At 61.0% G+C, this 114,525-nt stretch carries 107 protein-coding genes, 2 tRNA genes and 3 pseudogenes (2 of these 112 only partly in view); 52 read left to right on the top strand and 60 right to left on the bottom strand.

What is annotated here, in order from left to right; translation table 11 throughout:
• The 4 genes from EI545_RS02395 to EI545_RS21810 form a co-directional block, all read right to left on the bottom strand.
• Nucleotides 1-886 carry the 5' portion of a DNA polymerase III subunit delta' gene (locus EI545_RS02395; RefSeq protein ID WP_125323990.1) on the bottom strand. Its footprint begins 251 nt before the window's first position, so the window shows 886 of its 1,137 coding nt (coding positions 1-886); it begins with the start codon at nt 884-886; its stop codon lies beyond the left edge, outside the window.
• A 90-nt stretch (nt 887-976) separates the two neighbouring features.
• Nucleotides 977-1,594, bottom strand: a complete 618-nt coding sequence (gene tmk / locus EI545_RS02390) for a dTMP kinase (protein WP_125323989.1) — start codon at nt 1,592-1,594, stop codon at nt 977-979.
• The gene (locus EI545_RS02385) at nt 1,595-2,746 is read right to left on the bottom strand and encodes a D-alanyl-D-alanine carboxypeptidase family protein (protein WP_125327200.1); all 1,152 of its coding nucleotides are present in this window, start codon (nt 2,744-2,746) and stop codon (nt 1,595-1,597) included.
• A gap of 18 nt (nt 2,747-2,764) precedes the next feature.
• Nucleotides 2,765-3,931: an SPOR domain-containing protein gene (locus tag EI545_RS21810; RefSeq protein ID WP_425471627.1), complete on the bottom strand. Its 1,167-nt coding sequence runs from the start codon at nt 3,929-3,931 to the stop codon at nt 2,765-2,767.
• 311 nt (nt 3,932-4,242) lie between these two features.
• On the opposite strand from EI545_RS21810, the gene EI545_RS02375 reads away from it, so the two are divergent.
• From EI545_RS02375 to EI545_RS02370, 4 genes are all read left to right on the top strand, one after another.
• Nucleotides 4,243-4,332, top strand: a tRNA-Ser gene (locus EI545_RS02375).
• A gap of 607 nt (nt 4,333-4,939) precedes the next feature.
• Complete coding sequence (locus EI545_RS21735; protein WP_281275742.1) at nt 4,940-5,071, top strand: hypothetical protein; 132 nt, start codon at nt 4,940-4,942, stop codon at nt 5,069-5,071.
• Nucleotides 5,072-5,074: 3 nt separating this feature from the next.
• Nucleotides 5,075-5,209, top strand: a complete 135-nt coding sequence (locus EI545_RS21730; protein WP_281275741.1) for a hypothetical protein — start codon at nt 5,075-5,077, stop codon at nt 5,207-5,209.
• A 181-nt stretch (nt 5,210-5,390) separates the two neighbouring features.
• A complete protein-coding gene (locus EI545_RS02370) occupies nt 5,391-6,233 on the top strand; it encodes a hypothetical protein (RefSeq protein ID WP_245990250.1) in 843 nt (280 codons plus the stop codon).
• On the opposite strand, the gene EI545_RS02365 is transcribed toward EI545_RS02370, so the two are convergent.
• The 7 genes from EI545_RS02365 to EI545_RS02335 all read right to left on the bottom strand — a co-directional run bounded on the left by EI545_RS02365 (nt 6,183) and on the right by EI545_RS02335 (nt 12,657).
• Entirely contained in the window at nt 6,183-7,451 is a 1,269-nt protein-coding gene (locus EI545_RS02365; RefSeq protein WP_245990248.1) for a DNA cytosine methyltransferase, read from the bottom strand. The genes EI545_RS02370 and EI545_RS02365 overlap by 51 nt on opposite strands.
• A gap of 106 nt (nt 7,452-7,557) precedes the next feature.
• Nucleotides 7,558-7,926 carry a very short patch repair endonuclease gene (locus EI545_RS02360; protein ID WP_342776572.1) on the bottom strand — a complete coding sequence of 123 codons (369 nt, stop codon included), beginning with the start codon at nt 7,924-7,926 and terminating at the stop codon, nt 7,558-7,560.
• A 111-nt stretch (nt 7,927-8,037) separates the two neighbouring features.
• Entirely contained in the window at nt 8,038-8,982 is a 945-nt protein-coding gene (locus EI545_RS02355) for an O-methyltransferase (RefSeq protein ID WP_125323986.1), read from the bottom strand.
• Nucleotides 8,982-10,346, bottom strand: coding sequence for an ATP-binding protein (locus tag EI545_RS02350; RefSeq protein WP_125323985.1), 1,365 nt, complete (start codon nt 10,344-10,346; stop codon nt 8,982-8,984). Before EI545_RS02350 ends, EI545_RS02355 begins: the two co-directional genes overlap by 1 nt.
• A 159-nt stretch (nt 10,347-10,505) precedes the next feature.
• Nucleotides 10,506-10,889: a hypothetical protein gene (locus EI545_RS02345; protein WP_125323984.1), complete on the bottom strand. Its 384-nt coding sequence runs from the start codon at nt 10,887-10,889 to the stop codon at nt 10,506-10,508.
• Nucleotides 10,886-12,205: a recombinase family protein gene (locus tag EI545_RS02340; protein ID WP_125323983.1), complete on the bottom strand. Its 1,320-nt coding sequence runs from the start codon at nt 12,203-12,205 to the stop codon at nt 10,886-10,888. The genes EI545_RS02345 and EI545_RS02340 overlap by 4 nt, the downstream gene beginning before the upstream one ends.
• A complete protein-coding gene (locus EI545_RS02335) occupies nt 12,202-12,657 on the bottom strand; it encodes a DUF2924 domain-containing protein (protein WP_125323982.1) in 456 nt (151 codons plus the stop codon). The genes EI545_RS02340 and EI545_RS02335 overlap by 4 nt, the downstream gene beginning before the upstream one ends.
• Nucleotides 12,658-13,002: 345 nt before the next feature.
• Here EI545_RS02335 and EI545_RS02325 point away from each other — a divergent pair, with 345 nt between their 5' ends.
• From EI545_RS02325 to EI545_RS02270, 13 genes are all read left to right on the top strand, one after another.
• Entirely contained in the window at nt 13,003-15,186 is a 2,184-nt protein-coding gene (locus tag EI545_RS02325) for a hypothetical protein (RefSeq protein WP_125323981.1), read from the top strand.
• Between the two features lie 93 nt (nt 15,187-15,279).
• Nucleotides 15,280-15,492 (top strand): hypothetical protein, encoded by a 213-nt coding sequence (locus EI545_RS02320; RefSeq protein WP_125323980.1) that lies wholly within the window; start codon nt 15,280-15,282, stop codon nt 15,490-15,492.
• A 103-nt stretch (nt 15,493-15,595) separates the two neighbouring features.
• Complete coding sequence (locus EI545_RS02315) at nt 15,596-16,357, top strand: RNA polymerase sigma factor (protein WP_125323979.1); 762 nt, start codon at nt 15,596-15,598, stop codon at nt 16,355-16,357.
• A 30-nt stretch (nt 16,358-16,387) separates the two neighbouring features.
• On the top strand, nt 16,388-16,558 hold the full coding sequence (locus EI545_RS21275) for a hypothetical protein (protein ID WP_164517188.1): 171 nt from the start codon (nt 16,388-16,390) through the stop codon (nt 16,556-16,558).
• Complete coding sequence (locus tag EI545_RS21785; protein WP_342776559.1) at nt 16,506-16,757, top strand: helix-turn-helix domain-containing protein; 252 nt, start codon at nt 16,506-16,508, stop codon at nt 16,755-16,757. The genes EI545_RS21275 and EI545_RS21785 overlap by 53 nt, the downstream gene beginning before the upstream one ends.
• Complete coding sequence (locus EI545_RS02305) at nt 16,754-19,126, top strand: phage/plasmid primase, P4 family (RefSeq protein ID WP_164517187.1); 2,373 nt, start codon at nt 16,754-16,756, stop codon at nt 19,124-19,126. Before EI545_RS21785 ends, EI545_RS02305 begins: the two co-directional genes overlap by 4 nt.
• A 263-nt stretch (nt 19,127-19,389) precedes the next feature.
• Complete coding sequence (locus EI545_RS02300) at nt 19,390-20,193, top strand: lipid II flippase Amj family protein (RefSeq protein ID WP_125323976.1); 804 nt, start codon at nt 19,390-19,392, stop codon at nt 20,191-20,193.
• 240 nt (nt 20,194-20,433) lie between these two features.
• Complete coding sequence (locus EI545_RS02295; RefSeq protein ID WP_125323975.1) at nt 20,434-21,687, top strand: site-specific DNA-methyltransferase; 1,254 nt, start codon at nt 20,434-20,436, stop codon at nt 21,685-21,687.
• Nucleotides 21,684-22,130: a hypothetical protein gene (locus EI545_RS02290; RefSeq protein WP_125323974.1), complete on the top strand. Its 447-nt coding sequence runs from the start codon at nt 21,684-21,686 to the stop codon at nt 22,128-22,130. The genes EI545_RS02295 and EI545_RS02290 overlap by 4 nt, the downstream gene beginning before the upstream one ends.
• A 222-nt stretch (nt 22,131-22,352) precedes the next feature.
• Complete coding sequence (locus EI545_RS02285; RefSeq protein WP_245990246.1) at nt 22,353-22,736, top strand: phage terminase small subunit P27 family; 384 nt, start codon at nt 22,353-22,355, stop codon at nt 22,734-22,736.
• A gap of 84 nt (nt 22,737-22,820) precedes the next feature.
• Complete coding sequence (locus tag EI545_RS02280; protein ID WP_125323972.1) at nt 22,821-23,501, top strand: recombinase family protein; 681 nt, start codon at nt 22,821-22,823, stop codon at nt 23,499-23,501.
• Between the two features lie 226 nt (nt 23,502-23,727).
• Entirely contained in the window at nt 23,728-25,338 is a 1,611-nt protein-coding gene (locus EI545_RS02275; protein WP_125323971.1) for a hypothetical protein, read from the top strand.
• Nucleotides 25,335-26,795, top strand: a complete 1,461-nt coding sequence (locus EI545_RS02270) for an EF-hand domain-containing protein (protein WP_125323970.1) — start codon at nt 25,335-25,337, stop codon at nt 26,793-26,795. The genes EI545_RS02275 and EI545_RS02270 overlap by 4 nt, the downstream gene beginning before the upstream one ends.
• Nucleotides 26,796-26,970: 175 nt before the next feature.
• Here the strand turns inward: EI545_RS02270 and EI545_RS02265 are convergent, their stop codons facing one another.
• Complete coding sequence (locus EI545_RS02265) at nt 26,971-28,302, bottom strand: hypothetical protein (protein ID WP_125323969.1); 1,332 nt, start codon at nt 28,300-28,302, stop codon at nt 26,971-26,973.
• 257 nt (nt 28,303-28,559) lie between these two features.
• Here EI545_RS02265 and EI545_RS21525 point away from each other — a divergent pair.
• Nucleotides 28,560-28,652, top strand: a pseudogene (locus EI545_RS21525) (IS6 family transposase); the annotation flags it as partial.
• Between the two features lie 44 nt (nt 28,653-28,696).
• Here the strand turns inward: EI545_RS21525 and EI545_RS02260 are convergent.
• Complete coding sequence (locus EI545_RS02260; protein ID WP_125323968.1) at nt 28,697-29,332, bottom strand: TetR/AcrR family transcriptional regulator; 636 nt, start codon at nt 29,330-29,332, stop codon at nt 28,697-28,699.
• A gap of 69 nt (nt 29,333-29,401) precedes the next feature.
• Here EI545_RS02260 and EI545_RS02255 point away from each other — a divergent pair, with 69 nt between their 5' ends.
• A complete protein-coding gene (locus EI545_RS02255; RefSeq protein WP_125323967.1) occupies nt 29,402-29,827 on the top strand; it encodes a VOC family protein in 426 nt (141 codons plus the stop codon).
• A 573-nt stretch (nt 29,828-30,400) separates the two neighbouring features.
• Here the strand turns inward: EI545_RS02255 and EI545_RS02250 are convergent.
• On the bottom strand, nt 30,401-31,267 hold the full coding sequence (locus EI545_RS02250; RefSeq protein WP_216842479.1) for an alpha/beta fold hydrolase: 867 nt from the start codon (nt 31,265-31,267) through the stop codon (nt 30,401-30,403).
• A gap of 197 nt (nt 31,268-31,464) precedes the next feature.
• On the opposite strand from EI545_RS02250, the gene EI545_RS02245 reads away from it, so the two are divergent.
• Both EI545_RS02245 and EI545_RS02240 read left to right on the top strand, forming a co-directional pair.
• Nucleotides 31,465-31,875, top strand: coding sequence for a YciI family protein (locus EI545_RS02245; RefSeq protein WP_216842478.1), 411 nt, complete (start codon nt 31,465-31,467; stop codon nt 31,873-31,875).
• Entirely contained in the window at nt 31,872-33,104 is a 1,233-nt protein-coding gene (locus EI545_RS02240) for an RNA polymerase sigma factor (RefSeq protein WP_125323966.1), read from the top strand. Before EI545_RS02245 ends, EI545_RS02240 begins: the two co-directional genes overlap by 4 nt.
• Nucleotides 33,105-33,165: 61 nt before the next feature.
• Here EI545_RS02240 and EI545_RS02235 read toward each other — a convergent pair whose 3' ends face one another.
• Nucleotides 33,166-33,789 carry a TetR/AcrR family transcriptional regulator gene (locus EI545_RS02235; protein ID WP_164517186.1) on the bottom strand — a complete coding sequence of 208 codons (624 nt, stop codon included), beginning with the start codon at nt 33,787-33,789 and terminating at the stop codon, nt 33,166-33,168.
• A 373-nt stretch (nt 33,790-34,162) separates the two neighbouring features.
• Between EI545_RS02235 and EI545_RS02230 the strand changes: the two genes are divergently transcribed.
• Nucleotides 34,163-35,710, top strand: a complete 1,548-nt coding sequence (locus tag EI545_RS02230) for an AMP-binding protein (RefSeq protein WP_245990245.1) — start codon at nt 34,163-34,165, stop codon at nt 35,708-35,710.
• Between the two features lie 350 nt (nt 35,711-36,060).
• On the opposite strand, the gene EI545_RS02225 is transcribed toward EI545_RS02230, so the two are convergent.
• Nucleotides 36,061-36,627, bottom strand: a complete 567-nt coding sequence (locus tag EI545_RS02225; RefSeq protein ID WP_164517185.1) for a TetR/AcrR family transcriptional regulator — start codon at nt 36,625-36,627, stop codon at nt 36,061-36,063.
• A gap of 187 nt (nt 36,628-36,814) precedes the next feature.
• Between EI545_RS02225 and EI545_RS02220 the strand changes: the two genes are divergently transcribed.
• Nucleotides 36,815-37,651, top strand: coding sequence for an NAD(P)H-binding protein (locus EI545_RS02220; protein WP_125323962.1), 837 nt, complete (start codon nt 36,815-36,817; stop codon nt 37,649-37,651).
• Nucleotides 37,652-37,988: 337 nt separating this feature from the next.
• A pseudogene (locus EI545_RS21805) lies at nt 37,989-38,268 on the top strand (IS6 family transposase); the annotation flags it as partial.
• Between the two features lie 447 nt (nt 38,269-38,715).
• Here EI545_RS21805 and EI545_RS02210 read toward each other — a convergent pair.
• From EI545_RS02210 to EI545_RS02185, 6 genes are all read right to left on the bottom strand, one after another.
• Nucleotides 38,716-39,309 carry an SGNH/GDSL hydrolase family protein gene (locus EI545_RS02210; RefSeq protein ID WP_164517184.1) on the bottom strand — a complete coding sequence of 198 codons (594 nt, stop codon included), beginning with the start codon at nt 39,307-39,309 and terminating at the stop codon, nt 38,716-38,718.
• A 231-nt stretch (nt 39,310-39,540) separates the two neighbouring features.
• Nucleotides 39,541-41,319 carry an SLC13 family permease gene (locus EI545_RS02205; protein ID WP_125323960.1) on the bottom strand — a complete coding sequence of 593 codons (1,779 nt, stop codon included), beginning with the start codon at nt 41,317-41,319 and terminating at the stop codon, nt 39,541-39,543.
• Between the two features lie 794 nt (nt 41,320-42,113).
• Nucleotides 42,114-42,314, bottom strand: coding sequence for an SOS response-associated peptidase family protein (locus tag EI545_RS02200; RefSeq protein ID WP_125323959.1), 201 nt, complete (start codon nt 42,312-42,314; stop codon nt 42,114-42,116).
• 463 nt (nt 42,315-42,777) lie between these two features.
• Nucleotides 42,778-43,338, bottom strand: a complete 561-nt coding sequence (locus EI545_RS02195; protein WP_125323958.1) for a hypothetical protein — start codon at nt 43,336-43,338, stop codon at nt 42,778-42,780.
• Nucleotides 43,313-43,891: a DUF924 family protein gene (locus EI545_RS02190; protein WP_216842475.1), complete on the bottom strand. Its 579-nt coding sequence runs from the start codon at nt 43,889-43,891 to the stop codon at nt 43,313-43,315. Before EI545_RS02190 ends, EI545_RS02195 begins: the two co-directional genes overlap by 26 nt.
• A 47-nt stretch (nt 43,892-43,938) precedes the next feature.
• Entirely contained in the window at nt 43,939-44,208 is a 270-nt protein-coding gene (locus EI545_RS02185; protein ID WP_125323957.1) for a hypothetical protein, read from the bottom strand.
• A 108-nt stretch (nt 44,209-44,316) separates the two neighbouring features.
• Here EI545_RS02185 and EI545_RS02180 point away from each other — a divergent pair, with 108 nt between their 5' ends.
• The 3 genes from EI545_RS02180 (at nt 44,317) to EI545_RS02170 (ending at nt 50,512) form a co-directional block, all read left to right on the top strand.
• Nucleotides 44,317-45,282 carry a LysR family transcriptional regulator gene (locus EI545_RS02180; protein WP_125323956.1) on the top strand — a complete coding sequence of 322 codons (966 nt, stop codon included), beginning with the start codon at nt 44,317-44,319 and terminating at the stop codon, nt 45,280-45,282.
• A 750-nt stretch (nt 45,283-46,032) separates the two neighbouring features.
• Entirely contained in the window at nt 46,033-47,328 is a 1,296-nt protein-coding gene (locus tag EI545_RS02175) for a CAP domain-containing protein (RefSeq protein WP_125323955.1), read from the top strand.
• A gap of 415 nt (nt 47,329-47,743) precedes the next feature.
• On the top strand, nt 47,744-50,512 hold the full coding sequence (locus EI545_RS02170) for a GMC oxidoreductase (RefSeq protein ID WP_125323954.1): 2,769 nt from the start codon (nt 47,744-47,746) through the stop codon (nt 50,510-50,512).
• A gap of 433 nt (nt 50,513-50,945) precedes the next feature.
• Here EI545_RS02170 and EI545_RS02165 read toward each other — a convergent pair whose 3' ends face one another.
• The 3 genes from EI545_RS02165 to EI545_RS02155 all read right to left on the bottom strand — a co-directional run bounded on the left by EI545_RS02165 (nt 50,946) and on the right by EI545_RS02155 (nt 54,106).
• Nucleotides 50,946-52,520, bottom strand: coding sequence for an FAD-NAD(P)-binding protein (locus EI545_RS02165; protein WP_125323953.1), 1,575 nt, complete (start codon nt 52,518-52,520; stop codon nt 50,946-50,948).
• A 180-nt stretch (nt 52,521-52,700) separates the two neighbouring features.
• Nucleotides 52,701-53,045, bottom strand: a complete 345-nt coding sequence (locus EI545_RS02160; protein WP_125323952.1) for a hypothetical protein — start codon at nt 53,043-53,045, stop codon at nt 52,701-52,703.
• A 329-nt stretch (nt 53,046-53,374) separates the two neighbouring features.
• Complete coding sequence (locus tag EI545_RS02155; protein ID WP_125323951.1) at nt 53,375-54,106, bottom strand: Crp/Fnr family transcriptional regulator; 732 nt, start codon at nt 54,104-54,106, stop codon at nt 53,375-53,377.
• A gap of 188 nt (nt 54,107-54,294) precedes the next feature.
• Here EI545_RS02155 and EI545_RS02150 point away from each other — a divergent pair, with 188 nt between their 5' ends.
• The 3 genes from EI545_RS02150 (at nt 54,295) to EI545_RS02140 (ending at nt 55,778) form a co-directional block, all read left to right on the top strand.
• Entirely contained in the window at nt 54,295-54,531 is a 237-nt protein-coding gene (locus tag EI545_RS02150) for a hypothetical protein (protein WP_125323950.1), read from the top strand.
• 205 nt (nt 54,532-54,736) lie between these two features.
• On the top strand, nt 54,737-54,988 hold the full coding sequence (locus tag EI545_RS02145; protein ID WP_245990242.1) for a hypothetical protein: 252 nt from the start codon (nt 54,737-54,739) through the stop codon (nt 54,986-54,988).
• A gap of 55 nt (nt 54,989-55,043) precedes the next feature.
• Entirely contained in the window at nt 55,044-55,778 is a 735-nt protein-coding gene (locus EI545_RS02140; protein WP_125323949.1) for a CPBP family intramembrane glutamic endopeptidase, read from the top strand.
• Between the two features lie 210 nt (nt 55,779-55,988).
• On the opposite strand, the gene EI545_RS02135 is transcribed toward EI545_RS02140, so the two are convergent.
• Nucleotides 55,989-56,660 (bottom strand): MFS transporter permease, encoded by a 672-nt coding sequence (locus EI545_RS02135; protein ID WP_245990241.1) that lies wholly within the window; start codon nt 56,658-56,660, stop codon nt 55,989-55,991.
• 494 nt (nt 56,661-57,154) lie between these two features.
• Between EI545_RS02135 and EI545_RS02130 the strand changes: the two genes are divergently transcribed.
• Entirely contained in the window at nt 57,155-57,907 is a 753-nt protein-coding gene (locus tag EI545_RS02130; RefSeq protein ID WP_125323947.1) for a YciE/YciF ferroxidase family protein, read from the top strand.
• A gap of 108 nt (nt 57,908-58,015) precedes the next feature.
• Here the strand turns inward: EI545_RS02130 and EI545_RS02125 are convergent, their stop codons facing one another.
• Genes EI545_RS02125 through EI545_RS02110 form a run of 4 tightly spaced genes read right to left on the bottom strand, consistent with a single transcriptional unit; the run spans nt 58,016 to nt 62,261 of the window.
• Complete coding sequence (locus tag EI545_RS02125) at nt 58,016-58,819, bottom strand: energy transducer TonB family protein (RefSeq protein WP_125323946.1); 804 nt, start codon at nt 58,817-58,819, stop codon at nt 58,016-58,018.
• On the bottom strand, nt 58,816-59,223 hold the full coding sequence (gene exbD, locus EI545_RS02120) for a TonB system transport protein ExbD (protein WP_125323945.1): 408 nt from the start codon (nt 59,221-59,223) through the stop codon (nt 58,816-58,818). Before exbD ends, EI545_RS02125 begins: the two co-directional genes overlap by 4 nt.
• Before the next feature lie 3 nt (nt 59,224-59,226).
• Complete coding sequence (locus EI545_RS02115; RefSeq protein WP_125323944.1) at nt 59,227-60,129, bottom strand: MotA/TolQ/ExbB proton channel family protein; 903 nt, start codon at nt 60,127-60,129, stop codon at nt 59,227-59,229.
• Nucleotides 60,123-62,261, bottom strand: coding sequence for a TonB-dependent receptor domain-containing protein (locus EI545_RS02110; RefSeq protein ID WP_125323943.1), 2,139 nt, complete (start codon nt 62,259-62,261; stop codon nt 60,123-60,125). The genes EI545_RS02115 and EI545_RS02110 overlap by 7 nt, the downstream gene beginning before the upstream one ends.
• Before the next feature lie 181 nt (nt 62,262-62,442).
• Between EI545_RS02110 and EI545_RS02105 the strand changes: the two genes are divergently transcribed.
• Genes EI545_RS02105 through EI545_RS02090 form a run of 4 tightly spaced genes read left to right on the top strand, consistent with a single transcriptional unit; the run spans nt 62,443 to nt 66,230 of the window.
• Nucleotides 62,443-63,480: a hemin-degrading factor gene (locus EI545_RS02105; protein ID WP_245990239.1), complete on the top strand. Its 1,038-nt coding sequence runs from the start codon at nt 62,443-62,445 to the stop codon at nt 63,478-63,480.
• A complete protein-coding gene (locus tag EI545_RS02100; protein ID WP_125323941.1) occupies nt 63,477-64,310 on the top strand; it encodes a heme/hemin ABC transporter substrate-binding protein in 834 nt (277 codons plus the stop codon). The genes EI545_RS02105 and EI545_RS02100 overlap by 4 nt, the downstream gene beginning before the upstream one ends.
• 4 nt (nt 64,311-64,314) lie before the next feature.
• Nucleotides 64,315-65,370, top strand: coding sequence for a FecCD family ABC transporter permease (locus EI545_RS02095; RefSeq protein ID WP_125323940.1), 1,056 nt, complete (start codon nt 64,315-64,317; stop codon nt 65,368-65,370).
• A 2-nt stretch (nt 65,371-65,372) separates the two neighbouring features.
• Nucleotides 65,373-66,230 (top strand): heme ABC transporter ATP-binding protein, encoded by an 858-nt coding sequence (locus EI545_RS02090; protein ID WP_125323939.1) that lies wholly within the window; start codon nt 65,373-65,375, stop codon nt 66,228-66,230.
• 42 nt (nt 66,231-66,272) lie between these two features.
• Here EI545_RS02090 and EI545_RS02085 read toward each other — a convergent pair whose 3' ends face one another.
• Together EI545_RS02085 and EI545_RS02080 are read right to left on the bottom strand one after the other, a co-directional pair.
• A complete protein-coding gene (locus EI545_RS02085; RefSeq protein WP_245990237.1) occupies nt 66,273-66,623 on the bottom strand; it encodes a DUF2200 domain-containing protein in 351 nt (116 codons plus the stop codon).
• 38 nt (nt 66,624-66,661) lie between these two features.
• Nucleotides 66,662-67,009, bottom strand: coding sequence for a DUF1428 domain-containing protein (locus EI545_RS02080; protein ID WP_125323937.1), 348 nt, complete (start codon nt 67,007-67,009; stop codon nt 66,662-66,664).
• A 927-nt stretch (nt 67,010-67,936) separates the two neighbouring features.
• Here EI545_RS02080 and EI545_RS02075 point away from each other — a divergent pair.
• Nucleotides 67,937-68,953: a peptidoglycan-binding domain-containing protein gene (locus EI545_RS02075; protein ID WP_125323936.1), complete on the top strand. Its 1,017-nt coding sequence runs from the start codon at nt 67,937-67,939 to the stop codon at nt 68,951-68,953.
• Between the two features lie 75 nt (nt 68,954-69,028).
• Here EI545_RS02075 and EI545_RS02070 read toward each other — a convergent pair whose 3' ends face one another.
• The 5 genes from EI545_RS02070 to EI545_RS02050 all read right to left on the bottom strand — a co-directional run bounded on the left by EI545_RS02070 (nt 69,029) and on the right by EI545_RS02050 (nt 73,196).
• A complete protein-coding gene (locus tag EI545_RS02070; RefSeq protein WP_125323935.1) occupies nt 69,029-69,796 on the bottom strand; it encodes an ABC transporter ATP-binding protein in 768 nt (255 codons plus the stop codon).
• A 10-nt stretch (nt 69,797-69,806) separates the two neighbouring features.
• The gene (locus EI545_RS02065; RefSeq protein WP_125323934.1) at nt 69,807-70,919 is read right to left on the bottom strand and encodes a succinylglutamate desuccinylase/aspartoacylase family protein; all 1,113 of its coding nucleotides are present in this window, start codon (nt 70,917-70,919) and stop codon (nt 69,807-69,809) included.
• Complete coding sequence (locus tag EI545_RS02060) at nt 70,912-71,652, bottom strand: ABC transporter permease (RefSeq protein ID WP_125323933.1); 741 nt, start codon at nt 71,650-71,652, stop codon at nt 70,912-70,914. The genes EI545_RS02065 and EI545_RS02060 overlap by 8 nt, the downstream gene beginning before the upstream one ends.
• On the bottom strand, nt 71,649-72,338 hold the full coding sequence (locus tag EI545_RS02055) for an ABC transporter permease (protein ID WP_125323932.1): 690 nt from the start codon (nt 72,336-72,338) through the stop codon (nt 71,649-71,651). Before EI545_RS02055 ends, EI545_RS02060 begins: the two co-directional genes overlap by 4 nt.
• A gap of 81 nt (nt 72,339-72,419) precedes the next feature.
• A complete protein-coding gene (locus tag EI545_RS02050; RefSeq protein WP_125323930.1) occupies nt 72,420-73,196 on the bottom strand; it encodes a transporter substrate-binding domain-containing protein in 777 nt (258 codons plus the stop codon).
• Between the two features lie 68 nt (nt 73,197-73,264).
• Between EI545_RS02050 and EI545_RS02045 the strand changes: the two genes are divergently transcribed.
• Nucleotides 73,265-74,182, top strand: a complete 918-nt coding sequence (locus tag EI545_RS02045) for a MurR/RpiR family transcriptional regulator (protein WP_125323929.1) — start codon at nt 73,265-73,267, stop codon at nt 74,180-74,182.
• Nucleotides 74,183-74,267: 85 nt separating this feature from the next.
• Here the strand turns inward: EI545_RS02045 and EI545_RS02040 are convergent, their stop codons facing one another.
• From EI545_RS02040 to EI545_RS02015, 6 genes are all read right to left on the bottom strand, one after another.
• The gene (locus EI545_RS02040; protein ID WP_125323927.1) at nt 74,268-74,786 is read right to left on the bottom strand and encodes a DinB family protein; all 519 of its coding nucleotides are present in this window, start codon (nt 74,784-74,786) and stop codon (nt 74,268-74,270) included.
• Nucleotides 74,787-75,098: 312 nt separating this feature from the next.
• Entirely contained in the window at nt 75,099-77,729 is a 2,631-nt protein-coding gene (gene secD / locus EI545_RS02035; RefSeq protein ID WP_125323925.1) for a protein translocase subunit SecD, read from the bottom strand.
• A gap of 714 nt (nt 77,730-78,443) precedes the next feature.
• Complete coding sequence (locus EI545_RS02030; protein WP_164517183.1) at nt 78,444-79,712, bottom strand: cation:proton antiporter; 1,269 nt, start codon at nt 79,710-79,712, stop codon at nt 78,444-78,446.
• 185 nt (nt 79,713-79,897) lie between these two features.
• Complete coding sequence (locus EI545_RS02025) at nt 79,898-80,986, bottom strand: extracellular catalytic domain type 1 short-chain-length polyhydroxyalkanoate depolymerase (protein ID WP_125323924.1); 1,089 nt, start codon at nt 80,984-80,986, stop codon at nt 79,898-79,900.
• 18 nt (nt 80,987-81,004) lie between these two features.
• A complete protein-coding gene (locus tag EI545_RS02020; RefSeq protein ID WP_125323922.1) occupies nt 81,005-81,421 on the bottom strand; it encodes a CopG family transcriptional regulator in 417 nt (138 codons plus the stop codon).
• Nucleotides 81,422-81,743: 322 nt separating this feature from the next.
• Nucleotides 81,744-82,733 (bottom strand): response regulator, encoded by a 990-nt coding sequence (locus EI545_RS02015; protein ID WP_125323920.1) that lies wholly within the window; start codon nt 82,731-82,733, stop codon nt 81,744-81,746.
• A gap of 551 nt (nt 82,734-83,284) precedes the next feature.
• Here EI545_RS02015 and EI545_RS02010 point away from each other — a divergent pair.
• The gene (locus EI545_RS02010) at nt 83,285-85,351 is read left to right on the top strand and encodes an ATP-binding protein (RefSeq protein ID WP_125323919.1); all 2,067 of its coding nucleotides are present in this window, start codon (nt 83,285-83,287) and stop codon (nt 85,349-85,351) included.
• 564 nt (nt 85,352-85,915) lie between these two features.
• Here the strand turns inward: EI545_RS02010 and EI545_RS02005 are convergent.
• Nucleotides 85,916-86,290, bottom strand: a complete 375-nt coding sequence (locus EI545_RS02005; RefSeq protein ID WP_125323917.1) for a putative quinol monooxygenase — start codon at nt 86,288-86,290, stop codon at nt 85,916-85,918.
• A gap of 524 nt (nt 86,291-86,814) precedes the next feature.
• Between EI545_RS02005 and EI545_RS02000 the strand changes: the two genes are divergently transcribed.
• Nucleotides 86,815-87,663, top strand: coding sequence for a capsular polysaccharide synthesis protein (locus tag EI545_RS02000; RefSeq protein WP_125323916.1), 849 nt, complete (start codon nt 86,815-86,817; stop codon nt 87,661-87,663).
• Between the two features lie 213 nt (nt 87,664-87,876).
• Here the strand turns inward: EI545_RS02000 and EI545_RS01995 are convergent, their stop codons facing one another.
• Nucleotides 87,877-88,326 carry a hypothetical protein gene (locus tag EI545_RS01995; protein ID WP_125323914.1) on the bottom strand — a complete coding sequence of 150 codons (450 nt, stop codon included), beginning with the start codon at nt 88,324-88,326 and terminating at the stop codon, nt 87,877-87,879.
• 43 nt (nt 88,327-88,369) lie between these two features.
• Nucleotides 88,370-88,444, bottom strand: a tRNA-Gln gene (locus tag EI545_RS01990).
• 125 nt (nt 88,445-88,569) lie between these two features.
• On the opposite strand from EI545_RS01990, the gene EI545_RS01985 reads away from it, so the two are divergent.
• The gene (locus tag EI545_RS01985) at nt 88,570-89,745 is read left to right on the top strand and encodes a BaiN/RdsA family NAD(P)/FAD-dependent oxidoreductase (protein WP_125323913.1); all 1,176 of its coding nucleotides are present in this window, start codon (nt 88,570-88,572) and stop codon (nt 89,743-89,745) included.
• 115 nt (nt 89,746-89,860) lie between these two features.
• Here the strand turns inward: EI545_RS01985 and kdsA are convergent, their stop codons facing one another.
• The 4 genes from kdsA to EI545_RS01965 form a co-directional block, all read right to left on the bottom strand.
• The gene (gene kdsA / locus EI545_RS01980; protein ID WP_125327192.1) at nt 89,861-90,691 is read right to left on the bottom strand and encodes a 3-deoxy-8-phosphooctulonate synthase; all 831 of its coding nucleotides are present in this window, start codon (nt 90,689-90,691) and stop codon (nt 89,861-89,863) included.
• Nucleotides 90,692-90,705: 14 nt separating this feature from the next.
• Complete coding sequence (locus EI545_RS01975) at nt 90,706-92,379, bottom strand: KpsE/RkpR family capsule polysaccharide export protein (RefSeq protein ID WP_125323912.1); 1,674 nt, start codon at nt 92,377-92,379, stop codon at nt 90,706-90,708.
• Nucleotides 92,363-93,016 (bottom strand): ABC transporter ATP-binding protein, encoded by a 654-nt coding sequence (locus EI545_RS01970; RefSeq protein WP_125323910.1) that lies wholly within the window; start codon nt 93,014-93,016, stop codon nt 92,363-92,365. Before EI545_RS01970 ends, EI545_RS01975 begins: the two co-directional genes overlap by 17 nt.
• A gap of 189 nt (nt 93,017-93,205) precedes the next feature.
• A complete protein-coding gene (locus tag EI545_RS01965; RefSeq protein ID WP_125323908.1) occupies nt 93,206-94,426 on the bottom strand; it encodes a Na+/H+ antiporter NhaA in 1,221 nt (406 codons plus the stop codon).
• Nucleotides 94,427-94,655: 229 nt separating this feature from the next.
• Between EI545_RS01965 and EI545_RS01960 the strand changes: the two genes are divergently transcribed.
• From EI545_RS01960 to EI545_RS01935, 6 genes are all read left to right on the top strand, one after another.
• Nucleotides 94,656-95,240: a uracil-DNA glycosylase family protein gene (locus EI545_RS01960; RefSeq protein WP_125323906.1), complete on the top strand. Its 585-nt coding sequence runs from the start codon at nt 94,656-94,658 to the stop codon at nt 95,238-95,240.
• Nucleotides 95,241-95,244: 4 nt separating this feature from the next.
• Nucleotides 95,245-96,030 (top strand): SseB family protein, encoded by a 786-nt coding sequence (locus tag EI545_RS01955; RefSeq protein WP_164517363.1) that lies wholly within the window; start codon nt 95,245-95,247, stop codon nt 96,028-96,030.
• Nucleotides 96,031-96,271: 241 nt separating this feature from the next.
• On the top strand, nt 96,272-96,736 hold the full coding sequence (gene rplM, locus EI545_RS01950; protein ID WP_125323904.1) for a 50S ribosomal protein L13: 465 nt from the start codon (nt 96,272-96,274) through the stop codon (nt 96,734-96,736).
• 2 nt (nt 96,737-96,738) lie between these two features.
• Nucleotides 96,739-97,221 carry a 30S ribosomal protein S9 gene (gene rpsI, locus EI545_RS01945; RefSeq protein WP_125323902.1) on the top strand — a complete coding sequence of 161 codons (483 nt, stop codon included), beginning with the start codon at nt 96,739-96,741 and terminating at the stop codon, nt 97,219-97,221.
• A gap of 91 nt (nt 97,222-97,312) precedes the next feature.
• On the top strand, nt 97,313-99,196 hold the full coding sequence (locus EI545_RS01940; RefSeq protein WP_125323901.1) for an acyltransferase family protein: 1,884 nt from the start codon (nt 97,313-97,315) through the stop codon (nt 99,194-99,196).
• A gap of 164 nt (nt 99,197-99,360) precedes the next feature.
• Nucleotides 99,361-101,256: an acyltransferase family protein gene (locus EI545_RS01935; protein ID WP_125323900.1), complete on the top strand. Its 1,896-nt coding sequence runs from the start codon at nt 99,361-99,363 to the stop codon at nt 101,254-101,256.
• 56 nt (nt 101,257-101,312) lie between these two features.
• Here EI545_RS01935 and EI545_RS01930 read toward each other — a convergent pair whose 3' ends face one another.
• The gene (locus tag EI545_RS01930) at nt 101,313-101,528 is read right to left on the bottom strand and encodes a YjiS-like domain-containing protein (protein WP_125323899.1); all 216 of its coding nucleotides are present in this window, start codon (nt 101,526-101,528) and stop codon (nt 101,313-101,315) included.
• 92 nt (nt 101,529-101,620) lie between these two features.
• Between EI545_RS01930 and EI545_RS01925 the strand changes: the two genes are divergently transcribed.
• The 5 genes from EI545_RS01925 (at nt 101,621) to EI545_RS01905 (ending at nt 106,349) form a co-directional block, all read left to right on the top strand.
• On the top strand, nt 101,621-103,024 hold the full coding sequence (locus tag EI545_RS01925) for an aminotransferase-like domain-containing protein (protein WP_125323898.1): 1,404 nt from the start codon (nt 101,621-101,623) through the stop codon (nt 103,022-103,024).
• Between the two features lie 137 nt (nt 103,025-103,161).
• Nucleotides 103,162-103,422, top strand: coding sequence for a hypothetical protein (locus tag EI545_RS01920; RefSeq protein WP_125323897.1), 261 nt, complete (start codon nt 103,162-103,164; stop codon nt 103,420-103,422).
• Nucleotides 103,423-103,582: 160 nt separating this feature from the next.
• The gene (locus EI545_RS01915) at nt 103,583-104,446 is read left to right on the top strand and encodes an ABC transporter permease (RefSeq protein ID WP_125323895.1); all 864 of its coding nucleotides are present in this window, start codon (nt 103,583-103,585) and stop codon (nt 104,444-104,446) included.
• Complete coding sequence (locus EI545_RS01910; RefSeq protein ID WP_125323894.1) at nt 104,443-105,252, top strand: ABC transporter permease; 810 nt, start codon at nt 104,443-104,445, stop codon at nt 105,250-105,252. Before EI545_RS01915 ends, EI545_RS01910 begins: the two co-directional genes overlap by 4 nt.
• Nucleotides 105,253-105,275: 23 nt before the next feature.
• On the top strand, nt 105,276-106,349 hold the full coding sequence (locus EI545_RS01905) for an ABC transporter ATP-binding protein (RefSeq protein WP_174258184.1): 1,074 nt from the start codon (nt 105,276-105,278) through the stop codon (nt 106,347-106,349).
• 242 nt (nt 106,350-106,591) lie between these two features.
• Here EI545_RS01905 and EI545_RS01900 read toward each other — a convergent pair.
• From EI545_RS01900 to EI545_RS01865, 8 genes and pseudogenes are all read right to left on the bottom strand, one after another.
• Nucleotides 106,592-107,205: pseudogene (locus EI545_RS01900) on the bottom strand (TetR/AcrR family transcriptional regulator).
• Complete coding sequence (gene ppk2, locus EI545_RS01895; protein ID WP_125323891.1) at nt 107,202-108,074, bottom strand: polyphosphate kinase 2; 873 nt, start codon at nt 108,072-108,074, stop codon at nt 107,202-107,204. Before ppk2 ends, EI545_RS01900 begins: the two are co-directional and overlap by 4 nt.
• Nucleotides 108,075-108,116: 42 nt before the next feature.
• Entirely contained in the window at nt 108,117-109,034 is a 918-nt protein-coding gene (locus tag EI545_RS01890) for an alpha/beta fold hydrolase (RefSeq protein WP_245990236.1), read from the bottom strand.
• Nucleotides 109,024-109,941: a homoserine O-acetyltransferase MetA gene (gene metA / locus EI545_RS01885; protein ID WP_125323889.1), complete on the bottom strand. Its 918-nt coding sequence runs from the start codon at nt 109,939-109,941 to the stop codon at nt 109,024-109,026. Before metA ends, EI545_RS01890 begins: the two co-directional genes overlap by 11 nt.
• 51 nt (nt 109,942-109,992) lie before the next feature.
• Nucleotides 109,993-110,853: an ATPase gene (locus EI545_RS01880; protein WP_125323888.1), complete on the bottom strand. Its 861-nt coding sequence runs from the start codon at nt 110,851-110,853 to the stop codon at nt 109,993-109,995.
• A gap of 104 nt (nt 110,854-110,957) precedes the next feature.
• Nucleotides 110,958-112,055 (bottom strand): outer membrane protein transport protein, encoded by a 1,098-nt coding sequence (locus EI545_RS01875; protein WP_125323887.1) that lies wholly within the window; start codon nt 112,053-112,055, stop codon nt 110,958-110,960.
• Nucleotides 112,056-112,136: 81 nt separating this feature from the next.
• A complete protein-coding gene (locus EI545_RS01870; protein WP_216842474.1) occupies nt 112,137-113,045 on the bottom strand; it encodes a DMT family transporter in 909 nt (302 codons plus the stop codon).
• Between the two features lie 46 nt (nt 113,046-113,091).
• Nucleotides 113,092-113,496 carry a hypothetical protein gene (locus EI545_RS01865; RefSeq protein ID WP_125323886.1) on the bottom strand — a complete coding sequence of 135 codons (405 nt, stop codon included), beginning with the start codon at nt 113,494-113,496 and terminating at the stop codon, nt 113,092-113,094.
• A 109-nt stretch (nt 113,497-113,605) separates the two neighbouring features.
• On the opposite strand from EI545_RS01865, the gene EI545_RS01860 reads away from it, so the two are divergent.
• Nucleotides 113,606-114,310, top strand: a complete 705-nt coding sequence (locus EI545_RS01860; protein WP_125323885.1) for a nitroreductase family protein — start codon at nt 113,606-113,608, stop codon at nt 114,308-114,310.
• Between the two features lie 62 nt (nt 114,311-114,372).
• Here the strand turns inward: EI545_RS01860 and guaA are convergent, their stop codons facing one another.
• Nucleotides 114,373-114,525 carry the 3' end of a glutamine-hydrolyzing GMP synthase gene (gene guaA, locus EI545_RS01855; RefSeq protein ID WP_125323884.1) on the bottom strand. The gene runs 1,422 nt beyond the window's last position, so the window shows 153 of its 1,575 coding nt (coding positions 1,423-1,575); its start codon lies off the right edge, out of view; it ends in the stop codon at nt 114,373-114,375.

Genomic DNA, 114,525 nt, shown 5'->3' with positions numbered 1-114,525 from the left:
CGATCAGGGTGACCATCAGGTCGAAGGTCTCGGCCGCCCCGCGCGCGCCGGCAATCTCGGCCAGGGCGATGGCTTGGGGGCGGTCCATGCGGGGCAGGGTGGCAAAGAGCCGGATAATGGCAGCGTAGAGTTTCAGCCCGTCTAGGTTGGTCATTCGGAACGCCTCCCCCACCGATCCGGCCGAGAGTTCGGCCAGCGCGGCGCGGTCTTCCGGGGCCACTTCACCCCCGGCCTGCGTCAGGGCATCCGCGAGGTCCTGCGGGCCAAGCGGGGTCAGACGAAGTTCGCGGCAGCGTGACCGGATCGTGGGCAGCAGACGCGCGGGCTGATGCGCGACAAGGAAGAGCGTGACGTTGGCGGGCGGTTCTTCCAGCAGCTTCAACAGCGCATTGGCCGAGGCGGTGTTCATCTCGTCCAGACTGTCGATGATTGCGGTTCGGCGGCCACCATCGGCGGCAGAGAGGGCGAAGAAGGATTTCATCTTGCGCACCTCATCAACCGAGATGACCTGGCTGAGGGCGGTTTCCTTGTCATTCGGTCCCCGGCGCAGCAGGAAGTTCCGCGGTTCGGCCAATTGCAGCAAGCGACGGGCGACGGGGTGGCTTGGCGGGATATCCAGCGTATCGGGCGGGGGGGGGGCGAACATGCCCCCGTCATCGTCCGGCGTGGCCAGCAGAAAGCGCGCCAAGCGCCATGCAAGGGTAGCCTTGCCGGTGCCTTTGGGGCCGGTCAGCATCCAGGCGTGGTGCAGCCTTCCAGTGGTGAAGGCTGCCAGAAACTCCGCCTCCTGCGCGCTGTGGCCGAACAGCGCCTGGGTTTCGCGCGGATGCGGCGCGCCTTCCAGGCGGTCAGGTTCGGGAAGTGGATCGGACTTTGCATCAGCCATGTGCGGCAGATTGCACAGGCTTGGGGGTGGGGGAAAGGGGGGTAGGCGCGGTCATGCCTTTGCGGGTCCCCCGCGATGCCGCCAAACACGTCAGCCGAGGTGAGGCAAGACCGTATGCCACACGCGGTCAGCCACGACAGCCTGATCGGCATCCGCGTCGATCACGCGGAATCGGGCATGTTGGGCGGCGAGGGCAAGAAACCCATCGCGGGCCTTTTGCTGGAAGGCGAGGCCCATGTCTTCGAACCGCAGCTCCTTTCCGGCGCGGGCGGTGGCGCGGGCAAGGCCTTTGGCAGGGTCGAGGTCGAATAGAAGCGTCAGGTCCGGTTCCAGCCCGATCATCAGCGCGTGCAGGCGATCAACCGTGGCGGTCAGGTCGCCCCGCGTTATGCCCTGAAATATGCGGGTGGAATCGGCGAAGCGGTCGCTGATCACGATTTCACCCCGGTCCAGCGCCGGGCGGATGGTTTTTTCCAGGTGGTCGCGCCGGGCCGCGGTAAACAACAGGATCTCGGTTTCGGCGGACCAGCGGTCGGTGGCGCCTTCCAGCACCAGACGGCGGATCTCTTCGGCGCCCGGGCTGCCGCCGGGTTCGCGGGTCAGGGTGACAGCGTGGCCCCGGGCCCGCACCGCTTCGGCCAACAGGCGGGCCTGGGTGGACTTGCCGGACCCGTCAATTCCTTCGAAGCTGAGGAAAAGCCCGGCCATTCAGCTGGCCGGCGACCCGATGTACTGCCCATAAAGCGACTGAGCTGCGACGGTGAGCCGACGCAGGAATCCGGCCTTGCCAATGTCAGCCTCGGCCACAAGGGGGAAGCGGCGGTCGGGCAGGTCCGGGACATGCACGATCAGCTCGGCCACCGGCGTGCCCATGGCCACAGGTGCGGTGAGGGGGCCGTTGTAGACTACCTCGGCCGTCACGCTGTCCTGCACCAGGGCGGGGACCAACAGACGGACATCTCCTGCCGGCACCAGACCGACGATATCAACATCTCCAAGATGCACCTCAGCCTCGGCCAGTCTGGTGCCGGTCTTGGCAACGGTCTTCTCCGAGAACTGCCGGAAGGCCCAAGCAACGATGCGTTCGGATTCCTCGGCACGGGCCTGTTCGCTTGGCAGGCCGGTGATCGCGAAGATGACCCTGCGGTCGCCCTGCTTAGCGCTGCCGACAAGGCCATAGCCTGCCTCTTGCGTGTGGCCGGTCTTCAGACCATCCGCGCCCACACCCAGATCCAGAAGCGGGTTGCGATTGAACCGGTTGTCGGGTGCTCGGTCTTTGTAATTGAACTCGGTCTCAGCGAAGATCGGGTAGTATTCAGGGAAATCCTCGATCAGATGCTGGGCCAGAATGCCAAGGTCGCGCATCGACATGCGGTGGGTCGGATCGGGCCAGCCAGAGGCATTGGCAAAGACAGAAGCGGTCATGCCAAGGGCGCGGCCGCGTTCGGTCATCTGGGCCGAAAAAGCCTCTTCCGTGCCAGCAAGGCCTTCGGCGACGACAACGCAGGCATCGTTGCCCGAGTTCACGATCATGCCATGAATCAGGTCTCGGACGGTGGGCCGATCGGTTTCCTGAAGGAACATGGTGGATCCGCCCATCGCCTTGGCGCGCGCGGAGACGGCAAACTCTGTCTCCATGGTGACGCGACCGTCACGCAGGGCTTCGAACAGCATGTTGATGGTCATCAGCTTTGACATCGATGCCGGGGGAACCGGCTGGTCGGCGTTCTTGTCCATTAGGACTGTCCCGGTCGTGACGTCGTAAACCCAGGCGGCGGTGGCCTGCGTTTCGAACGCATGGGCGGGCAGGGCCCCCAGCGCTAGCGCAAGGCAGGTGGCAATATGTCGGATCAGTCGCATCATGAGGAACAGCTTTGGCTATTGCAGGAAGAAGGCGTCGGCAAAGCCGGCGGCCTTGATGGATTTCAGAAGTTCGGCATCGCCTGTCGCGACAACACCCCAGACGGCCTTGCCGCCGGTTTCGGATTTCCGCGCCTGGGCGGTCACGCCGATCTTTTCCAGCGCCTGAACCGCCCGCGTGGCGTTCTCTTCCTTCGAGAACGATGCCACCTGGATCGTCCGACCGGCTGCCGCCGGCGCCTCGACGACTGGAGCGGCCGCGGCTGCTGCAGCAGCGGCTGCAGCGGCCTCTTCCTCGGCGCGGCGCTGGCGTCGGGTCTTGGCCGGTTCGGCTGCGGGCGCGGCCTCGGCTGTTGCCTCAGGCACTGCCGTGGCAATCCCCGTGGCGTCCAGCGGCGCAGTTTCGATTTCGGCAACGCCGGCCGCTTCGGGGGAAGCCGGAACTTCGGCGGCTCCGTCAGCCGTCGCACCAGCAGCGGCGGCGGCTTTTGCGGCAGCAGCGGCAGCCTTCTTGGCTTCGCGCGCAGCCTTGGCTTCGGCGCGGCGCTCTTTCCAAGTCTTGCGTTTGGGCGCCTCTGTCGTTGCAACCGCTGCATCAGCCGTATCGCCGACCTCATCAGCAGAGACTGCCCCGTCTGCCGCAGCCGCTCCCTCCGCCGCTCCGTCTGCCGCGACGGATCCGGCAGCGGCAAGCGCTGCCGTCGCGGCGGCGGCCGTTGCTTCGGCTGACAGATCGGTGCCGCCTTCGGCCTCCGTTCCGCCCTCTGCGGCAGTGCCGTCGGCGGCAGCCACTTCGGCGGGCGGAGCGGTCGCCGCAGCCGGGGCCTCGGGTTCGGCGCGGCGCAGGGCGGTCACGCGGATTTCAGAGGGTTGGCCAGCCAGAATGCCAAGTGCTTCTGCAGCGTCGGATGAAATCTGCAAACGCGGCCCGGGATTGTCACGCTCCCGCTTGAAGAGCGCGCCTTGCACGGATTTGCCTGTTGCCGGATTGAACATGACAACCCGTTCAGGGTTTTGCACATCGGGTGAAGCGACCCAGATGCCGCCAAGCGAAGGGCGGCCGTCCCACAGGGCACTGTCCGTGGCCTGAAACACTTCAGGCGCCTCGACATCCCCGGCCGCCGCCGCCCGCGCAGTTGGTGCGGCGGGCGAGCCCGATACGCCGCCCGACCCTGTGCCTTGCACGCACCCCATAAGCAACCCGGAGGCTGCAAGTCCGAAAACAATGTGCCGAAGTGCTGCCTGTGCCATCTTCCGCCCTCAATGCTGCGCAATCTGAATGCTGCGCTTTTTGCTGTTCTTGCCTGACCGGATGGGCTTCCCCACGGGCTGTTTCCGCCCTTGTCCGCACCACGCGCGCCTGCCAATGCCGGTACCATATCGTCTTGTAGGGGCGGTGGGAAGGGCAGAGGCATCCCAGCCCCTTCACGATCAGCGGATTTCGCCCCAGGCGTCCCCTTTCAGAATCAGACTCCAGCCGTTAGAGCGCAGAGGTCGGAGGAGTGGCGGAGTGGTTTAACGCACCGGTCTTGAAAACCGACGTAGGGGAAACTCTACCGTGGGTTCGAATCCCACCTCCTCCGCCAATTTCCCTTGAGAAAGCGTTCTCCCGATCCGGCTGCGGCCGGATTTTTCCGTTGTTTTAGAGGGTTGTGCGGGAGGGGCTGTGAACCGGCCCCCTCGCAAAGACGCTCGGAAGCGGTCTCCGGAGCCCGATATTCTCCGGGCCTCTCGACTCCGAGCAACCGGTTCAGAGCCCGTAATCAGTTGAAGAAAGTGAGAATAATTCCCGCGCCACCTGAATATTTCGACGCCGGTGGCGTCAGTAGGAAGGAACAGAAATCCAACCCGCTCATTGCTCCCTCCGGAGTAGCAAACGCCCTCGGCCGTTAAGAATTTTTAACGAAGACGGGATCGCTCGCGTAGGAGCCGAGGAGAACTAAACCGGACCTCGACTCTCACAAGATCGACGACGCGGCGATGGCGATCCTCAGGAATACGCTGCGTGACGGTAGCCGCATCTGGAAAAGGATTGCATCGTCGATTTTTCGCCGTCTGCAAAACGTTTGTTCAATGATCCAGTCGGGAAAGCCAAATCTCTCAGCCTAGCGGAAGCGGGAAGGGCCGAACCGAGGTGGCTCTTGATGATATGTTCGCGAAACGACATGAACCCGCACCCCAAGGATCCGAAGCTTGAAGCTAGCCAAAGAACTGCGCATCACATCCCAGTTGGCCAGAAAAAAGGCGATGATCTGCTCGCGCAACACGAAGACTGAGGAGATGCACGCCGAGATCGTCCCGGTCAACTGCAAGAGCGACTACTAAGACGTGTTCCTCACGGACGCCGAAGGCAGCCAGATTCCAGGCGCCGAACCATGCCATCTCGTCGACCAGATGCGGCACTTGATGCAAATTATCGTCAACCGGCTGTACGACTTTTTCCTCAAGACCGACGATCCGTAGTTCCGCGACCGCTTGGACCGCTGGCGTTCAGTCTCCGATCCTTGGGACGAACCGCAGTTGGACGCAGCCTTCTTCGACAGTGTGAGCGAGGCAGCGGTCTCGCATAATGTTGCCAATTTGGGATTGCACGCGCTGTCCGCTTCAGACGATTATCTTTCCTAGCAAGCTGAAGGCGCGCAGGTTGGCACGATCACAGAAAACGAAAGTCGTCGAGCATTTGTTTGACAAGTACTGGAACGTATCGACAGGCGCTCTCGACAAGAGCCTGATGAGCCTAGACGATGTCGCGCAGGCCATTCGAGAATGCACTGATCTTTACGGCTTGACGTTAAGCGACCGTAATCCAGCGAACTTCATGAAAGATCTACTGCGCGGCGCCAACGCATCCAGCAACTGGCCGGCCTCCGTCGCGGCCAAACGCTACACTGCTGTCCAGCGGACCGGCGACGGGGAGTGTTTCGAGTTCATCCCCTACCGCTTCGGCCAGGTCGAGCCATTTCTCGATGCGTTCGGAGTACGTCAAGACGCGCCGCGATATCCGGTCCAATCGATCAGCATTCCGCTCGTATCCAAGTCGCTCGGACGTTCGGACGAGACCTGGCAGGTCCAGACAGCGATCAACTTGCGTGTCGTCGAGACCCATTTCGCGGTGGCGGCTGCGTTTCCCTTGCTGGAACTGGCTCATCTTCAAATGGGCATCAAGCTGCGATCTACCGAGATCGACGCATTGTTTCTGGGTAAGGCTGGCGATCCGCAACGCCCAGAGTCCGTTCTCGTTACCTGTGAAGCGAAGCAGGCGAAAGATCCGCTGATTCAAAGCCAGATTATAAACCAAGTTCGCGCTGCGTTTGCTGAAGCAAAGGTAGACACCGTCGTTCCCATCGGTTTGCGCACTATTAGAGGAGTCGGTTTCTATCTGACCGAGTTCGCAGCCGTGAAGCGGGCCGAAGCGTCGGCACTGGAGGAATTGACGCTAGCTAGCGACGCCATCTATGTGTTGCATCCCCCTGTTAAGGGCATATGACGCCTCGGTTTCTTCCTGCCTACGCTTGCGCGCACCACTTTTCTTGTCTCGGCGCCCGATAGGGTTCTGGACCTCGAAATATGCTGCAGCCTCAGTATTTCCCATACTAAGGAGCTTTTCTTCTCCAAGACCCATGGCTTCAGTCGGGCGTGTGGGGGGAATCCCGAGCGCTGCGATGACGACGCTGCCAACCGCGCGAGCGAGCGGCGGCGGCACCGAGTTCCCTATCTGGCGTGCGCCGTGCCATTTGGTGACGTTGAAGCGAAACCAGTCCGGAAAGCCGTGGAGGCGCGCCATTTCGCGCACAGTTACACACCGGTCGTATGCGTAGTGAATTGGCCTCGGGCTGGTGAACGCTCCACGCGAAGAATCTGTTCCTGCCCGCAGAGTATTCGACACACCGTCGGCTGGCAGCTTGAACAAACGCGAGATGGGTTCGACGCGACCCTGTTCGGTTTCCCTAAAGCGTCGACGGGAAATCTCAGTGTGCTCTGTGCGTGCGCTGGAGGTCAACCGTGAAGGATCCCAGATCCGAGGATGCCCATAACCCCATGAATCGTTACCTAGTCCCCGCAGCGCCTCGGCATAGGCGCTCGGTTTTCCGAGGGCCACCGTTTGGACAGAGTCAGCATGAAGAAGGAGATCGAACATCTCTGCGTTTGGAAGATCGGCGAGTGCATCTTGGCAGGTCGGACGCTCGGCAATCGTCTTGGGATATGCCGGAAGAGCGCGGCCCCTTTTTGCACCCATCAGAATCAAGCGCTGACGATCTTGCGGGACGCCATAGTCTGCTGCGTTAAGGACCCGCCAATCGCGCTGGACGGAGTATCCGATTTCTTCGAATTCCTCGATCAGCTCAAAAAGAAACTTTCGATGCCGTCCGACAGTGAGGCCTTTCACATTCTCGAACACGAAGTAGCTCGCATCGAGCTCCCGGACTAAGCGAACGAAATCCTTGACCAGCGAGTTTCGTGGGTCGTCAATTGCGCGTTGTCCGATCAGCGAAAACCCCTGGCACGGAGCTCCGCCCAAGACGACATCGACGGTCCGATCCCCTATGCCGGCCGCTGCGCGGATCTCGATGCCGGAGACGTCCCTTACTGATCGCGGGATAATTGCGCAGTTGGGAAAATTGAATTTATGGACCGCTGCGTGAACGGGATCAATCTCAACGGCAGCTACCACGTCGAAGCCTGCCTGTTCGAAGCCCAAGCTCATCCCGCCAGCGCCTGAGAACAAATCGACTCCAATCGGTCTCGCCATTCTGTAGCCTCCAAGGTTTCTACCCAACATATGGATGTGTCTCCAGATTGACCAGCGAAACCTAGCTTCTCAGGAAGGCTTCGACGCGGCCGACGGCTCCATCGAGGCCTCTCAGCTCGCACTGCCAGACCACCATCGGTTCCCATCCAGCTTCCCGTAGCTGGGTTAAGGCCTTGTTGTCTCGTTCTCTGTTTGTTTCAATCTTTGGTTGCCAGTACTCTGGCCTGGACCTGGGCAGTCTGCCCCACCTGCAGCCATGACCATGCCAAAAGCAGCCGTGCACGAACACAACCTTCTTTCGCGACGGAAACACGATGTCTGGGCTGCCCGGTAGATCACGACGATGGAGCCTGAAGCGATACCCGAGCCGATGAAGAGCGCGTCGGAGGGCAAGTTCGGGCAAGGTGTCCTTCTGGCCGACTTTGGACATGATGTACGAGCGGCGCTCCGCCGTTACGTGGTCGGCCATGAGCTTGTTCTTTTAAGGCTCGAGTGGAACGGACCTCGGCACCTAATCTGGGTCTGAACTATCCGAACGAACCTATGCAACGATTTCTGCGAAGCTCGGCAGATACTTGTAGTACTGCTGAAAAGAACGGATTTGTCTCTCATGTAGGTCGAAACCGAGCTCCTGAATACGTGCACGGGTCAAGTTGGCGACGGTCGGCAGTTCTGCTTGCAACGTAGCGATTTCTCGGAGGGTCATTGGAGGAGCTTCGATGATTTCCCCTACGATGCCATTCCAGCACTTGTCATCTATCATGGCTCGAGCGGCGGCCGCCGCCCCCTTAGCCGGCAGAATTCCACCCACAGTAACCATGGCAACGCTGTCAAGATATGATAGCCTAAAGGCTTCAATGAAGCCGCCAGGCCGCGCCGCATCAGCGACCTCCGACTTCAAGAAATCAGCTGCTAGACCTGCAAGTGTTGTCGGAAGCGTCTCCTTCTCGCATTCTTCCTTGGAAAGCTCGTCTGGGACTACATCACCCAAAAGCGCCCGGATCCGGTCAGCTCTGTTGACCGGCTTGCCGTACGCATTTTGGGTCGCACTGAAAGTGAACAGGACGACGCTATTCGGCGGAGCATTCGTCACCACCCATTGCATGTCCTCAACTATCTCCTCGTCAAGCGCACTATCGTAGTCAAGCCAAATTATCCAAGGACGAGCACTGAATCCATCAATTCCAAGAACATCTGGAAGCCGGGTTTTTGCTCGCCCCTCCATCACAGAGATCGTTCGATATACCTTATTGAAGGTCGCACGTTTAAACCCGATTTCATTTGCCTCGATAGACACCATGTCATTGATCTCGAGAACCCTGTGCGCCTGAATGAAGTCGGTGAACCAAATCGAACCGAAGCCTACATAAACAGCATTTCCAAGATCAATAGCGCCGGCGATCCGACGCAATCCCTCAAAAACCAATCCTCTCTGGACGCTCTTACTCGGACGAATGCTGTAGTTGACTGAATCAAACGATGCCATTACTCATCACCCACAAGATCTTTAAAGGCGTACTCGAAGGACTTCAATCCAACGTCCTTGTAAGCCATGTTGATATTGCCAAATGCCGAAGCGAGGCTTCTTAACCTTTGCCGCGGGACGGTGTAAAGTACATTTGCTTCCGGGACCTTTGTCTTTTGAATGATCCTGGGAAGCTCCACCTCCTGCCGGATGGCCACCTCGAATATTGGCACAGCCTTAGCGGCTGCTTCTCTCTGAATTGCTTCTTCTCTAATCTGCTTTCGGGTGTTTGTGTATGAGATCCACTCTTTTGTTGTCTCACGCATCTTTGGGCGAAACTGTCTGTAGACCGCCGATGTCTCGTCTACGCTACGCTTTGTTGTCGTTAATGGCAGGAGGTCAGCGCGTCGAGAAGAGAAAACTATGATGCCCATGAACCCCGTGTACTGAGGGTGCCACTGAGGCCAGCCCTCGGTTCCCCAGCCCGTGACAGTCGTTTTGTCAGCAGCCAGAACTATCCTTCCATTGCATATGACATACCATCCGGAAGTATTCTGATCATCGTCGAAGTCTTCGCTGGGTTCGCTGTCGTTCGGAGGTGGAGCGGCCATGCCGGCCAAAATTTCGACAAAAACCCTCTCGCCGTCCATCACATTCTCAAACTGAGCTCGCATGGGGCTGAAATCTCCACCCTGACGAAGCTCAATTGTCCATCCAGAGACCGGCTTGCCTTGAACCTCAATTACGAGACCGCGGTGTAAGTGGAGTGCGTAATCGCGAGCTATTGAGCGCCTCAAGTTCTTGATGAATCTTGGGCTCTCGAAAGACCTTCTTGCTGCCTCGGTGAGATCAGAGACGGTGATTTTGACCCCCTTTTGGTCCAAGTGCTCTGACTCTTCAATGTCGAAGTCCCAGTTCTCGTCACCCGAAGCCAACCAGGCCTCAACGTTTATCGGTACGCGAAAGGATTCCAGATTCTCGTCAATTTCATAGGTGCTTCGAATGTCGATCTGTGTCCCAAGCTTAAAAATCGCTCGCTTCATACCAATACCGTAGACCCCGATGCTGAAGTTCTCTGTCTCAGCCTTGTCCTTTCGTCCAAAAGTGAAGGCGTATTCGACCGCGTCATCTAGGGTGATGCCGCCGCAGTTGTCTGAAATTTCGAAGCGATCCTCCTCGATCCTGATGCTGATCTTATAGGCAGAGAGATTCGTTTTGTCATCGAGGCTTAGCGGGTGACCCCCAGACAGCTCCCAAGCCCCGTCAATACTATTGTCCACCAAATCGAAAATACAATCTTCCAGCGTGATATCCCGGGTTATCATGCGAACGAAGAATGCCTTGGTTGGATTTGCGTCTGCCCTTTTCTTTTCGGCTGGGATCATGAAAACCGCTCCGCAATGTGTAGAACTAAAGAATGGCGAGGGTCGCCTGCCTCGTCGCTACATTGCCTCGTAGCGTGACGTTGCAATCCTGACTGCCGCTTCATCCCAAGATACAAGGTATGGGAGCCAGTCGCGTGGACACAAGCAGAAAGCGAACTCCTACAGAAGAGAAGTGCGTTGGTCCGACCAGGCCATCGAATATGGTTCTAGCAAGCGTGTCAGGCTGACCTCCGACCCGTGTCTACCGTCCAGAACCGCTTCGACGATGTCCGGCGCTAACAGGGTCAGGCGCAGGACACGGGCCATATAGGTGAAGGCGATGCCTTCCATCTCAGCCAACTCCGAAATCGACGCGACCTCCCCCGACTCCAACATCCGCTTCCAGCGAAAGCCCCGCGCCAGTGCCTTGACCAACGTGTTGTCCGTCTGGCGCGGCTGCGTGGCACCCTCGGGAAGCTGCATCTCCCTCCGCCCACCGCGTTTCACGATGCGGAAGGGGACGTGGAGCGTCACTGTCTGGGGGATCGGCGTGCCTCGGGTCATGCTGGTGTTCCCATGACTCCGGCCTGCATCTCTCTAACGAGGCCGTCGAGGCCATCGACCCGAAGTCGGACGTTCAGCCCATCGGTGGCAATGTCCACCCGTTCGACCAGCAGCGCCACGATGCGCGCCTGCTCGGCGGGGAAGAGTTCATCCCACAGTGGATCAAGTTGTGTCAGTGCATCTCTGGCCTCGGCCTCCCTGATGTCGGCGCCATGCTCGCTCGCTGCCTTCCATGTGCCCGCGACGATTTCGGGCTGGCGGAACACGCCGCGGAGCTGGTCGATGACAGCCTTTTCGATATCTCCGGCCGGAACGCGCCCAACATGGCAGGATCCCGCACCATGCTTCACGACCGTCTGGCTGACGTAGTAGCGGTAGAGCCGCCCGCCCTTGCGGGTATGCGATGGCGAGAAAGCTGCGCCGTTTGGCCCATAGAGCAACCCCTTGAGGAGCGCCGGCGTGTCAGCACGGGTGCGGGCTGCCCTTTTGCGCGGACTTTCCGTCAGGATGGCATGAACCTTGTCCCATACCTCGCGGTCGACGATCGCCGCATGCTCACCCGGGTAGCTGGTGCCCTTGTGCACCGCCTCGCCGATGTAGACCCGGTTGTTCAGCATCCGGTAGATGAACTTCCTGTCCATCCGGTAGCCGCGACTGGTTGTGACACCGCGCTCGGTCAACTCACGCATCAGAAGCGTGGCGGAGCCGATCTCGATGAACCGTTTGAACACCCAGCGGACAATGGCGGAATCCTCGGGGTGCTCGACCAGACGGCGGTCCTTCACAACATAGCCAAGCGGTACGCCGCCACCCATCCAGATGCCCTTCATCCGGCTGGCGCGGACCTTGTCACGGATGCGTTCGGCCGTCACCTCGCGCTCGAACTGGGCAAACGAGAGCAGGATGTTGAGAGTCAGGCGCCCCATGGACGTGGTGGTATTGAAGGACTGCGTGACGCTGACAAAGGTGACGCCGTTCCTGTCGAACACCTCGACCAGCTTGGAAAAGTCCATCAGCGAGCGGGACAGCCGGTCGATCTTGTAGACCACCACCACATCGACCAACCCGTCCTCGATATCCGCAAGCAGCCGCTGCAGGCCGGGGCGCTCCAGCGTGCCCCCGGAGATGCCGCCGTCGTCGTACTGATCGCGGACCAGCACCCAGCCCTCCGACCGCTGACTTGCGATGTAGGCCTCGCAGGCCTCGCGCTGTGCATGCAGGCTGTTGAACTCCTGCTCCAGCCCTTCTTCGGAAGACTTCCGGGTGTAGACCGCACAGCGCAGTTTGCGGACGATGGCTTTGTTTGGGGCGTTCATCTGTGCCCCCGATGGTTCTTCAGCCCGAAGAAGGTCCAGCCGTTCCAGCGGGTGCCAGTTATGGCGCGGGCGATGGCAGACAGCGACTTGTAGGGCCGGCCCTGCCATTCGAAGCCATCCTTCGTGACAGTGACGACGTGCTCGACGCCCTGCCAATCCCGCAGCAGCCGAGTGCCGATGATCGGCCGATCCCGGTCAAAACGGATGCTGCGCTTCTTCTTGTCGCCGCCATCCAACTCCTCGCCCAGCTTCTCCAGCCGCCGGATCGTCTCGGGCTTCAGCCCGCCATAGGCCAGTTCCTGGATGCGGTAGGCGAGGCGGCTTTCCAAGTAGCGCCGATTGAAGGGCGGCGGTTCGGTTGCGAACAACTCGCGCCACTGCGTCTTGAGTGCAGGCGTTGGCGTGGTCTTCAGCGCGGCCAGGCGGGCAGCGATAGGGTCATGGTTGGTCATGCGGTTCTCCGTTCATTGGGAGTTGCATGACCCCTCTGCTCGGGCGGGAAGTGTAGCGAACTTTCTCCAGTCACGTCAGATAGTTCGCTTGACTGGCGCATGTGCAGGCGGATCAGGCCGAGGGCCAAAATGCGGCACAACTCGGCGCGGCGTTCGGCGGGGGACATGTGGAACGGGGAGAGTGGGTTCGGACCGGACATGGCAGACCTTTCGGTTTCATCTGCCAACCAAAGGCCAACTGGGACCGCGAAATGGGACAGTCGCCACAGAAACTTCTTCGCAGAAGCGCCGGGCCAATATACCTTGGGTTGAATTTTGCGAAGTCGAATTTTTGCGGAGGCATTCATGGTCCGTGCTCCGACGAAGACCTGCCCCAACCTGCACCGGGTTCTGGTCGAAGCTCCTTTAGACCTGCTAGCGCGGTTCATGGAGGGAAAGCCGTTTCAAAGATCTGATTGGCTCGCCAACTACAGATTTGCGACGGATCACCCTGACGGGCGCGACCGCGCATTGAGGATGCTGGACCACGAGCTCAAGTCGACGCTGCTTCCGCTCGAAACGGAAGCCACACGAATTGCAAACATTGCCGGACCACGAGGGCAGTTTGCTCTCGAAGGCTTGCTGCATGACCAGGATGATGGGGTGCACACTGCAGCCTTCCTAACGCACCATGACGAGCTCGCTCGAAGTCTCTGGGCTTGGCTGGACGCAACCCCGTTGTTCGAAGCGGCCGAGAATGTTCTCCATCTGCGGCTCTATCGTCGTTATGAGAAGCATTATCAGACATTTCAAGCGGCGCCGGTCAGCGACGATGAACGGCACGTTGGCGGCAAGTCGCTGGAGGAGTTTCTTCAAGACTTGGAACAGGGCCTTAAGCGGGGTTCGGGGTGCAGGACAGAGAGATACGATATTCCTGCTGAAGATGGAGAACCCCAGGCAGAGATGTACATCATCCGTCATCCGAACCTGCCAACGGCCGCGCGCGAGATCGACGACGACGGAACCGTGTCGAAATTCTATTTCCGACCGCCGGGTGAAGCTATGGTGGTGTTCGTTCCCTCTACGGGACTTCTGCACGTCCGCGCAGACACGAGGGCCATCCGTCATCTGGTCTGGAAGTCGTTCGTGACAAAGGTGCTGGTGCAGGATTTGTCTCACCAGCCCGTCGACTTCCGGGCCTACGATATTTCGCGCTTTCTGACTGATCTGGACCTTTGCACCCCGGAGGACGGGGAGGCTCTTATCAAGGAGGTCTGGCTAATACGGGTCGACGCAAGCATCAGGACACTTGGCAACAGGATTGCCCTTTCAACAACCATCGGACAGAACGTCCGTAATCTAATCGACAGTCAGCCCGGGCTGGAAAAGGTCTTCACAAACGCCGTTGCTGTACGTTTTGTCGAAATTGCAGTGCGGTATCGGCGTTCCGGACATCGCGAGGACCAAACGCTCACCTTTACCATTTCCGATGGCAATACCTGCAGCTTGATGAGCGTGGCCGACACCTTTGAACAGGCTCTAGGTCACCGGCTTCTTAGAGCGTGGGGAATTCTGGCGGTTGGACGAGCTCCAACCGATGCGGACCTCCGCACCGTGCTGCCCGCAGCATTTACGCTTTGGGATACCGGAGCAGAAAAGGTGACCGGGGCATGGCTAATAGAAAGAAACATTGACGCCGACAAGCTGCAGGATCTCGGGTTTCTTGCCCCTTACGGCTGGGACGACGTAGATTTAATCGAAGACGAGAATGGAATGGGCGTCCAGGCTGCGGTGGTCGATGCGGGAAGCAATATGGTCGAGCTCGGCGCTGCTCCGGGACAGATGGCACCGGTCGTCCAAGCAAGCCGCTATCGCCTCTATAGGGTCAGGCCGGACTGGGTTGAACAGTACCTGAAGCAGAATGCCTGCAAGCAGTTTCGGTCGAAAAAAGTTGAAGTCATTAACCCAAATATGCTGGCTCTTGGATCGCTCGAAGTCGATGGCGCGCAGATTCCCGTCTACCTTGCCCGTCGTCTCATGGATGAGAAGTGCTATGCCGAGGTCGACACTGCGCTGCGTTCGAGATCCAATCTAGGGATTGGACTAGTTCTGAACGCCGGACGCCGCGCTGGGTTCACGCTTGCGGCCAATGTGCTGGTGTCTGTCGTAGATAACTTGGTTGAGACCCCGGTCGATGAAGTTGAGGCCTTGGTATTCGACACCGAAAACTTGCGTGCTGCATTCCTGCGGCACCGAAACTTGGCCCAAGGCGGCGAAACGGTTGAACTGGTAATGACCGGCGGGAGTACCGCTATCCTCCAGGTCCCCGGGAGAGGGACTATCAGCATTGAGGGAGAAAATCGGCTCCTGGTCCTGGGACGACTTGTCGGAGCCTTTAAGAAGGCGGGGGGCTCAATGAAGACCGAAAACATGCTCGCTGGGATCGAAGGCCAGTCTCTCTCCAACATCTTCGGCGCGGATCTCTGGAACAAGCTGAAATCCGGGTTTCTGCATTCACCCAAGAGGGGGCAATGGCAGATCGCTTCGTGATCTCCAACTCCGTTCCAACTCCGATCGGAGGGTCTGACTAACTCCGATTCGGGCAGGCATCGACGCCCTGTAGCTTATGCACAGGAGCCTCCCATGGCCTATCCGTTCGACCACCGTCCACCCACAAGTGCCGCCCGTCCTCCGTCTGCCATCCAAGCAGCGGAGTGGCGCTGCGTTGAGTGCGGCAAGCTGCTCGGCGTCCGCCACGGCGCGCGCCTGCACATCCGGCTTCAGCGTCACAACTACCTGGTGAGCCTGCCGGTCGACGCGACCTGCCACGGCTGCGGTACCCCCAACCGGACCTGACATCGCAGCGGGTGCCCCTGGGCGCCCGTTTCGCTTTTCCAACTTCGCAACCCTCTGCGAGCCCCCGTGAGGCGCCAGACGCCCGGCCGAAAGGCTGGACGTCATGCGCGCCTCCTGGTCCGCACTTCACGCTTCCTTCACCCGCGTGCTGAATCGCACCTCATCCGAAACCGAGTACAAGGTGATGGGTCTCGCTCATTCCGAGCTTGCCGCGTTTCCAACAATTGCCTCCCTCATGGAACATCAGCGCGAATCGACAGCTGATCCGACATCTCGGTTCGGTGTGATCCGCGCGCTGGTTGCCGCGGCACAGTCAGATCAGAGTCACCGGTCGACCGCGCAGGTGATGGTCATCGTCGCACTCTGGCCGGGCCTTGATGCGGTGTTCTGGCGGCTCGCCCGGGGGTTTCCGTCAGCGCACCACGACCTTGCGGCGGAAATGATTGGCCGGTTGGGCGAAGCTATCCTGACCGTCAATCTCGAAAAAGTCACCGCCGTCGCAGGCACACTCCTTCGCAATTTGGAGCGCGACATTCGCCGCGCCTTGATCGAGGACCGAGTGCACGCCGAAGCCAGCCGGCCGATCGATGAGCCCGCGATCGCATCGGCCGTCGCTGAAGCGATAGCAGATAAAGCGGGCGACGCTCCTGATCTGGCGGACCACCTTGTCGGCATCAGTCGGAAGGACGCACTCCTCCTGACGCGAGTGTTCCTCCTTGGCGAAACCCATGAAGAGGCGGGGCGTGCGCTCGGCCTCGGCTCTTCCGCGTCCCGCAAGCGCGTCCAGCGTGCCGTTCAGAAACTGCGATCACGCCAAAAGAAACCTCCCGCCCTGTCCCATTTGGGTCCGCCGGTTGGCCTTTGACCGTCAGATGGCGCTGACAGGAGGCATCAAATGGACGGCGGTCAGGACGACTACGAAAAACTGCCCGGCTACTTCCGCGCCTGGGATCTGGCCCAGGTGATCATGGCCGGCCGGCGCTACCGGATTGAGGACGTCGGCATTCTGGCGGATGGCGGTGCACTCTTTGCTGTTTTTGTCGCCGTTGCTCCGGGGGTGTGCTGAGATGCAGTCACCTCCCGCAATCATCTGGCTCACCACGGGCGAACTGGCAGACCGCTTGCGCCTGACAACCAGAACGCTTGAGCGGTGGCGTGCGGCACAATACGGGCCGGAATGGCACCAGATGGGTGGATCCATCCGGTACTCCCTGGCCGATGTCGAAGCGTTCGAGATCCTTTCCAGCTGCGGGAGGCGTGCATGAACGGCCCGCACCACTTCGATGCCCCTTGCCTCGCTTCAGCCCTGGAGTACGCTCGCAGAGGTTGGCATGTGTTTCCGGCACCAGCCGGGGAAAAGAAATCCCACACATCAGCGCAGTTTGGAAATGGCGAACGCTGGGGCGGAACGACGGACCCGACCCTGATCCGGAATTACTGGCGGCAATGGCCAAGTGCGAATGTTGGCATTGCCTGCGGACCCGCCTCGGGCCTCCTGGTGATCGAGTGCGACACGCCTGAGGGCCATGCCGTTGATGGCATCGCCAGTATGCAGAAGCTGATTGCTGCCCATGGCCCGCTCCCCGATACGATCGAGGCGCTCTCGCCCTCCGGCAGCTGGCACCTCTACTTCAAGTATCCGGCGTCTTTGGAGATCGGCAATTCCGCCTCCCTGATTGCCCCCGGTGTGGATGTTCGCGGTGAGGGCGGAATGGTGATCGGGGTTCCCTCGGTCAAGCCGGGCAAGGCTGAACCCTACCGCTGGAAGAACCCACCGGGACTGTTCGAATTGGCCGATTGCCCGGACTGGCTCCTTCAGCTCTGCACAAAGAAGAAAGAGAAAGTTGCGGATGAGACCGGGTTCCACTTCGATACCGGAACATCCTACTCCACCACTGGAACGGCGGAAGTGGAGGATTTGCTGTCCTGGATCGATCCTGATGCGGGTGGCTATTACGCCTGGCTCGATGTGTTGATGGGCCTGCACCACCATTTCCGCGGCTCCGGCGAAGGGCTGGGCCTTGCGGACGACTGGAGTCGGCAGGGCGCGAAATACAAGCCCGGCGAGGTAGCAGAGAAGTGGGCCGGCTTTGACGCCAACGGCAAGAAGACCCTCTCCACAGTTGCGGCAATGGCGCGGCAGAACGGCGCGGACCTCTCCGCAATAGCGCGAAAGCACCGGAGCAGCGGTGCGGCGGGTGGAGGTCCTGGCGGACAATCGGAAACGGGTTCAGAGTCCGCACCCCCGAACGATGGCACGAATGGCGAGATCGACCTTTCCCATGATGCTCTCGCTCGGGACCTGGGCCAGCGCGGCTGGAACAGGGACGCGAAATTTGTCGCCGTTCAGGGTCGCTGGTACCTATGGGACGGCCGTCGCTGGGCTGTCGATGACTGCCTGCGGCACATGACACTGGTGAGGGGCTTCCTTCAACAACGGGCTTGCGAACTCCGCGCTTGGGCGGACGCGAAGGCAGAAGGACTGTCAGAGGCGGAAAGTGAGAAGATCACTGCCTGGGCCACGAGGGAGGGCCGCAGTCTCCGCAGCGCTAACACGGTTGCCGCCGTTAGCACGCTTGCGCGATCGAACCCAGCTAGTGTCACCTTGGCCGATGCCTTTGATGCAGACTTGTTTCTACTCGGCACACCAGGGGGCACTGTGGACCTGAAGACCGGTATGCTGCGGCCAGCACGCCGTGAAGACATGATCTCCAAGCTGACTGCAGTCACCCCTGCACCTGTCGGCACGCGCGCACCGACCTGGCTGCAGTTCCTTGATGAGGTTCTGGACGGCGACATCGAGACCATCGAGTTCCTGCAACGGGCGGCAGGCTACGCCCTTACCGGGCTGACGACCGAGCACAAGCTCCTGTTCCTGTACGGGACCGGTCGCAACGGGAAGTCCACGTTTCTGGAGGCGCTGCAGTGGTTGTGGGGCGATTATGCGAGACGCTCGGCGGCGACGACATTCCTGTCTTCGGTAGGTGAACGGCACCCCACTGACGTCGCTGGTCTTGCTGGCGCACGGCTGGTCGTTGGATCGGAGCTGCCTAAGGGCAAATGCTGGGATGAGGCAGTGCTGAAGGACCTGACAGGCGGCGACAAGATGACGGCCAGGTTCATGCGGGGCGATTTCTTCGACTTCGTGCCGCAGATGACCCTGATGATTGCCGGCAATAACATGCCAAGCCTTCGTGGCGTGGACGAGGCTCTCCGCGCCCGCATGGTGCTGGTGCCCTTCACGGTGACCATCCCGGCCGAAAAGCGAGACCCGAAACTGGCTGAGAAGCTGCGTGCTGAGGGTCCGGCCATCTTGCGTTGGGCCATTGAAGGCGCTCTCGAATGGCAGCGGCGCGGGCTTGCAGTGCCGGCGCGTGTTGCGGCCGCCTCCACCGAATATCTGGACGGGGAAGACTTGCTCGGACAATTCCTCGCCGATGAAACGGTGCGCGCCCCGGGCGAGTTTCTCTATACGACAGACCTTCACCAGCGGTTCCGGCAATGGGCCGAGCTTCAAGGGCTCGGGTCCTGGACCAGCCATACTCTCACCAAGGAGATGAAATCCCGAGGCTTCCAGGACAGCCGCCGCAGCGCAGGACGCGGGTTCTTCGATCTGCGATTGGCTCGGTCATGACACTTATGACACTTCTTCCCATATCTACCGTTAGCGCGCGCGCATACGCGTCCGTGCGCGCCATACGTCCTATATGGAGAGAAGTGTCATAAGTGTCATGCCGCAGCAGGTGCTGGGGGTGAGGCGGTCGGATGAAGGCGATGGGGAAGCGAGGTGGGATGCCTTCGCGATGGAGGTCAGGAGCGCAAGTCCGCTTCGAGCCCATTGCGGGCGGCCGTTCCCCGTGGGACATGAAAGCTGGCGTATGCGAGCAGGGGGGTTAAATGGACGTACAGCTAGCCGTGATCGTCCTTCTGACTTTTGTGATTCACCTAATCGGGACGCTAGCATACGCGTTTAGAATTGCAGGAGTTCGGACCGGCCATATCGCCATAGCGTTCTCGCTGTTCAATATCCTAGTTCTGCTGTCGCGGACATCAAACTCCTTTCAGGGCCCGCTTCTTGCGAAGCGTATCGAAATCGGCATACAGGACCCATCGCAGTTCGATCCCACGTTTGATTATGTTCTCATCATCAGTGCGGCATCAGTTGCAACGCTGGTGGGAGGGCTACTGATCCCTACATTTCAACGGCTCACCACAATAGCGGTGGACAGCTTCCATCGGAGCCGCTCGATGCCGCGACTCTTGTTTCGATCCCTGACCCCGCGTGGCCTATCTGTGCTTACGCAGTCAGCTGCGATACCTGCTTTCCAGAATCTTGAAGCCCTCAAGCTGCCCACGAATGTCCCGATCAAGGTGATAGTGATGAACTTCGCTGTCAGTGCGTTGTGGTCAGTGGGTGTAATAGCCTCGATCTATGCTGGTCTTCTTGAACCTGACTATCGTGTGACAGCAAGCTCTCTGTCTGCCACGATCAATGGCGTTGCCACCATAATGATGTTCATGCTGATTGATCCATACTTGGCTGGTTTGACTGATGACGCGGCAAAGGGTCGAGTTCGCGAGGATTTTTTCCGAAAGGTAATCATCTGGATGATCTTGTCCCGGTTCTTGGGCACCCTTGCCGCTCAGTTCTTGGTGTGGCCCTCTGCGCATGTGATCGCAACCATCGCGCGATGGATATAGCGAAAGATGGACACCATGGTGCCCAGATGGCCGAAAAGAACTATTGTCGAGAATTGAAAGATCTCGTCCTCGACTGGCTGCCTTGTCCGCAAAGCAGTCGTCTGCGGTTTATGATATCGGGGCATCTTCGCTGAACCATGTCGGCCCGTGTCGTAAAATGTCATATAATTACATGAATACAATGGCTTAAGCCTGTGATATCCTTCCCCCTGAGCCGCAGAATTCGCATCGGGGGGTGGCATGGACCGCAGTACAGACCTCAGCATCAGCTACCGCCCCATCGCGGACCTGATCCCGTATTCTCGCAACGCCCGCACGCACAGCGAAGCCCAGGTCGCGCTGATCGCCGGCTCGATCCGGGAATATGGCTTCACCAACCCGGTGCTGGTGGATGGCGCGAACGGCATCATCGCCGGCCACGGCAGAGTGATGGCCGCGCGCAAGCTGGGATTCGCCAAGGTCCCAGTCATCGAACTGGCCCATCTGAGTGAGGCACAGCGGCGAGCCTACATCCTCGCTGACAACAAGCTGGCAGAGCAGGCCGGCTGGGACCGCGAGTTGCTGGCGCTGGAGCTTTGCGATCTGCGCGACATGGAAGTGGACCTGACCAGCCTCGGCTTTGATGCGGGTGAACTGGATGCCTTGCTGAATGCAGGGGAAGCGGACGAGCGCGAGGACGACGTCCCTACCGCTCCAGCCGTTCCCGTCTCGCGCCTTGGCGATCTTTGGGTGCTGGGCAACCACCGCCTGATCTGCGGCGATGCCACGGATGCGGCGACAGTGGCGCGCGTGCTGAACGGAGTGACGCCGCATCTCATGGCGACCGATCCACCGTTCGGGGTGAACTACGATCCCGCCTGGCGCAACGGTGTCGGTGCCGCAAAGACCAAACGCGTGGGCAAGGTCCTGAACGACCACCGGGCGGACTGGCGCGAGGCTTGGGCGCTGTTTCCCGGCGACGTGGCGTATGTCTGGCACGGGGCACTCCATGCCACCACAGTGGCCGAGAGCCTCATGGCCTGCGGCTTTGCCATTCGCAGCCAGATCATCTGGGCCAAGGAACGCCTCGTTCTCTCACGCGGAGATTACCACTGGCAGCACGAGCCCGCCTGGTACGCCGTCCGGGAGAAAGCGACTGGGCATTGGTCGGGGGATCGCAAGCAGACCACGCTCTGGAGCATCCCGAGCCGCGACCAGGATGCTGCCACCGTGCATGGCACGCAGAAACCCGTGGAATGCATGCGCCGTCCCATGTTGAACAACTCCAGCCCGGGGCAGGCGGTCTATGAGCCCTTCTCCGGATCCGGGACCTCGATCATCGCCGCCGAGACCTGCGGCCGGCACTGCCTCGCGGTGGAACTGGACCCGGCCTACGTCGACGTGGCCGTACAGCGATGGCAGTCGTTCACTGGCAAGGAGGCAGTGCTGGAAGGGACCTGCGAGACCTTTGCTTCCGTGCAGGCGGAGCGACAGCAGTCCGAGGTGGACGCGTGAGCCGCCCGCACATCACCCTGACCGATGCGCAAAGGGCCGAGGTCGAGACCCTGGCCGCGGTCCTCAACGCCGAGCAGATCGCCGACTTCCTCTGCGTCGGGCGCACGACCTTCTTCGCGCTTTTGAACCGGGATGAGGATTTGGCTGAACGCTATAAAAGGGGTAAGGCCCGGGCCATCGGCGCGGTGGCGCAAAGCCTGGTGACCAAGGCACGAGCGGGCAATGTCACGGCGATGATCTTCTTTCTGAAGACACAAGCTGGCTGGCGAGAGGGCTTGGACCTTGCCGTCAAGCAGGAGCCCCAAGACGAGATTGATCTGTCTGATCTGACGGACGAGGAACTGGACGGGTTGCTTGCGCACGCAAGGTCTCTGTCGGAGGCCAAGCAGGCAATCATTGATGCGCGCAAGGAGAAACCGGATGGCCATTGGTCGGTACCGTAGTGGCCCATCAGATGCAGCCGCGGGCAGCGCTGGCTTGATCATCGGAGTGGCGACGTGAGAGGCCCGTCTCCGAAGCCCACGGCGTGGCGCCGGATGGAAGGCAACCGCGGCAAGCGAGCGTGGAACCATGCGGAACCGTTGCCGCCCGAGGGGACTCCAGACTGTCCAGAGCATCTCAATGAGGAGGCAAGGGCCGAGTGGCACCGCCTGGTGGATACTCTGGTGAGTATGGGCGTCGTGACGGTCGTGGATCGTGCAGTGCTCGCGGCCTACTGCCAATGCTACGGCCGCTGGGTCGAGGCAGAACAGAAGATGCAGACCACACCGATGCTGCTGAAGACCGCCTCCGGCTACGTCCAGCAATCGCCCTGGCTGTCGATCGCCAACAAGCAACTGGAGCTGATGGGACGCTACATGGCGGAGCTTGGTCTGACGCCAGCGGCGCGGTCTCGGATCACCACCCTCGACGTGACGCCTGCGGACCAACCGCTGACGATCACGCGCATCATTCTGACCGGAGTAGATCGGCCTGACACCTCAAGCGACACGCCACAGCTACAATCTGACGGCACCCTCGTCATCAGCGGAACAGACGCAAATCTCTGAACGAACCGGTTGACTACTCCTTGCTCCATGGGGCTGTACACACCTGCGCAACGAACGTTAGGCAGTTGTGTACAGGGGACGGAGATGGCGGCAGGACAGCGGTTGGTGGCCTACGAGCGGGTCTCGACGGCGCGGCAAGGGGCCAGCGGGCTTGGGCTGGAAGCGCAGCGCAAGGTGATCGAGGACTTCGCCGTCTCGCGCGGCGCCGAGGTCCTGGCGCGGTTCACCGAAGTCGAGAGTGGGCGGAAGGCAGACCGGCCGGAGCTCCTGAAAGCCCTCCACCTGGCGAAGGTAACCGGTGCGACGCTGGTGATTGCGAAGCTTGACCGGCTCTCGCGGAATGCGGCGTTCCTATTGGCCTTGCGCGATAGCGGGGTGCGGTTCGTGGCCGTCGACATGCCCGAGGCCAATGACCTGACCGTGGGGATCATGGCGCTTGTCGCACAGGCCGAGCGCGAGGCGATCTCGCGGAGGACCAAGGAGGCGCTGGCGGTCGCAAAGGCGCGCGGGGTGAAGCTGGGGAACCCGAACGGAGCCGAGAGCCTCAGGCGGGCGAAAAAGGGCGGGGCAGCGCTCCGGGCGACGGTGACAGCGAATGCTGCGGCCTTCGCGGCGGACTTGGCTCCGGTGCTGGCGGATATCCGGGCTGCGGGGCACACATCGCTGCGGGCGATCGCGGCGGAACTGACGTCACGGGGCATCCAATCGCGACGGCGAGGGGCATGGGGTGTCGGCAATGTGCGGGGGTTGCTGACGAAGGTCTAGCGTCTTTGAAAGCTGGTTTGCCGCAGAATACTGCATGCAATCGCCAAGAATTCTGCGGCATTCCAGCTCGCTGACTTGTGGGAAGTTTGTGGTGCAAGCCACGCCGAAACTTGTGGTTAGAACCACTCCGGGCGGTTAGCTTCAAAGCCAAGAGATACTGGAATCGCGGAGTTTCAACTTGGCCGCTTCCAGCATTTGGACAATAGGCGGCATTGGAGCGGGAAGTATGAATTTCAAACTGCAGCTTGCGCACCTTCTTTTCGCCGCGGTTCCAGCCTTAGCCAATGCACAGGATGCGGGCTTTCTGGGCGATTGTACCGAAACACTTCAAACATCACCGGCAGCGATCAAGAGCGTGCCGCTGGGTCTTGAGCGCGACATCGTCGACGGTGGAGAAGGGCGGGATGTCTTGATCTACAGGGGCCCATCGCACGTCGTTGTCGGACGTGGCAAGATTGGCTCGATGGAACGGATTGATATCCGAAACGGACAATTCGACACCATCACAATCCTTGGCGAAGTCGTCCAGGCAACCTCCAGCGCCGAGGTGGACATTCGCGCCGACGAGTTCGATACCGTAGTACTTGATCCTCGCCTAAGCTGGACTTTGCTACCTGATCCCTCTTTGGCCTTCGACACGTACTCGGCGACCATCGATGACAAGAGCCTGTCCGTGTTGGTGGCACCAGGAACCTTTGTTCTGTCTGGGCAAATGTCGCAGGACGTCACGACCGTTGCTGGGGTCGAAGGGGAGTATGCTTTCCCGGTTCCGCCTTCGTCGGAGACGCCGCAGGATGTCATTGACGCCGACGGCCAAGCAACCTTTGGCTGGGATAGCGGAGGAACCATACGCCCGACGGTGGCCGAAACCGGCCTTAATGTGAGCGAAGTCGATCTAGATTTCGCTAACGGACGGATCAATGTCATCGAGCTCTGTCTTGCAAATGTGATTGATCCTTCGGGGCGCCTCATCCGACTTCTGGCGGACCCCTTCGATCAGTTCGTACTTCTGGATCCCGAGAACTGGACAAGGCAGGACGTCGGGGATCCTGATGTTGTGCGTCTGTCGAGCGAAGCCGATGCTGGGTCTGCACTGGTCGAAATGTCCGCAGAGTTCCTTCGCCTCGGCTCAAATGGCGCACTTGCGGTGGGCTTTGCTCGAGAGCCCGGGGTTTGGAACCTGTCCTCTGACATGGCCACCGCTGTGGACGCGATAGATTTGCGGAACGGCGGGACTGACAGGTTGATACTGCGGAACGACAGACGGATACGTGAGGGCTTCAGGTTGATCGTCGGCGATCAGGGCGACGAAATTTGGCTGGACGGATCGGCGGGATGGTCCATCAAATACACCCCGATGGGGGTGACTGCCAGCAATCCAGTCGGTACCGAAAACTCTTACATCACCTTGCAGTTCGGACCGGACTTGAAAGTCCGGAAGCTTCCCTTTCCACCGTATCTGGCTGAACCAGCGCTCTTGGATTCGTTGTTTTACCCAGGTTCCCGGGATAGGGTGACCGAGGCGTCAACACTGTTCGTCACGCGCGGCGGCTATGTCGACCTGTCGCAAATTCAAATAGCGAACAAGAGTACCTTCAGTCTGCGCAATGGGTCGCCCAACATTCTGCGCATCCGTCCCGGAGATTTTTCGCTTGCCGCGCAGCGTGTCGAGATTTCTGGTGACAGTGATGCAGACATGGTGTTGGCGGTCGGTCTACCGGCTCCCGAGGTTAAGACGCCCGGTGAAATCAGTTGGATCCTCCCGTTTGCCGATGGGCCACGTACGGTCGTCGTGCGAGGCTTGCGGGTTGTACATGGTGAAGAGGTGAACCCATGATGCTTTTGCGTCTTTGGCGAGCACTGCCGTTGCTGCTTCCGTTAGCCGGTCCCGTCAGCGCGCAGGACGCGTTGGCACTGGAACGCTTGGCGTCAGGGCTTCCGGCGGAGATCCAACAGACCATACGAGCAGACGGGACCGCGCGCTTCTTGCAAAGGGCCTCGCAGACGCTTTTTACCTATTCCCCGGACGGAGTGTTGACGATCGAGGCAATCGAAATTTTTGGGCGTCTTCAGCTGGCCGAGCAGCGGGCCCAGCATCTGCAAAGCGTTCTGAGATATGATCTCAACGGGAATATGGAGGTATCCCAAGACGAATTTGAGGCACTGAAGTCGGTACTGGAAAAAGGCAGCAAGGCGGCCCTGTCGTTGCTGTTCATCAATGGAGACTTGGATCAGGACGGCGTGCTGACATCGGAGGAGATTACCTCATCATTCGAGCCGAGGGATCAGCGGACTGACGAGTTTGCGTCGCAGTTGCTGCTTTTCGACGTCAATGACGATGGTCGGGTTGACCTGCTGGAGATTTCTGGCGTCGCGAATGCTGTCCTGCCGGAAGCGCCGGAACCACCTGCTCCCGCAGCGGCGTGCGACGCGCCACCTGTTCCCGAAGGCGCTGATGTTGTGCTTTTGACTGGCTATTCTAGTTACGCTTTGTCCAACGTAGCGGTTAGCGGGAAGAACAATACGACTTTTGCTGCCAGCATAGAGGTCGAGCCTGGTGAAAAACCGCTGTATGTCTTCGCCGTGTCCTTCGAAGAGATCATCTGGTCGTTCACCGGGGCAACCGAGCGCATTCAGACCTTGGTCGTACAGCCCCCCAAACGGGTCAAATCGGGACCAGGAGCCGCTGTGGCTGGGATTGACGCAGCAAGGGTTCATTTTGTACCCGCGTCGAGCTGCTTGCCCGCAGCCGTGCACCGAACGGGGCGCGACCTGAACGACGCAGGCCAGAGGTTGGCAAGAGCACTCGGCACGCGGGTCTCGAACATCGTAGCTGACTATTACCTGACCGAAATGAAGCTTCCGTCCGGTAGCACAGTTGAACGAAAGGGGTTGGACGCACGGTTGCGCGCGCGCTACGCAAAGCCTGAAGTGCTAACCGTCGGGGGCAAGAAGTACAGTATTTCTGCCGAGGGAATGGTGGCGCTGGACGAGAGTGGAAAGCCTTTAACGCCGGTCCCGATGGATCCATGGGGAATACAGGAAATGGTCCGCGAGTTCCCTGCTGGAGTAGCAATGTTCGATCCGGCACTGCTGGTTTCACCCGAGCCGGTGGTGGCGTACGACATACTACCCGTACCTGCGGGCCTGCTCCAATTACTGGCTGATGGGAAAATCGAAGTCGTGGGGCAGTTAAGGTATCTCGCCATTGCTCCAATCGACAGCTATCCGCCCAGCCTGTTCCAAGGAACGAAGGCGCTCTTGAATTTTGCAGATGGCGTAGTGGCTCCGTAATGAAGCGAAGACTACTTGAACCAAGGTTGGCATTTGACCACGGCGCGCTGTCTGAAACTGTCCTTGGGCGCGGAACGGATTGTGGCCTGGGCCGCTGGCGAGACGATCTCGCGGCGTAGCTGACGGCACGCAGTATCAGTTGGAATGGCCGCTAACCGTGTCGAGGCAAGCGGCCCTATTTCACAAGGCAGTCGTAATCCGTTGGCGCCGTTTCAGCCAAAGGCGCGTGGGCAAAGCGTAGAAGCTCGATAATGGCACGAGCTTGGTCGAGCCGGTTCTCGAGCGCAGAGATATCGTCCAAGAGCGCAAACATCGTGATGTCGGACGTGGCGCAACCAAGCTTACGTTCAAGGCCGACCACGAAAGCTGTTTCCAGTGGCGTTCCATTGGAACTCTGGAGAAGCTTCCTTACGGCTGCAATGGAACCGGGCGACGGCCATTCCAACTCAATGAGCCGTTCAGTCGAATCGCCATCATACTCAAGAGTGAGGTCGCGCCCACGTACGGTAGCCATCATGTTAAGCCGCGCTTCGGCCGCCTCCGTTTCGGCATCAAGCTGCTGGCCGCTCTGCACAGGCGCGGACTGGTTTTTCTCTAGCCGAGCGGGAAGCCAGTCTAGATTGGCAAGATGACGTTTGGCAATCTCGGCTGCGCCATAACGCGTCCAGATGGCCGCAACCTCGGCCCCGCGGTTTTGATGATAAAGCCAGTTGGCGAAACCGCGGCGCAGGTCGCGGGACAATTCCTCCAGCGTGGTCACGATGTAGCCGCGCACTTCTGGATTGTCCCGCAGGATCAAGTCCGCCCAGATGGCACGTTTGGCAAGAACGGCCTCGATGGCTGCGAAGGTGGCTTCTTCTCCTTCGCAGTCCAGCAGCGCGGGCACATACAGGTGAGGCATCGACTGTAACGGCAGGTACGACTGCAAACCTACAAGCAGGCGGCGACCCTCGTCAGGGCGACCGTCGCGGCAATGGAAAGCCGCCATGCGGAAGAACTTCATCCAGCCACCTGGACCGGAGACATAGGCCTGCACTTCAGCGGCACGTTGAAAATAGAGGGCTGCCAATGCGGGATCATTGCGGGCCAGCCATTCCAGGATGAAGAAGCTGGTGGAGCCGGAGGGGGTGTGGCTATCGGCCATCCGGTCGAAGTTTTCCTCCCAGAGGGCCAGCGTCTCAGCCCGACGGGCGGGTTCGCGGAGAGCAAGGCGAAAGGCGGCCGTCAGGTAGTTTTCAAGATCGGTGTCCTCCGGGCCCGTTCCAGCTGCGAGGGCTGCGGGGATGTCGAAAGGATAAGAGGGATCGAAGAGCGCGTCGAAGTAGCTTTCGTAAACGGCGTCAATGTTGTGGGACTCAAAGCCAATCTCGGACAGCCGGTCGCGCTGTGCGGCGAGATCGATGGCCCCTTCAGTTGCAAGAAGGCGTCCGGCGACATCAATCTCGTCGGAGATGGAGCGCACGTCCGGCCCAGACTCCAGGCTTTCCGACAGAAGATGCTCGGCCACGTCGCGGAGGCAGTCGGTATCAGAGGGTGCGCAGTCTCTGGCAGTACGGGGCTGCAGCCAGACCAAGGTGAGGACGCCAAGCCCGAGGGCTGCCGCGAAGCTGAGAAGCAATCTAGATCTGGTCATCGTAGGTCCCGGGTAAGCAGGCTGTCTCTGTATTGATCGAGCAGTATTAGACTAGTCTGGAATTCAGCTCTTTGGGTGTCGTCAGAGGAACTCTGCTTGAGACGAGCGGAGCGCCGGGCTAGCGTTCCCGAATGACAAAACGCTCACCTTTCCGCTATTTCAAGACGAGCCCGGAGATCATCCGCCTGGCGGTGATGCTCTACACCGGTTCGCCCGCAGCAATCGATCCGGTGTATTAACGCACCGCCTCCCGGCGTTGCGTGTCTAGCTAACTCAAGTCACACTCGCCGGGCACCGCCGCCCGTTCTGGCGCGAGCTGCGCAAGACCGGAGACAAAAGCCCTGACCGCTGTCAAATAGTCTGCTGCGTCCTGACCATCAGAGATGTCCAAGGCAGCGCGTTCGAACATGGCTGAGAGCAGGGCAGAGATCGCGCCAATCGGTAGACGCGGAAGAAGACCTGCGGACATCGCAGCGTCCAACCCGGTTCTCAAGGCATCGTCGCCATGTCGGGATTCAATCTCGCGCATCTTAGAGCGGCCAAGGACGGCCGGACCATCCAGAAGCAGTAGGCGGGTGCGGCCCGGTAACATCATGGCGACAAGATAGGCAGAAGCACCCGTCAAAAGCGCATCGAGTTCATCCCCTTCCAAGACATCGGTCGCATTGATGGCGGCAGACACCTCGGCCGCCTCTCGCTCAAGAACGGCGCGAAGGATCGAGGCTTTGTCCTCGAAATGGTGATAGAGCGCGCCCCGAGTCACGCGCGCCGAACTCACGATCTCGGGTGTAGTGGTTGCCACATATCCTTTGGCCACAAACAGTTCGCGAGCTGCGTTCATAAGGCGTACGCGCATTTCGGCGGTGCGATCCTCATTGCTGCGGTGAGGTGAATCATCTTGCATACAAACTGCCTGTTTGTTACCTATGCGCTTGCATACAAAATGTATGTTTTTTGCCAAAGGAATGAAAGCATGAAGATCACGAGCTTCTACCCCGTTCTCATGGTGGATGACGTTGCGACATCGGCCGAGTTCTACGTTCTCCATTTTGGTTTCGAAGCGGCCTTTTCTTCGGAGTGGTACGTGCACCTGGTATCGACCACTGACGCGAGCGTGAACCTTGCCATTCTACAAGGTGATCACGATACCATTCCGACGGCGGGGAGGGGTAGGGCGTCGGGCATGCTGCTGAACTTCGAGGTCGAAGATGTGGATGCCGTCCACTCGGGCATCACTGCTGCAGGTTTACCTATACTACTGTCGCTACGAGACGAGGCATTCGGGCAACGTCACTTTATCACTCGCGACCCGAACGGAGTGCTGATCGACGTTATCAAGCCAATTCCACCAAGTCCCGAGTTTGCAGATCAGTATCGGGAGGACGCGCGTCCAGTTTAGTACCGGTGTCTTGCTGATCCGTTCTACGCTCCACCTGCTGCCGACGAGGAATGACTCATGTGGTCTGGAGAAGTTCACAACCTTCAGCCCATAGGTCTGTGGTCAGAGAGATGAGGCATTCTTGCCGTGTCAACGTGCTGCTTGATTGAAGCATCCTGAGATTGCGCAACCTGAGGAGCAGGTCGGCCGCATTGATCAACTGGGTACTTACCTGAGTGATCAACCTGTGGTGCAGTTCAGCAGTTCACCGCAGAGAAAGCTGGCGGACCTTCGGTCTGCCAGCCAGGGACTCACGCAACCTTGTGACGCAAGGGTAAAGTGCGATCTGGAAGGTTGTGCCGATGAAACAGCGCACTGGTCAGTTCGACTACTGCATTCATGCATCAAGAACTTGCATACCCACACTGGCACTTAGCGGTCACCGGTCTGCCCGAAGAGCGTTGCCGGCAACCACGTTATGTCAGTGTGGGAACTGGCGAGCCTCGTTGCGAAGCTGGATCCAGTTTCAACTGCGGCTGTGGCAGATCTCCACAACTCGACTTTCAATACGGTCTGTGCCGTACCCGCCAGCAATCAATCCGCGGTTAGCACACTACGAAGAGTTTCAGCAAACCTCGCCGGATCCATCCCGAACCCCATGTGATCGCCGGGAAACGTCACGGGCTCAACACCCAAGGCGACTGACAGCGCCGTGCCCATCTCGTGGATAGGCTGACCGACGGAAGCTTCGCCTAAGCCGACAATGATCTTCAGCGCACCCGCTTTCAACGCCTCGACATCGGCGCGGTACCGCGAAAGCGGCAGCATGCCGTGTGCTAGCCAGTACTCAAAGTTGCCGCTCATTCGGTCAAAGGTTTCTCTATCTTCGGGCGACATTTCGGGAGGCTGAACCTCGCCCTCATCAAGCCCGTTCTCCGCCATGAACTGAGCGATGGCGGCCTCAACCCCGTCTGCCACATAGGTGTCATAGAGGGCTTGGTCTGCGGCCAGAGGCACTGACGGATCCGCCATCAGCATCATGGAGGGTGGCTCATGCGCTACTAGGGCGCGGACGAGATCGGGGTGTCGTGCGGCGAGGTTCAGGCCGACCTGCGCTCCGCCGCTGGTCCCGAATACGAAGATTGGTCCGCCACCGAATGTCGCGATTACGGCCGCCGCATCATCGGCGTGCTGATCCACGTTCAGATCGCTTGTCGTATCCTCGCACGGGCTACGGGAATTGCAGCGCGGATCGAGAGAAATGACGGTGAAATGGTCTGACAGTGCGGTGGCAAGTCCAGTGAACACACCCGCATCCTGCGCGCCGCCGGGCAAGAGCAGGAGGTTTGGGCCAGAGCCACGCTTCTCGACGTATATCGACGCACCTGGAACGGTGACGCTTCGGGTGATGAGTGCTTCAGTCATGTTGCTCATTCCTTCTTGTGTGGTGGTCTCGGCCATGGGGGTGTGGGTCGACAGTCCCGAAACGAGTGTTGACAGCATCAGGATGGACAGAAGCCTAGGCATGGACTGATCCTCTGGTTGGGGGCAGAATTGCGGACAGGCCGGTTTGCCGCCGGAGTGTCGGACATAGTCGCGAATGACCTCGACAGTTCGACAGCGCTGAGAATTTTCTTTTCAACTGTCGATTTCGAGACTTGGCCATCGACTATGATCGTCACGCAAAACATGGGAGCTTCGCGATGCGCTATGCCTGTCTGATCTATTACGATCCCAAAGAGCTGTTCGGCGGCAGCCCTGAGGCGAATGCCGCTCTTGAAAGATGCGAGGGACATGACGACACCTTGAAGGCGAGCGGCAGCTTCGTTTTTTCCGAGGCACTCGAGATGCCGGAGAACGGCATCACCATACGGGTAAGGTCGGGCAAGATGTCGGCGACCGACGGTCCCTTCATGGAAACCAAGGACATGCTCGGCGGGATCGTGGTGATCGAGGCGAAAGACCTGAACGATGCGGTACGCATCGCAAGCAGCAACCCGCTCGCCCGGATCGGGGCCATTGAAGTTCGCCCCGTGGTCGATTTCACCGAAGCCAGGCCGGCTCTATGACGGCAGCGGCCAGCACGCCTGTGGAGGCGATCTGGCGAAAGGAGCGCCGCCGCGTGCTGGCGACGCTCATACGCGTTCTGGGCAGTTTTGATGCCGCTGAGGACGCATGCCAGGAGGCTTTCGTTGTTGCCGCAAGAACATGGCCGCAGACAGGCGTCCCTGCAAATCCTTACTCTTGGCTCGTGTCAACCGGCCGGTTCCGGATGATCGACACGTGGCGGCGGCGAGCCCGCCTTGCGGCGGCTCTGCCCGACATGGCCCGACTGATGGAAACCGCGGTCTACACACCGGAAACCGCAACGATCCGCGACGACGAATTGCGCCTGTTCTTCACCTGCTGCCACCCGACGCTGCCGCCCGACGCGCAGATTGCATTGACGCTCCGGGAAGTGGGAGGCCTGACCACGGAAGAAGTCGCGCGCGCCTTCCTAACGAGCGCGTCGACGATGGCGCAGAGGATTGTGCGCGCCAAGGCCCGCATCCGTGACGAACAGATCCCTTATTGCGTACCCGAACAAAGCGAGTATCCCGCGCGACTGGAGACGGTGCTTCGTGTTGTCTACCTGATCTTCAATGAAGGGTACACGGCGACATCCGGACGATCCCTGACCCGCTCTGATCTGTGTCTGGAGGCAATCCGTTTGACGCGACTCCTGAAGGAACTGGTCGAAGACCCTGAGGTTTCGGGTCTTTTGGCGCTGATGTTGCTGCATGAGGCGCGCCGGGCCACGCGAGTCGATGAGAACGGCGACATCGTGTTGCTGGAGGATCAAGATCGGTCGCGTTGGGATCGTGCCGGGATCACAGTAGCGCAGTCGCTGATAGAAGAGGCGTTCCGGCGACGGAGTGTCGGTTCCTACACTTTGCAGGCTGCCATTGCTGCGGTCCATGCCAATGCGCCAACCTTTGACGAAACTGACTGGCCACGGATCGTCGCTCTGTACGACGCTCTCGTCGAAGCGGATCCGTCACCCGTTGTGGATCTAAACCGCGCTATTGCCGTCGGAATGCGCGACGGCCCTGGTACAGGTCTGGAGCGCGTAGACGCTGTCCTTGCAGCGATGGGTCTCGCTACTTATGCTCCGGCGCACGCGGCACGCGCGACCTTTCTCAGTAAACTTGGGCACCAAGCCGAAGCCCAAAAAGCTTATGCGCAAGCCTCGGCCCTCGCATCCCATCCGGCAGAACGCAGGGCCTATGACCAGCGCTCAAACCAACTATACAGATAAAGCCGGCATAGTCGGCAACAGCAAGGACAGAACCAAGTTCAGCCAAGCTATTGACGTCTTCCTAGTGTGCAGATTCCCGCGCATCCTCAATTGGCGGCCTTATGGAAATACCTATCAGCATTTGTTCAATGACTTTAGAATGCATGCGCGCAGTCGCAATCGGATCATTAGAGACACCGCAGCTCAATGCTGCTTCCATCACGGCACCTGCAATGAGTTGCGTGGCAGAATTCACATAATCTTGCGGCATTTCCTCCGGAACAATTGCCAATATCCCACTTTGAATGAATGCCATGAAATGCCGATCATCTATTTCTCGCCAACGTTGCCAGCCGAGGACGGTAGGGCCATCCACCAGAACAAGATTGCGCAATGAACTTTGCGTGGTCATCTCGAGATAGGCCAGTATGTTCTGTGAAATTGTAATTGGCGTTCGTTTTCCGGTGTTGTTTGCTATCTTCTTCATGATCATATCCGCAAGCTTACTCTGGACATCATTTAAAACTGATTCAAAAATATCCTGTTTCGATTTGAAATGATGATAGATTCCTCCCTTTGCCACTCCGGCTTCTACGGCGATATCATCAATGCTGACAGCATCGAAGCCTTGGCGCTCGAAGAGACTGCGTGCAGCTGAGATAATCGAGCCAATCGTGGCTACAGATCGTTCGGCCTGACGACTCATGTTTAACCCCTGCGGATCGCTGTAGTTGCATGGAGGTACCTGCATCGTCCTTCGCCACCCAGCCGTCAAGGTCGTCGGGCCTCGGCTCGAGTTCACACAACCGTTTGAACGTCGCAGACGGGCGGCATGCTTAGACGATTGACAAACCGACCGGCAGTCGGTTTCTTGGCGATCGATGATCGGGAGGAACCGGATGGATAGGAACACGGCGGATGCGTTCGATTTGAGAGCGCGTGGAGCGCAGGCAGGAGAGTACCCAAACGGCGTAGCGCGAGCCATGGGACCTATTGATCATAGTTCTCTAGTGCATCTGCTCGACGAGACGGCAGAGAAATTTCCAGGGCGAACGGCGATAACTTGCATGGGAAGATCCATGACATATGGTGACCTCGTGGCATCTTCCGCCGCATTCGCAGGCTTTCTCCAATCTCTTGGGCTTCGCAAGGGTGATCGGCTTGCTTTGGTGTTGCCAAACACCCTTACCTTTCCCGTGGCCTTTGCGGGTGCGATGAGGGCCGGATTGATCATCGTCTGCGTCAACCCGCTATACACTGCGAGAGAGATGGAGCATCAGCTCAGAGATGCGGCCGCGACGGCGGTCCTGATCCTTGAGAACTTTGCTCATGTCTTGCAGCAGGTCATTGGCCGAACCGCCGTAAAGCACGTTGTAGTCACTACGATTGGTGACATGATGGGAGTGAAGGGAGCGCTGCTCCGATCCTTCATCAGACATGTCCGGAGGGCCGTCCCAAAGTTTTCGCTGCCAGGGCACTATACATTCCGGAGGGCAATCGCAAGAACACTGCCTTTCTTGCCGGTAGACGTCAGCACTGATGATATCGCACTGCTTCAGTACACAGGTGGCACCACTGGTAGATCGAAGGGCGCGATACTAACTCACGGCAACCTACTTTCAAACATCGTTCAGACCGGCCAGTGGGCCGAACTAGCCTATTCAGCGAGAGGTCGACCGCTGCAGGTGACATACATCTGCGCATTGCCTCTCTACCACATATTCTCCCTGACTGTGAACCTCTTCACTTCTTGGAAGCAGGGAGGGCACAGCGTACTTGTGCCAAATCCTCGCGATATTCCTGCATTGGTAAAAATTCTGAAGCGAAGACCATGGCATTTCCTTGCTGGTCTCAACACACTGTTCAACGCTCTCTTGCAGAATGATGAATTCCACAAACTTGATTTCTCAAAGGTCAAGCTGGTGATGGGTGGTGGTACGGCGGTACAAGGTGCAGTGGCAGAGCGGTGGCAGGCAGTAACTGGTACAATTATCTACCAAGGCTACGGTTTGTCGGAAACTTCGCCGGTTGTCACTGCAAATCCGTTCAATGCGCCAAGATTCTCTAGTTCTGTTGGCCTCCCATTGCCCTCAACACAGATAGCGATACGCAATGAGTTCGGGGCCGACGTCGAGCGGGGCGAGCCGGGCGAAATATACATCCGAGGACCACAGGTCATGCAGGGGTACTGGAGAAATCCCGAAGAGACAGCACAGGCGTTTTCGCATGACGGCTACTTCCGAAGCGGTGACATTGGGAAGATGGACAAAGATGGCCATCTATATCTCGTTGACCGAAAGAAGGATCTAATCCTGGTTTCAGGCTTTAACGTGTATCCCAATGAGATTGAGGAAGTTGCCGTTTCCCATCACGGCGTTTTTGAGGCTGCCGCAATTGGAGTACCTGACGAGAAATCGGGAGAATCTGTCAAACTCTTCGTCGTTTTGCGCGAAAGTGGTCTATCAATGAAAGACCTTAGTGCTCATTGCGCGAAGCACCTGACAGCCTACAAACGTCCGAAGGAGATCATCGTGGTCGAGAGCTTGCCAAAATCGCCTATTGGAAAGATCCTAAGGCGAGAATTGAGAAGCGCACATTGTCCATTGGAGAAGTCTCATCCCAGCTAGAGCGCCAGCGTTGAACACACGAGCACGGAATAAGTGATGTCGAACACGCTTTGGATCGGGGGGTTAAATAGTAACTGGAGGGTAGCTTTTGCTACTTAGATCGCGCGCGTTCGTCCATCGTGCTATCGCGTCACATCTGGCACAGTGCGGTACAGCTTATCGGCCTTCCGCAGATGATTGAGGATGCGCTCAGTATGTCTTCCGTCGTTCGTACGATCTGGCCCAGGGTTCTGGTTGGACAACAGGGCACCGATACTCTGCTGAGGGCTTTTTTGACTTCGATACTCGACGAGGGCGGCGGAACTGCCGGGATGACCCAAGCGGTCAGGCCCTTCGGGTCAACCGTCTTCTCATGCCTGGCCGGCGGACACCCCTCCTGCAAAGGACAACTCGAAGAGCGCTAGTCTTGTGAAACTCTCAATATGCCGGACCCCCTCCTGAGGTGCGCATAGCATGGCGAGCCTCATTGCAGATTCACCAAGAGCCATCACGAAGAAGGCTGCATCATTCACGCGCTCCATGTGCGCATCCGGAAGTACCCGAACTAAGTGCTTTGCCAACAAAGTCCCGCTATCGCGAGCGCTCTCCACTTCGAGAGACTGTAGGGCCTTGTCAGCTGCGACACCCGACCAGACGTCTCGAATGACCGGTTCGGACAGAAAAATGCTGTAATAATCGGTCACCAGCTTGGTAAACCCCTTCACAAAATCATTCCAGGTCAGGGCTGATTCAAGCGCTTTTTCTATGCATTCGCGTGTCGTTGCGTGGTAGCGGAGCGCGATCGCTGCTAGGATGGCGCTCTTGTCTGGGAAGTGCTGATAGAGCGATCCGATCGAAACGCCGCTCCGTTCGGCGAGCGCGCTCATCTTAAAGGAATCGCTGCCGCCTTCCGAGATGAGCTGGATCGCTTCAGCCACGATCCGATCCTGTCGTTCGCGACTTCGCTGCTGGACCAAGGGGAGAACTGCCTTGGTACGCCCAGAGAAGCTGACTTTTCCGCGAAACGTCAAATTTGTGAGCCTTCCTCATTTTTGCCCTTGACGTTAGAATATGAGCAGATATCACATTTGTCAATGTGAGATACCCTCACTTATGGAGTGTGATATGCTTGAGAAGCCAAAGACTGTCCTTGTCACGGGTGCCACGGGAAAGTCGGGTCGCCGCGTTACCGCACGCTTGACGGCGGCAGGCGCTATAGTTCGCGCCGCCTCGCGCGTCGGCGCTCACCAATTTGATTGGCAGAAAGAAGCGACCTGGGCCCCATGCCTCAAAGGCGCGGATGCAGCTTACATATGCTACGCGCCTGACATCGCCCTTCCCGGAGCGGTAGAAACGATAACGCGTTTCATTGAAACTGCGCGGTCAATGGGCGTGGAGCGACTCGTCATGCTTTCCGGTCGCGGAGAGCAAGAGGCAGCAAGAGCTGAGAGCGTACTGATGCATTCGGGTGCTGCGTGGACAATTGTCCGGGCAAGCTGGTTCATGCAGAATTTTTCAGAAAGCATCTTCAGCGAGGCTGTGTCTGCAGGTGAAGTAGTATTCGCTAGGGGCGATGTCCCAGAGCCTTTCATCGACGTTGACGACGTCGCTGACGTTGTGGCTGCCTGCATGCTCAATGATCGCCATGTGGGAGAACTATATGAGGTGACGGGGCCAAGATTGATCACTTTCCGTCAAGCCGTCCTAGAAATCGAAACGTCTCTGGGCAACAGCGTTCGATATGTGGACATGGAACCGCAGGCATATATTTCAGCTTTGCGTCGGGCCAACGTGCCAGATGAGATCGCAACTCTGCTTGACCTATTGGTCTCAGAGGTCTTGGACGGACGAAACTCCTATGTGAGTGACGGCGTCCAGCGGGCGATCGGTCGATCACCTCGCGACTTCGCCACTTTCACCACGCAGGCAGTGGCAAATGGGGCTTGGAGATTGACTAAGTAACGGGCTACAGACGCCCCGTCGCAGCGAAACCAAAGTGTACGATGTCACAATCGCCGGCGTAGTTCCGGGCCATTTGGCCCGGTCTTACGTTTGAGCAACCACCCTTGGCTGTTGTAGTTTGTCTCGCATCGAGGGGCGCCGAGGAGGCGACCAAAACTATAAACTGTCAGCGGACACGCTCGAAAAGTTATTTTGGTGCAACCTTCCAATTGGAAGAGGACAAGCTGCTGGGCTTAATTGCGTGCGAGCCGGATAAATCCCCGTAAAAGATCGAAGATGGGTGGCGTAAGAAGAACTTGGCTTGATACCACTTAGTTGCCCAGTGTCCCTTCGCCACATAACCAAACACACCACTTTCCGCCACTTCAAGCCGAGCCCCGAGATCATCCGCCTCGCGGTGATGCTCTATATCCGCTTCCCGCTGTCGCTGCGGAACGTCGAGAACCTGCTGCACGAGCGGGGCATCGAGACTAGCCTCGAGACCGTGCAAGCCTGAGCACCGGTTTGGGCCGACGGATGCGGCAAGAATTCTAGTCCGCCGTGACTCGGCGATGCCCTCGGGCCCCTTGAAATGGCAACTTGACGGGATCGTCGTGAGATTCGGCGGCGAGAAACACTGCTTCTTGGCAAGTTGGATTTCAGTCGCGGTTCCATCATCCGGGATTCGAACCGGAAGTTATGCCAAATAAAATCAATAGGTTAGTAAGTGGAGAAGGTTGGATTCCAGTGGCTTTTCCTCCGCCACTTGCCCTGGCGAACGTGTTCAACCGATCCGGCTGCGGCCGGATTTCTTGGTTGTTTTTGAGGGTTGTGCAGCAGGTGAGGCTGAGCACCGGCCCGAGCGCCAAGAGGCCAGGAAGCGGACACTGGGGGCTGATATTTTCAGGACCTGTTGACTGCCCCATGGCACGCATTCTGTCTTCCGTAAGCGACCGGCCATATTCCACGCGACGGTGGCGGAATTTATCCCACGAGGGATGGCGGAATCGCCGACTTACCGGGGGACGGACGCACCCGGTCACGCATCCGCGACTGGACGCTTTCGACTGACAACTCTGTAACGTCTACTGTGCCGAAAGCCTGGCTATTTCTCTTGCGACGAAACGGCCAATGACCGCGGACCCTGCGACAGACGGATGAGTTCTGTCGGCCGCGAACAAGGCGCGTGCCTTTGGATCGAATGCATCTTCAGCATCGATGAAAGACACGCCTTGGCGGGAGCGCGCAAATTCAGCAATCCGCTGTTCCATATCGACAAGGAAGGGACGACACCCGCGGAACGAGCGTGACTCTGGTGCTTGATAGTATCCAACCCAAAGGACGTTCGCGCCGGACCGCTGCGCTTTGGCGATCAGGTCCGGGATGGCGCCTGTTGTTGCATCTTGGGAAATGAGGGTGTCGAGTTCCGCCTCGCAACCGGTGCATCCACACGAAGATCCAAGATCATTGGCACCGCCGTTCATAACAACCCAGTTCCACTTGCCAGCAACCAGTTGGTCCGGAATGCTCAAGCTGCCAAGAAAACCTGAACCTCCACCGCTGATACGTGCCCCAAAAGTTGCGCGGCTGACGACGTCTCGACCAAGTTCGGCCTCGATCACACTGCCGACATCCCCACCCGAGGACCGGTTCCATGCCAGAACCGAGTCGCCGATCACCAGAATGTCGCCGTCTTGCTGCCGAGACGTGGGTCCACATGCAGCGAAAATCACGAGGGTCAACGTCAGGTGTAGTTTTCGCATGGTTCCCCCATCTTCCCGCAAAGTAGAACGTGAGCGATCCCACAATGACAAATCACGGAGCCGTCAAGCGGCTCGCAGCTTTGGAGACGGAAGGTTCGCCAATCTGCCTTGCTGCTCACTGGAGCAGCGTTTGCTGAATTCAAAAGGTCAAACTGGCCAGACCGAGAGGATCAGTGGTACGCCGACGATGACGACCAGAACCGACAGCGGTGCGCCCAGACGTGCATAGTCACCAAACCGGTAGCCCCCTGGTCCCATGACAAGTGTGTTGCACTGGTGACCGATGGGAGTGAGGAAATCACAACCGGCTCCAACGGCGACTGCCATCAGGAAGGCATCGGGGGCAAGCCCAAGCCGATTGGCGAAGATCGCAGCAATCGGGGCCATGACGAGGACGGTGGCCGCATTGTTGAGAAATGGTGTGACCGCCATCGCCACCACCATGATCAGTGCCAAAGCTCCCCATGCGGGCAGGCCGGTCGCGAGGGCCGAGAGCAGGTCACCTACCAATTGGGCCGCGCCGGTCGTCTGTAGCGCCTCACTGACTGGGATGAGCGCCCCCAGCATCACAAGAATTGACCATTCAATCGCCTCGTAGGCTCCCTCAGCGCTGATCGCTCCGGTAAGGATCATCGCAAGCGCCGCCCCAAAAAAAGCGATCGCCACAGGGACGAGTCCGAACGCTGTCAAGCTCATGGCTGCGGCAAGAATTACCACTGGAAGGACATCCCGCCGAACGGACCCCAGCCGCAATTCTCGTTCTGCCAAGGGCAGAAGTCCAAGTGACATGATCCGGTCGGGCAGAATGTCGAGCGAGCCCTGCAACAACAAGACATCCCCGGGCTCCAGTGAGGTGTCGCCGATCCTTTCGGTCATCCTCTTTCCAGACCGTGACAGGGCAACGAGGTTGACCCCCTGATCGTCGAACAGGTGCAATCGCCGTGCACTTTGACCGATGATGGGCGATGCTGCCCTGACGACCGCCTCGATCATTCCGATCCGTTCTGCAACGCTGTCCTTCGGCTTTGGATTGTCCTGCCGGGCCAGGATCAGCCCGGCCTTTTTGACCGAGAGTTCAAGACCATCCGGCTGTCCCCGAAGCTGCAGAATATCACCCTCGCGAATGAGATGATCGGGCAAAGTTATCGGACGACGCATACCGTCCCGGATGACACCGGTTACTGTGACTTCGCCATCGGCAAGACCCAGGAACTCACCGATCGTCTTGCCGATGACTGTCGACTTCGGAGCGACAACTGCTTCGGAGTTGTAGTCTGAAATGTTGACCGCCTCGCCAAGCGATGCAGTGGCGCGCCTGTCGTGCGGCAGCAGGAGCTTCGATGTGAAGAGCAGAAAGACCAAACCGACCGCAGAAAGGCCCAAGCCTACGGGGGCGTAGTCAAACATGCCGAACGGCTCTCCCACAATCTCCTCGCGCACACGGGACACGATGATGTTGGGCGAAGTGCCGACCAATGTGATCAACCCGCCCAAAAGCGAGCCGAAGGACATCGGCATCAGGTAGAGCGCAGGAGACGTCCCGGACTTCTTGGCGATCTTCAGCGCGGCAGGCATCATCATCGCCAAGGCCCCGATGTTTTTGATCAGAGCCGAAAGCAGGGTGACCGCCCCCACCAACACCAGAAGCTGCATCCGAAATCCGCTCAGCCGTTGCGACAACCACCGCAGAATGACTTCAATCAGGTGGGATCGCGCGACTGCGGCGCTGACCACAAGTGCGGATGCGACGATGATGACGATATCGTCACTGAAGCCGGAGAAAGCCTCCTCTGGTGCGACCGTCCCTGCAGCTAATGAAGCAGCGAGTGCAAGCATCGCAACCACATCGTAACGAAGCCTGCCCCATATGAAGAGAACCATCATTCCGACTATGATCGCGAAGGAATACGACTGAAGCAGGGTCATGCGGCCTCCGCGGGGCTTACGATGCAAACAGTCCGCCAAATCAACGCGTTCAATGGGCCGAGGTTCCCCCGTCAAACATCAGCGGGTGCACAAGTGTTTCATTGGTTTCGCGCGCCGCTCTACTTTTTTCCTGTAGTCGCAGTTCTCTGAACTAAGGTGAGAATCGAAGCGCGGTGGTGGAAGGCGTACGTCATATTTCAGCCTTGGGATCACGAAAGAGGCCCTTGCAGTGGTCATGGCGCGTGGACTGAAGCTGGGGAACCCAAATGAAGCACCCGTCCTTAAGCGGGCAGGGAAGGGCGGTGTACTGTTGCGTGCGACGGTGTCGGCGAATGCCGCGGAATTCGGGGGGACCTTGCTCCCCTCATTCAAGAGCCGCCGGACACAAGTCGCTACGCGCCATGGTGGCGGAACTGACTGACCGAGGGACAAGAACCCGCCGAGGCTTGGCTTGAGCTTTGGCAATGTGCACAGCCAATTTGAAAGAATCGAAAGAAATCGCCAACGGCTAACCGCCAGTCCCGACCTTCGGAGAAGTTACCGAGTCCTCCAGCCACCTCGCTCGCACGCGGGATCCAGTCACAGGTTGCCATGACGAGTTTAGCGATTTCGACACCAGCCTGCTGAAGTTATCCGGACTTCAGTTCTGCAGGGTCACCAAAGGGGGAAGGCGAGCGCCATCGCCTTCCCGCGCAGGCATTGGAGTAGCAACAGCCCGCGCCAGCCAGCAGAGGGCATGCCGACCGCCTGAGGTATAGCCAAACACCAGCGACCCAGTGTGGTTCCAGCCGATCCTACCGTTTTTTCAAAACGCCGTCGCCTAACGGCTGTTGCATCGATGCTGCTTCGGGCCACGGCGCGATCAGCCAGACTTTCCAGTCTGCGGGGGCGACGAGAATAACCGGCATCGCCTTGGGATGAACCGCACCAGCTTCAGCGTTTGGTTCAGTCGTCAGAAAAGCGAACAGATCGTCCGTGGTCGGGCCGTCCTTCAACTTTCGTGTCGAGGTCCAACCTGGCACGTGGATGCCAGCGAAGACTGCCGGAACGTCGTCTGGCAGGTCGAACCACGCGTTGCCGCCAGCGGGGTTTGGCTCAATGCGTTACGTGGGAAAGGCGGTGACGGTGCACGCAGAGCCATGCCGCCGGTCAACTAAGCAAGTTTGTGGGCTGCCGATTGTGGATCGGGCAGGGGAAGCGAAATGTGGTGAATCATTCTATTTCCGATTCAGTATACTGCTCGGAATGTTGGGGTTGCGAGAAACACAGGGATTTCCATCATGCTTTCAGTTTTGGTGGCAGCCGCTTTGGCTTTCGCGCCCATAGCCCCGAGGTCCTGAGGATCGCTCTATGCAATCGATAGATTTGGGCGTCAGCAGACCATCCTGAGAGGCAGCCAATGTAAGGCCGACGCTGGGACTAGAGGCATCTTGCACCAGCGTCGTTCTGCAAGTTGGATCAGCCTGAGTGCGCGGCCATCCCGAACGCGGATGTACGGCGGTCGCGCATGTCGAAAAGGACGAGCGCAAGGAACAACAACATCGACAGAGCCGCAAGAAGTGATCCAGTAATCACGAGGGGTACGAATCGTTCATCATGGCTTCCGAGGTACAATCCCAGCCCGCCGGCCATGAAGGCTGCACCAAGCGCGCCGCTGCCAGCCTGAATCCAACCCCCAAAGCCAGAGGTTCGACCAACGCCTCTATGGTACAGGCCGTAGATTGCCATCGATACCCAGCCCAACAGATTGAGGTGGGCGTGTGAGGGTGCCAAGGTGAAATCTTGGCTGATCCCCATCACAATGCCCATGGTCATGCCCACCAGGGCCGCCGCGGCGGCCGTGATGAAGCAGAAGTCGCTGATACGCATAATCTTTCCTTTCAAGTCTGGCCGGCCTTTCCGAAACACCGCCATCAATTTCAATTGTTCATCGCTGTCGAAGCGCAGGAGACCTGCCGACGTCGGATCCAAAAGCATCTCGGTCCTGTTGTCGTCAGCCCGCAAAGCCGCCAGCAGCAAGCCAGGCCTCTTCTTCCGGGGTTGTCTTGCGGTCAAGTAAGGAGTTCCGATGCGGGAACCGGCCGAAACGCGCAACGATCTCGCGGTGACTGCGGGAATGCATCGGCGCCGGTTCAGGAAGGTCGGCGAAGAGATGGACTGCCCGTTCTTGATCCGCCATGTGCTCAGAATGACTGAAGGGAAGGTAAAAGAAGCCGCGCAATGAAACATGCACTTTACCGTCATGGCCCAGGTTCAGCGCCGTATCCGCAACGAGCCGCGCAAGTGCATCTGTCTTGTACATGCGTGCGGTACCCCGAAACGCATTGCGCGGATACTGATCGAGTAGGATGACCAGAGACAGTGCGCCTTCGGCGGTGGCAAGCCACGGCATCAGTTCGCCCTGTGCAGCGGCGGCATGTTCGGCCACAAAGGCCTCGCGAAACTTCTGATCGAAATCCGGATCCTTGCCGAACCAGACTGCGTGACCAAGCGGCTTCCAGAATTGGGCAACCGCGTTTGGATTAGACAGGTGCGCCTTAAGGCGCGTCGTCAAAGTGGTGTCGAAGAACAATTTCAAACCTCGTCGATAAAGTGGGCGACCGCAGTCGTCGGTGGTGGTCAGGGCTGCACGACGTCGTGCAGGCGCGTAAAGTTCAGCTTTGGGCGGACTCGTTCGGGCAAATGGGGCGCAATTGTTGTGGCAAAGACCGCAGCTGCATCTTGACGTGAGTCCCAGATTTCTAGCACCCGCCAACCCCCGTCGACCGGGTGCGAGGCGTGCATCAGAAAGCCCTGCGCGCTTCGTAATTCGGACGATACGACATCGAACAGATCGCTATAGCCTGCCAGTATCTGTCCTGAGCCTTCCGCCGTCATCAGAACCGCCATGTTGTCTTCTCCTTTCCAGTTAGCCTAAGCAGGAAGCCGCTCAGGCGATGTGCGGGCAGACCTATTGTCGCTTAACGCTGATGAAGCCAGTGGTATGATTTCAGCAATATGCTGAATCAGATTGATCTCTCTCGTACTGACCTGAACCTCCTCGTGCTCTTCGAAACCGTCCTGCGCGAGGGCAATGTCGGGCGCGCTGCTTCGGCGCTGAACCTGTCGCCGTCGGCGGTCAGTCATGGCCTTGGCCGCTTGCGGCGCTTGATGAACGACCCCTTGTTTCTTCGCACGACGCGGGGCGTCATACCAACCGAGCGCGCGCTGGATCTTGCGCCCAGAATTGCCGAAATCCTGCTTGGAGTGCGCGAGGTTCTGGCTGGAGCCGAGCCGTTCGACCCCAGCATCTCCACGCGCCGGTTTCGAGTGGGGGCGGGCGATGCGTTCCTCTGCGTCCACGGACCCTCGTTTGCCGCAGCGCTTTCGGAACAAGCGCCAACCGTCGCTACGTCCGTGCTGCATATCGTGCCGTCCTTTCGCACTTCGCCCGAGCAGGGCGCTTGGGACCACGTGCTCGAAATGTTGGAGACGCGTGAGTTGGACATGGCAATACTGCCGTGGGTGACCAGCCCCGCTCGCTTCGCCTTGCGTCCAGTCCCCGAGACCGAGGACCGGCTGGTCGCCGTTACACGCGCCGACCATCCATATGCTTTGGACCCGACTCTCGATACCTATTGCCTCGCGCGCCACCTCGTTGTTTCGATCAGGGGCGACCCCGTGGCAGCGACCGACAGTGTGCTGGCAAAGCTTGGCCGTGAGCGTAGGGTGGCGATGACGGCGCCGAACTTTTCGTCCGCCCTCTTCCTTGCGGCGGAAAGTGACCTTGTGGTTTCGCTGCCACAAAGCCTCGTCGATACCCACGGTGCACGGTTCGGACTCGTAGGAACCCCGCTGCCGTTCGAGGTCTCTACGAGCAACGTAGTCATCGTGACGACCAGGGCTGCGCTACAGGATGCGGGGGTGGCCTGGTTGGTCGACCTTCTCTGCGTGGTTATGTCGAAATCCGAGCTGAGACTATAGTGCTGCGGTGAAATCAGGGCATGCACCCTACAAGCCATTAGCTTTGATCAACCACACAGACGGGACGCGTCTTCTTGAGCCAATGCCATCGCGGGTCACTCGGCTTTCATGCAATCAAGGAACCGGACGGCACCGGATGAGAGCCTAGCCCAACCCGCCAAAAATTCTGGTGCATAGTTGAGTTTGATATCGATCTCGCCTGTTTCGATCAGGTGATCGCAGCTCTGGAACGAAGTATGCCCCGGGCGTTGACGCCCGATGACATCGGTAATCGTCCCCTGTTCGTCTACTGCGATGTATACATCTCTCCCCCATCAGTGCGGGAGGCACCTCAATCGGGGGAGGGCGCTAAGAACGGAAAGGCCAAACGGTCCAGGCACGCGCGACCGTTCAACTTCTCCGATCAAGCTTTGTCCAAATTCGAGGCGAGCGGAGCGATCTGCCACGATATCGAACGGCAGATACTCCGTCAGGAGATAACGCATGAGCGGCCCTTCCGATGTGGGAGGCCGAACCTCATCTGGCCAGGCGGAATGGAACATTCAGCGTCACCGTCTCGGGGATCGGCGTGCCTCGGGCCACTTGGGGCGTGTCGGTTGGGAAGGCCTCACAATTTAAGGTTGCCGGGCCGTAGGTCCGTGTCTAGCCTTCAATTGGCCCAAATCCTGCGTTCAAACGGGTCTTGGCGTCGCAGCCGCGCTGGCAAGGTGTGGGGCGGCAAGGTTCGATGTGTGCGGAAAGGGTCAGAAAATGTCGGTCGCCAATGAATACGAAGTTCAGATGCTGGCCCTCATCAATGCTGAGCGGGCCGCGTACGGTCTCGCCGCGCTCAAGCTGAACGCAAAGCTGAACACCTCGGCGGAGACCCATAGCCGCTGGATGCTGCAGGCGGATGTCTTTTCGCATACCGGGTCGGGCGGCTCCTCGGCCGGCGAACGGATGGGTGATGCAGGCTATGTTTTTTCAGGCAATTGGACCTTGGGCGAAAACATCTCTTGGCAAAGTCAACGCGGGGCTGCGGGGATTTCGGATGACGTCATAAATCTGCACAACAGCCTAATGAACAGCCCCGGCCATCGGGCAAACATCCTGAATCCGAACTTTGTCGAGATTGGCATCGGTATCGAGGTTGGCCAATTCGCCACCAACGGCTCAAACTGGCCTGCGGTGATGGTGACGCAGAACTTCGCCCGGTCGAGCGCCGACAATGGCGGGCCCGGCACCATCGTGCCAGACGTTCCCGTCACCGAAGCTTCTGACGTGGTGACTGGGACCGCAAGGGCTGATGTGATTGATGCCCTCGGTGGCCACGACAGTGTCAACGGCCTTGGCGGCAACGACAGCTTGCGCGGCGGTTCTGGCAACGACACCCTGAACGGCGGTGCAGACAACGACCAACTTATCGGTGGCCTTGGCGACGACCAACTGACCGGCGGCACAGGCAACGATTACATCGACGGTGGTGACGGCTCTGACCGTGCCTACTTCACCGGTACCGTGGCTGCGAATGTCAATCTTGGCCTCACAACTGCCCAGAGCACCGGACACGGTACCGACACGATCCTGAACGTCGAGCACATCTCTTCGGGGAGCGGCAATGACCGCCTGACGGGGAACTCCCTCGGCAACAGCATGAACTCGGGCGCAGGCAACGACACATTGAGCGGTGCGGCTGGGAACGACAGTCTGAACGGGGGCACCGGCAGCGATACGCTGATTGGTGGCGGCGGCGCTGACAGTTTCATCTTCAATACGACGCTTGGGTCCAGCAATGTTGACAGGATCACAGATTTCAACGTTGTGGCCGACACGATCCAACTAGAGGACGCGATCTTCAGCGGCCTTTCAGCCGGGACCCTCGCCGCATCGGCCTTCGTGCGAAACACTTCAGGCAATGCTGCCGATACCAGCGATCGGATCATCTACGAGAGCGATACCGGGCGGTTGTACTTTGATCGCGATGGAACTGGTGCGGCTGCAAAAGTGCACTTCGCAACTCTTGATACCGGTCTGGCACTGACAAACGCGGATTTCTTTGTGTTCTGACGTGCCGTGGGCAACGTACGCACGGTCACAGCGCGCAGCAGCCTCTTGGGATTGAGGAAGCAATGACCCAGATGGAGAAGGTTGGACTCCAGTGGCGTTTCCTCCGCCAATTTCCCTAGCGAACGTGACCTCCCGATCCGGATGCGCCCGGGAGCTCTTCCTCTCCTGAAGACAAGCCCAAAGATCATCCGCCCGGCTGTGATGCTCTACGTCCAGTTGCCCACCTACCTGCAGACCCGCGCCGTCGCTTTTGCCGAGTGACGCGGCGTTCTCGCTGCCTGATCTGCAGGTGGGCAGCGGTAGCGGAGACGGGTTCGCATTCGTCCGACAGCATCCATCAGCGTCACCCCTACACCATGGACAGGTACCAACGGGTGGACTAGGGTCATCTGACCGCTTTGCTGCGATAGGGATCATGCCGGTACTATCGTTTTCCGATTATCAGACGTCTTTCCAAGACTTCGATCTGATTATTGTCGGTTCGGGTCCGGCAGGTTTGACAATAGCGCACTCTCTTCGGGCTTCGCCCTTTCGTATTGCCATTCTGGAAAGTGGTGGGATTGAGCCAACTAAGGATATTGAGGCATTAAATGAAATTGTAAGTGTCGGCCACCGTCGGGCAAATCCAGAATCGGTTCGGCGGCGATGTGTTGGTGGAACCAGCACCATTTGGACCGGCCGCTGTGGGATGTTTGACGCTATCGACTACGTAAGGCGTGACTGGCTTACGACATCGGGTTGGCCAATTGACATTGATGATATGGCAGGTCAGGTGCGCCGTGCGGGCGATCTTCTTGGCCTCACCCCAAATCTCAGTGTGACTCACGCACTGCGGGATTTGCGTCAACCCGTTGATAGCCGGGCCTGGAATGCAGACCTTCTGTCCCCTGTCGTCTGGCAGTTCAGTGTCCGGGATGGCCAGGCTTCAACTGAGCACTTTGCCAATAGCATGGACTCTCCGGCAGATGAATTGGCAATCCTGCGTCATTCAGGGCGAAAGACCCCAGTCGATTTCGGCCGTGCGCATGTTGGTTGGATTCGTCAAAGTGAAACGGTGTTCCTATTCACCCATGCAACTGTCCACGAAGTCCTTGCCGAAGACACGGGTAAAATGGTTTCCGGACTGCTCGTTCGAGGTCCGGATGGGCGTATCCGTAAATTGACTGCATCCCGGGTCGTTCTTGCCTGCGGTGGAATTGACAATACCCGGCTATTGCTTGCCTCGCGCAGTAGTAAGCCCGCTGGGCTCGGAAATGACCACGACCAGGTAGGTCGCTACCTCACAGACCACACATTTACCGAGTTCCGCTCTTTCGGGCCTGGGGCTGCAAGGCTTCTCAGGCGACGGTTTGCAACAAGATTGTACAGACAGTCAGGGGCGGTCCAGTCCTACAGCTTTGGCCTACGCCTTTCTCCTGCGCTGCAAAGGCGGGAAGGTTTGCTGAACGCTTCAGTGCACCTTGTCGAGTTCGGGTCGCGCACCAACCCGCTTGCTTCTATAGCCTCCGGTGTTCGATCCTTGCGTGGCGATCGCAACCTTGTGGAAGCAGCGAACAGCATCGTGCAAGGTTTGGCGCATCCTGTCGCACTGTGTGAGAATGTCGCTGATCGCTTTGTGCTCGGACGTACTGCACTGAACCATCCGGACAGGACGGTGATGGGGGGTAGCGTCGAACAATTGCTCAACCCCGACAGTCGTATCCGGTTGTCCGATCGCACAGACCGTTTCGGTATGCCGCTTCCTGAGATTGACTGGCGTTTGAGCGAGCTTGAGTATCGTACCGCTGCTCGGTTCCGTGAAATCCTTGCGAATGAGATTTCCCGTTTAGGCATGGAAGCGGGCAACGGCGCTTCATGGAACGATTTCGAAAGTTGGCGCGAAGACCTGATCGATCTTGCGCACCCAATGTGTACGACACGGATGTCCGACGATCCTGCAACCGGCGTCGTGGACGCCAACTGTCAGGTGCATGGTGTCGAGGGGTTGTTTGTCGCCGGCGGTTCGGTCTTCTCTACGCCGGGACACATGAACCCAACGCAGATGATCGTGGCCCTCGCCTTGCGTCTGGCAGAACATCTCAACACGTCTATGTCAGCCAGACGAACGGAATCGGTACCACTACGCCCCAAAATTCGCATCGGACTGGTGGGTGCCGGGGATAGAATCCAGCGCGTATACGCACCAGCTTTGGCGGCGGTGTCTGATCGCATCGAAGTCGTTGGTGTTGCGGCCCGCCGACAGTTGTCCGCCGAGCAGGTTGCGTCGAAGATGGGTTGTGCAGTGTTTCCGGATGCTGAAACACTTGTGAAAGAAGGCAGGATCGACTTTTTGGTCGTATCCGTTTCCGACAACGATGCGACTTACGCGCGACTCGCCCATCTTGGTTGTCCACTGTTTTTGGAAACACCGATCTGTTGGAGTTTGTTCAAGGGACGCAAGCTTGTTAAACAGATGAAGAAGGCACAGTTGACCGTTGGCCTTGCCGAACAGTTTCCTTTCCTTCCGCAAGCTCGACTACAGCGCAAGGTCGTCGAGCTTGGTGGTATTGGCATTGTAAAGTCCGCCACGAACAATCTGGCCAACTACGACTATCACGGGGTCGCGCGTCTTCGTCGTGCGCTCGACATTTGGGACGAGATAGTTTCGGTGTCGGCTCGGCGATATCACGTTACAGGCGTACAGGCACCCATCGACGAAGCATTATTTCACTACAGAAGTGGTGCAGGACTTGTCCATCGCTTCACGACTGATGACAACGCGGGCAATGTACTTGAGCCTGCAAGCTTCATTGTCGATGGTGATGAAGGGCAATTGACTGATGCCTCCGGTGTAACGAGCGGCCAAGCGTCAATCTTTCGACCACAGCGTATTGAGGATGCAAGCGGTGATCTGATTGAACTGTCCGTGGAAACTCCCGTAGGTAAGGTCCGATGGAGGAACCCATTTGTTTCTTACGGTTTGACTGACGAACAAATTGCCGTTGCGACCCTTTTGAACGAAATGGCTGAGGCAGTATCACATGCCGGTTCGCCAGCCTATGATGCGGTTGATGGGCTCAATGACGTTGAACTGCTGGCCGCTATGCGTGCCTCTCAGATACGCGGAGGAAGGCGGATGGGTATCGGCGTTTCTGTGGTTCGGGAGAAGCTGAGGAAACTCTATGGCAAAAGAAACGCGACTTGATCGGACTTGAGTGTCCAGTCTGCCCCAATATAAGTGAACGGTGTTTGCGTTACTGCTCGGCAGGGCGGTCCACTACCCTGCTGGAATAAGCTAACGCTCCCCTTTCCAGAACTTCAAGACCAGCCCGGAGATCATCCACTTCGCGGTGATGCCCTACTCCGGTGCCCGCTCAGCCTGCGGAGAAGCCGCGAAGCCTAGAATGGGCGAGGGGCTCGACATTGGCCACCAGATCATGAGCCAAGGATGGTTTGTGATCGAGCGCTAACTCATGAACCGCAACCTCTTCACGGGAACCCCATGATTGCTGGACAAATTCTCTCAGCCGCGTTGCTGTCTTTCGCGGCCGGATCCGCGTGGGATGCTTCTGGCCGTGGCTTGCTTGGTCCCCATGATCCGGTTCCTGCTACAATGGTTTCTGTCCTCTTCAACCGGCCTATGCCTGACGTCTCACCCGGCCAGCGGTCATGCCCTTGGCGATTTCAGCACCGATTTCGGCGCTGACGGTGATGCCCTGGACGAACGGGCGGTCGTGCATCAGGTATGGGATAGCGGCCAGCACCAGACGCCCTTCGTAGCCGGGAACTCCTGTCAGACTGTAGTCCTGCGCGCGTTCAGGGATGTCCTGCCCCGCTTTGGCCAAGGCATCGCGCAGGGACGGGAAGGGCAGGTCGGCGCTGGTCAGTGCCTTCTGGCCACGCGCGTCAATGAACACATCGAAAACATGGGTCTCGGACTGAGTTCGGATCACCGTCCGGTCAGTCTGCCTGTCCAGATCGTAATCCTTTCCCAAAGCAAGGATCGACAAGACGCCGGCATCGTGCAGGGCGAGGAGGCGGCGAATGGATTCGGACGGGACGGCGGCGTAGTTGTCGACGAAAACGGTTTTCAACCCGTCATCGAACCGTTGCCGCTCGCTGGTGCTGAGATCGGGCACAATCGCCTCAACCGTCTCGTGCATTCGTAAGAGCGCATAGCGCCATGGCACCGTGATGCGGTGTGCCTTGTTGTGTTCGACCTCTTCCAGGTTCTTCCGCGCCCAGCGGAACGGGTCCTGCACCTCGCGCGCGGCAAAGTAGGCGGCGGCGAAAGTGTCGGCCGTCAGGCCTGCAAGGCCAATCCGTTCGGCATAACCCGGGTCGGAAAGAGTTATCTCGGCCCGCATCAACTCGAACAACGCATCCAGCGGGCGGGCTTGCGCGGCGCAGTCCGCCACCGCAGCTTCGGTCATGATTTGAAGGGGTTCGTAGGGAAGTGGACAATAGAAGTCAGCTTCGGGCAGCACGCCCGTCCATGACATCAGCGTGATATGCAGGCCCTTTGCCTCGGTTTCAAAGGACAGGGCACCGCCCTTGCGCCGAAACCGGCCATGTTGATTGGCCACGGCCATGGCCGCGTCAATGGAACTCAGCGACGTGCCCATAACCCCCACTCGAACCGCAGGCACCTCGGCGTCAATCAGCCCAGACCAAGGGCTTGGGAAATAGCTGCGGGTCGCTTCGTCCGCGTCTGGGAAGTCATGGCCAGTTGCCAGTATCACCCGTTCGAAGGGCCCTTCCACTGATCCGTCTGCGGTGGTCACAAACAGGGCGCCATCTTCGGCGGTGACATCAACCACCTCGGTTTGCTCATGAATCTCCACCTGCATTCCACTGGCCAGAGCCTGATCAACCAGCACCAAAAGCTGGTCCTGAAAGTACTCTCCCAACAGAAGCCGCGGGGTGAAGTGCCGTTCGTCAAGGACGTCCGGATCAACGCCGTATGATCGCAAAAGGGATTCCGGCTGATCCTCAAGCCAGTCAAGGTAGGTGGTGGTGATGGGTGGGATCTCGATACTGGCTATGTTTGCCAGCATCGATTTGCTTGAGACTTCCGGCGAATAGGGCATGCCGAGGCCGATCTTCTCGCCCTTTTCGAACAGGGTTATCTCTCCTTCGGGCGCCGCCTCCAGTAGCCTTTGGAAAGCATAAATGCCTGTTGGACCAGTACCGACAATCGCTATACGGCCCACGCGGTACCCTCCATGTATGTCGAAGATAGAACGCTACAAGCGGCTAGCAGTTCCCAGTCGTCTCGTCGATGTAGCAATGCGCGGTGCAGCTACCTCGACGTCACGCAAGCGCGAATTTGAAATCAGTGGCACAGGCGGATTTTGCAGCTATTGCGCCACGACCAAATGGTTTGCCCCGGCTTACCTCAGATGGGAAACCCGGCGTGTACGGATTACCTCCAGAACCTCGCCCGTCGGTGTCTCAACGCGGTAAACCACGCCGTTCATCGCATAGTATAACCAGTTTCCATCGATGGGCTTCAGGTTGTACCGCATCGGGTCCATCAACAATGAGCGGCTTTCTATCGGGAAGCGGTCACCAATGGCATATGCTTGGACACTTGGCTCCGGCGTCAAGACCTTGCGCACCTGTGGTCCTTCAGTGGCGGAGGCGATGCACACTGACTTGACGATGGACCCGCATTCTTGGGCCGAAACAGGAAGCACGAATGCTGTTGCCAGAAGTGGAGCGATCAGGAAACGCATTTGGTCCTCGCATCTGTTCAGGACGCAAACTCCGAAGGCAACGGCGCGGTTCCCAGTCCAACACCTTGTCCAAGCTTTAGGCGCAGCCTTCATCCAATTGGCTTCCTCCCATTCGATCAGATGTCTTTCGCAAACAAGCAGTGACCCTAACATAGATCAGTGATGCGAAGTTGTGCCCGTGCAAGACACTCGCATCGCGTGCAATCAGTATGCGCGATTGAAGTAGTGAGTTCTGTGAGGGCTGGACGAGTCCTGGCTGTCACCGGCCATCCTTTTGGTGGACCCTCCGGCCCTCACCATTTTCGCGTTTGGGGCAGTATCGAGAGGCGCTATGCCAGCAGGGGGCCTTCATGGTCGAGATAGGCGCGGTCGAAACCCGCCAGATCGACCAGCCCATCGTAGTTGTCAAACACCACGCGGCCATTCTTGAAGGTGCAAAGCCCCTCGTCGCGCAGTTGCCGCAGAACCCGGTTGACGTGGACCGCACTTAGCCCCAGGGCGTCGGCCAGCATGTACTGCGAAAGCGGGCAGTCATAGTCCAAACGGTCCGCTAGTCCCACAAGGCGCAGGCGTGCGTAGAGTTCGAGCAGGAAATGGGCCATCCGCTCGATCGCGTCACGACGCCCCAGGCCGACCAGGTGCTCAACGACCATCGCCTCGTCGCGCGATGCGGCCCACAATACAGCTGTGGCCAGCCTCGGGGTGCGCTGGAAAGCACTTAGCAAATCGCTCGCCGTCAATTCGGAAGCATCCACCCGGGTTATGGGCTGTATGTTGTGATCGGATGTCCGGAACAGCACTGACCGCAATCCAAGAAAGTCGCCAGGTATCTGAAAATCAACGATCTGACGCTCGCCCGTCTTCAGCAACTTATAGGAACAGGCCCAGCCCGTGGCCATCACATAAGCAGATTGGTTCGTTTGCCCTTCGAAGATCATGTCCTTCCGCGGGACAAACCGGCGACGTCTGCGGAAGAGGTCGGACAGAACGCCAAGATCACTGTTGGATAACGCCACAAACGCACCCAGCTTGCGGGCCAGAGGGCTGTCGTGTGTTTTCATGAGCGCCTTTCATAGGGCTTACTCAGCCGGCCGAATCTACGGTTGGAAAAACAAAGCCTATCGTGAATACGCTCAACCATGCTGACCCATATCAGGAACGACGTGAAATTTTCTGATATTCTTCATGCGAGGCGGCGTAGCAGCTTTGCGGGAATTTCTCGCGTGCATAGCCTCAAGAAGGAACGCGTATGAACCCCTCTGCAAATGTTGCCGGACTGGCCGCCCTCACGATCTGTGAGGCTTTGCTGCTGGCCCTGAATGACCACGATATCCTGCCCGAGGGTGAGATCATGGGACTTCTTCGCGATGCTGCCGATTCCCACGCGAATGCGCCGGAAGCGTCAGACGCATCCCATCCCCATGCCGAGGTGGCTGCTTTGATCAACAAGATCATCGCTGGCGGTAACTCGGTGCGGCGCACTTAGCAGAAAATCGATTGATTGACCTTCAGAAATCCAAACGCGCGCAAGGGCGCAGCAAGTGGATTTCGGCTTGAAGGTAAACCGCCTCAGTTTGCCCAAAGGCTTCCCCATCGACCACGTCCGGACCGGCCCGGCAATCAGCCGCCTTGGGGTGAGGCTCAATCCATTCGCGCACTCACTGTAGATCGGCCAAGGTGGCGGAAAAAGGTTGGATTCCAATGGCGTTTTCTCCGCCAGTTCCCCTGGTGAAAGTGTCAACCCGATCCGATTTCCGGAAGACGTGAGAACGGCGATTGCCTTCCGTGAGGCGACGGCTCCGACCTTCATCGAAGTGGTCAGCGCAGCGCTCCTGCGCGACGGGTTGGGTGTCCAGATGTTCTTGACGCACAACGGGCAAAACATGACCATCTGCCAGACGGACAACAGCGGCACAGTGAAAGCGCTCTATGCTTATCATTGATCGTCTTCGCAGGGGCGCGGCCGCCCTTGCGTCCTTCCCGAAAGGCTGGCCTATCGTGACCGAGACCCCCGATTATCCATACTATGCTGGTGAGCCCACTTTACTGGGCGCAAGGCAATGGCTGATCCTGATGGCCGCTTTGGCGCTGGGATTTGCTGGCTTGGTCCTGATCCCTTTGGGAACCTTCCCACTTGATCTTGTCCCGGCGCTTTTGTTCCTGGGCATACCCCTTTTGGCACTGCGGTGGGTGGCGGGCCCGCACTGGGCCGCCCTTTTCCGTCCGGTGGGGTTTCGTCAGGTCGGGCAGATGGTGCTTTTCGCTGTGCTGACGCTTGCGGGCTCCATGGCGGTGGCGCTTATCCTCAAGCAATTCGTCAGTTTCAGCGACAATCCGGTGTCATTGCAGGTCGGCGAGATGACGGCCCTGGAGCTTGCCGGGCGCCTGATCCCGACCATTCCGCAACTGATCGGAGAAGAATTGTTCGGCATACTGCCGTTCCTTGCGGTCCTGTGGCTGTGCATCACGCGTCTCGGTCTGTCGCGCCGCACCGGGATCGCGATTGCTTTGGTGATTTCGGCACTGATCTTCGGTGCGGCGCATTTGCCGACCTATGACTGGAACTTTGGCCAGGCACTGATCGGGATTGGATCAGCCAGGATTTTCCTGACCCTTGCCTTCATTGCTACGCGAAATCTCTGGGTTTCGTCCGGCGCGCATATCCTGAACGACTGGACCGGGTTCCTGTTTGCCTTCGCTCTCGGCCATGCCCCGATCGACACGGAGAGCTGAGGATCAGTCACGGCCCGTTCGCCTGACTCCGCCTCGGACCTTGGGCGGCATCGCCCCGACTTCTTGGCGGGGTGGTCCTCCTTGGTGCGGTGATCGGCCTGAGTGGTCATTGCATCTACTGACGCCTTAGTCGGCACGTACCGGACAACGGCTATAGTGCCCCCGATGATGCGACCGGGATGCTTGCGATGGATCCGCCCTGAGCCAACTTCAACTGGCTACTGTTGTCACCGACCCGCTGAGCAGGGACAACAGGAAAGTTCCGATGAAGCATACCGCGCCGACGAGGATGGCCAGGATCGTCTGACCGATCGCCTTTACCGTCGTCGTATTGCGATGAACCTTGAAGCCGCGTGTAAGTGCAGTGGCGTACCAGATCAGCCCGACCAGAAACACGGCTGCCGCTACAGGTTCTGCCCACGAAAACTTGGCATTTCCCAACATGATTGCGACGTCCGCCGCAAGCACGAACGGCACAGTGACATAGCATTGGGCATAGAACATCGGTCGTAAAGTCTTGCGGCTTAGGGTTTGTTCGGACAGCCGAACGTGCTGCAACCCCAGAAAAAGCGGGAAGAGGCTGAAGGCGACAGCGCGCAGGATCAGTAGATTGCGCTGATCCGCCAGCACACCTTCGAAGACCGCGGCATTGTGGAACACGCTGGTCTGGACCGTATGCGCAAGCATCAGTGTCAGGAATAGAAAAATCGGCGGGCTAAGGTTGTTGGCGAATTGATCTTCAGGCGGGCGGGTCAGCTCCTTCTCGGCGTAGGCGATCATGGCAAGCGGGCGCATGATGCAGCGCCAGAAGGTCAGGGGGTAGAAAACGAGCCAGGACACGACCTCGTAAAGCAGCTGTTCCGCCGAGCGGAGAAGGTTCATGAAATCCATTTGCCGCCTTTCATCCACCCCAGACGATCTTAGCCACGGACATGCCCAACGCAATGTCTAGAGACCGGACAGCCTCGCCATTGAAAGTGGTGCAGTCGGACGAGACGACCGCTCGCTGTCCGCCTTTTGCCGACCAGCATCTGCCGTGCCGGGCGGCCGGGCCGTGACAGGTTGATCCCCTTCCGAAAGGGTCAACGCATCGTCGATCTCGACGCACGGTGCTGTCCATCGCAGATCAGCGCTTGACTGTCGGGTTCATGGCGCTGGCGGCCAAGGCCGGGCGCGACTCCATCTTGCAGCGAACGAAAGACGTATCGCCGGGGGCAAAAGCCCGTCCCTACCTCGCCAACCCAGTGGCAGCCAAACCTCTATCCTTTCCGTCCACCATCTGCATCCACCCAAGACTTTGAACACCTGGTGGGCAATCAAAGTGGAACTTTCGCCCGATTTAAGCGTTGGGGTACGAATAGACAGGAGTGTGTCTGATGCCTATGGAAAATATCCCCCAAGAGCCGCCCGTCCGCAGTGTCGCGGAAGAAACGCTTATCGCCAACCTGCGCAATGCGCATGCGTTGGAAAAGCAGGTCATCGCGGTCCTGAAACCACAATTGGGCTTGCTGGTCGACTATCCCGACCTGCAGGCGAAGATCACCCAGCATATTGCGGAAAGCCGCCAGCAAGCCAATCGCCTTCAGACGGCTCTGGAAGCCTGTGGCAGCTCGACATCCATGGTGAAGGATGCGTTGCTCAGTGTGATGGGGCTTGGACAATCCTCGGTGCAAGGCTTCAGTTCCGACGCGGTGCTCAAGGCTATCGTGGCCGACATGATGACCGAACATCTGGAAATTGCGACCTATCGCACGTTGATCGTCCTGGCAGAGATGGCAGGGAAATCAGAGATTTGCCCTGCGCTGGAGGCATCGCTGCAGGAAGAGGAGGCGATGGCCGAGTGGTTCAGCCAAAACCTTGAGCAGCTTACCCGGCGGTATATTGAACTGGAGGCCGCAAAGGTTCTTGCGGCCGAACTTGCAGAGCAGGAAAGGGCCCGGAAGCGAGAGGAAATGGCTGCAGAAAAGCGGTCAGCTGATGCAGACGGCGTTCCGCGGCCAAACCCTGCGGCAGATCCGTTTTCAAGAGGACCCTCAGACCCCGCACCGGCACCGAACGCATCTCGCGAGAGCGACGCCGCAGGGGATGTGGAACTGAAACGGCCGCCAACAGGCGTCAGCGGGCCTTAAGACCGTTGACCGCTGTGAAGGCTGCTGGTTCTTGTCACTGACGAACTGGCACCGATCCGCGGTGTCGGAGGGCCTTTCGACGACGCGGGTGGCCGACAGTGGTGTGGGCTACCGCCCAACAAACTCGAACGAGAAGCTGCGACCAGCTCCTTCAGGTGCTGCAGGAAACGGTGCAGAGCGGCGGATGTGGTCGAGGGCAGTCTGGTCGAGACTTTCGCTGCCCGAGCCTTGCAGCACCTTCGCTGAGACGAGGGCGCCGTCCGGTGCAAGCGTAAAGCCGATAACGACCGTGCCGCGCCCCGCGCCGGGCTTCTTCCGCGTGGCGTGAACTTTCTTCAGGACCGCTTTAGCATACGCGGCAGGGGACATCGTTCCCCCCGTCTTGGCCTTCGTCGCAGGGCTTGTGGCGTTGGCTCCGGCAGTGCCAGCGTTTGCCTTGACAGTCGTCGCTGTCTTCTCTCGGACGGGTTGCTTCTCGAACGGTTCCGCTTCTTCCGCAGCCCCGTCTGCCAGACGTTCAGGCCGCGGGCGGGGTCTTGTTGACGCAGGCTCGGGCGCGTCGGGGGGCGGCGGCAGAGCGATGTCGGTCGAGACCGCGACATCAGGCGCAGGAAGGGAAACGGCAGCTGCCGCAGCCGTTTCGGGTGGCACAATCGGTGCGGGCAGAGCGGTCTTCTCGATCACGTCTTCCGGGGTCTCTGGCAGCGGCGGTGCGTTGACCACAGTCGGGGCCGCCTCGGCAACCGCGGCGATGCTGGGGGCCGTGGGGGGAAGCTGGCCGAGATCAAGGATCAGCACGGGTGGCGGTCGATCCGCCGCAAGGGCAAGCGCCGCCGCCCCGGCCAGAAGCGCAACCGCCCCGGCACCCGCCAGCGCCCAGCCTGCCAGCCGACGACCGCGCGGCGCAATCACGGCGCGCCGTCCAATCCGACCAGCGCAACCTTCAGGTAACCGGCCCCCCGCAGCGCATCTAGCAAGGCCATCAGCGCCCCATAGTCGATTGTGCGGTCGGCCCGCAGGAAGATCGGCGTTTCGCGGTCCCCAGCTGTGCGGGCGTCCAGCATCGGGCCAAGCGCCCCGGCAGCGACTGGCTTTTGGTCCAGCAGAAGGCTGCGCTCGGCCGTCAGCGTCAGCCACACCGGATTTTCCGGCCGGTCGGTCGCGGTGGCGGCGGACCCGGGCAGGTTCACAGGGACATCGACAGTGGACAAAGGGGCCGCCACCATGAACACGATCAGAAGGACAAGGATCACGTCGATGAACGGTGTGACGTTGATCTCGCTCAACTCGTCGTCATCGCCCAGCCGTAGCGCCATAGGTCACACCCCCGTCCGGGCAGGCGTCATGCGCGCGTCCAGCTCATGGCTGAACCGGCGGAGAAGTTCCGCGGTACCATCGGCAAGGCGGTGCCGGAACGTGGCGATGCGGCGCATGATGCGGTTGTAAAGCAGCACTGCCGGGATCGCCGCCGCAAGGCCTATGCCGGTGGCAAGCAGAGCCTCGGCAATGCCTGGGGCCACGACGACGAGACTGGTGGTCTTCGCAGCGGCGATGGCAAGAAAGCTGTTCATGATCCCGAATACCGTGCCGAACAGCCCCACAAAGGGCGCGACCGCCCCGATTGAGGCAAGCAGCCCCGTGCCCGAGCGCAGGCGCTGGACGGCGCGCGCCTCGATCCGGTCAAGCGCAAGATCCAGCCGTTCGCGCGCCGAGGCGCGGAGGTCAGTGGTCAGAACCCGGGGCAGGGCGGCCATCTCGCCCTGCACGGCGCGCGCCGCTTCGGCAAGCGGGCAATTGTTCGGCAGGGCAAGAAGCCCGCTGCCCGCCGTAAGCCCGGCACCTGCCCGCCGCAGCCGCGAGAAGGCCAGCGAGAACTCGACCGCCTTGAAGAGGAAGACCGTCAGCACCGCGACCACCGCCAGCGCCAGAAGCCCCATCACCGCCTGCACGACCCAGTGCGCTTTCAGGACAAGGCCAAGAAGGTCGGTGTCGACCGGCTCATTGGCTGTCGCCTCTGGTAGGGGGTCGGCCGTCGCCGCCGGCAAAGGCTCGGCGGGAGGCGTGGCCCAAAGGCCCGGAAGCTGCGGTACTGCGTCGGTCTCGGCCGCCAGAGTGCCCAGATCCGGCGCTTCGCTGTGGACGGCGGGCGGGTTGTCTACCGCCTGCGCAAGGGCCGCTCCGGCTAGGCAAAGCCAGACGGCAATGACGGCCAGCTTTACCATGTGACGCTCTTGCTGACCGAAAGCTTCGCATTCAGACCGGGCGCATTTTCCCGCATCAGGCTGGGTTTGTAGGTCGCGTCAAACACGTTCTCGACGGTGAGGTTGACGGCGAACCCCTCCAGTACGCCGGTGGATGGCCCCCAGGTGACGAAAAGGTCATGCGTGTCGAAGCTGTCTGACGAGCCGATCGCATTCACGGTGTCGGTGCCGGTCGTGTAGTTGGTGATGCCGTCGTAGTAATAGGCCTTCCAGCCCAGCGTCAGGCCACGGTCCGGCAGCTTTGCCCCCAAGGTCAGCGCCACGTTCGCAGCCGGTGTGTCCTGCAGCTGACGCCCGGTTCCGCCGTCTCGCGATTTGACATTGCTGTAGGCCATGCTGGCGAACCACCAATCCGCGTCGTAGGAGGCTTCAAGTTCGCCACCCCAGATCTTGGCGCTGCGGACGTTGGCGAAGCGGGGGGCGCCTGCACCGGCGTCGGTGTTGGAGATGATGAGGTTGGTCAGGTCATTGTGGAAGAAGGTGGTCTTGAGAAGCAGACTGTCCCCGTCGGCCAAAAGCCCCTCGCGCTGGAAGGTGGCCCCCAGTTCGACCGTCCGGGCCTCTTCCTTTTCAAGGTTGAGGCTGGGGGTCTGGCCGTTCTCGGCCGAGTAAAGCTCGTCCAGCGTTGGCATCCGTTCGGTGCTGGCCAGCGTGCCGAAGACCGAGACGGCATCCGAAAGCTTGTACATCATGGACAACTTGGCCGACAGGGCGCTGTCCTCGACCGAAGTGCCGCCGGCGGCAATCGTGGCGGCGGAAGGTGTCCGGTCACCGAAATCCACGCGCAGGCCCGGGATCAAGGTCAACCGGTCGTTCCAGACGAATTCGCCCTGCGCGTAAAGCCCAAGCCTTTCGTCCCTGCCTTCCGGGTGGAACCCCAGCGGGCCGACGATTGACGTCGCAGTCCGTTCCTGCCGCGAAAGCTGCAGGCCGGTGGTCAGGTAATTCTCCCAGGCGCCGGTCGAGAGGTCGGCCAGGTTTTCGATCTTCAGGCTTGTCGTCTCATAGCCGTAATCGCTGTCGCACAGCACCGCGCTGCGACCGGGCGCGCAGGCAAAGGCAAGCGAGAAGTCGCGCTTGGAGGTATCGGTCTTGCCGTAGGAAAGCTGCACCGTCAGGTCGATAAGGTCGTTCGCGGCCACACCGTGGTGCCAGGTGGCGGTCAGCGTGTCATCAAGGACCGAAAGATCATGCGTGCCGAAGCCCGCCGTACCGGTGGTCTGGTCGACCGGACCATCGTTCAGGAAGCCATCGGTGCGGGCGAAGGACAGGGTCAGGTCCTGATCCCCATCGTCGCCCAATGTCCACTTGCCCTTCAACAGCGCCGAGGTGGTCTCGACATCCCCCGCCTCCAGCCGGGTGCCACTGCCATCCTCCATCGCGTTGTCGGTGGATGCGTTGAGCGCTGCAAGAAACTCGGCATTGCCCGCGCGGTGGGCGGAAATCACGCCAATGCCGGTGCCTTCGCCGTTTGTCGCGTAGGAGCCTTTGAAACGCAGCGCCGTTGTTTCGCCCTCGGCCAGAAAGTCGCTTGCGTCCTTGGTGGTGAAGGCGACGACCCCGCCGATGGTACCCGATCCGTAAAGCGTGCTGGAGGCCGGGCCGCGCAGGATTTCCACCCGCTTGAAAAGCTCAGGGTCGGCGAAGAAGCTGCCCAGCCGATAAGCCTCGAAGAACTTTGGCGCACCGTCGACGACCACCTTGATACGCTCCTCCGAGGCGGTCTGTTCCGTGTTGCCGATCCCCCGGATGTTGAACGCCTGACCCATCGGGCGCGAGGTGGCCCCCGCCGCCTGCGCCCCCGGCACGCCTTTCAGGATGTCGCCAATGCTGCCGGCCTGCTTGCGGTCAAGGTCTTCCTGCTCCAGCGCGGTGACCGCCTGCGGGGTATCGATCGCCACCCTTGCGGTGCCGGTACCGAAGATGATCCGGCCCAGCATCTGGAACACGCCCTCGGCCTGATCCTGCGCGGCGGCTGGGGATGCGCCCAGCGCAAGGATTGTCACGGTGGAAAGAAGGCACGCGCGTGGTGCTGGCAGGCGGATCGACATGGTGGCCCCTTCAAGGCTTGGGTCTGCGGAAGGGCTGGCCATTGCCGGATCGGCTAAGCTGGCGGCAGAAGATTCTGACTTGCGCTGTCTGGATTTGCCTTCTAGAGAATCCTGAGTAGAACTGTCAAGTATCCGTCGCTGCTGTTTTGTGACGGAAGATCATAGCGCCCCAGCTTCCCGCCAGAGATGCGCGTCCCCTTTTGAACCACAAGGATGGATGCCCATGGCCAAGCCCGGCCCCGACCAGATCCGCGCCCTTCGCGCCGAAAACCCCAAACTCCGCGCCCGTGATTTCGCCGCGCAGCACGCCATCACCGAGGCCGATCTGGTCGCCGCCCATGTCGGCCACGGGGCCACGGCGATTGTGGCTGACCCGGACCGTCTGTTGCCTTGGGTCGGACGGCTGGGCGAGGTCATGGCGTTGACCCGGAACGACCATTGCGTGCATGAGCGGATCGGCAGCTACCTTGACTACCGCACGGGTGCCTTTGCGGCGATGGTGCTGGGGCCAGAGATCGACCTGCGGGTCTTTGGCAAGCACTGGGTCCACGCCTTCGCGGTGGAGGAGTTGGGCGAGGATGGCCCGAAACGCAGCCTGCAAGTCTTCGATGCGGCGGGCGACGCGGTTCACAAGGTCCACCTTAAACCGCAATCTAACCATGCGCTGTGGGGCGATCTGATCGGCAACATGCGGCTGGCCGATCAGGCGCGGACCTTGACCCTCAGCCTCCGCCGCCCGGCCGAGGCCGCCCGCGCCGACAGTCTTGGTGCGCCTGCCTTGCGCAGCGCGTGGGACAGAATGACCGACACGCACCAGTTTTTTGGGATGGTGAAGGACCACGGCATGAACCGGCTAGGGGCCTACCGCATTGCGGGCGCGCCTTATGTCGACCGGCTGGAGCCGGAGGCCGTCACCCAGACGCTGACCCGTGCCGCCGAAGGCCGGGTTCCGGTGATGATCTTCGTCGGCAACGCTGGGTGCATCCAGATCCACGGCGGGCCAATCGAGCGGATCACCCCCATGGGCCCCTGGATCAACGTGATGGACCCGCGCTTCAACCTCCATCTCCGCGCCGACCGGATCGCTGAAGTCTACCGCGTCTGGAAACCGACCCGCACCGGCGATGTGTTCAGCGTCGAGGCTTTCGCGGCTGATGGCGAGTTGATCCTGCAAATCTTCGGCTACCGCAAGAACACTCTGGCCCAGCCATGGATCGACCTGACCCGGGCCCTCCCGCTGCTCGAAAGGGTGCCGGCATGATCCGCGCCTTCTGTCTTTCTCTTGCCCTCGCCCATCCGGCCTGCGCCGAAGATGCGATGCGGCTTGTCACTCTTGGTGGCTCCGTTACCGAAATTGCCGTGGCCCTCGGGGCAGGCGACAGCCTCATCGCCCGCGACAGCACCTCGAACTGGCCGGAAAGCGTGCTGGACTTGCCGGACGTAGGCTATATCCGCGCGCTTTCGCCCGAGAATGTGCTGGCGCTTGACCCCGGCCTGATCGTGGCCGAAGGCGATGCCGGCCCGCCCGAGACGGTGGATGTGCTGAAGGCCGCTGGCATTCCCTTTGTCCTTGTACCCGAGGCGACCGATCCGCAGGGCGTCATCGCCAAGATCGAAGCGGTTGCCGGGGCGCTTGGTCTGCCAAGGGAAGGCAAGGCCCTGGCTGAAAAGACCAGCGCGGGGCTCAAGGCCGCCGAAGCCCGCGCCGCAAGCGTGGCCCAGCCAAAGCGGGTGCTGTTCATCCTGTCGCTGCAAGGCGGCCGCGTCATGGCCGCAGGCGCGGGGACCGAGGCTGAAGGGATCATCCGTCTTGCAGGTGCAATAAACGCCGCAGCCGGCTTTCAGGGGTACAAGCCCATGACGGACGAGGCGGTTCTGGCGGCCCGGCCGGATGCCATCCTGATGATGGACCGCGAGGGTGACCTTGCAATCGGCGACAGCGATATCATGGCCCAACCCGCGCTGGCCGAGACGCCGGCCGCCAAGTCCGGCAGCGTGATACGAATGGACGGGATGCTGCTGCTAGGCTTCGGCCCGCGCACGCCCGAAGCAGCGCAGGCGCTGCACGCCGCACTTTACGGAAACGGCTAGCAGGATGTTGTCCCTTACATCGGACCGGTCCATATCGCGCCGACATCCTGCAAGCCTGACGCTTGCCCTTGCCGGGCTGGTCGCCGCCGCAGCGATCCTGTCGCTGACCACTGGTGCGGCGGGCCTTGGCCTTGGCGACCTTGCGGCTGGCCTATTTGGCGACGGCCTGTCGACCCGTGATCGCGTGGTCCTCTACGACATCCGCCTTCCGCGCTTGGCGATGGGGTTGGCGGTTGGCGCAGCGCTTGCCGTGTCAGGTGTCCTGTTGCAGGGCCTGTTCCACAACCCCTTGGCTGACCCCGGTATCGTTGGCGTCAGCGCCGGCGCGGGGCTTGGTGCGGTGCTGGCAATCGTCCTTGGCGGCCTTATGCCCGCTGGGCTTGCGGGGCTGTTCGGCTCGTGGCTCGTTCCCGCCGCTGCCGGGCTTGGCGGCTGGGCAACGACGCTGCTGCTTTACCGCGTGGCCACCACCGGCAAGCGGACGGAAGTGGCCACGATGTTGCTGGCCGGCATCGCGCTGTCGGCCCTGGCCGGCGCGGCGACCGGAGTGCTGACCTATATCGCCGATGACCGTCAGTTGCGTGACTTGACGTTCTGGGGCATGGGCTCCCTCGCCGGGGCGACCTGGGCCAAGCTTGCCGCGGCTGCCCCGCTGATCGGCGCAGCACTTATGCTCTCTATGCGGCTGGCGCGTGGGCTGAATGCTTTGGCGCTGGGCGAGGCGCAGGCGGCGCATATGGGAACGGATGTGCAGCGGCTGAAGGGGTGGGCGATCTTTGCCACCGCCGCCGCTGCCGGGGCGTCCGTAGCGGTGTCTGGCGGTATCGGGTTCATCGGCCTTGTCGTCCCGCATCTGCTTCGTCAGGCGCAGGGCCCTGACCACCGCCACCTTCTGCCAAACGCAGCCCTTCTGGGCGCAGCGCTGCTTGTGCTGGCCGACCTCGTCTCTCGCAGCATCGTCGCCCCGGCAGAACTGCCGCTCGGGATCATCACAGCCTTGATCGGCGCGCCCGTGTTTCTGTGGATGCTGTTGCACAATACCCAACTGAAAGGGCGCTAGGGATGCTGGAGATTGAAGATCTGCACGTTCGGCTCGGCCGCCGTACGGTCCTGGACGGCATCAGCCTTCAGGCGCGGGCGGGCGAGGTGCTGGCGATCTGCGGCGCGAACGGTGCGGGGAAAAGCACATTGCTGAAGGCGGTGCTGGGCGAGGTTCCGGCGACAGGCCGGGTGCGGCTGAACGGATACAACGTGGCCCAAACCCGCCTGTCCGATCTTGCCCGGATCCGCGCGGTCTTGCCGCAAGACACCGAGGTCGCCTTCACCTTCACCTTGGGTGAGATCGTGGCAATGGGGTTGGAAGCCGGGGACTTCTTCGACCGCCCGGAAGTCCTGACCGAAGCGCTGCACGCTGTGGGTCTGGCCGGGCACACGGATCATACATTCCACACCTTGTCGGGCGGAGAACGCCAGCGCGGCCAACTGGCCCGCGCTCTGGCACAGGTTTGGGGCCCGGTTGGACCGCAGGGTCCGCGCTGGCTTCTCCTCGACGAGCCGGTCGCGAGCCTCGACCTGGGCCACCAGCTTCAGGTGATGCGTCTCGCGCGCGGGTTCGCGGATGCAGGGGGCGGCGTGGTTGCGGTGATGCACGACCTGAACCTTTCAGCGATGTTCGCCGACCGCATCGCATTTTTGATCGATGGCCGACTTTCGGCTATCGGTCCGCCATCGATTGTCCTGACGCCTCACCTTCTTGAGCGCGCCTACGGGTGCCGGATCGCCTTGAACGGCATTCCGACGAAGGAACCATGGATCCTTCCGCAGACCTGCGAAGCCTCGGCTGGCGATGGCGGTCACAATGTGCTTTCCATCTATCCGCTTTCCGCAGACTCAAGAACAGACAGCCGGTTTCCCACCTGAATTCAGACCCGCACCGTAGCTCTGACAGCACCATTCCGAACATCATGCAGACCGCAGAATCCTCTCCATCGCTTTCCCCTTTGCCAACTCGTCAATCAGTTTGTCGAGATACCTGATTTCGCGCATGGTAGGGTCCGCAACCGTCTCCACGCGGACTCCACAGACCACACCGGTGATCAAGCTTCTGGCCGGGTTCATGCGCGGCGCCTCGGCGAAGAATGTTTGAAAGTCCGTGTCGGTGGCGAGCACCGCATCAAGGGTGCGTTGCGAGTGGCCGGTCAGCCAGCAGATGACTTCATCCACCTCAGCCCTGCTTCGGCCCTTGCGTTCCGCCTTGGCCACATAGTGCGGGTAGACACTTGCAAAGCTGGTCGTGACGATCCTGTGCGCCATGATATCGCGTGCCTTGTGCTGTATTCCTGCAGACGGCTTCAGCCTTCCTGCAGGATTGGCACGAAGCCGCCATAGACCATTCTCTTGCCGTCGAATGGCATCTCAACGCCTTCGGTCATCTCGGATTCGAGCGCAGCATAAGCCTTGTTTCGCGTCTCCTTGTCGGGCCAAGTCATCCAGCAGAAAACAACTGTCTCATCGTCCAGTAGGTCAACCGCCCGCCGAAAATCGGTCTGCTTTCCGGCCGGCACATCGTCGCCCCATCCGACGACAATCGACAACGCGCCGTGCTTTTGGAACGATGGCCACCAGTGGGCCTCGTGGTCGCGGTAAGTCTCGCGATCGGTGGTGCGTACAGGGATGAGAAATCCATCGATGTAATTCATGGTGTGCTCCTCCTCTTCAGGCCAGTGTCGGCCAACGCTCACGCGGCGTCAAAGGTTCCAAGCCCTTTGGTTTGGGGACAGCAACCGAACTGCTGCAATCGACAGGTAGGGCAGCCTAGCGTTCGCCTGCCTCAGATTGACCCGCGTCGCGCCGGAAACAAGCCTTCACCCGTCCACATTGCGAACAGATTTTCTGATCAGGCTTTACAACCATTGGGGCAGGTGGTCCGCCGACCGCACGCTTGGATTGATTGCAGAGGAGAATGCCTGTGACCGACCTTACAGCCCACGAGAACGCGTTCAGCCCAGCGGCGCAGCACGCAACTGATGAGAGAACCGCTTACGCGACCGGCTACAGCGAAGGATTCGCTAGTGGCCTTATCTCTGACGCACAGGCCCCCGCAGCGCTGATCCAGACAAGCTTCGACCATCCGGCTTATCTCAGTGGCTACGCTGACGGCAAAGCTGACGCCGCTGAGTGCAGGGTTTAACGACCGGTCGGACCCCTTCTGACGGTGTTGGCACTGGAAATCGGTTTGCCGGGGCTGAGCGTCGTCCATACGCTTTCCCCATTACCGCGTCGGAGCGCCACCTCCGGCATCGCAACACCGACAAGCACACTCACGCCGCCGCGCGCAGACTGGCGCGGCCTTCTCTCAGCCTTATCATTCGGTAGGGCTGCAGGAACGGAGACTGGTTTGCAGTCCTCTGTCAGGACCGGCGCTGGAGTTGCAGGCAGGTGCAAGGCCTTATCACAAGAGTCAGCATGATCCCATCACCGTTCCGGAAGATGATAGCGGTTGTGGGCATCACAAGAGCAGCCTGACGAAAGCCGCCATCCCGCAGGGACGTGGTGCAACCAAACTATAGGTTCGTGCGTTGATCAAAGTGGCTGCCCATCGAGGCTACCCTTTGAAAGGACTTTCCATGCGCAATTTCACTTTGCCACTGGTGCTTGCGGCCTGCGTTGGCGTGTCGGTGCCAGCTGCCGCTCAGTCCAATCTCGAAGAGATTCTCGGTGGTCTGGCGCAGGGACTGGTTCAGCAGGAGCAGGACCGCGCTGCGTATATCGCCGCCCAAAGTGCCAACACGGTCACTGGCTATCGCAATTATCTGTCACGGTACCCCAAGGGCGCCTACCGCACCAATGCCGAAAAGGCGCTGGCCCGGCTGGGCGCTCCCGTCGCCGGTTCGACTGCGGCGGCCGCACAAGCAGAAGCGCGGCTTGGCATCACCTACGGCCAAAGGGTGTCCGTGCAACGGGAACTGACGCGGCTTGGCTTCCAGACCTACGGCGCCGACGGCGTCTGGGGCAAGAACACCCGGAACGCGATTGCGACCTGGCAATCCAACGGCGGGGAAACGGCGACCGGATATGTGACCGAGGCGCAATTGCGGGTGCTCCTGAGGACCGGCACGGTTCTCGACCCGCCGGACGACACGCCTCCCACGGGAACGCTTGGTGGGGCGGAGGTCGAGGCCGCACTGGGCCTGACTCGTACCCAACGGATCACGATCCAGCGGCAGCTGACCGCCCTTGGCTATGACGCCGGAGTGGCGGATGGTCTTTGGGGCAGCAACACGCGGACGGCAATCCGGGCCTGGCAGAAGGCAAACAAGAAGACGCAAAGCGGCTACATGACGGCGGCGCAGGTTCGGCTGATCGCCGATCAGGCGGGAAGCACGGTAACACCAACGCCCACACCCGACACGAGCCCGACGGCGGTGATGGAAGAGCGCCTTCTGGGCCTGACCTTGGCCGAAAGAACCGACATCCAGCGCCGCCTGACCCGGCTTGGCTACAACACCTACGGGTCAGACGGCACCTTCGGCGGCAACACCCGCCGGGCCATTGCCGCTTGGCAGGCGGATGAGGGGGCGACGATCACCGGTTATCTGTCGGCGGATCAGGTGCGCCTGATCCGGACCGAGACGGGGGGGTGATACCCTACGAGGGTATTACCCCTCAGCAGAAGCGTCACAGGGCGACAGCGAGCGATGTTCAGAGTGCCAGAGCTCTCATGCAGCCTGCGCTGCAAGGAAGGCCCGCAGCCGGTCAGTTTGCGGGTTCTGCAACACATCGCGCGGGCTGCCCTCTTCGCCGATGACGCCTTCGTTCAGGAACACCACCTTGTTGGCGACGTCGCGGGCGAAGTTCATCTCATGCGTCACGACGATCATCGTACGGCCCTCTTCCGCAAGACTGCGCATGACGCGCAGCACTTCGCCCACCAGTTCGGGGTCAAGCGCGCTGGTCGGTTCATCGAACAGCATCAGCTCGGGTTCCATGGCCAGCGCCCGGGCGATGGCGACGCGCTGCTGCTCGCCGCCCGAAAGGAAACCGGGATAGGCGTCCTTGCGGTGCGACAGGCCGACGCGGGCAAGGTAGGCCTGCGCGCGCTCAGCCGCTTCGGCGCGGGAAAGGCCTTTTACCCGGATCGGCCCCAGCATCACGTTCTCCTGCGCGGTCATGTGGGACCAGAGGTTGAACTGCTGGAACACCATCGTCACCCGGGCGCGGTAGTGGCGGAGGGTTGCCTCGTCCGCCACGATCAGGTCACCGGCCCGGTCCTTGCGGCAGTCCAGCGGGACGCCCTCCATCGCGATGGTGCCGGAGGTGGGGCGTTCCAGAAAGTTCAGGCAGCGCAGGAAAGTGCTTTTCCCCGACCCGGAGGAGCCTATCATCGAAATCACGTCGCCCTTGTGGGCCGTCAGGGTGATGCCTTTCAGAACCTCAACGGCGCCGAAGGACTTGCGGATATGGGTCGCGGTCAGCATGGCAGTCATTTGTGGTCCCTCAGGGGCTGAGAAGTGGGCCGTGGCGGAAGGCATGGGCCCCGGCGATCTTGCCCAGCCGCTTGCCCACCTCGGCGATGCGGGTGGCGGGGCGGGCGAAGAAGACGCCAGACGTCCCGGCGCACACGGGATGCACTGTGCCGCTCAGCGGATCGGTGATTTCCGCGACGGTCTGGCCTGCGGTGACCTGATCGCCCAGACTGACGGAGTAGGACAAAAGACCCGCTACCGGGGCGATCAGCGCCTCGGACCCGGCGAGGGGGGTCGGTTCGCAGGCCGGCGCGGGAAGGTTGACCGCTCCTTCGACCACGCCAAGGTGGTGCAGGTAGTCGAGGATCGCCTCTGCATCATGCGCGGCAAGCGAGCGGCTGACATCGGCGCGGCCGCGCAGTTCCAGCGTGCAACTGGCGCAGGCCGGGGGGATGGGGTGATCGGGAAAGCGTTGGGCGAGGTCAAGCCAAGGCCGGACCACCGCCTCGTCAAAGGGATTGCCGCCCGACACCTCGGCCACCAGAAGCGCGCGGCAACCGGTCAGCGCCGCCAAGGGGCGCATCGCGTCAAGCGAGGTAGGCTGGGTGTAAAGATGCACCTCTGCCTCGCCGTCGCAATGCAGGTCCAGGACCACATCCGCCGGGATCGCCAGCCGCAGCAGGGCATGGCGCAGGGCATCGGCCGGATCGACAGGGGGGGAGTCCACCAAGGCCGCCAGAAGTGCGTCACGGACCAAGGCCGTGTTGCGGGCTGCATCCGGGCCAAGCCGCCCCTTCAGATGCACCGCCGCCGCCTCGGCCAGATCCGGGAACGCCCGGTTGAAGTTGCGCCCGTCATAGAGGTCGAAGCGCCCGGTGATGTCGCCATGGATGAATTGCCCAAGGCCCATGGGATTGGCCGCGGGGAGTACGGTCACGTGGCCGACAAGCCGCCCTGCCGCCTCTTCTTCGGCCAGACGGTCGGCGAGCATCCGGGCCGTCAGCATGCCCGGCCCTTCGTCGGCATGCAGACCGCCTTGCACATGCACATGCGGCCGGGCCTTGCGGTCACCGAAGGAGGCCCAAGTCAGGCTGTGGGTCGTGCCGGGGCCGCGACCGGCGAATGTCAGGGTGTTGTCAGGCATTGGCAGGCGCTTTGTCGGTTCGTGGAATTGCAGGGGCCGCGCTGGCTGCGGGATCAAGGTGGCGCAGGTAGTGCTTTTCCAGCATCTTGAACCCGCGCGTCAGGATCAGGGTCAGCACAAGGTAGAACACCGCCGCCATGCCGAAGCTTTCTGGCACCACAAGGTAGTTGGTATAGACGTCCCGCGCCACGCGCAGGATTTCCACGATGGTTACGGTGCTGGCCAAGGCGGTTGCATGCATCATCTGCACGATCTCATTGCCGTATTGCGGCAGGGCGCGGCGCCAGGCCCCGGGCCAGAACACATCGCGGAACACTTGGAACCGGCTGAGGCCAAGCGCCCGCGCGGCCTCGATCTCGCCCATCGGGGTGGCGCGGATCGCGCCTGCAAACATCTCGGTCGTGTAGGCGGTGGTGTTGAGCGTGAAGGCCAGCCACGCACAGACCCAGGGGCTGCGCAGATAGGGCCATAGCGCGCTGTCGCGGATTAGCTCGAACTGCGGCAGGCCGTAGTAGATTATGAACAGTTGCACCAGCAGCGGCGTGCCCCGGATGACATAGGTGAACAGCCAGACCGGCGTGCGCAGCCAAAGGTTGTCCGATGCCCGGGCGACAGACAGCGGGATCGACAGCACCAACCCTGCCGCGACCGAAATCACCAAAAGGATCAGGGTGATCTGCAAGCCTTCAAGAAAGGCGGGAAAGGTCTCGACAATGATCGACCAGTTGATCACCGCGCCACCTCGCGCCGCACACCGCGGGAAAAGCGCCGTTCCAGCGCGGTCAGGGCGAGGATCGAGACGGTGGTGACGGCCAGATAGATCGCCCCGGTCAAGGCGTAGAAGGTGAACGGCTCGCGCGTGGCGGCCGAGGCAAGGCCTGCACGGTGGACCATGTCGTCCAGCCCGATGATCGACACCAGTGCCGTGGCCTTGAGCATCACCAGCCAGTTGTTGGTGAACCCCGGAATGGCATGGCGCACCATCTGCGGCAGGACGATGAAGCGCACGACCTGCATCCGGCTAAGGCCACAAGCATGCCCCGCCTCGATCTGACCGCGCGGGATCGCCATGATGGCGCCCCGGAAAGTCTCGGTCAGATAAGCCCCGAAGACAAAGCCCAAGGTCAGCGTGCCGGCCAGGAAGGGGTTGATGTCGATGTAGCCCCAGCCCTGCGCATCGGCGAGCCGGTTGAGCATGATCTGGCCGCCATAGAAGACGCAAAGCATCAGCAGGATATCCGGCAGCGACCGCACGACAGTGGTATAAGTGGTGGCCCCCCAGCGCAGCCCGGGCGAGGCGGACAGTTTGGCCAGCGCACCTACCATGCCAAAGACGCACGCCACCAGCAGCGACACCGAGGCGACAGACAGGGTCACCCCCAGCCCGTCAAGGATCATCGGCAGATATCCGTGAAACATGCCGCCCTCCAAGACAAGACTGGCCCAAGAAATGACGCCGGCCCGCAAGCGCCCTTGCGCTGCGGGCCGGCAAGTATCGCCTTACTGCGAGACCGCCTGCGGGCGGACATCGAAGTCGAAGTACTGGTCCGCGATGGTGGCGTAGGTTCCATCCGCCATCAGCTCGGCCAGCGCCGCGTTGATCTTGCCCTTCAGCTCTTCCTCACCCTTGCGCAGCGCGATACCGACGCCGCCATCGGTGCTTTGCGTCAAGGAAATCGGCTCTCCCACCTGGGCGAAACCTTCGCCCTCGGGCGTCTTCAGAAAGCTTTCCGCCGACACGACCGAAGAGCCGAAGGCGATGTCGCCGCGTCCCGAGGCAAGCTCCAGATAGACGGCGGTTTCCTTGTCGACGAGCAGCGTGTCGCTTTCAGGGTAGTTTGCGGCAATGTAATCAGCGCGCGGGCTGTTGCGCAGCACGATGATGGTCTTGCCGTTCAAGTCTTCCGGGGTATAGCCAGAGAAGGCGCCTTCCTTGGCGATGAAACGCGAGGGCACATCATAGTAGGGATCGGAAAAATCCACGGCCTCCTTGCGCTTTTCGGTGATGGTCATCGAAGCGACGATGATGTCGAACTTCTTCGCGTTCAGCGCCGGGATCATGCCGTCCCATTCCTGCTGGACCATCTCGCAGGTCACGTCCATCCGCTCGCACAGGGCATTGGCGATATCGATGTCAAAGCCCGAAAGCGTGCCATCGGCGGCGACCAGGCTGAAGGGCGGATAGTTGCCCTCGACTCCGATCCGCAGGGTATCGGCATGGGCGGCAATGGTGCTGAGGAGCAGAGCGGCAACTGTGGTCGCAAACTTGAAGCGCATGAATGGAACTCTCCCGTTGGGTTTTCATTGGGCTTGACGATGGCAATTCATTTTCACACAGTCAATAGGTGAAAAAAATAATGTCACCCTCGCCGAATTCCTGGTCTGCTGATGCCGACCGCAGATTCATCTCGTCCCCGCTTGGTCAGCAGGTTCTTGCGCTGCTGTCATCGGGTTCGCCGTCGCAGAAAAGCCTGTCGGAATTCGTGCTGCGCGATCCGGTGTTCATGGCAACGCATGGGATCGAGGAGGTTGCCCGCCAGTCGGGGATTTCGCCAAGCACGATAAGCCGTTACGTGCGGGACCTTGGGTTGGCGGGCTACGCCGAATTCCGCACCGCAGTAGGCGAAACTGTGCATGCGCTGATCGCCCCGGTGACCAAGCTGGGCGCCCGTCTGGCCGAGGTCGACCCCGAGCGGGGCGCGGCCGAGGCCAGCCTTGCCTCGGCACTGCGCAGTCTGGAAGGGCTCACAGATCCGTCAACCGCCACCATGATCCGCGCCGCCGCGCTGCGCCTTAAAGAGGCACGGTATGTCTGGGTGATGGGGTTCGGCCTCTCCGCCCATCTGGCGGCGATTCTGTCACTGGGCCTGCAGCCCTACCGTGACGGGGTCGTGAACGTGGTGCAGTTTGGCGGCACCGAGAATGCGGCCGGCCGTCTGATGGGGGCGGGGGCAGGCGACGTCGTAGTGACCCTGGCCTTCCCGCGTTATTCGGCCGACGTGACCGAGCTTGCCCGGATCGCACGCAAGGCCGGCGCGCGGATCATCTCCATCACTGACTCCATGGCGTCTCCCCTTGCGGCGGTCACGGATGACCTCCTCCTGACCCCCGCACCACATCCGCTGTTCTCCTCCTCCTCGCTGCCCGCGCTTGCAGTGATCGAGGCGTTGGTATCCGAATTTCTGGTGTCCGACCCGGCCCATGTGGAGCGCGCCAGCCGACTGGCTGCGTCGCTTGCGGCCTATATCGCCTCGCAGCCGTAAGTTCAGGTCGCGCTTGTCAGGCACGGACTGCCCCGGAGGTGGGAAACCGGCGCATTGGACCCTCGATGACCGTTGCGCCGGTGGATCAGCGCATCAGGTCGGCCTCGGTCCAGCCCAGTGCCGCCATATCCGCCGCCCGTGCCGCCGCGTCGTCACCGACGATGAATTCGTCCAGTTGCGGCGGCGCAACGGTGGTCGAGGACAGCATGGCATGCACCTGCCCGCGATGATGGGTCTGGTGCTGAAACAGATGGGACAGCAGATCATCCATCCGGTCGTGCTGCTCGCGGTCACCACGATCCACCACCACAATGCGCGACAGATCATCTGGCGTCAGCGCGGCAACAAGCTCCAGCAACTGCGCGTCGCTGTCGGCTTGTCGAAGGACCAGATCGTCCAACGCAAGCAGTCCCCGCGCTTCGTCCAGCGCGGGGCGATCAAGCCTGTGACCCTGCATTGCGTTGATGTAGAACCGGTCAACCAGAAGGATGTGGTTCAAGGTCGCCCTGATCGACGGGAAGAACCCGCTGCGAGGAGCAGCATAGTCGGTCGGCGACAGCGCGGCGCAGGCCCTGTGCAGCCGATGATTGGCAAGGCGGTTCATCTGCGCCAGTTTTCGCCAAGTTCGGCCAGGGTCGGATGATGGTGCGGGCACAAAGAGACCTCTGCAGTTTCCCGCAAAGTCTACCGGATCGTCGGCTTCGGTTCCAGCGGCGGATCTCGTACTCTGCCGTACCCTTCTGGCGCAATGCCGTCCTGCACCGCCAGAAACAGCGCGATGGTGAGCGCCCCACCGCCGATCTTGCGCTGCCCAATCGGTAAGGGGGGCAGGGGCCACGCAGACTGGTTCGCATCCGTCTGACACCCCTTTGCAGGGGGTGTCGGCACCGACCAGATCCGATCGGTGCCGAAGCTTTTAGGCGTCTACATTCGCAAACTCATGGTCTGCATCGAGTTTGCTTTTCTCGGTCCTGTCGATCCCAAGAAACAGGACGATGTTCTTGGCAACGTAAAGCGTGGACCACGTTCCAAGGATGACCCCCAGCAGCATTGCGAAGACAAATCCCCGGATGACATCACCGCCAAAAATCAGGAGAACGACAAGAGCCAGCAGCGTTGTCATGGCTGTCATGAGTGTCCGGCTCAGCGTCTCATTGGCAGACAGGTTCATCAGATCCCGGAGCGGAGTGGCTTTGTACTTGGCCAGGTTCTCCCGCAGCCGGTCGAAGATCACCACGGTGTCATTCACCGAATAGCCAAGGATGGTAAGTAACGCTGCCACGATTGTCAGATCGAACTTCAGACCCAAAAGTGCGAAGATGCCGACGGTAACGACCACGTCATGTATAAGAGCGGCCACCGTTCCCAAGGCGAACTGCCATTCGAAACGCATCCAGACATAGACCAGAATGCCCGCCGCCCCCGCACCGACAGCCGCAAATGCCAGCCATATCAGCTCTTCCGAAACCTTTGGTCCTACCGACTCCACGGCAGTGAAGGCAGCGGCTGGGTCTACGGCCTGGATTGCGGCCTCAACCCTGGAAATAGCTTCAGGAGCCAGCGCCTCGGCGCCCTCCTGGGCCTCGATCCGGATGGACACCACATGCTGATCGGGCTGGAAGCTTGGATCGAAAACCTCGGTGATCGAAACATCGCCGAGCGAAAGTCCTGACAATGCGTCCCGGTAGACACCGACATCAACTGTCTCTGTCGATTCCGCACGGATTGTGGTGCCGCCCTTGAAGTCGATACCGAAGTTCAGACCAAGCGTCGCGACCAGAAGAAGCGACGCCACAACCGCAGCAGCAGAGGCCCCGAAGGTAAGCCATTGGGCACGAAAGAAGTCGATCGTCGTGTGGTCGGGTGCAAGCTTGATGAAGCCCTTCAAGCTGATGGAGTCTGGCCGCTTCCAACGCATCCATGTGTCAATGATCAGACGGGTCACATAGACCGCGGTGAACATTGACGTCAGGATGCCGAGGCCAAGCGTCACGGCAAAGCCCCGCACGGCGCCGGAGCCTACGGCAAACATGATCAGTGCGGTCAGAAGGCCCGTCACGTTGCTATCCATGATCGCGGAAAACGCCTTGTCGAAACCCAGATCGATGGCACGCCGCGCGGTCCTGCCGTCCCGCAGTTCTTCGCGGATGCGCTCGAAGATAAGAACGTTGGCATCTACCGCCATGCCCATTGTCAGGACGATGCCCGCGATCCCTGGAAGCGTCAGGGTCGCGCCCAGCACGGATAGAACCGCCAGCAAAAGGCCCATGTTCAGCGCCAGCGCGAGGTTCGCCATCAGACCAAAGCCGCCATAGCAGGCGATCATGAAGGTCAGCACAGCCGCCATCCCGATCACGGCCGCGCGTTTGCCGGCCTCGATGCTGTCGGCGCCAAGTTCCGGCCCGATCGTCCGCTCTTCCAGAAAGGTCATTGCCGCTGGAAGAGCGCCCGCCCGTAGAAGAACGGCAAGTTCGGTCGACTCCTCCACCGAAAATTGGCCAGTAATGATCCCCGACCCGCCCGGAATATGGCTTTGGATCACGGGTGCCGAGATCACCTCGTCATCCAGCACAATGGCGAAGGGACGACCGATGTTGGCGGCCGTATAGTCGCCGAATGCCCGCGCGCCTGACGGATCAAAACGGAAGCTGACCGCTGCGCGATTGTTCTGATCGAATGCAGGCTGCGCATCCACAAGGTTCTCTCCGCTGACCACGGGATTGCGGTCCAGGATGTAGTAAAGCCCCGGTTCTTCTGATGAGGGCAGGACGAGATCACCGGGCTTGCCCCCGCCCTCGGCGCTGGCAGCGCGGCCAAGGACTGGATGGAACGTCAACTGTGCCGTCGTACCAATCAGCGACTTCAGCTCGGCAGCCGAGCCGATGCCCGGCACCTGGATCAGGATACGGTCCTCCCCTTGCCGCATGATCGTGGGCTCGCGCGTTCCGACCTCATCAACGCGACGACGGATGATCTCAAGCGACTGTTGAAGCGTGCGTTCGTCCGAGGCCTTTTTTTCGGCATCCGACAGACGAACTGTCAACGTGTCGCTCGTGCCGGAAACTTCAAAGTCTGACTGGCCACCCGAGGTCAAGCTGACGACAGGCGCAGACAAAGCACGGACCGCAGAAATGGCCACCGCAAGATTTTCGGGACTTCCGATTGTCAGACGCAATTCGCCCGGCGCGGCGGACACGCGGCTGATGCTGCCGACCTGATCGCGCTGCTCGATCAAGGCATCGCGCACTTGCGGCCAAAGCACCTCCATCCGCGCGGCGTGTACATCCTCGACATGGACCTCGGCGAGCAGATGCGCCCCGCCTCGAAGGTCGAGACCGAGATTGACCAAACTGGCCGGCAGCCAATTCGGCCAGGCTGCAAGGTCGCCCTCAGCAGCCGCCGGAAGCGTGCCGGTTTCGGCGAGAAGGGCTGCGGCGTCATTGTGGCGTTCCACCACCGGGTAGAACGCGTTGGGCAGGGCAAAGAGGATGCCCCAAAGACAGACGCCCCAAATGAAGAGGCGTTTCCAGAAGATGGAGTTTGACATGACCTATCCTTGACCCGGCCGCGCGCTGCTTGGCGCGTCAGGTGCCGGGGATTGTTGCAGCTGGGTGATCCCCAACGCACTTGGCTGCGCCCCGGGTTACCGGGTGCGCGGTGTCATGCTTCTTGGGGACAGGGGGCGGCCGCGCCAAGGCGCAGGCCGGACGCATCAAAGGTCAGGTACAGGGTGGTGCGTGGGGTTCCGGTCGTAGGTTCGCGCGCGCAATACAGGGCGCATCGGTTGCACCCAGGGCGATCGTGGCCTGCCCGGACCGAACGAATGGTGGGGGGCACGGTCAATTGCCACATCAACCGGATCGCCCGCATGCCTGAAATCAGCCGCCCGCTTGATCTTCCCGGCAGAGGAAAGAATGGCCTGAGGCTCTGCACCTTGCAAGGCGGCAAGGCTTGAAAACGCAGCCTGAAGTTGCTGCTCTCTGGCGTGTGACTGTGCGGTGAACGAAACCAGCAAAAGCGCAAGAAACAGCGCCAGCACTGCCGAGGTTCGGCTGCGGTTTAGGCCGTATGATGCGCGCGCCTGCATTCGGGCACTATCTCATCCTGCGTGAGGCGAGGCAACGCCAAAGCTGCACGCTCCTCCACCCGGTGCGGCATTCGGAAGGGAACCTGAGCGGCTCAGCCTAAGCTTCCTCCGCTCCCCTCACGCGCAGCGTGAATGAAGAACGCAGACAAAGGCCAAGCTGAACCACATGTCCCGCTAGTGGGACGCGGTCTTGTCCACCGATTTCGAGGCATAGCGATCGACCAGAAAACTCGTCGCTCCATGCAGAATTGCCGAGGCAAAGATCGTGTAGGTGACCAGCGCCCACAACTGGCTTTCGTTGATGAACTCCATATGCCCGGTCGCATATCCGACATAGTAGATCGATCCGATCCCACGAACGCCGAAGAAGCCAACGATCAGCCGGTCGCCGGACGTCATGCCAGTACCCCACAAGGCCAGCCAGCCAACGACGGGCCGGATGACAAACAGCAGCCCGAACCCGATCAAACTGTGCTGCCAGTCAAGGACCGGCCAAAGGGACGGCAACAGGCTACCAAGAAAGAGCAGCAGGACAGCGGTCAGCGCATGCTCCGCCGCTTCGCTGAAGTCATGCAGGCGGTTGTGAAAGTGGTGCTTTTCTTGCACGCGGCGGCACATCAGGCCTGCGGCGAACGCGCCGATGAAGCCGTAGCCTTCGGTCAGCTCAACGATCCCGTAGCACAAGAGGACCGACCCAAGGGCCAGCACCCCTGGCCCGCTCTTTTCAATGGCAGTGCTGCCCCATGAAGAAAACAGCGCATGTCCAAGCAACCATCCGATCAGCGCACCACCTGCCGCACCAACGGCGATGCGATAGATCACATCGCGCAGGACCCAATCCAGAAGCCAAGGCGATGGGTCTGAACCTTGGGCGGCCAGAATCAAACCAAGGTAGACGAAGGGAAACGCGAGGCCGTCATTCAGGCCAGCTTCGGCAGTCAGTGTGAACCGGACCGGATGTTCGTTGCCTTGGCGCGGGGGCCCCACTTGAACATCTCCGGCAAGGACCGGGTCCGTGGGCGACAAGACTGCGCCAAGCAGAACTGCGCCCGCCACGGTCATTCCGGCGATTGCCCAACCCAGAAAGGCCACGGCTGCAATCGTCAGTGGCATCGCGATCAGCAGCAGCTGGACAGTCGGTCGCCAGCGTCGCCAGCTGCTGACATTGTCGATCCTAAGCCCGGTGGCAAAAAGCACGATGATGACGGCGATCTCGCTCGTGATCTCCCACAAGCGCGGTGAAACGGTCGGATCCGGCGCAGCAGGCATGCCCGGGATGACAAGGAACGTGACCAAGCCAAGGATCATGAGGATGGCAGCCGAGGACGCTCCCCGCAGGAACTTGAGACGCGGCAGAAGGTAGGCCACGAACATGGACCCACCCAGCGCCGCCATAAGCACATGGATTTCGGCGAGTTCGTAAAAGCCACCGGCTTCAGACATGCGGTTCAGCCTCCTGCATCAGGATGGACACGGCGTGCAACACTTGGCGCGGCATCTGCCTGCGGTAGGTCAACCATCCAATGGGTGCAACCGGGTATGTTGCCGGTTCCCCGATCCTCGCACCAGCCATTGCCCCGCGCCCGAGGGTCCCATTGCAGCGGGACCGATCCGCCGGGCCGCAAGGATCAACGCTGTTGATCTCCACCCAGAAAGAACCGGATCATCTCGGCGCTGGCGTCTGGCCCCGTCGGGTCAGTGTAACTTCCGGCGCGTGATCCGCCGGACCAGGCGTGGCCCAGACCTTCGATTTCCCAATGCTCGACAAGTGACGCTCCGTCAGCGTCCGAGGTGACGATGCGCGCATAGCTGCGCCCATTGGCCTTGCTGCGCTCCTCTGTCTGTATCGTCTGATCTGGACCTTGATCCAGTGCCTGCCGCACGATCTCGTGGCCGTTCCCGGGATGCACAGTGCCGTCGGACAATCCGTGCAACACGATGGTGCGCGCGGCCGGGGTTTTCTTCGTGGACATGCGTTGCATCGGATTGCCCGACATCGCGGCGAAGGCGGATGGAACGTCCTTGGCAGACTCGACCGGCAGCCCCGAATGTACGCCTATCGCTGCAAAAACATCTGGGTAGGTCTCGCCCAGAATTGCCGCCATCGCCCCACCGGCAGAAAGCCCGGCGACAAAAACCTTGTCTTTGGGAATGTCGTGACGGCTGGCGACGCTTGCGGCCACGCCGGACAAGATCGCGGGCTCGCCCCGCTCGCGGCGCTGATCGCCCCGCCGGAACCAGTTCCAGCAGGACTGGGCGTTCTCGCCACGCGACTGATGAGGATAGACGATCACAAGGCGATGCGCTTCCGCCAGTTCGTTCATCCGCGTCCCAGCGGCAAAGTCTTCGGGCGTCTGTGTGCACCCATGCAGCATGACGACCAGCCCCTGAAGGCCATCGGTCGCTGACGCCGGCAGATAGGTCAGAAACCGCCGCGTGCCCTCGGCACAGGAAAACTGATCCTCGACGAACGTGGCACCGGCCGGAAGGGTGGTGCTGCTGCGGGATCTTGCCGTCTTTGCAGCAGGACGCGCCACCCGCGCTTTTGGCTTGGCAGCGTCAGGCATGCTTCCGGGTGTCGCGGCGATCGGGCCCGAGGCAAGCCCGTGAACGGCAAGTGTCCGCTGCACAAGGTCATTGGCATAGTTCGAAGCCGAGGACGCCGCACGCATCTGCCGTACCGCTGCGCCCAATGAGCGCGCGTTGAAGATTTTCATGGTGTCGTCCTTTGATTGCTACCGAATACGATCGGCGAGAATTTTCTTGACCTCGGCCGAAGCCTGCAGGCCGCCGAGGACAGTGATAGAGCCGATCGTCGCACGGGCGAGGTCGGGGGGCACATCCGCTGCTATGCGGACCAGCCCAACGATTTTTATGTGCAGCATCTCGTTTGCGGCCAGACAAGCCTCCAGGTCGGACCGGGTGTAGTCGCGCAGCCCCAGGTCAAGCGTATGGCGCTCGATCGTGACACCGATGACGTCGCCATGCAGGTCAAGCTGCCGACGGATCGCGGCACGGATAAAGTCGCTGCGGTTGGCGTAAAACCCTTCCTGCACCAGAAGTTCGATACGACCAAGGTCGACGTAGCCCAGATTGATCGTCAGCTTTTCGCTGTCTGGTGGCAGCGCACGCAGAGAGAGTGCTTGTTCCATGATGCACCATCCTTGTGGATGGTATATGGATGTTTAAACCCTGCGGTCAAGGGGTCGCCTTTGCGTAAGTGGCATCGATGCGACCTGTGAAGGGGAAAGCTGCGTGGAACCGAAGCGGCCGTGAGGGCGTTCACCATTTACATGAATTGAAGTCATGAAACTCTACCCAAAGGGAAGTTCCGATGAACAACATCATCTATATTGTAGGACTGGTCGTGGTTGTAGGGGCGGTCTTGGCGTTCTTCGGCCTACGTTGACCGGTATTGGCCTAAAAACACCTCCGGATCGAAAAGACCACCAATGACCGGGGCAGTCCCCTAGATCATGGGATCTTGGGGACAAGCCGAATATTCGGTTGCCGTTGCAAGCTTGCCTTGGCGACCGCTCTTGCTTTGGCCCGTGACACAACGCGTTCGAAAAACGCATCAATCCCAAGGGTTCCGACAAGACCTGGCTGAATCGGGGGTCCCATGGCGATGTCAACCTCCATCGGAGAACCCGAGTCAAAGACACAGTTGCTTTCATCAAGCAAGGATTGCACGTCACCTTCCACCGCTTCAGGATCAAGTGTCACGGCGCAATTGGAGATGCAGATGAAAATTCCCGGTTGGAAATGAGCCATCAAATAGCCATAGGGTTGCAGCACCGCATGGATGGCGCGAACAATCTCTGCAATAAAGTAAGTTCGTTCGGCGATACTCGCGCGCGCCTCGATGCCAGCAAAGCCCTCGGCCGCCATTGCAAAAACCTGAGAGCTGAGTTGACCACTGGCTGACAGCGCCTTGAGATAGTTGCCAAGCGCCGTTATGCCTAGGATGGTGTCCAGACCGGTGATCTGAAGGGCGTCCGTGCCCTCTGGCTCTGGAGCCTCGGTATTCGATGGTTGTGCGGTGTAGGCATCGTCCGAGGCCGCCGCTTCATTGCCCTTCTGTACAAGCTGCTCGGCCATGTTAAGCCGCGCCCGCAGTTCGACCATATCGAAAGGCTTGGTGGCATAGTCTGTCGCACCGGCCAAAAAGGCCCGGTCAATGAACGACTTTTCCGTCATTGCTGTCAGCATGATAATCGGAGTGTGCCGATAGTCTCGCAGTTGCCTGACGGTCTGACACAGTTCAATACCATCCATCCCGGGCATCTGGATATCGAAAAAGAAGCAGTCAAACGGCACAGTTGCCACCTTGATGACGCTCAGCGCATCACTGCCGGATTGGGCAAGGATCACTTCATGAGTTCCGATTTGTGCGATGAGCAATGGGACAAGCTCAAGGATAAAGCTGTCGTCATCAACCACAAGTATCTTCAAGACAAACATCCTATTGTTCAAGTTTGGCCGTCCAGGCAACGCGGGCCGCACAGATATCAAGAGAAACTAGGAAACAACTACTTGCGTGACCACCTTGTCACGAAGATCGCCTGCTCAGATCTCTCCACGATGTGATGATTGCTTCGCAGCACGCCCACCAAAATCGCGGTCAAACTTTGCAGGAGGCAGGACGTCGAAAATCACTGTCGCCGACTGTCGTCATGGTAGAGAACATTGTGGTGGTCAGCAACCTTGAGAAGTGGCCGACAAGAGGTTGAATGTTCGACGGCCCCCCTTTTATGGCGCACCCCCTGGTCAGGGATGGGAAGACGAACCATGGGAAAAGCGCGTGGCGGGAGCGCGAGGGCCAACCAACGACAGCATAAACATGGAACAAACTGAGAGACAGCCAGATCAGTAGGCCTACCCTTATGAATCAAAAGCTGTTTTCTGAGGCAGAGCCAAGTTGCCAAGGTCTCCCCTGGACAACTTGCTGATTGCATCCTCTCCCGTGCCGCCCTAAGCCCAGACTCTGAGCACCGCGTCCTCGGGTGACCTTGATGAAAAACACGCTCTACCGTCGGCTGGAGATCGCGCTGTACGGCATCGTCCTTGCGGTAAGCGTCGGTGTCGGCGCGGTGACGGAGCGCTTAGACTACCGGCTGTGGCATCAGACCATTTCCGCAGAAATCGCCAACGTCAACCAAAGCTATGCCTACGGACTTGAAGCCGGCATCTCTCACCTGATTGCGTCGGCAAACGGGCTTGCGGCCGCTGTCCATCTGAAGCCAACCATGACCGACGAAGAGTTCAGCGTGGTCGCGTCGCGCTTAGGAACCGATGACTCAGTTGTTCTGAATATTGCGTTGGCAACGGATGGCATCGTGCAGAATGTCTTCCCCCTTGGCCGAAATTCCTCATTGCTCGGGACGGACCTCAAGACCGTGCCAAGTCAGCAAGAGGGTGTTGAGCTGGCGCTAAAAACTCAACAACCAGTGTTCCTCGGTCCGTTGGATCTGCTTCAAGGAGGAAACGGCTTCATCCTCCGACTAGCATTCCCTCCGGATATGAAGGGCACAGGTGTTGCCAATCAGTTGAAGATGATCTCCATCGTGGTGGATGGAACAACCTTTCTCCAAAAGTATACTGAAGGCGCAGCAAATCCCCAAATCGCCACGGTCATCACGCGTGCTGACAGTGGGGCATTGATCTACGGTGATCCCTCTCTTTTGGCAGAACAACCGATCATCAGGGAAATGGCCACGCCGACAGATATGTGGCAGATTGCATCGGCACCCGCCGCAGGTTGGGCAAAATTCTCGCCTAATGCACCGGCGATCGCAGGTCTGGCTTTGCTGCGAATTTTCATTGTTTGCGGAGTCCTCTGGGCCATCTTTGGCCTTGTTCGAAAGCAGAAAGCCGCAGAAGAACAATTGTCCGACGCGATCGAAGCCTTGGACGATGGCTTTGCCTTGTTTGACGCAGACGATAAGCTGAAGATTTCCAACCGCCGCTACCATGACCTCTACGGAACATCTGGCGATCTGTTGCATCCGGGGGCATCGTTTGAAGATATTCTTCGTGGCGGCGTAGCGCGCAAGCAATATCCGGACGCGGTGGGGCAAGAGGAAACCTGGATAAACAGGCGGCTGGAATCGCACCGGCAAGGTGGTCGCGTCCTTGAAGAAAAACTCGACAGCGGCAAATGGTTGCGCGTGGTCGAGCGTAAGACAAAGGATGGCGGAACGGTTGGCTTTCGCGTGGATATCACCGAGTTGAAAACGGCGATCTCAGCCGCCAACGCCGCCGAACGCGCCAAGTCCGAGTTCATATCTGTTCTGAGCCATGAACTGCGCACACCTCTCACGGTGATCATGGGCTACGTCAGCCTGCTTCTCGAAGTCGGCAAGTCTCCAGCGGTCAAAGAGCTGCAGGGCGCTGTAGAAGCGGACTCAAATCCAGAGGTTCAAAAGCGGTTGGACCTGTTGGTCGGGTATGTGGCTGATCTTGCGTCGAGGGCACATAGATCCAATCTTCAATTGCGCTCACTGATAAATCACCTTCTTGATTTCTCCAAGATAGAGGCAGGCAAGATGCGTCTCGACATCGCTGACTGCGATGTGGCTGAAATTCTTGAGAACATTTCCCACGCCTTCCGAGAGATCGCTGAAAAGAAGGGCCTGGATTTCAAAGTATCGGGCACCACGTCAAGGGTTGACGCGGATCCTATCCGGTTGACGCAGATACTGATGAACCTCGTGGGGAACGCGATGAAATTCACAGATTCGGGGAGTGTCACGGTGACCGCATCAGTGCGTTCCGACGCCGTGCTGTTTGAAGTGGAAGACACCGGATGCGGGATTCCGGCCGGGTTTGAAGAACGGATATTCGGGGATTTTGAGCAAGCCGATGACTCCTTTATCCGAAGGGCCGGTGGCACGGGGCTTGGGCTGGCGATCAGCCGAAAGCTTGCGGAATTGATGGGCGGGAAAATTGGGGTCAGAAGGAACAGCGATTCCGGAAGTGTCTTCTGGTTCACTGTCCCCTTATCAAGAAGCGAAAACCTGCAGAGCAACCCAACTTCAGACGCGGTGGTGTCAGAAGATGGTCGCCTAAGGCGTTCCTGACTGTCTGGCTGTTCCCGAGTGATCGAGTGCTTGCCAAACCTGCAGCTTGGCCCCATTGCCAATAGCTCGGAAACCGTGAAGGCACATCAAGGCGCCGCCAGTGCCGATTTCAGCTCGTCAAGGTCCAGCTGAAGGCGTCGCTCTTCGGCAATCTTCGTCAGGTTTCGCAACGCATTCGCTAGGGCAGGGCCCCTTTCCCCCCTCCCCACGCAGCCAGGGCTCTGCCTTTGGCGATCATGAAATTCGCCCAGGGCAGGGGCTCGTGCCTTGTATAAGTCTCTAGCCTGGTTGCGTATCGGTCCACGCGGTGCCAGTCGCCCTCTCGCAAGGCATGACGGATCGCCATGACGCCCGCCTCTTAAGGTAAACCGGCCAGACCTCTGTCGCGGTCTAGAAATCTTGTCAAAAGCCGAAGCGTTGTCATCCGAGCTCTCACTTTACGCGGTAAATGGGCCGACGAGAGCCAACCGTCGGTGCAGGGCGACCGTCCGACTGCGTCCAAGCATTGTCTTCACCCAGGTGTTGCCAGAGGACCCAGCCTTTCCGAGGGGCTGCGGTCCGGTGTCAGTTCTGGGTAGATGTGGGTTCCGCTGCCATTGGGCGGACAAAACCCTCGATCCGGTCCATATTCTGAACCAGAAAGAACGGCCCTTTGGAGCCCGGCGCCGAGATGAAGAGATCACCGTACTGCTTCAAGAAACCCTGAAACGCTGGCCCGTTGACATGCGCCATAAATGCCGCCTGATCCTTGTAGATCTCAACGAACACGATGGTGTCAGGCGTGGACGGCGGGACCGACCCCGCCGCCCCGGAATGCACCAGGTAGCCCCAGGTGTCCTGCTCGTTCTGAAACACTGCGTCGGCCAGTTTGGTCAACGCAGCCTCCGCCTCCGTCAAACACCCCGGCTTTAGATACCATGTCACAACTGCTGAATACATGTGTCTGCGCTCCCAGGCGTGTTGCCTTTGTCCGTCGTCAGAATGCTTTGAAGGAAATGTCCGATGGGCAGTGTCATTTGTGGCCCGCGCAAGTTTGGCATGGAAGTTCCTGAGCGTCGTGGATCGAAGCAGGTTGCGGTCATTTGTCCGACCGGCGCGCACAGGCAATTTGACGGCGCTGGACGAAGACCGTGACGTGCAGCAAGACAGGGCTGTTCGCTGGCCTGCCGTGATACCCAAAATACTCCGCTTCCCGCCTCTTGAAGACAAGCCCGAAGTTCATCCGCCCGGCGGTAATGCTTTACATCCCGCACCCAACGTCCAAGCAGACCCGCGCAGCCGCTCTCGCCGCCAGTCTTGTGCCAAGTCTGCGTCAGTCCCTGTGACTGCGGCACGGCTCAATGAACCTCGCCCGAGGTCGACCCGGGCAGACTTGAGATGACGCTGTCCCCGTGGTAATCGCAAAGCGTTTTATAGCTTAAATCTGGCCCTTTATACGAAATCCAACAGATCGGTGCGGCACCATGGACATCTTTTCCTATTGGGATAGTGGGCGGGACAAGGCGCCGGCTGTTGTCCAAAAGTGCTTCCAGCGTTGGGAAGATCTCAATCCCGAACACCGGCTGGTCGTACTGAACGCGCATGACCTTCGCGACGTGCTTTCGGATCTTCCCTTTGACGTCGGCACTCTGCCGGTACAGGCGCAATCTGACATTCTGCGGGTTCGGCTCTTGCGGCTTCATGGAGGCGCTTGGGTCGATGCGACCTTGTTGCCGGTTCTGCCGCTTGATCTTTGGCATGATACCTATGTTGGAACCACAGGCTTCTTCGTATTCGCCGGTCCGCCTGTGCACTGGCGCCTAGGCACTTTTCTGATCCTTGCCCAGGCCGGGAACCCCTTCATCCAGGCGCTTGACCAGGCCAATCGCGACTATTGGACCCATCCCCGGCAGGCCTATGATGTGCAACTTCGGCCAACTTGGCGGATGGGCAGACAGTTCGCCCGGAGCATGATGAAGCGAGGCAATGGGCTGGAATATCTTCGTTTTTTCAGAAAATGGCGCAAAGACCTGCTTTACCCCGTGTCCGATGATGGCAGGCGTAGCCGGTACTTCCCGTATTTCTGGCAACATTATCTCATGATGCAGCTTGCCGAAACCGATCCAAAGATGCAGGCCATCGTGGATTCAATGACCTATCGCCAGTACGATCTTTGCCACACCGTCCAAGGCGTCCGCCATGGCCTTGGGCCTGATTTCCCCAAGGCGGTACCGATGGCCCTGCGCTGCTCTCCAGTTCAAAAGCTTGACTGGCGTGTGGACTGGCCGGATGAGGTTTTCAAGGTTCCGCCAGCAGAGACTGTCCTGATTTAGCCATCGGGGCCATGACGCTTTGCTGGAATGGATGTCATACTGCGAGACCGCCATTACTACAGCACAGGCGCTGTGATCAGAGGTCTGAATTGGGCGTCTGCGCCAGGCGAGTTGGGCCAGCCACAGCACTCGGTCAAGCCAGTAAGATGAATATCCACCCGTTGTGCCAAGTGAGCACTTTCGGGGGCAATTCCGCCGCCGTTCCCAGCGCCCTCAGAACAACAGCTTGTACACGTTCCCATTGGTATCGGTCGCGCGCCCCGTGCCGCTGGAGGTGCCGGAGCCGATGATGAAGGTGCCCTGCACGCGGGTGCCGTCGTCGCAGACGGCGTAGATTTCGCCGTCGTTCACGCGGGCCTCGGTCTTGGTTTCGGCCCCCATCTCGCCGCCGGTCTTGCGCCAGGTCAGTGTCAGGCCTTTGGACCGCGACACGGTTTTCGGGGTCAGCGAGGACCAGGTCCCCTCACATTTCCCGCGATCGGGCAGGCGGAAGGTCAGAGGGCCCGAGGTGCTGTTGACGTTCGACGCCTTCGCCTCGATCACAAGGGTGGGGTCGGTGCGGGCGATCTCACCCTCAAGCGGGTAGAACTGCATGCTGGTCGTGCCCCCAGAGCAGGCGGCAAGGGGCAGGATGGCAGCAAGGGCAATGGTCCGGAGGCTCACGTTGCTTGGCCTTTCTGTCACACGCAGGGTCTGATGAGGGGGTTGGCTGGGGCGCCAGGATTCGAACCTGGGAATGTCGGTACCAAAAACCGATGCCTTACCACTTGGCGACGCCCCAACCGTGCGGCGGTGTTTAGCGAAGGGTCCGGGGGGGTGCAAGGGGGGTGACGCGGGCAGGAGACGAATTTTCGTGACGCGTTTTCGCGCCTTGTCCGTGCCGGTAGGCTTGGGTAGGCACAAGCCATGATGTGGGACACGATCATCCTGGGCGCCGGGGCTGCCGGCATGATGGCCGCCATCGAGGCTGGCCGTCGCGGGCGCAAGGTTCTGGTGATCGACCATGCCAAGGCTGCGGGGGAAAAGATCAGGATCTCGGGCGGGGGGCGGTGCAACTTTACCAACCTTGGGATCGCGCCGGAGAGGTTCATCTCGCAGAACCCGCGCTTTGCGCTTTCGGCGCTGAAGCGGTTCACCCAGTGGGACTTCATCGCGCGGATGGATGCAGCCGGGATTGGCTGGCACGAAAAGACCTTGGGGCAGCTTTTCTGCGATGGCTCCGCGCGACAGGTGGTGGACATGTTGCTGCAGGACATGGACCACGCCGGCGTGACGCTGTGGCTGGGCTGCGCCTTGGGCGAGGTGCGGCGGGTGCAAGCGGGGTTCGTCGTCGAGACCGCGCGGGGGCCGCAGGAGGCGGCTTCCGTCGTGGTGGCAACGGGGGGCAAGTCGATCCCGAAGATGGGGGCGACGGGCTATGGCTACAAGGTGGCGCAGGCCTTTGGCTTGCCGTTGGTCGAGACCCGGCCCGCCCTTGTGCCGCTGACCTTTGCCGAGCAGGAGCTGGCCTGGATCGTGCCGCTTGCCGGGGTCGCGACCGAGGCGCGGATCACCTGCGGGCGGCAGGCGTTTCAGGAAGCCGTGCTGTTTACCCACCGCGGCTTGTCGGGGCCTGCGGTGCTGCAGATCTCCAGCTATTGGCGTGAGGGCGACGGGATCGTGGTGGATCTGCTTCCTGGGATGAAGCTTGGCGAAACGCTGCGGGCCGCGAAGGCGGCGCAGGGCAAGGCGAGTTTGCGGACCGTGCTGGGGCGCTGGCTGCCGGAACGGTTGGCGCGGCATCTGGAGGACGCGGCCGGGGTCACGGGCGTGATGGCTGAACTGTCGGGGGCCACGCTGGATGGGGTGGCTGCCGGGGCGCAGGACTGGCGGCTGGTGCCGGTCGGGTCCGAAGGCTACCGTACCGCCGAGGTCACTCTGGGCGGCGTCGATACGGCGGCGCTGGATGGGCGCACGATGGAGGCGAAGGGGGTGCCGGGCCTCTATTTCATCGGCGAGGTCGTGGATGTCACCGGCTGGCTGGGGGGGTACAACTTCCAGTGGGCCTGGTCGAGCGGTTGGGCGGCGGGGCAGGTGGCCTAAGGGCATGTCCCGGGCAGGGACACTTGGGCATACCTATGATTTCAATAGGTTGTCTGCCGACATTAAGGTGTTGTTAGGAGTCTGGTATCGCGGCAGGGCCGTGCTGAGGCCAAGCCTACACCCGCAGAGGATCGGCCTTGGCCAGCCGGTCGAAGGCCATCAGGCTGGCCACCAGTGCGGGCATCTGGGCCAGCGGGATCATGTTCGGGCCATCCGACGGCGCGGTATCAGGCGCTTCATGCGTTTCGATGAAGACCCCGGCGATACCAAGCGACACGGCGCAGCGGGCCATCACGGGTGCAAACTCACGCTGCCCGCCCGAGGAATTGCCTTGCCCGCCGGGTTGCTGGACGGAATGGGTGGCGTCCATGATGACCGGATAGCCGGTGCGCGCCATGATCGGCAGGCTGCGCATGTCGGCCACAAGGGTGTTGTACCCGAAGGACGCCCCGCGTTCGGTCAGCAGGATGCGGGTGTTGCCGGTGCTGGCGACCTTTTGCGCGACATTGGCCATGTCCCATGGGGCCAGAAACTGGCCCTTCTTGATGTTCACCACGGCGCCCGTTTCGCCTGCGGCGATCAAAAGGTCGGTCTGGCGGCTTAGGAAGGCGGGGATCTGGATCACGTCCACCACGGCTGCCGCCGCCTGCGCCTGGGCAATGTCATGCACGTCGGTCAGGACGGGAAGACCCATGGCGCGGATCGACTGCAGCACCTTCAGCCCCGCCTCCATCCCAAGGCCGCGCTTGCCACCAAGCGAGGTGCGGTTCGCCTTGTCGTAGCTGGCCTTGAATACATATTGCGCGCCGGCCGCAGCACAGGCTTCGGCCATGGCGCCAGCAATCATCTGGGCGTGGTCCAGGCTTTCCAACTGGCACGGCCCGGCAATCACCAGAAGCGGGCGGTCATTGCCAACGGTCAGCGGGCCAATCGTTACGTCAGTCATCATGTTGCTTGGCCCTAGGCAGAAACCTGTTCCCGCAGGATTGCGGCAGTCATCGAGACCATGAGGTAAATGCCAAGCAGGATCAACATGGTGACCAGCGTATTCTCGAACGCGCGGGGATAGGCGGGTTCATCGGGCGGCGTCGGACTGACCGAAATCGACAGATAGCGCGTCTGGCGGTTCGCCTCGACCCGGGCAGTTTCCATCGACTGCAGCGACTGGGCCAGGATCAGCTGGCGGGTCTGCAGATCAGCCTGGGCAACCAGCAGTTCACCCTGCACCTGGGCAAGGCTGGTTCCCGCTATTCCGCTTTCGGTCATGCGGGCGCGCAAGGACGCGATTTCATCTTCCAGCGTGGCAATCCGGCGGATCAGTGGTTCCATCCGGGCGACGTTTGGCGTTTCGTTCGCCTGCATCTGGGCAAGCGACAGCCGGTCCTGGGTCAGCTGCGATTCCAGCGTGGCGATCTGGGTCGTGATCAGCGACACCTCCGTCTCGGACGAGAGGATCTTGAACTTTTCCTGCAGCTCGATCAGGCGGCGTTGCGAGGCGGCCAGATTGGTCTGCGCGTCGTCATAGCCAGCCTGCGCGTCACGCATCTGGTCGGCCCGCAGGCGCTGGGTCAGGTGATCAACCTGTTCCTCGGCGTAGGAGATAAGCTGGGTGGCCCAGGCCGCCGCAAGCTGAGGATCGGCGGCCATAACCTCCATCCGGATGAGGCCTTCGGAGGGGTCGTAGGAAATGCGGACAAAGTCGCGGTAGACGCCATAGGCGCTTTCCATCGAGGCGTCAGGGGCGAGGCGCTGCAATTCGTCGAAAGTGTCGGTCTGGAAATGGGTGCGAAAGCCCAGATCCTGTTCCAGCCGCATCATCGCTTCGCGCGATTGAAGATAGCCCTGAACCGCGATGCTGTCTTGCGAGGTGGCAAGCCCCATGCCCGAGAACAGCCCGGCAAGCCCGCTGCCGCCGCCCGCCCCGCTGGGACCGGCCTGCTGGATCACGAATTCGGACTTGGTGGCATAGATCGGGGTGGCGATGCGGTAGTAGTACCAGCCCGCAAGGAACGTGGGCAGCAGCACAAAGACGAACAGCCGCGCAAACAAGAGGGCCAGCTTGCGCCGACGGCGGCGGGCGATTTCCATCTGCATGCGCAGGATTTCTGCGGCCTGGCTGACCTCGGCCCGCTGTTCGGTGGAGGGCAGGGCGGCAGGCTTGACCCGCTGGGGCAATTGCGCCTGATCGCCGGGCAGGCGGGCGAGCGCCCGACCTTGGGCGGCGGGATCGGCGGCGGTTTCGGTGGCGGGCGGCGCGGTCTGGGCGGTGCCGGGCAGAACAACCTCAAGCAAGGACGCGCGGGCGAAGGGGTTGATCCCGGCGCGGCGCAGTTGCAGGACGGCGTCCATGTCAGACCGGACGGCAAGCTTGTGCTGTTGGGCCAGCATCCGCGCGCGGCGCAGCTGGCGGCCGGTCAGCCCTTCGGCGGCGATGGCGGCAAGCGCTTCGTCATCAGGGTCGGCGCTGGGGTTTGGCGCGACTTGGCCACCCGAGGGCACCGGGCGGAAGTCCTGCGACCCGAAGCCATCATCGGTGGTGGCGAAGGGCATGTCCTGCCCCGCCTCCGGCGGCGGCGGTGCGGGCCGTTCGACGCGGCGCAGGAAGAAGCGGGCGGCCTTAGGTTTGGTAGTCATAGAGGCGTTTCGCTTCTTCGAGGGTTTCGAATTGATAGAGCCGGCCCTGTTTCAGCACGGCGGCGGAACGGCAGAACTTCTGCAGGGTCTGGGCCGAATGGGACACGACCACCACGGTCGCGTTCTTCAGCCGCTCTTTCAGGATGCTGCCGGCCTTGCGGTTGAATTCGACATCGGTGGTGCCGGGCATGCCTTCGTCGATCAGGTAGATGTCGAATTCGATCGACAAGAGCAGCGAAAAGGAAAACCGCGACCGCATCCCCGAGGAATAGGTGGCGAGCGGCATGTCGAAATATTCGCCAAGGCCGCAGACCCAGCGGCAGAAGCTTTCGACATAGTCGGGGTCAAGGCTGTAAAGCCGGGCGATGTAGCGGCAGTTTTCATGCGCCGAGAGCTTGTTGTTCACCCCGCCCATGAAGCCCAGCGGAAAGGACACGCGCGAGGTTTTGCGGATCACGCCTTCGTCGGGCTTTTCGAGGCCGGCCATCATGTTGATCAGCGTGGTCTTGCCCGCGCCGTTTTCGGCAAGGATGCCGATCGAGTTGCCAAGGTCCACCCGGAAGGAGGCACGGTCGAGGATGACCTTGCGCTGCTTTCCGGTCCAGAACGATTTGGAGACCTGCTGAAACTCGATCATCTTCGCCCCCTTCCGGCGATTCCGTCACGCGGCCCGGCCGAGGGCATCTTGGAAACAGGCGCACAGGAATCTGGCGCACGGGCCCTCGGTCAGGCAACGGTCTATGGTTGCAACGGTTAACATCCGGTTTGTGTCGTTTAAAGGGCCGAGTGGTGGAGAGGGCGAGGAGAAGTCCGGGCCAGGGTCCCGTCAGCGGGGCTCTGCGAACCGGCGCCGGGCGAGGAGAAGGGTCAGGGGACCGGCGAACAGGCTGAGGGCAAGGCCAAGGCGCGCGGCCTCTTGCATCGCGCCGCCGGGCAGGGCGCTGTCAAGGGCGAGGACCGGCACGGTAAAGCCCATGGCCATGATCCCGGCGATGGCAAGGATGTCACGCAGGTGGATCCCGTGAGGCAGGCGCAGGCCAAGGCCTGCGGCCAGCCCGATGCCGATGACCAGCATCCCCAGCGGTCGCCCCAGCCACAGGGCCGCAAGGACGCTGAACGTGGTGGGGGCCATGGCCGACAGGTCCACGCCACCCCGTGTCAGCCCGAACAGGAACAGGACAACGGTGAGTGGCCAGATCATCATATGTGCCAGCCGGTTGAGGGGGTCGTGGAGCAGCTCCTCAACCTCGGCGAACAGGCCAAAGCTGCGGTCGGTATGGGCAATGGCGGGGATCACGGGCAACAGACCAAGTGCCCCCGGCAGGCCGGCGGCGACCATCCCGGCCCAGGACAAGACCCCGGCGACGACATAGGGCCACAGGTGCAGCCGGGCGCGGCGGGTGCGTTCGGGCGCATCCGGTGCCGGGGCGCGGCCAAAGGCCCCCCAGACCGCCAGCGTCGCCGCCAGCGGCAGCAACAGCCAGACCGGCCGCAGGACCGCAAGCGGCTGGGTCAGCCCGAGGATCAGCAAAGCGAGGATGTCGGTGGCAATCGTCAGCAACAGCAGAAGATGCAGCGCCGGATGGCCCGGACCGAAGACCCGCCGCCCGACCAGATAGCAAAGCACCACATCCGTCCCAAGCGGCACTTGCCAGCCGGTGGCAAAGCCCGCCTCTTCCGCGGTTTCGATGACCGCTGCCGTCACGGTCCACAGACCCGCCGCCCCGGCCATGCCGCCAAGCGTCAGGCCAAGCGGCAAGATCGCCTGCCGGCCCTTGAGTGCGCCGCGTTCGAGGATCAGCGCCTCCCACAGCTCTTTTCCGAGAAAGAAGAAGAAGAGCGCCATGAAGGCTTCGGCGATCAGCGTCAGGGGGGTCAGGCTGACCGGCATCGGCGCAAGCCAGGGGGGAAGGTCAAGGTCAAGCAGCCGCCATTCGATGCTGTCGTAGTAGCTGGCCGGGGCGAGATTGACCCAAAGCGTGGCGATGGCGGCCCCCCCAAGCAGGGCGCGGGCAAAGCGGGTGACAAAGGGCGAGACACGATACATGGGGTGAACCTGACGAACGGCCGGCAACCCGGCGCTTGGCCCATTTGACCGGGTTTTGTGCGTGCTGCAATGGGCTGGTGGAGGGTGGTCTGCTTGGCTGGCCCCGGAGGGCTTCGCGCCCTCCGGACCTCCCGCGGGATATTTTGCAGAAGGGAAAGGGTTGGGGCGTAGGTTTCAGGGCGGGCAGGGGTGGGTTGCGGTTGCCGGGCGGGCGCGGCAGGGTTCGTGCATGGGGTTGGTCGAGGATATCCGGGCGTGCCGATTGTGCGCCGAGCGCTTTGCGGCGACCGCGACGGGACATGCGCCGCGTCCGGTGGTCTGGTTTCAGCCCGGTGCGCGCCTGTTGATTGCCGGTCAGGCCCCCGGGGCACGGGTGCATGAAAGCGGGCAGCCTTTCACCGACCGGTCGGGCGACCGGTTGCGCGACTGGCTGGGGCTGTCGGAGGCTGAGTTTTATGATCGGGGGCGGGTTGCAATCGTGCCGATGGCCTTCTGCTTTCCGGGCTATGATGCGAAGGGCGCGGATCTGCCGCCGCCGCCAGTTTGCGCCGCGACATGGCGTGGGCAGGTGATGGCGGCGCTGGGCGATGTTCCTCTGGTGCTCGCGGTGGGCGGTGCTGCGATCCGCTGGCATCTGGGCGCGCGCGATGTGACGGCAGCCGTGGCGGATTGGCGCGGTTACGCGGCGCGGGGCGTGATCCCCTTGCCGCATCCGTCTTGGCGGAATACGGGCTGGTTGCGACGCAACCCGTGGTTCGAGGCAGAGCTTTTGCCTGTGCTGCGCGCGCATGTGCGAGAGGTGATGGATGTCTGACGTGGTGACCTTGCTGGATGCCGCCCATGCGGCGGTGTCGGCGGACCCTGATAACGAAGCCTTGCGCTTGCGGTTCTATGAACGGCTGGCCGATGGCGAGATGATCCTGCTGCTGGAGCGCGAAGCCGTTGGCGAAGCGGTGGAGCCGCGCGTCTTCGAGATCGAGGGGGGGCCGGTGGTGCTGGTCTTTGACCGGGAAGAACGGCTTGCGTCATTCTCTGGCGGGATCGCGCCCTATGCGGCACTGCCGGGGCGGGTGATTGCCGGGATGCTGAAAGGGCAGGGGATCGGGCTGGGGGTGAACCTTGGGGTGGCCCCGTCCTCCATGTTGCTGCCCGCCGAGGCGATGGACTGGCTGGCAATGGCGCTGGAGGGCGAACCGGAAGCGGCTGAGGCGGTGCCCGAGCGGTTTGTGGTGCCAAAAGTGCCCGAAGCGCTGGTGACGGGGCTGGATGCCAAGCTGGCCAAGGCCGGGGGGCTGGCGCTGTCTGCGGTGCTGGCCGGAGTGGTCTACAAGGGCGGGCGGCGTGGGCATATCCTGGCCTTTGTCGACGCGATGCCGGGGGCCGAGGCGGCGCTGGCGCGTGCGGTGCGCGAGGCGCTAGTGTTCTCGGGCCTTGAGGCGGGGGAGCTGGACGTGGTGTTCCTGCGGTCGGCCGATGCTGCGGTGGCGGCGCTGGGGCGGGTGGGCTTGCGCTTTGATCTGCCGGAACCAGAGGTGCCGGAGGGTGGGGCAACCCCCGGCGCCGCCCCCGGGATGGACCCCGCGCGCCCGCCAAAGCTGCGATAGGGCTGGCGCGGGCCTAGGCGCCCCTTGGTGCGGTTTAGTGGCAAAGGGCGAGAGCCTCCGGCGGGAGTATTTGGAAAAGAGCAAGCCGTTTTGGTGGGGTAATATAATACCGTTTGTTTAAGCTATTGTTTTGGATTGGATATATGTTGCGTGGCGGGGTTGACGCGGTAGGGGGCTTCGGCGATAAGCCAGCATCCGAATTCGGGGGCCTGTGCCCCTTTCCATTCTTACGGGACACGCCATGAAAACCTTCACCGCTACCCCGGCGGACATCGACAAGAAGTGGATCCTGATCGACGCCGAAGGCGTTGTTCTGGGCCGCCTTGCCACGATCGTCGCCAACATCCTGCGCGGCAAGAACAAGCCGACCTTCACCCCCCACATGGACATGGGTGACAATGTCATCATCATCAACGCCGACAAGGTGCAGATGACTGGCAACAAGCGCAATGACAAGGTCTACTACTGGCACACCGGCCACCCGGGCGGCATCAAGCAGCGCACGGCCAAGCAGGTGCTGGAAGGCAACCACCCCGAGCGTGTCGTGGTCAAGGCGGTCGAGCGCATGATCACCCGCAACCGTCTTGGTCGTGTGCAGATGACCAACCTGCGTGTCTATGCCGGTGCCGACCACCCGCATGAGGCGCAACAGCCGACCGTTCTGGACGTCAAGGTCCTGAACCCGAAGAACACCCGGAGCGCGTGATCATGGCCGATATCAAATCTCTCGATGACCTGAAGTCGGCTGTCGGTTCGGCGCCTGCTGCAGTTGAAGCCGCCCCGCGCGTTGCGGTGCGCGACAAGCTGGGCCGCAGCTATGCCACCGGCAAGCGCAAGAACGCGGTCGCCCGCGTCTGGGTCAAGCCGGGTTCCGGCAAGGTCGTGGTCAACGGCAAGGAAATGGCGGTCTACTTCGCCCGTCCCGTGCTGCAGATGATCCTGAAGCAGCCGTTCACGGTTGCCAATGTCGAAGGCCAGTTCGATGTCTTCGCCACGGTTGCTGGCGGTGGCTTGTCCGGTCAGGCCGGTGCGGTAAAGCACGGCATCTCGAAGGCGCTGCAGCTTTATGAACCCACGCTGCGTCCGGCGCTGAAGGCGGCAGGCTTCCTGACCCGCGACAGCCGTGTTGTGGAACGCAAGAAGTACGGCAAGCCGAAAGCGCGCAAGTCGTTCCAGTTCTCCAAGCGCTGATCCGACATATTTTCCTGCAAAGGCCCGCCCGATTGGCGGGCCTTTCGCATTGAGTGCTGCCGGGGCTTCCCCGGAAAGGGGAGCGCGGGCGATGCACAAGGCCGTTGGCTACCGGGCCGAGATTGATGGTCTGCGCGCTGTCGCGGTGTTGACGATCCTGCTGCACCACGCCGGGGTGCCCTGGCTTCCGGGCGGGTATCTTGGCGTTGACATGTTCTTCGTCGTCAGTGGCTTTGTCATCACCCGCCTGCTGGTGGCCGAACTGGACAGCGGAACGTTTGATGCCGCCGCTTTCTGGCGGCGCCGGGTGCGGCGCATTCTGCCGCCGTTGGTCGTTCTGCTTGCCGTTGTCCTGACCGCCGCCTGGGGGATGATGTCGGCACGGCAGATGGAAGACTTCCTGCCGGTCTTTCTGGGGGCCACGGCGATGGTGCCCAACATCGTGCTGTGGGATCAGGTGGGGTACTTCAGCCAAGTGGCCAAGATGCGGCCCCTGCTGCATCTGTGGAGCCTTGGGGTGGAAGAGCAGTTCTATCTGCTTTACCCGCTGTTGCTGGCCGGTCTTGCCGGACTTGGATTGCGATCACGTGGGCGGGTCTGGGCCTTGTGGGCGCTGGCCCTTGCCAGCCTGACGCTGGCCGGAGCCCTTGTGGTTGTCGCCCCAAGCGCCGGGTTTTACCTGCTGCCCTCCCGCGTCTGGGAGTTGCTGGCCGGGGCTCTGGCGGCGTTGAGCCTGTGGCATCCGGGCCTGCGGGCGCGGCAGGTCTGGGCGTTGCTGGGGCTGGCCCTGATGCTGGTGCCGATGCTGGTCTACGAGACGCGCAGCCCGGGGCCTGCGACTGTGCCGCCAATCCTTGGGGCGGCCTTGTGCCTGATGGTGGCGCGGCCCGATACCTGGGTGGGCAAGGGGCTTGCCTTGGGGCCGATGGTGGCCGTCGGCAAGATCAGCTTTGGCGCTTACCTCTGGCATTGGCCGCTGCTGGTCTTCACGCGGATCCATATGGCTGAGGAACCCTCGCTTGCGCTGAAACTTGGGCTGATGGCGGTGGCGCTTGGGCTTGGCTGGGCCAGTTGGCGGTTTGTCGAAGCGCCGTTCCGGCGGGCAGAGCGGCCGGTCTTTCCCCGGTTCGGCATCGCTGTGGGTGTGGCAAGTCTGGCCGGTCTGGCCACGATCGGCGGCGCAGTCATGCTGGCCGAAGCGCGGGATTGGCGGCGGTTGGACTGGCCCGGCTATTCCCCGTCCGCCATCCGCGCCATAGAGGTGGAGCGTGGCATCCTTGTGCGCAGCAAGATCTGTCATCTGGGCGATGAGTCCGTGCCGCCGGGCCCCTTCATGGCGCAATGGGCCTGCGGGCAGCCAGACGCGACGGGGCAGGAAATCTGGCCCGTGGGTGTCTTTGGCGACAGCATCGGGTCGGACTTTGCGATGGTCCTGCGCGCGACGGGTCGCAACCCGATGCAGATGACCGGCTTTGGCTGTGCGCTCTTGCCGGATCGGATGCGGCCGGAGTGCCGTGAGATGGCGGAGCTGTTTCGTGCCACCGCGAAAGCGTCGGGGATCAGGACGGTGATCCTGATCAACCGGTGGGAACCGGCCGAGCTGACGCCGCAAGCGCTGGTCGATCTGGAACTGTGGTGGGGCGAGGTGTTTGACACCGTGGTCCTAGTGGCACCCTTGCCGCGGTTTGCGGAACTGGAAGAACGGCTGCTGCGCTGGCCGCGTGACCGGGTTGCGGGACTGCAGCCGGACTTTTCCGAGCGCGAGGCCTTCTTGCGCGCGCGGTCGCGGGTGCAGGGATCAGAGATGCGGGTGATTGATGCCGCGGCACTGTTCTGCGGCGCGCGTCCCGGATGTTCGCCCTTGGGGGAAGGGCCGTTGCTGCTGGACGGGTCAGGCCACCTTACGCCCGAGGGCGCGCGCCTCTATGGCCAGGCGCTTGAGGCGAGCGGTGATCTTGACGGGATGGTGCCCTGACCGCGGGGTCGGGGCGGCGGTCAGATTCAAAGAAATGGATTTGTTGTGCCAAGCCCGCTAGTAAGGCGGCAGTGCTTGGTTGCAGGGTTTTGTCGCAAATCCACTATCGGCTGTGGCGGGACTTCATCCTCTATGGCAGGCAAAGTCGTACGAGGTGTTGATCCGTGCAGTACCGGAGAGAGATTGACGGGCTTCGCGCTGTAGCCGTCCTTCCGGTCATCCTATTCCACGCAGGGTTCGGCGCGTTTCCCGGGGGCTATGTCGGCGTTGACGTGTTCTTTGTCATCAGCGGCTACCTGATCACGCATATCCTGATTGATGAGGTTGACCGCGGCACATTCTCCATCCTGCGGTTCTATGAACGCCGGGCGCGCCGGATCTTGCCAGCGCTGTTTGCGGTGCTTGCGGTTTGCATTCCCTTTGCCTGGATGTGGCTGCTGCCGGAACAGCTTGAGGATTTCGCCGCCAGCGTCGCATCGGTTCTGGTGTTCCTGTCCAACATCTATTTCCTTAGCCAAGTCAGTTACTTCGCCCCTGCCGCCGAACTTCAGCCCCTGCTGCATACCTGGAGCCTGGGGGTCGAGGAACAATACTATCTGCTGTTCCCGCTGATCGTGGCACTGGCGTTGCGGGCTGGCTTGCGCCGGTTGTTCTGGGTCACGCTGACCCTGACGCTGGCCAGCCTTGCGCTGAGCGAGGTTGGCAACCAGATGGACGCCGGGCGGAATTTCTTCTTCACCCTGTCGCGGTTTTGGGAACTGGGCGTCGGGTCACTTTGCGCGGTGATCACGGTGCGTCATCCCGGATTGCGCAATGGGCCGTTGGCTGCCCTAGGGCTGGCACTGATCCTTGCGGCGGTGTTCCTGTTTGACAGCGACACGCCCTCGGCCGGGGTGTTCACGCTGATCCCGGTGGGCGGGGCGGCGTTGATCGTGCTGTTCTGCCGCGCGGATACGATGGTCGGGCGGGTGCTGTCCCATCCGGCCCCGGTGGGGATTGGCCTGATCAGCTACAGCGCCTATCTGGTGCATCAGCCGCTGTTTGCCTTCACGCGCATCCGCAGCTCGGAAGAGCCGGGGTTGGTTCTGCTGACGGTCCTATGCCTTGCATCGCTTGCCTTGGGATGGCTGAGCTGGCGTTTTATCGAACGTCCGTTCCGGGGGCAGGGGGCGGTGGTCTTTCCCGACCGCAGGGTCTTTGGCGGCGTGTTTGCTGCGATTGCCGCCGGATTGATGGTGACGGCGGTTACGATCTATCAGGCCGAGGGCTATCCGGGCCGGGTGGCCGAGCGGTTTGCGGGCGACATTGGCAACGATCTGTTCTACCGCGCTTCCGAAGAACGCTACTTTCCGTGCACCCCGGAGTCTCTGCGCTTGGACGCGCCGACGTTCGAGCGACGCCCGAGATGTTTTCAAAGTCAGGAAGACAAGCCCGTGACCGTTGCCGTCATAGGCGATTCTCATGCCGAGCATCTGTTCGCGGGGGTTGCCGGGGGGCTGCCTGACAGTGTCGTGGCGATCTACCTGCAGGATGCGGTTCCCTTTCGCAGCGACCCGAAAATGCAGGCCATCTACGCCGAACTTGCCCGCAACGCGCAGCTTGAGGCCGTGGTTTTCGCCATGCACTGGCCGCGGCGCTTTGTCGAATTTGACGACCCCGCGGCCTTCCGGGCCGAGTTGGAGGACACGCTTGGCTATCTGAAGTCGCTTGGCGTCAGCGTCATCGTCGTGGGGGATCTGCCGTGGTTCGCCTCGGAACCGCCGCCCTGCAAGTATGAAGTCGTGGCGCAGAACCAGCGCTATTGCACCGTGGAACGGTCGGATGCGCGCGAGGAGCAGCGGGTTTACGGGCCGATCCTGGCCGAGGTGACGGGCGCGCTGGACATTCCGCTGGTCCCGGTGCGTGACCTGTTGTGCGACGGCGACGCCTGTTCGATGGTGCGCGACGGGGTGATCCTGATGCGCGACAGCAACCACCTGAACATCACCGGCGCGGAACTGGTTGGGTCACGGGTTGCAGCCGAGGTTCTTGCCGCGCTGCGCACCCGCGCTGCCCCATGAAAAAAGGGCCGGGAGGTTCCCGGCCCAGTCAGGGGTAAGGTCAGGATAGGGCGGGGTCAGGGCCGCCAGAAGGGCTTGGCGCTTTCCTGTGCGGCCTGTTCGAGGTCGATCCCGATGTCGCGCAACAGGTGGCTGTCCAGACGGGCCAAGAGCGCGCGGTCCCGACGGCGGGTCAGGGCGGCATTTACGATGGCCAACAGACGCGCGACCGGGTTTTCGATCCGGGTCAGGGGCCGACGCAGGGGAAGGGCTTTGGTCTGAGTGCGGGGCATCGCTGCCTCCTGTGTTTTTGTATTGATACAATGCCGGTGATCTTGTAGGCACAATGTAGCAATGTCGCACAATGAGTCGCCAGAGGATTATTGTGACTGATACAAGTTGGGCGCCAGATCTGAGTCAATTTCCGGGGCCGAAGTACCTCGCGCTTAGCCGGGCGCTGCGGGATGCCATCCGTGGCGGCGATCTGCCGCCGAATTCGCAACTGCCGACGGTGCGGGATCTTGCGTGGCGGCTGCACTTGACCCCTGGCACGGTGGCGCGGGCCTATCAGCTTGCCACGCAGGAAGGGTTGCTTGCGGCAACGGTGGGGCGTGGGACATTTGTGGCGGCACAATCGCCGCGGCTGGGGCCGACGCAGGCATTGTATACCGAACGGATCACCGGCGGGAACACCGGCCTTGTCGACCTTCGCCCGCCACAGGTGCCGGAGGTTGGTCAGACGCAGGCGTTCCGCGCAGCCTTGCTGGACATGGCTGGACAGACCGACTGCGGGTGGCTCGACTACACCAGCCAGATGGGCGAGGCGCCGTTGCGGGCCGAGATCGTCACCTGGATGGGCGACCGCATCCTTGGCCCGATCGGCCCGGACGATGTGGCGCTGACCCATGGCGGGCAGAACGCGATCAGCCTGATCTTCGATTGCTGCCTGCGGGGCGACCGCCCCGTCGTGTTGATCGAGGAACTGGCCTATCCCGGCTTTCGCTACGCCGCCCGTGCGGCCCGGGCCGAGGTGATCCCGGTCGAGATCGACAACGAAGGCATCGTGCCCGAGGCGCTTGAGGCGGCCTGCCGCCGCCATGGCGCGCAGGTGCTGTGCCTGACAACCGAGGCGCAGAACCCGACGACCGGGCGGATGCCGGTGAAGCGGCGGCAAGAGATTGCCGACATCGCCCGGCGCTATGACCTGCAAGTGCTGGAGGATGACTGCTATTCGGTGGCGGAAACCGACATCCCCTCCTTGCGCGCGCTGGCGCCCGAGCGGGTCTGGCTGGTCGGCAGCGTGTCCAAGACCCTGTCGGCCGCCTTGCGCTTTGGCTATGTCATCTGCCCGGCGGGCATGGGTGAAGCGGGACGCTTGACCGCGCAACACGGGTTCTTTGCCCTGTCGCGCCCGGTGTCGGACCTGATGCTGCATCTGTTCCGCTCAGGCGCGGCGGCTTCGATCAAGGCGCGGGTGCAGGCTGAATTTGCGGTCCGGCTGCAAAGTCTGGTCAACCTTCTGGGGGCCTATGACCTTGGCTGGCAGCCTGGGGTGCCCTTCGTCTGGCTGCGGATGCCAATAGGCTGGCGGGCCTCCACCTTCGTGCGCATGGCCGAGGCGCGTGGCGTGCTGGTTAGGTCCGCCGACGAATATGCGGTGGTGCATGGCCGCGCGCCGAATGCCGTGCGGATCGCCATCGCGGGCAACCTGTCGCGGGAGGGGTTCGAGGCGGCGATGCGTACGCTGGCCGACCTGCTGGCGCGGCCGCCATCGGACCTGTCAGTCTGACCTACAGCCAGGACGGGTATTCCCCACCTGTTGCACAACGGACTCGATCACGCGGAATTGCCAATGGCGGGAGTTGACCGATGGCCCTGACGTGACGGACACTCCGCCGCAGAGCAGATAAAAAAGAGAGCCCGAAAATGGGACTTCAATCCACCTTTCACGCGCCGCATGGCGGCGCGGATTTCCTTGGTTGGCGCAAGACGCGGACCGGAACCACCGAGATTGTGTACGACGATGGCGTGACGCGGCGGATGATCTGGCGCGTCGCCTCGACCGACCCCTCTGAGGCCCGGATTTCCGAGGCGCTGCGGGTGGCGGTCGGGTCGTTGCGCGTGATCCCGACCCTTTATGATGAGTTGAAAAAGCGGGCAATCGCCATCGAGCGTGTCGCAGGCTGACCGATCCGGCGGCATTGAGCGGTCTTGCCCCCATGCTTCGGGGTTGCTTTTGCATGGCGATGATGCACCTCTTGCCTAAAGCTGGGCAACGCGGCTAGTTTTGATCAAACGACAAGACTTGCATCGCGGGGAGAACTCCGTGGGCACACAAGGGGGCAAGATGGCGCAAACGCCGAATTCGGAAGCCAGGGCTGGCCTGAAGCTGATCAGTCCGACCGCCCTTTATGTGATCCTGCTGCTTGCCGTGCCTTTGGCGACGGTTCTGGTCTATTCGGTGATGACCGGCGCGCGGGGCAGCGTGTCCCTGCCGATCACCGCCGAAAACTACGCCGAACTGTGGTCGCGCCCGGTCTACGGCTACATCATGTTCAAATCGCTCATGGTGGCGCTGGTGGTGACCTTCGCCACGGTGCTGCTGGCCTATCCGGTGGCCTATTTCGTCAGCTTCCATGTGAAGCCGGAACGCAAAAGCCTGTGGCTGTTTCTGATCACCATCCCGTTCTGGACCAGCTACATCATCCGCGTCAGCCTGTGGTTCGTCATCCTTGGCTTTGGCGGGGTGCTTGATTCCGCATTGGCGGCAATCGGGCTGGAGCCGTTGAACGTCGCCAGCTATTCGATCCTGTCGATCATCATCGTTCTGGCGCACGCCTATGCGCCCTTTGCGGTGCTGCCGATCTTTGTCAGTCTGGAGAAGGTGGACCGCAGCCTGCTGGAGGCAGGTCAAGACCTTGGTGAAAGCCGCTGGGTCACCTTCCTGCGGGTGACGCTGCCCCTGTCGATGCCGGGGGTGATCGCGGCGGCGCTGATCGTCTTCATCCCGACGGTGGGTGACTATGTCACGCCGGAACTGGTGGGCGACGGCAAGGAGCCGATGATCGCCAACCTGATTGAAACGCAGCTGCTGAAGCTGAACAACTTTGCACAAGGGTCGGCCTTTGCCGTGGCCTCGATGCTGATGGTGGGCATCGTCAGCGTGGTCTTTGTGCTGCTCAACCGTCGGTTCATCGGGGGGCAGAAATGAAGAAGGCGCCTCTGCTGCGCAGCTACACGCTGTTCTACCTGCTGTTTCTGTATGGCCCGATCATCCTGTTGCCGATCTTTGCCTTCAACGACAGCCGGGTCGTGGCCTTCCCGCTGAACGGCTTCACGCTGCAGTGGTTCAACGAAATGCTGGCCGACCAGAACCTGCGCAATGCCGCGAAGAACAGCCTGATCATCGCGCTGTCGGTGGCGTCGATATCCACGGTGCTGGGGATCTTCGCAGCGCGCGCCTCGGTCCGCTACCGGTTCCCGGGGAAGGGGCCGATCCTGGGCATGGTCATGCTGCCCTTGGTCCTGCCCGAGATGATCGTGGCGATGGCGCTGCTGGTGGTGCTGCTGTCGATCGGCATTCCGCTGTCCCTGTTCACGGTGATCCTTGGGCAGGTGCTGATCTGTACGCCCTTTGCCGTGGCGATCCTGACTTCGGCCTTCCAGTCGCTGGACCGGTCGCTGGAAGAGGCGGCGCTGGATCTGGGGGAAACCCCGCTGTCCACCTTCCGGCTGATCGTGCTGCCGCTGGTGATGCCCGGGATCCTTGCGTCGTTCCTGATCTGCTTCACCATCTCGTTTGACGAATTCATCATCGCAAACTTCCTCGGCTCGGGTCAGCCGATCCTGTCGGTCTACATCTTCGGGCAGTTCCGTTTCCCGGCCAAAGTGCCATCCATGCTGGCGCTGGGGACGCTGCTTGTCCTGCTCTCGATCATCCTGCTTGGCATTGCCGAGTACTTCCGCCGCCGCGGCATCGCCAAGGCGGGTGGCAAAGATTCCGGAGGCTTCCTGTGACATTTTCTGACGACCGGCCCACGATGATCGAGTTCAAGGACGTCCATAAGTATTATGGCGATTACCACGCGCTGCGGGGCATCAACGGCACGATCCGGGCGGGGGAGTTCTTCTCGCTCCTCGGGCCATCGGGCTGTGGCAAGACCACGCTGCTGCGCACCATCGCCGGGTTCGAGGATATCTCCTCGGGTGTGGTGATGATCGACGGCAAGTCGATGGCCGGGGTGCCTGCAAACGTGCGCCCGACCAACATGGTGTTCCAAAGCTATGCGATCTTCCCGCATATGAGCGTGGCCGAAAACGTGGGCTTTGGCCTGCGCAAGGACCCGCGGTCCAAGGACGAAAAGGCCAAGGCCGTGGCCGAAGCGCTGGAGATGGTGGGGCTCAAGGGCTATGGCGCTCGGGCAGCCCATGCGCTGTCGGGCGGCCAGCGGCAGCGGGTGGCGTTGGCCCGCGCACTGATCCTGAAGCCGAAGGTGCTGCTGCTGGACGAACCGCTCAGCGCCTTGGACAAGAAGATGCGCGAACATATGCAGGTCGAACTGATCAAGCTGCAGCGGCAGGTCGGCATCACCTTCATCCTTGTGACGCATGACCAGGAAGAGGCGCTGGTCATGTCCGACCGGATTGCCGTGATGTTCGAGGGCGAGATTGCCCAATTGGCCGACCCCGAAACGCTGTACCGCCGCCCGGCCACGAAGAAGGTCGCGGATTTCATCGGCACGATGAACTTCATCCCCGCCACGATCCTGTCCGAAGCGGGCGACAAGGTCGAGGTGGACGCCAAGGGCCTGGGCCGCGTGGCGCTGGACATCTCGCAAGCGCCGCAGGCGGCGGGGGAAAGCCCGGTCGTGGGCCTGCGCCCAGAAACGCTGACGCTGCTTTACGACGACCAGAAGGCGACCGAACGCGAGACGGATGGCGTGATCGACGAGGTGATCTACTTCGGCGACATGACCTATTACGACGTCTACCTTGGCGGCACAGATGTGGAAGTCCGCCTGTCGATGCGCAACGTGCCCGGCCGCCCGGTGCTGGACGTGGGCACCAAAGTGCGGGTGGCCTGGAGCCCGTCAGCGCTGGTTCTCTTCCGCTGATGTCGCAAATCGCGCAGCCGCGCATGCGCGCGCGGCTGCAAGCCTTTGTCTCGCCTCTGGCGCAAGCGCCAACCGGCTCGGTTCTGCGCGCCGCGCGGGAGTATTTGGAAAAGAGCAATTGTGCTTGCTCTTTTTCAAATACTCTCAGGGGGTTTGGGGGCAGAATGCCCCCATCGGCTGAGGAAGCGCGCCCTGCGCGCTGACGAGGGGAAAGGCGTGCGGCGGCACGCCGCTCTGCAAGATCACCGGTCGGGGGGGATCAGGCCCAGGCCGCGCAGATAGATCCCGATGCCGGTTTCCAGCAGGTCTTCGGGGGCCCATGGTTGCGGGCCGCCATTGCCGCGCAGGAACAGCTCCACCACACCGTGGCTTGTGGCCCAGACATGGGCTGAGATCATGCTTGCCGGGGGCGCCGTTCCGCGGGCAGCGCCTTGGACAGATTGTCGGCGGCGCGGTCCATCGTTGCGCGGGCCTTGGACGAGACGCTGGCAAGGTCAGGATGCTGGCCCGGTTGCAGCCCGCTTTCGAACATCGCCTGATAGTGGCCCGGATATTTGCGGGCGAAGGCAAGGTAGGCGCGGCCGGTCGCTTCGAACGCCGCAAGGGCAGTGGGGCGGCCATCGTCATAGGCGTATTCCAGCAGGGCGGCGAAGATGTCAAAGCCCTGACGCGCAACCTCGGCCAAGAGGTCGTCACGCCCGGCAAAGTGCCGGTAGACGGCGGCGGGGGTCACATCGGCGGCCTTGGCGGCTTCGGACAGGGTAAAGCCTTGCGGGCCCTTGTCGACGATCAGCGCCAGCGCCGCCTCGACCAAGGCCTGGCGCAGGTTGCCGTGGTGATAGCCGCGCTTCATCAGTCTGGCTTGCGCAAATCGGGTCCGCCGCAAATCTTGTCGTCGATCTTGCCGATCGCCGCCTTGTCCTTGCTGGCGTAGTCCACGGCACTCAGCAGGGTCTGCACCGCCGCGATGCGGGCGCGTTTCTTGTCATCCGACAAGATCACGGTCCATGGCGCGTGGCCGAAGCTGGTTTTGGCCATGGTCTCGTCGATCGCGGCGCAATAGTCGTCCCACTTTGCCAGCCCGTCGACGTCGATCTTCGACAGCTTCCACTGTTTCAGCAGATCCGCCTCGCGGGCGAGAAAGCGGCGGAGCTGCTCGGCACGGCCGACCTCAAGCCAGATCTTCAGGAAGATGATCCCTTCATCGGCGATCATCTGTTCGAATTCAGGCAGTTGGCGAAAGAACTTCGTGCGTTCGGCCGGGGTGCAGAAGCCGAAAACATGCTCGATCATCGCACGGTTGTACCAGCTGCGGTCGTACAGGGCGATTTCGCCTTTGGCGGGGAACCAGTCGACGTAGCGCTGGAAATACCATTGCTGGCTTTCACGTTCCGTCGGTTTTGGCAGGGCCACGACATAGGCTTGCCGCGGGTTCATGTTTTCAGTCACGGCCTTGATAGTACCGCCCTTGCCCGCCGCATCGCGGCCTTCGAAGACCACGATCACCCGCTGGCCGGTGGTCTTGATCGCGGCCTGCATCTTGGCAAGTTCGATCTGCAGCAGGTCCATATGCTGGTCGTAGGCCTTGCCCTTCATCTCCTCCTGGTAGGGATAGGACTTGGTCAGGATGTCATCCTTGCCGGCCCCCTCGATGGCTTTGCGGACGGCGGCAGGGGCGCCTTCGCGGAGGTAGCGGCTGATGGCGCCGTCGAAAGGTAGGGTCATGTCGGCCTCCCGGTTTTGGCGCCAGTATGGCGATTGGGCCGGTCAGCGCAATGCGGCGCGGTCAATCGCGGCGATGACAGCCGCGCTGTGGCTGTGGTGTGGCATATGGCCTGCACCGTCGATCGTGGTCAGGCGCACGTTGGGCAAAAGCTGCGACAGCGGGCCGGAGTGGATGGTGAGCGGCACGATGGTGTCGGCCGTGCCGTGGATCAGTTCCACGGGCAGGGTGAGGGTCGGATAGCGCGGCTCCATCGTCACCAGTTCGGCGCGCAGGGCGTTGATCTGGGCGGTGTTGACGGCCAGTGACGGGCGGCGCAGGGCCATTGCGGTGCCAAGATGCGCCTCATACCCGGGGGGGACCGGGTCCGGGGCGAAGACAGCGGTGGTGGCGGCTGAGACATAGGATTGCGGCACGAAGGCCGATGCCAGCGGGATCACAAGCGCCCGCCCGACGGCGGTTGAGGTCAGGCGATACCAAGGATCAAGCTTGCCCGGCCAGGGCATCGAGGGGCTGCCCACCAGAACCAGCGCCCTTGGGCCGCCGTCCAGTGCCCAGGCCAAGGCGACCGCGCCGCCGTAGCTTTGGCCCAGCACGACGGGATCGGTCACGCCAAGCTGCGCGACGCCCGCTTTGATCACCCGCGCCTGCGCCAGAAGGCTGGTGTCCGGCAACGGGTCGGAATGGCCCAGACCGGGGCGGTCCACCACGATCACGCGGAACCGGTCGGTCAGTTGATCGCGCAGGGCAAAGGTCAGATCGCGCAATGACCCCGACGCGCCGTGGATCATCACCAAGTCAGGGCCGCTGCCGGCCATCTCATAGTGCAGGCGTAGGCCATCCACGGTGACGAACTGCCCGGTCGGAGGGTAGGCCGCCATCACCGCAGCCTCGCGCGCCGAGGCGCGCCACTGGGTGACGCCGGCAACCGCTACGGCTGCAAGCAGGAGGCTAGTGGCCAATCTCGGCAATCTCATATGGCGTGCTCTGGTATATCTCGTTGATCCAGTTGCCATATAGCAGGTGGGCGTGGCTTCTCCACCGGTTCAGGGGTGGCATCGCGGGATTGTCACCTTCGTAGTAGTTGAGCGGCACATTGATCGGCGTCCCGGCGGCGATGTCGCGGTCATATTCCTGTTTCAGCGTGTCGCTGTCATATTCGAAGTGGTTGAAGATATAGAGCGCGCGATGTGCGGCATCCTCAACCAGACAGGGGCCAACCTCGTCTGACCCGAGGAGGGTCTTCAGACCGGTGGCCTGATCGATCTCGGCCTGTTTCATCTCGGTCCAGCGGCTGACGGGGATCACGAAGTCATCGGAAAATCCGCGCAGATAGGGGGACGTCGGGCACAGGTTGCGGTGGCGGAAGCAGCCGAAGGCCTTGGCGGGCAGCATGTGTTTCTGCACGCCGTGGAAGTGGTTGATCATCGCCATCCCGCCCCAGCAGACGCCGAAGGTGGATTGCACGTTGGTCTGGGTCCAGTCCATCACCTCGCAGAGTTCGTCCCAATAGGTGACGTCCTCAAAGGGCAGGTGCTCGATGGGCGCGCCGGTGATGATCAGGCCGTCAAACTTCTGATCCTTCACCTCCTGAAACGGGCGGTAGAAGGCTTCCATATGCTCGGCGGCGGTGTTCTTGGTCTGGTGTTCGGACATGCGGATCAGGTGCAGGTCGATCTGCAAGGGCGTGGCACCGATCAGGCGGGCGAACTGGTTTTCCGTCTGGATCTTTTTCGGCATCAGGTTGAGCAGGCCGATCTGCAACGGCCGGATGTCCTGCCGTGCCGCCCGTTCGGGCGACATGACCATGACGCCTTCGTTCCGCAGAACGTCGAAGGCGGGCAGGGTCTCGGGCAGCTTGATCGGCATGTCGGGTCGGTTCCTTGAAGGGGGCGTAGGTATGCGAGGCTTCCAGCGGCTTCAAGCCTTGCGGTCGATGGCCCGGGCGATCAGCGCATCAAAGCCGGCGGCGTCCTTGACCATGGCCACCTCTTCCGCCGTGACGGACACCCCCCAGCGCGCCATCGCGGCATAGCGCGGCTGGCGGTGCGCAAGGGCGCGGGCATAGGTCCAGCGGACGAAGTGGTCGGGGTCGCAGGTTTCCTCGCTGACGGAATGGGTTGCGCGATATTCCTCCCACATCGCATGAAGAAAGTCCGGCTGGTAGTACATCGGCTTTGGCGCGCGGTCAAAGCGGCGGACAAGCTCGGCCGTGTGGTCATTTGACCCCTCGATCCAGACCAGCAGCAGTGTTTCGGACAGTTGCCGCATCACCGGGTCGGCCGCGTCATCGGGGTCCACCACCTCGCAGATCGAACCGGAGGTGTCGCAGACAAAGTTCGGATAGCCGTAGATTTCGTCCGCGCGTTCCATAAAATGGGCGGTGTCCAGCATCGCGGCAATCTCGGCCTGGCGGTGCTGATCCTGCCGCTTCATGTATTCGGCGAAGGGCACGCCCCCCTTGGCGGGATCGCCCGGCTTGCCAAGGTAGGTCGACAGCGGGGCCAAGTTGTTGAAGGTGATGTTTGACGCGATGTAGACGCTGTCAGTCATCAGAAGTTCGCGCAGCAGCGGAACCTTCATCGCCTCGCGCTTGAAGTTGTCAGCGATGAATTCGTTCATGTAGCGCGTGCCGATCCGGTAATCGACCGAATAGTGGAACCAAGACCCCTGATCGCGCAGCATGGTGGCCAGATGGGTCTTGCCCAAGCCCGACATGCCGTACAGGAGCACCCGCTTGCGCGGCGCGGCCAGATAGTCCTTGCCGGTCTGATGGATCATCGCGTCACCTCTTCGGCCCCCGTGTTAGCCGCGCCCATGGGCCAAGACAACGAAAAACCCCGCCCGGATGAAGGGGCGGGGTTTGGAGTGTCAGCCAGGCAGGATCAGAACGTATAGCCGACGCGGATGCCGACGCCGACGCCGCTGTTGCCTTCGAAGTTCGCGCCGATCGAGGTCGTCGCATCCCCGATGTCGACATAGCGGATGCCGCCGGTGATCTTCAGCTTGTCCAAGGTGTAGGTTGCGGCAAGGCCCACGCTGGCGAAACCATCGGTCGGGCCAAGGTTGCCTGTCACTTCGCCATCGGCGTCTTCATAGCCGACAGTGATGGCGCCGGACCAGTTTTCGTTGAACCGACGTCCGATGCCCAGATTGTAGGTCACCCGGTTGCTGGCATAGCTGACCAGCGGTTCGCCCACGACACCGGGGCCGCTGTAGATCGGGGGCGAGATGTCGAAGGCGGACCATTCAACCCAGCGGATCGACCCGAACAGCAGCGTGTCCTCGGCAATACCGGTCTGGAATTCCAGGTTCACCGATTGCGGCACCTCGGTCTCAAAAGACCCGTTCAGCGGAATGAGCGCCAGGCCGGTTTCGGTCGAATCCAGGTCGTGCGTGATGGCTGAATTGTAGGTCAGCGCGATGCGGGCGGCGATTTCCGGCTTTTCCCACGCGATGCCGACGACATAGCCGAAATCCATCTCGCGGCTGGTTTCAAGGCCATAGTTGGCCAGACCAAGGCCCGGTGCAATGATGTTCACCGTTCCCTTCACCGATTGCGCCCGCAGACCACCGATGACCGAGACGTTGTTTTCAAACCGATAGCGCATCAGACCGGTGATCGCGCTGGAGCTTAGGTCTGCGGTCGTGCCCTGCAGCGGGTAGCCGCTGCTGCGCGGATAGGACACGTCGGCGCCGATGGGCTGGTCAAGGATCAGCGCAAAGTCCAGATTGTCGTTGATCGCCATCTTGTAGCCAAAGCTGGCCGTATTGTAGGTCGACGACATGTCGCCCGACCGCAGCGCACCGCCGGGGCCAACGCTGCCGCTGACGTCGGGTGAGAAGGTCCCAAAGCTCAGTTCGGCATAGCGACCCTGTTCGAACAGGATGGCCACAGACTGAACCGACCGCTCGACCCCGCCTGCGTTTGCGGTTGTAACCGCTGCGGCCAAGGCGGCCGCCGATGTCAGTATGCGTTTCATTTTCCTCATCCCCGGATAAAGGATTTTCCCTGCACAGAACGCTATGTGTAGGGGTGACCCCGGTCAATCAATGACGCGGCGTCACGGTTTTGTGACGGAAATCGCCTGTGGCAAGGATGAGACGTTTCCCCGCAGGTTGATCCAGATCCCAAGAAAGATCAGCCCAGCCCCGACGAACAGCGTCGCCTCGACCGGTTCGGCGTAAAAGATCGCCCCGATGGCGGCGATGACGGGCAGGCGGGCAAAGTCCACCGGCACGACGGTGCTTGCAGGGGCCAGTGACAGGGCCGAGGTCAGGCACAGATGGGCCGTGACGCCCGCGATGCCGATCAGCGTCAGCCATGGCAGGGTGGCCAGCGTGGGCAGCGCCACTTGGCCGTCGGCCAACATGGCGACGGACCCGAACACCGCCTGCATCAGCGTCAGCCAGAACAGGATGCCGACAATCGCCTCGCCCTTGGTCAGGGCTTTGGTCATCAGCGTGGTGGCGGCAAAGAAGAAGGCGGCACCGGTCGCGGCCACGACGCCAAGGTCAAGCTGGCCGAAATCGGGCCTTGCGACGATCAGAATGCCGCAGAACCCGAAGGCCGCCGCCAAGAGCTTGCGGCGGGTCAGCTGTTCCCCCAGCACCAGCGGCGACAGCAGGATCACCCAGATCGGCGAGGTGAACTCCAGCGCGAAGACCTGCGCCAGCGGGATCATGGTGATCGCCCAGAACCACAGCGCTTGGCCGGAAAAGTGGAACACATTGCGCACTACGTGGCTGCCCAGCCGGTCGGTGCGGATCCGCCGCAACTGGCCCATGGCTGCTGCAACCGCCACAACAATCGCCCAGCCGATCATCGACCGATAGGCAAGGATTTCGAACGTGTCATGCGCGCCGTTGATCTGGCGCGTGGCCACGGCCATCGAAGAGAACGCCGCAATCGCCCCGATCATCCACAGGGCGGCGGCCAAAGGTCGGTGCGGGGGGCTGTCGGGCGTGCTCATCGCGCCAGACTTGCCGCCCGCCGCGACGTTTGTCCAGTGTGGCCGGTCAGCCCGCGGCAGTCCCGATCAAGCGGCAGAGTTCATTGCGCACCACGCGGTTCTGGGCGACCTGACCCTGCTGGATGGTGAAGATCGCCTCGATCGTCGTTTTTCCCGACTTTTCGGTGATGATGAAGCGCAATTCCTGCGGGCGGCCAGAGCCTGAGGTTTCCTGCAAGGCCGTCACCACACCTCCCGAGCGGCGGACGCGGGCATAGCCTTCGGCTTGCAGCCGCGCGGCGATGCGCTTGGCGGCAGTGGTCTGGCCCAGGCCCCGATAGGTTTCCTGCGTGCGGTATTCGATCTGGCTGAGCAGCGGCAGACCAAGGACGGCAAAGTTCTCCCTGCACCCGGCATGGGCACTGGTTGCCAAAAAACAGGCGATAAGCGTGGCGGGCAGGGTGTGGCGCATCTTTGGCCTCCATTGGGGTGACCGGCGCAGGACTAGCTTGGGCAGGGCAGGGGCGTAAGTCAGCTATTCCTTCCCAGACCTCATCGGGCCCAGTCGGGGGCTGGGGCCTGTGCACCGGCAAACAGATGGCCTGCGGCGGGCGACCATTGGCCTTCTGGGCTTTGCGACCTACCTCAACGTTACGGTTGTCGATCTGACGACCGACACGAAGGAACATCTGATGTCGCTTGATCTTGTCCGTGGCCGCCAGCCTGACCATCCGGTCGCGGAACAGTTTCTGTCGCGCTGGTCGCCGCGGTCATTCAGTGACCGTACGCTTGCCGAAGGCGATGTGCTGACCGTGCTGGAAGCCGCCCGTTGGGCACCCTCGGCATCAAACCATCAACCGGCGCGCTTTGTCTGGGCGCTGCGCGGCGATGCCGGATTTCAGGCGATCCATGACGCGCTGGCACCGTTCAACCGCGACTGGGCGGGCAGGGCGGCAGCGCTTGTGGTGGTCGCGTCAAAGGACTTTGCCATGGGCAAAGACGGCACGGAAGCGGCCAACCGCTGGGCCACGTTCGACGCTGGGGCCGCGTGGATGAGCATGGCCCTGCAGGCGCAGTCGATGGGTCTTGTCGCCCACGCGATGGGGGGCTTTGACGTCGCTGCCACGGCCGCTGCGGTGGCACTGCCCGAAGGTCACAGCCTGCATGCGGTGGTGGCCCTTGGCTATCAGGGCGCGGCGGAGCAATTGCCGGAAGGCCTGCGCGCGCGCGAAGTCGCCAGCCAGCGCCGGTCTTTGACCGAAACGGCGGTTCGTGGGCGGTTCTAGTCGGCTTCTGTGGCGACCTGCCGGAAACGGTCGGCAGGTCTAGCGCGACCGCGGGACGACGATCACTCCAGCTCGATCGTCCCCGGCGGCTTTGACGTGCAGTCATAGAACACGCGGTTGATGCCCTTGACTTCGTTGATGATCCTTGTGGCGGTTTCGCCAAGGAAATCATGGGTGAAGGGGTAGTAATCCGCCGTCATCCCGTCAACGCTGGT

Origin of the sequence: Tabrizicola piscis (genome assembly GCF_003940805.1) — a bacterium.
In the GTDB taxonomy this organism is placed as follows: Bacteria; Pseudomonadota; Alphaproteobacteria; order Rhodobacterales; family Rhodobacteraceae; genus Tabrizicola; species Tabrizicola piscis.
The sequence above is the reverse complement of the archived record's forward strand: the minus strand, read 5'-3'. Positions and strand labels throughout refer to the sequence as shown.

Excerpts from the sequence above, each read along its gene's own strand:
- tmk (WP_125323989.1), bottom strand. The coding sequence starts at position 1,594 with ATGGCCGGGCTTTTCCTCAGCTTCGAAGGAATTGACGGGTCCGGCAAG.
- EI545_RS02385 (WP_125327200.1), bottom strand. The coding sequence starts at position 2,746 with ATGCGACTGATCCGACATATTGCCACCTGCCTTGCGCTAGCGCTGGGG.
- EI545_RS02365 (WP_245990248.1), bottom strand. The coding sequence starts at position 7,451 with ATGAGCTTGGGCTTCGAACAGGCAGGCTTCGACGTGGTAGCTGCCGTT.
- EI545_RS02360 (WP_342776572.1), bottom strand. The coding sequence starts at position 7,926 with ATGTCCAAAGTCGGCCAGAAGGACACCTTGCCCGAACTTGCCCTCCGA.
- EI545_RS02355 (WP_125323986.1), bottom strand. The coding sequence starts at position 8,982 with ATGGCATCGTTTGATTCAGTCAACTACAGCATTCGTCCGAGTAAGAGC.
- EI545_RS02350 (WP_125323985.1), bottom strand. The coding sequence starts at position 10,346 with ATGATCCCAGCCGAAAAGAAAAGGGCAGACGCAAATCCAACCAAGGCA.
- EI545_RS02345 (WP_125323984.1), bottom strand. The coding sequence starts at position 10,889 with ATGACCCGAGGCACGCCGATCCCCCAGACAGTGACGCTCCACGTCCCC.
- EI545_RS02340 (WP_125323983.1), bottom strand. The coding sequence starts at position 12,205 with ATGAACGCCCCAAACAAAGCCATCGTCCGCAAACTGCGCTGTGCGGTC.
- EI545_RS02335 (WP_125323982.1), bottom strand. The coding sequence starts at position 12,657 with ATGACCAACCATGACCCTATCGCTGCCCGCCTGGCCGCGCTGAAGACC.
- EI545_RS02325 (WP_125323981.1), top strand. The coding sequence starts at position 13,003 with ATGGTCCGTGCTCCGACGAAGACCTGCCCCAACCTGCACCGGGTTCTG.
- EI545_RS02320 (WP_125323980.1), top strand. The coding sequence starts at position 15,280 with ATGGCCTATCCGTTCGACCACCGTCCACCCACAAGTGCCGCCCGTCCT.
- EI545_RS02315 (WP_125323979.1), top strand. The coding sequence starts at position 15,596 with ATGCGCGCCTCCTGGTCCGCACTTCACGCTTCCTTCACCCGCGTGCTG.
- EI545_RS21275 (WP_164517188.1), top strand. The coding sequence starts at position 16,388 with ATGGACGGCGGTCAGGACGACTACGAAAAACTGCCCGGCTACTTCCGC.
- EI545_RS21785 (WP_342776559.1), top strand. The coding sequence starts at position 16,506 with ATGGCGGTGCACTCTTTGCTGTTTTTGTCGCCGTTGCTCCGGGGGTGT.
- EI545_RS02305 (WP_164517187.1), top strand. The coding sequence starts at position 16,754 with ATGAACGGCCCGCACCACTTCGATGCCCCTTGCCTCGCTTCAGCCCTG.
- EI545_RS02300 (WP_125323976.1), top strand. The coding sequence starts at position 19,390 with ATGGACGTACAGCTAGCCGTGATCGTCCTTCTGACTTTTGTGATTCAC.
- EI545_RS02295 (WP_125323975.1), top strand. The coding sequence starts at position 20,434 with ATGGACCGCAGTACAGACCTCAGCATCAGCTACCGCCCCATCGCGGAC.
- EI545_RS02280 (WP_125323972.1), top strand. The coding sequence starts at position 22,821 with ATGGCGGCAGGACAGCGGTTGGTGGCCTACGAGCGGGTCTCGACGGCG.
- EI545_RS02275 (WP_125323971.1), top strand. The coding sequence starts at position 23,728 with ATGAATTTCAAACTGCAGCTTGCGCACCTTCTTTTCGCCGCGGTTCCA.
- EI545_RS02270 (WP_125323970.1), top strand. The coding sequence starts at position 25,335 with ATGATGCTTTTGCGTCTTTGGCGAGCACTGCCGTTGCTGCTTCCGTTA.
- EI545_RS02260 (WP_125323968.1), bottom strand. The coding sequence starts at position 29,332 with ATGCAAGATGATTCACCTCACCGCAGCAATGAGGATCGCACCGCCGAA.
- EI545_RS02255 (WP_125323967.1), top strand. The coding sequence starts at position 29,402 with ATGAAGATCACGAGCTTCTACCCCGTTCTCATGGTGGATGACGTTGCG.
- EI545_RS02250 (WP_216842479.1), bottom strand. The coding sequence starts at position 31,267 with ATGGCCGAGACCACCACACAAGAAGGAATGAGCAACATGACTGAAGCA.
- EI545_RS02240 (WP_125323966.1), top strand. The coding sequence starts at position 31,872 with ATGACGGCAGCGGCCAGCACGCCTGTGGAGGCGATCTGGCGAAAGGAG.
- EI545_RS02235 (WP_164517186.1), bottom strand. The coding sequence starts at position 33,789 with ATGAGTCGTCAGGCCGAACGATCTGTAGCCACGATTGGCTCGATTATC.
- EI545_RS02230 (WP_245990245.1), top strand. The coding sequence starts at position 34,163 with ATGACATATGGTGACCTCGTGGCATCTTCCGCCGCATTCGCAGGCTTT.
- EI545_RS02220 (WP_125323962.1), top strand. The coding sequence starts at position 36,815 with ATGCTTGAGAAGCCAAAGACTGTCCTTGTCACGGGTGCCACGGGAAAG.
- EI545_RS02205 (WP_125323960.1), bottom strand. The coding sequence starts at position 41,319 with ATGACCCTGCTTCAGTCGTATTCCTTCGCGATCATAGTCGGAATGATG.
- EI545_RS02185 (WP_125323957.1), bottom strand. The coding sequence starts at position 44,208 with ATGGCGGTTCTGATGACGGCGGAAGGCTCAGGACAGATACTGGCAGGC.
- EI545_RS02180 (WP_125323956.1), top strand. The coding sequence starts at position 44,317 with ATGCTGAATCAGATTGATCTCTCTCGTACTGACCTGAACCTCCTCGTG.
- EI545_RS02175 (WP_125323955.1), top strand. The coding sequence starts at position 46,033 with ATGTCGGTCGCCAATGAATACGAAGTTCAGATGCTGGCCCTCATCAAT.
- EI545_RS02170 (WP_125323954.1), top strand. The coding sequence starts at position 47,744 with ATGCCGGTACTATCGTTTTCCGATTATCAGACGTCTTTCCAAGACTTC.
- EI545_RS02160 (WP_125323952.1), bottom strand. The coding sequence starts at position 53,045 with ATGCGTTTCCTGATCGCTCCACTTCTGGCAACAGCATTCGTGCTTCCT.
- EI545_RS02155 (WP_125323951.1), bottom strand. The coding sequence starts at position 54,106 with ATGAAAACACACGACAGCCCTCTGGCCCGCAAGCTGGGTGCGTTTGTG.
- EI545_RS02150 (WP_125323950.1), top strand. The coding sequence starts at position 54,295 with ATGAACCCCTCTGCAAATGTTGCCGGACTGGCCGCCCTCACGATCTGT.
- EI545_RS02135 (WP_245990241.1), bottom strand. The coding sequence starts at position 56,660 with ATGAACCTTCTCCGCTCGGCGGAACAGCTGCTTTACGAGGTCGTGTCC.
- EI545_RS02130 (WP_125323947.1), top strand. The coding sequence starts at position 57,155 with ATGCCTATGGAAAATATCCCCCAAGAGCCGCCCGTCCGCAGTGTCGCG.
- exbD (WP_125323945.1), bottom strand. The coding sequence starts at position 59,223 with ATGGCGCTACGGCTGGGCGATGACGACGAGTTGAGCGAGATCAACGTC.
- EI545_RS02115 (WP_125323944.1), bottom strand. The coding sequence starts at position 60,129 with ATGGTAAAGCTGGCCGTCATTGCCGTCTGGCTTTGCCTAGCCGGAGCG.
- EI545_RS02110 (WP_125323943.1), bottom strand. The coding sequence starts at position 62,261 with ATGGCCAGCCCTTCCGCAGACCCAAGCCTTGAAGGGGCCACCATGTCG.
- EI545_RS02105 (WP_245990239.1), top strand. The coding sequence starts at position 62,443 with ATGGCCAAGCCCGGCCCCGACCAGATCCGCGCCCTTCGCGCCGAAAAC.
- EI545_RS02100 (WP_125323941.1), top strand. The coding sequence starts at position 63,477 with ATGATCCGCGCCTTCTGTCTTTCTCTTGCCCTCGCCCATCCGGCCTGC.
- EI545_RS02095 (WP_125323940.1), top strand. The coding sequence starts at position 64,315 with ATGTTGTCCCTTACATCGGACCGGTCCATATCGCGCCGACATCCTGCA.
- EI545_RS02090 (WP_125323939.1), top strand. The coding sequence starts at position 65,373 with ATGCTGGAGATTGAAGATCTGCACGTTCGGCTCGGCCGCCGTACGGTC.
- EI545_RS02085 (WP_245990237.1), bottom strand. The coding sequence starts at position 66,623 with ATGGCGCACAGGATCGTCACGACCAGCTTTGCAAGTGTCTACCCGCAC.
- EI545_RS02080 (WP_125323937.1), bottom strand. The coding sequence starts at position 67,009 with ATGAATTACATCGATGGATTTCTCATCCCTGTACGCACCACCGATCGC.
- EI545_RS02075 (WP_125323936.1), top strand. The coding sequence starts at position 67,937 with ATGCGCAATTTCACTTTGCCACTGGTGCTTGCGGCCTGCGTTGGCGTG.
- EI545_RS02070 (WP_125323935.1), bottom strand. The coding sequence starts at position 69,796 with ATGACTGCCATGCTGACCGCGACCCATATCCGCAAGTCCTTCGGCGCC.
- EI545_RS02065 (WP_125323934.1), bottom strand. The coding sequence starts at position 70,919 with ATGCCTGACAACACCCTGACATTCGCCGGTCGCGGCCCCGGCACGACC.
- EI545_RS02055 (WP_125323932.1), bottom strand. The coding sequence starts at position 72,338 with ATGTTTCACGGATATCTGCCGATGATCCTTGACGGGCTGGGGGTGACC.
- EI545_RS02050 (WP_125323930.1), bottom strand. The coding sequence starts at position 73,196 with ATGCGCTTCAAGTTTGCGACCACAGTTGCCGCTCTGCTCCTCAGCACC.
- EI545_RS02040 (WP_125323927.1), bottom strand. The coding sequence starts at position 74,786 with ATGAACCGCCTTGCCAATCATCGGCTGCACAGGGCCTGCGCCGCGCTG.
- secD (WP_125323925.1), bottom strand. The coding sequence starts at position 77,729 with ATGTCAAACTCCATCTTCTGGAAACGCCTCTTCATTTGGGGCGTCTGT.
- EI545_RS02030 (WP_164517183.1), bottom strand. The coding sequence starts at position 79,712 with ATGTCTGAAGCCGGTGGCTTTTACGAACTCGCCGAAATCCATGTGCTT.
- EI545_RS02025 (WP_125323924.1), bottom strand. The coding sequence starts at position 80,986 with ATGAAAATCTTCAACGCGCGCTCATTGGGCGCAGCGGTACGGCAGATG.
- EI545_RS02020 (WP_125323922.1), bottom strand. The coding sequence starts at position 81,421 with ATGGAACAAGCACTCTCTCTGCGTGCGCTGCCACCAGACAGCGAAAAG.
- EI545_RS02015 (WP_125323920.1), bottom strand. The coding sequence starts at position 82,733 with ATGTTTGTCTTGAAGATACTTGTGGTTGATGACGACAGCTTTATCCTT.
- EI545_RS02010 (WP_125323919.1), top strand. The coding sequence starts at position 83,285 with ATGAAAAACACGCTCTACCGTCGGCTGGAGATCGCGCTGTACGGCATC.
- EI545_RS02005 (WP_125323917.1), bottom strand. The coding sequence starts at position 86,290 with ATGTATTCAGCAGTTGTGACATGGTATCTAAAGCCGGGGTGTTTGACG.
- EI545_RS02000 (WP_125323916.1), top strand. The coding sequence starts at position 86,815 with ATGGACATCTTTTCCTATTGGGATAGTGGGCGGGACAAGGCGCCGGCT.
- EI545_RS01985 (WP_125323913.1), top strand. The coding sequence starts at position 88,570 with ATGATGTGGGACACGATCATCCTGGGCGCCGGGGCTGCCGGCATGATG.
- kdsA (WP_125327192.1), bottom strand. The coding sequence starts at position 90,691 with ATGACTGACGTAACGATTGGCCCGCTGACCGTTGGCAATGACCGCCCG.
- EI545_RS01975 (WP_125323912.1), bottom strand. The coding sequence starts at position 92,379 with ATGACTACCAAACCTAAGGCCGCCCGCTTCTTCCTGCGCCGCGTCGAA.
- EI545_RS01970 (WP_125323910.1), bottom strand. The coding sequence starts at position 93,016 with ATGATCGAGTTTCAGCAGGTCTCCAAATCGTTCTGGACCGGAAAGCAG.
- EI545_RS01965 (WP_125323908.1), bottom strand. The coding sequence starts at position 94,426 with ATGTATCGTGTCTCGCCCTTTGTCACCCGCTTTGCCCGCGCCCTGCTT.
- EI545_RS01960 (WP_125323906.1), top strand. The coding sequence starts at position 94,656 with ATGGGGTTGGTCGAGGATATCCGGGCGTGCCGATTGTGCGCCGAGCGC.
- rplM (WP_125323904.1), top strand. The coding sequence starts at position 96,272 with ATGAAAACCTTCACCGCTACCCCGGCGGACATCGACAAGAAGTGGATC.
- rpsI (WP_125323902.1), top strand. The coding sequence starts at position 96,739 with ATGGCCGATATCAAATCTCTCGATGACCTGAAGTCGGCTGTCGGTTCG.
- EI545_RS01940 (WP_125323901.1), top strand. The coding sequence starts at position 97,313 with ATGCACAAGGCCGTTGGCTACCGGGCCGAGATTGATGGTCTGCGCGCT.
- EI545_RS01930 (WP_125323899.1), bottom strand. The coding sequence starts at position 101,528 with ATGCCCCGCACTCAGACCAAAGCCCTTCCCCTGCGTCGGCCCCTGACC.
- EI545_RS01920 (WP_125323897.1), top strand. The coding sequence starts at position 103,162 with ATGGGACTTCAATCCACCTTTCACGCGCCGCATGGCGGCGCGGATTTC.
- EI545_RS01915 (WP_125323895.1), top strand. The coding sequence starts at position 103,583 with ATGGCGCAAACGCCGAATTCGGAAGCCAGGGCTGGCCTGAAGCTGATC.
- EI545_RS01910 (WP_125323894.1), top strand. The coding sequence starts at position 104,443 with ATGAAGAAGGCGCCTCTGCTGCGCAGCTACACGCTGTTCTACCTGCTG.
- EI545_RS01905 (WP_174258184.1), top strand. The coding sequence starts at position 105,276 with ATGATCGAGTTCAAGGACGTCCATAAGTATTATGGCGATTACCACGCG.
- ppk2 (WP_125323891.1), bottom strand. The coding sequence starts at position 108,074 with ATGACCCTACCTTTCGACGGCGCCATCAGCCGCTACCTCCGCGAAGGC.
- metA (WP_125323889.1), bottom strand. The coding sequence starts at position 109,941 with ATGCCGATCAAGCTGCCCGAGACCCTGCCCGCCTTCGACGTTCTGCGG.
- EI545_RS01880 (WP_125323888.1), bottom strand. The coding sequence starts at position 110,853 with ATGATCCATCAGACCGGCAAGGACTATCTGGCCGCGCCGCGCAAGCGG.
- EI545_RS01875 (WP_125323887.1), bottom strand. The coding sequence starts at position 112,055 with ATGAAACGCATACTGACATCGGCGGCCGCCTTGGCCGCAGCGGTTACA.
- EI545_RS01870 (WP_216842474.1), bottom strand. The coding sequence starts at position 113,045 with ATGAGCACGCCCGACAGCCCCCCGCACCGACCTTTGGCCGCCGCCCTG.
- EI545_RS01865 (WP_125323886.1), bottom strand. The coding sequence starts at position 113,496 with ATGCGCCACACCCTGCCCGCCACGCTTATCGCCTGTTTTTTGGCAACC.